The sequence below is a fragment of the Streptomyces coacervatus genome (assembly GCF_029223485.1).
GTDB lineage: Bacteria > Actinomycetota > Actinomycetes > Streptomycetales > Streptomycetaceae > Streptomyces > Streptomyces coacervatus.
In genome coordinates this window covers 1-104,479 of the sequence record NZ_JARHTP010000030.1, presented here as the reverse complement: position 1 = coordinate 104,479, position 104,479 = coordinate 1, and the positions used below count along the sequence as shown (strand labels likewise).

Genomic DNA, 104,479 nt, shown 5'->3' with positions numbered 1-104,479 from the left:
AACGGCGCCCGGCCCGCTCCTATATCCAGTCTTCCGGCTCCGGCTCCGCGTCCATCTCGGGCCAGTCGTCGGCGCCCGGGTCGCCATCGACCGCCGAAGCCGAACCACTCGTCGGCGCCGAGCCGGGCGCGCCGCCCAGCGACGCCAGCACCTCCACCACGCCCTCCCCGTACGTCGCCAGCTTCTTCTCACCGACCCCGCTGATACCGCCGAGCTGTGTCACCGAAGTGGGCCAGGCGGTGGCGATCTCCCGGAGCGTGGCGTCGTGGAAGATGACATACGCCGGGACGCCCTGTTCCCGGGCCTGCTCGGCGCGCCAGGCGCGCAGTGCCTCGAAGGCGGGCTGCAGTTCCTCGGGCAGCTCGGTCGCGGCGGCCTTGGCCTTGCGCTCGCCCTTGCCGGAGGACCCCGATGCCGACCGCGAGGTCGCCGGCTTCTTGGGCTCCTTGCGCAGCGGCACCTCCCGCTCGCGCCGCAGCACCGAACCGCTGGCCTCGGTCAGCACCAGCGTGCCGTACTCGCCCTCGACCGCGAGCAGCCCCTGGGCCAGCAACTGCCGTACGACGCCCCGCCATTCACCCTCGGCGAGCTCCTCGCCGATGCCGAACACGGAGAGCTGATCGTGGTCGAACTGGATCACCTTGGCCGTGCGCTTCCCGAGCAGGATGTCGACGATCTGGATCGCGCCGAATTTCTGCCCCCGCTCCCGCTGCAGCCGCACCACCGTCGACAGCACCTTCTGGGCGGCGACCGTCCCGTCCCAGGTCTCGGGCGGGACGAGACATGTGTCGCAGTTGCCGCAGCCCGCCGGGTCGGGGTCCTGGCCGAAGTAGGCGAGCAGCTGTCCGCGGCGGCACTGGGCGGTCTCGCACAGCGCCAGCATCGAGTCGAGGTGGGCGGCTGCGCGGCGCCGGAACGCCTCGTCGCCCTCGCCCAGCTGAATCAGTTTGCGCTGCTGTATGACGTCGTTGAGGCCGTATGCCATCCACGCCGTCGACGGCAGCCCGTCGCGGCCGGCGCGGCCCGTCTCCTGGTAGTAGCCCTCGACCGACTTCGGCAGGTCGAGGTGGCCCACGAAGCGCACGTCCGGCTTGTCGATGCCCATGCCGAAGGCGATGGTCGCCACCACGACCAGGCCTTCCTCGCGCAGGAACCGGGACTGATGCGCCGCGCGCGTGCCCGCGTCCAGGCCTGCGTGGTACGGCACTGCCTCGATGCCGTTGCGGCTCAGGAACTCGGCGGTCGACTCCACCGACTTGCGCGAGAGGCAGTAGATGATGCCCGCGTCCCCGGAGTGTTCCTCACGCAGGAAGGTCAGCAGCTGCTTCTTGGGGTCGGCCTTGGGCACGATCCGGTACTGGATGTTGGGCCGGTCGAAGCTGGCCACGAAGTGCCGGGCCGTCGGCATGTGCAGCCGCTGGGTGATCTCCTGGTGCGTCGCGTCCGTGGCCGTGGCCGTGAGCGCGATCCGCGGGACGTCGGGCCAGCGCTCGCCGAGCAGGGAGAGGGAGAGGTAGTCAGGGCGGAAGTCGTGGCCCCATTGGGACACACAGTGCGCCTCGTCGATCGCGAAGACCGCGATCTTGCCGCGGGAGAGGAGGTCCAGCGTCGAGTCGAGCCGCAGCCGCTCCGGCGCCAGGTACAGCAGGTCCAGCTCGCCGGCCAGGAACTCGGCCTCGACCACTCTGCGCTCGTCGAAGTCCTGCGTGGAGTTCATGAACCCGGCGCGCACACCGAGCGCCCGCAGCGCGTCCACCTGGTCCTGCATCAGTGCGATGAGGGGCGAGACCACGATGCCTGTGCCGGGTCTCACCAGGGCCGGGATCTGGTAGCACAGCGATTTGCCGCCGCCGGTCGGCATGAGGACCACGGCGTCGCCGCCGGCCACCACATGTTCGATGACCGCTTCCTGCTCGCCGCGGAAGGCCTCGTAGCCGAAGACCCGGTGCAGCGTGGCCAGCGCCTCGCTGTCGGTCACACCTGGCATCTCGATGATCCCGCCCATCCCACCCATAGTTCCGTCCCCCGTACGTCGTCCCTCGACCACTGCCTCCACGATAGGGGCCCGCACTGACAGCCCAGGAGTTATCCACAGACCCGTATCGGTGACTCTTCGTGATCAGCCATCCGCCCGCAGGCCCGACGGACCCGGCCGCGCGCGGCAAAGGGCTCCGGTTCCCGAGCAGGAACCGGAGCCCTTCTGTCACAGGCGCCGCAGGTCAGCGCACGAACACGCTGGCCTGGTTCGCCAGGTCCAGGAAGTACTGCGGTGCCACACCGAGCACCAGCGTGACCACGACACCGAGCCCGATCGCGGCCATCGTCAGCGGCGAGGGCACGGCGACCGTCGGGCCCTCGGGCCGCGGCTCGCTGAAGAACATGAGCACGATCACGCGGATGTAGAAGAAGGCAGCCACCGCGGACGAGATCACACCGACCACGACCAGTGGGGCCGCGCCGCCTTCCGCCGCCGCCTTGAACACGGCGAACTTCCCGGCGAAGCCGGAGGTCAGCGGAATGCCGGCGAAGGCCAGCAGGAACACCGCGAACACGGCCGCCACCAGCGGCGAACGGCGGCCGAGGCCGGCCCACTTGGACAGATGCGTCGCCTCGCCGCCCGCGTCGCGCACCAGCGTCACCACCGCGAAGGCTCCGATGGTCACGAAGGAGTAGGCGCCCAGGTAGAAGAGGACGGACGAGACGCCGTCCTTCGATGTGGCGATGACTCCCGCGAGGATGAATCCCGCGTGCGCGATCGACGAGTACGCCAGCAGCCGCTTGATGTCGGTCTGTGTGATCGCGACGATCGCACCGCCGAGCATGGTGACGATCGCGACGGCCCACATGACCGGCCGCCAGTCCCAGCGCAGGCCGGGCAGGACGACGTAGAGCAGCCGGAGCAGCGCACCGAACGCCGCCACCTTCGTCGCTGCTGCCATGAATCCCGTCACCGGTGTCGGCGCGCCCTGGTAGACGTCCGGCGTCCACATGTGGAACGGGACGGCTCCCACCTTGAACAGCAGCCCCATGACGATCATCGCGCCGCCGACGAGCAGCAGCGCGTCGTTGCCCATCGTGTTCGCGAGCGCCGGGTCGACATTCGTGATCGAGCCGTCCACGACCTGCGCGATCGTCGCGTACGAGACCGAGCCCGCGTAGCCGTACAGCAGCGCGATGCCGAACAGCGTGAACGCGGAGGCGAACGCGCCGAGCAGGAAGTACTTGACGGCGGCTTCCTGCGACATGAGCCGCTTGCGGCGGGCCAGCGCGCACAGCAGGTACAGCGGCAGCGAGAAGACTTCCAGGGCCACGAACAGCGTCAGCAGGTCGTTGGCCGACGGGAAGACCAGCATGCCGGCGATCGCGAAGAGCAGCAGCGGGAAGACCTCGGTGGTGGTGAAACCGGCCTTCACCGCGGCCTTTTCGCTGTCACTGCCCGGCACGGACGCGGCCTGCGCGGCGAACGAGTCGACGCGGTTGCCGTGCGCCTCAGGGTCCAGGCGCCGCTCGGCGAAGGTGAACAGGCCGACTAGTCCGGCCAGCAGGATCGTGCCCTGCAGGAACAGGGACGGTCCGTCGACCGCGATGGCGCCCATCGCGGCGATGTGCGCCTTGGTGGTGCCGTACCCGTCGGCCGCGAGCCCGACGACCGCCGCGAAGGCGGCGCAGAGGGCGACGGCGGACACGAACACCTGGGCGTAGTAACGGGACTTGCGCGGCACGAACGCCTCGATCAGCACCCCGACGATCGCCGCGCCCACGACGATCAGCGTGGGCGACAATTGCCCGTATTCGATCTTCGGCGCGGGGATCTTCGAGATCGGATCGGCCGCGGTTGCCGCCGTTGTCCACAGGCTGTGGACGGCTGATGCGCTCACTTGGCCGCCTCCACTGCGGGCTTGGGATCCTTCTTGTGTACGTCGGACAGGGTCGACTTCACCGCCGGGTTGACGATGTCCGTGACCGGCTTCGGGTAGACGCCCAGGAAGATCAGCAGGACGATCAGTGGGGCGACGACCACGAGTTCACGGGCCCTGAGGTCCGGCATCGCGGAGACCTCCTGCTTCACCGGGCCCGTCATCGTCCGCTGGTAGAGGACGAGGGTGTAGAGCGCGGCGAGCACGATGCCGAAGGTCGCGATGATCCCGATCGCCGGGTAGCGCGTGAACGTGCCGACCAGGACCAGGAATTCACTCACGAAGGGCGCGAGTCCCGGGAGTGACAGGGTCGCCAGGCTGCCGATCAGGAAGGTGCCGGCGAGCACCGGGGCGACCTTCTGCACACCGCCGTAGTCGGCGATGAGCCGCGAGCCGCGCCGGGAGATCAGGAAGCCCGCCACCAGCATCAACGCGGCGGTGGAAATGCCGTGGTTGACCATGTAGAGCGTCGCGCCGGACTGGCCCTGGCTGGTCATCGCGAAGATGCCCATGATGATGAATCCGAAGTGCGAGATCGACGCGTACGCCACCAGCCGCTTGATGTCCCGCTGGCCGACGGCGAGCAGCGCCCCGTAGACGATGCTGATCAGGGCGAGTACGAGGATCGCCGGCGTCGCCCACTTGCTCGCCTCCGGGAAGAGCTGGAGGCAGAAGCGGAGCATCGCGAAGGTGCCCACCTTGTCGACGACCGCCGTGATGAGGACGGCGACCGGAGCGGTGGACTCCTGCATGGCGTTCGGCAGCCAGGTGTGCAGCGGCCACAGCGGCGCCTTCACCGCGAAGGCGAAGAAGAAGCCGAGGAACAGCCAGCGTTCGGTGCTGGTCGCCATGTGGAGCGAGCCGTTGGCGCGGGCCTGCGCGATCTCCTGGAGGCTGAAGTTCCCGGCCACCACGTAGAGGCCGATCACCGCGGCCAGCATGATCAGGCCGCCGACCAGGTTGTAGAGGAGGAACTTCACGGCCGCGTACGACCGTTGGGTCGACGCCGCCTCCTCGCCGTGCTCGTGGGCACGGTCCCCGAAGCCGCCGATGAGGAAGTACATCGGGATCAGCATGGCTTCGAAGAAGATGTAGAAGAGGAAGACGTCGGTGGCCTCAAAGGAGATGATCACCATCGCCTCGACGCCCAGGATCAGGGCGAAGAAGCCCTGAGTGGGCCGCCACCGCTTGCTTCCGGTCTCCAGCGGGTCGGCGTCGTGCCAGCCCGCGAGGATGATGAACGGCATCAGCAGGGCGGTCAGCGCGATCAGCGCCACCGCGATACCGTCCACGCCCAGTTCGTACCTGACCCCGAAGTCCGCGATCCAGGCGTGGGATTCGGTCAGTTGGTAACGCCCGCCGTCCGGGTCGAAGCGGACCAGGATGGTGATAGCAAGGGCGAGGGTGGCGAGCGAGACGATCAGCGCGAGCCATTTGGCTGCGGTGCGCCGCGCGGCCGGCACGGCGGCCGTGGCGATTGCCCCGACTGCCGGGAGCACCGCCGTCGCTGTCAGCAGAGGAAAGGACATCGGTATCAGACCGCCCTCATCAGCAGGGTCGCGGCGATGAGGACCGCCGCACCGCCGAACATCGAGACCGCGTACGACCGCGCGAAGCCGTTCTGCAGCTTGCGCATGCGCCCGGACAGGCCGCCGACCGAGGCCGCCGTACCGTTGACGACTCCGTCGACCAGGGTGTGGTCGACGTACACCAGGGAGCGTGTGAGATGTTCGCCGCCGCGGACCAGGACGACGTGGTTGAAGTCGTCCTGCAGCAGGTCGCGCCGGGCCGCCCGGGTGAGCAGCGATCCGCGCGGGGCGACGACCGGGACCGGGCGCCGGCCGTACTGGGCCCAGGCGATGCCGACGCCGATGACCAGGCACACCATGGTCGCGCCGGTGACCGCGGCCGCGCTGAGCGGGGAGTCGCCCTCACTGTGGCCGGTGACCGGCTCCAGCCAGTGCAGGAAGCGGTCGCCGATGCTGAAGAACGCGCCGCCGAAGACCGATCCGACGGCCAGCACGATCATGGGGATCGTCATGACCTTCGGGGACTCGTGCGGGTGCGGCTCGTGGCCGTGCTCGTCCGGCTGCCAGCGCTTCTCGCCGAAGAAGGTCATCAGCATCACCCGCGTCATGTAGAACGCGGTGATGGCGGCGCCCAGCAGTGCGCAGGTGCCGAGGATCCAGCCCTCGGTGTCGCCCTTCGCGAAGGCCGCCTCGATGATCTTGTCCTTGGAGAAGAAGCCGGACAGACCCGGGAAGCCGATGATGGCCAGGTAGCCGAGGCCGAAGGTGACGAAGGTGACCGGCATGTACTTGCGCAGGCCGCCGTACTTCCTCATGTCGACCTCGTCGTTCATGCCGTGCATGACCGATCCGGCGCCGAGGAAGAGCCCGGCCTTGAAGAAGCCGTGCGTCACCAGGTGCATGATCGCGAAGACGTAGCCGATCGGGCCGAGGCCCGCCGCCAGCACCATGTAGCCGATCTGCGACATGGTCGAGCCGGCCAGTGCCTTCTTGATGTCGTCCTTGGCGCAACCGACGATCGCACCGAACAAGAGCGTGACGGCACCGACCACGGTGACGACCAGCTGTGCGTCCGGCGCGGCGTTGAAGATCGCTCCGGAGCGGACGATCAGGTACACGCCCGCGGTCACCATCGTCGCGGCGTGGATGAGGGCCGAGACCGGGGTCGGGCCCTCCATCGCGTCCCCGAGCCAGGACTGCAGCGGCACCTGGGCGGACTTGCCGCAGGCGGCGAGCAGGAGCATCAGGCCGATGGCGGTGAGCTTGCCCTCCGAGGTGTCACCGACGCTGCTGAAGACCGGCCCGAAGGCGAAGGTCCCGAACGTCGCGAACATCAGCATGATCGCGATGGACAGGCCCATGTCGCCGACGCGGTTGACCAGGAAGGCCTTCTTCGCCGCCGTCGCCGCGCTGGGCTTGTGCTGCCAGAAGCCGATCAGCAGGTAGGACGCGAGACCGACGCCCTCCCAACCGACGTACAGCAGCAGGTAGTTGTCGGCGAGGACGAGCAGCAGCATCGCCGCGAGGAACAGGTTCAGATAGCCGAAGAAGCGGCGGCGGCGCTCGTCGTGCTCCATGTAGCCGACCGAGTACAGGTGGATCAGCGAGCCGACGCCGGTGATCAGCAGCACGAACGTCATGGACAGCTGGTCGAGGCGGAACGTGACGTCCGCCTGGAAGCTCTCGACCGGGATCCATGTGTACAGGTGCTGCATCAGGGTCCGGTGTTCGGCGTCCTTGCCGAGCAGGTCGGCGAAGAGGATCACACCGAACACGAAGGAGGCGGTCGACATGAGGACGCCGATCCAGTGGCCGACGGCATCGAGCCGCCGGCCGCCGCACAGCAGTACGGCCGCTCCGAGCAGTGGCGCCGCCACCAGCAGCGCAATCAGGTTCTCCACGATTCAGCGACCCCTCAGAGCTTCATCAGGCTGGCGTCGTCGACCGAGGCCGAGTGGCGGGAACGGAACAGGGACACGATGATCGCGAGGCCGACCACGACCTCCGCGGCGGCGACGACCATCGTGAAGAAGGCGATGATCTGGCCGTCGAGATTGCCGTGCATCCGGGAGAAGGTGACGAACGCGAGGTTGCAGGCATTGAGCATGAGCTCGATGCACATGAACACGACGATCGCGTTGCGCCTGATCAGTACGCCGGTGGCGCCGATCGTGAACAACAGGGCGGCGAGATACAGGTAGTTGACCGGGTTCACTTCGACGCCTCCTCGGCCCGCTTGAGGTTCGCCGGATCGATCGCGGTCCGCTCCAGGCGTTCCTCCGCGCGCTGCTCCAGCGCCCGCAGGTCGTTGAGCGCCTCGGCCGACACGTCACGGATCTGGCCGCGTTCACGGAGCGTCTTGCTGACCGTGAGCTCGGACGGGGTGCCGTCGGGCAGCAGGCCCGCGATGTCCACCGCGTTGTGCCGGGCGTACACGCCGGGCGCCGGCAGCGGCGGCACGTGCTTGCCTTCCCTCACACGCTGTTCGGACAGCTCGCGCTGCGTCTTGGCGCGCTCGGTGCGCTCGCGGTGCGTGAGCACCATGGCGCCGACGGCAGCCGTGATCAGCAGGGCGCCGGTGATTTCGAAGGCGAAGACGTACTTGGTGAAGATGAGGGCCGCGAGGCCCTCCACATTGCCGTTCGCATTCGCCTCGCCCAGGCCGTTGAACTCCGTGAGGGAGGCATTGCCGATCCCGGCGAGCAGCAGGATGCCGAAGCCGAGCCCGCAGAGAAGGGCCAGCCAGCGCTGGCCCTTGATGGTCTCCTTCAGGGAGTCCGCGGCCGTCACGCCGACGAGCATCACCACGAACAGGAACAGCATCATGATCGCGCCGGTGTAGACGACGATCTGCACGATGCCCAGGAAGTAGGCGCCGTTGGCGAGGTAGAAGATCGCCAGGATGATCATGGTGCCGGCGAGTGAGAGAGCGCTGTGCACGGCCTTCTTCATGAAGACGGTGGCCAGGGCGCCGAGCACGGCGACGGTGCCGAGGACCCAGAACTGGAAGGCCTCTCCGGTGGAGGTGGAGTAGGCGGCGAGATTGCTCATGCCTGCACCTCCTTCTCCTCAGGCTTCTCGCCCTTGGAGACCGCGACTTGAGGCTCGGTGCCGGGCGCGGCCTCCGTCACGAGTCCCCGGTAGTAGTCCTGCTCGTTCATCCCCGGGTAGATGGCGTGCGGGCTGTCGACCATGCCCTCTTCGAGGCCGGCGAGCAGCTGTTCCTTGGTGTAGATCAGGTTGGCTCGGCTGCTGTCCGCGAGCTCGAACTCGTTGGTCATCGTGAGCGCGCGCGTGGGACATGCCTCGATGCACAGGCCGCACAGGATGCAGCGGGCGTAGTTGATCTGGTACACGCGCCCGTACCGCTCGCCCGGCGAGTAGCGCTCCTCGTCCGTGTTGTCCGCGCCCTCCACGTAGATGGCGTCGGCGGGGCAGGCCCAGGCGCACAGCTCGCAGCCGACGCACTTCTCCAGGCCGTCCGGATGGCGGTTGAGCTGGTGCCGTCCGTGGAACCGGGGGGCGGTGGTCTTCTGCTGCTCCGGGTACTGCTCGGTCAGCCGCTTCTTGAACATGGCCTTGAAGGTCACGCCGAAGCCTGCGACGGGGTTCATGAAGCCGGGCTTCAACTGCTCGGTCTCCTTTGGCTCCTCAGCCATCGGACGCCTCCTTTCCATCCGAAGATCCGTCACTGGCAGTATCCGACCCACCACTGACAATGAGCTCCCGCTCTTGGCGTGGGCGGCGCCTCGGCACCGCCGGCAGCTCCTGTCCCGGCAGTGGCGGTACGGGGAATCCGCCCGCCATCGGGTCGAATCCGGCGGCCTGTTCGGCAGGCTGCTCGGCTTCCCTGCCCTTGTCGCGGAACATGTCGGCGACGAAGGACAGGAGCAGCAGGGCGAGGACGCCCCCGCCGATGTAGAGGGCGACGTCGGCGAAGTCGTAGTTCTCGTTCCTGAGGGCCCGCACCGTCGCGACCAGCATCAGCCAGACCACGGAGACCGGGATGAGAACCTTCCAGCCGAGCTTCATCAGCTGGTCGTAGCGGACCCGCGGGAGCGTGCCGCGCAGCCAGATGAAGAGGAACAGCAGCAGCTGCACCTTGATCACGAACCAGAGCAGCGGCCACCAGCCGTGGTTCGCGCCCTCCCAGAAGGTGCTGATCGGCCAGGGGGCGCGCCAGCCGCCGAGGAAGAGCGTGGTCGCCACGGCCGAGACCGTCACCATGTTCACGTACTCGGCGAGCATGAACATCGCGAACTTGATCGACGAGTACTCGGTGTTGAAGCCGCCGACCAGGTCGCCCTCGGACTCCGGCATGTCGAAGGGGGCGCGGTTGGTCTCGCCCACCATGGTGACGATGTAGAGGATGAAGGAGACGGGGAGCAGCAGGATGTACCAGCGGTCGTGCTGCTGCTCGACGATCGTCGACGTCGACATCGACCCCGAGTAGAGGAACACGGAGGCGAAGGCGGCGCCCATGGCGATCTCGTACGAGATCATCTGCGCGCAGGAACGCAGGCCGCCGAGGAGCGGATAGGTGGATCCAGAACTCCAACCCGCCAGCACGATGCCGTAGATGCCCACCGAGGCCACCGCGAGGATGAACAGCATCGCGATCGGCAGGTCGGTGAGCTGCATCGTGGTGCGGGTGCCGAAGATGGAGATCTCGTTGTCGGCGGGGCCGAAGGGGATCACCGCGATCGCCATGAAGGCCGGGATGGCCGCGACGATCGGCGCGAGGACGTAGACGACCTTGTCCGCGCGTTTGACGATGACGTCTTCCTTGAGCATCAGTTTGATGCCGTCGGCGAGCGACTGGAGCATCCCCCAGGGGCCGTGCCGGTTGGGGCCGATGCGCAGCTGCATCCAGGCGACGACCTTGCGCTCCCAGACGATGGAGAACAGCACGGTCACCATCAGGAAGGCGAAGCAGAAGACGGCCTTGATGACGACCAGCCACCAGGGGTCGCGGCCGAACATCGAGAGGTCTTCAGCGGCGAGGTACGGGCTCATGCCTCCACCTCCTTGGGGGCCTCGCCGACGAGCGTCGCCGGGCCGATGCGGACGAGAGCGCCGGGCAGCGCCCCGGTGTCGGAGGCGACGCCCCCGCCGACGGAGTTCAGCGGGAGCCAGACCACGCGGTCGGGCATCTCGGTGACCTGCAGCGGGAGTTCGACCACTCCGGAGGGGCCGGTCACGGCGATGGCGTCGCCGTCCTTGACGCCCGCCTCTGCGGCGGTCGCTGCCGACACGCGCGCGTGGGCGGCGTGCCGGGTTCCGGCGAGCGCCTCGTCGCCCTCCTGGAGGAGACCCTGATCGAGCAGCAGCCGGTGCCCGGCCAGTACGGCCTCCCCGGCGGCGGGTCGCGGCAACTGGGCCGCGGTCTCCAGGGGGGCCGTGGCCCGCGGCCCGTCCCAGGGACCGAGCCGGTCGATCTCCGCGCGTACGGTGCGCAGATCCGGCAGACCGAGATGTACGTCCATGGCGTCGGCCAGCATCTGCAGCACGCGCGCGTCGGTGGGCGCGAGGTGGCGGGTCATCTGGTCGGGCTTGAGGGCGGCCTCGAAGAAGCGCACCCGGCCCTCCCAGTTGAGGAAGGTGCCGGCCTTCTCGGCGACCGCGGCGACGGGGAGTACGACGTCGGCGTGCTCGGTGACCTCACTGGGGCGCAGTTCCAGCGACACCACGAAGCCGGCCTCCTGCAGCGCTTCACGCGCGCGTGCCGGGTCCGGCAGGTCGCCGACCTCGACGCCCGCGACCAGCAGCGCCTGTAGCTCGCCGGTCACGGCGGCCTCGACGATCTGGCTGGTGTCACGGCCGTAGCGGTGCGGGAGTTCGGCGAGGCCCCAGGCCGCGGCGACCTCCTCACGCGCGCGTGGATCGGTGGCCGGACGTCCGCCCGGCAGCAGCGACGACAGCGCGCCCGCCTCGAGGGCACCGCGCTCACCGGCCCGCCGGGGGATCCACACCAGCTGGGCTCCGGTCGCGGAGGCGGCCCGTACGGCGGCGGTGAGACCGCCTGCCACCGCGGCCAGCCGCTCGCCGACGACGATCACCGCACCCTCGGCGCGCAGCGCCTCGGCCGCCTTGGCCCCGCCGTCCTCCAGTCCGACCCCGCTGGCGAGTGCGTCCAGCCACTCGGTCTCGGTGCCCGGTGCGGCGGGCAGCAGCATGCCGCCGGCCTTCTCCAGACCGCGCGTGGTGTGCGTGGCGAGCGAGAACACCTTCTGACCGTGCCCCCGCCAGGCCTTGCGCAGCCGCAGGAAGACGCCGGGCGCCTCCTCCTCGGCCTCGAACCCGACCAGCAGAACGGCGGGCGCCTTCTCCAGGGAGGTGTACGTGACGCCCGTACCGTCGAGATCACGTCCGCGGCCGGCGACCCGTGCGGCGAGGAAGTCGGACTCCTCGCTGCCGTGCACGCGCGCGCGGAAGTCGATGTCGTTCGTGTCGAGGGCCACGCGCGCGAACTTGCTGTATGCGTAGGCGTCCTCGACGGTGAGGCGGCCGCCGGTCAGGACGCCGGTCCTGCCGCGCGAGGCGAGCAGTCCCTGAGCAGCGATCTGCAGCGCCTCCGGCCAGGATGCCGGTTCGAGGTCGCCCTCGGCATTGCGCACCAGCGGCGTCTGGAGCCGGTCCCGCTGCTGCGCGTACCGGAACGCGAACCGCCCCTTGTCGCAGATCCACTCCTCGTTGACCTCGGGGTCGTTTGCGGCGAGCCGCCGCATGACCTTGCCGCGCCGGTGGTCGGTGCGAGTGGCGCAGCCGCCGGAGCAGTGCTCGCACACGCTCGGGGAGGACACGAGGTCGAAGGGCCGCGAGCGGAAGCGGTATGCCGCCGAGGTCAGCGCGCCGACCGGACAGATCTGGATCGTGTTGCCGGAGAAGTACGACTCGAAGGGGTCGCCCTCACCGGTGCCGACCTGCTGCAGCGCGCCCCGCTCCAGCAGCTCGATCATCGGGTCGCCCGCGATCTGGTTGGAGAACCGGGTGCACCGGGCGCACAGCACGCACCGCTCACGGTCGAGGAGTACCTGCGTGGAGATGGGGACCGGCTTCTCGTACGTCCGCTTCTTTCCTTCGAAGCGGGACTCGGCCTGGCCGTGGGACATGGCCTGGTTCTGCAGCGGGCACTCGCCGCCCTTGTCGCAGACCGGGCAGTCCAGCGGGTGGTTGATGAGGAGCAGCTCCATCACGCCGTGCTGGGCCTTCTCGGCGACCGGCGAGGTGAGATGCGTCTTCACGACCATGCCGTCCGTGCACGTGATCGTGCAGGACGCCATCGGCTTGCGCTGGCCCTCGACCTCGACGATGCACTGGCGACAGGCGCCGGCCGGGTCGAGCAGGGGATGGTCGCAGAACCGGGGGATCTCGATGCCGAGTTGCTCGGCGGCCCGGATGACCAGGGTGCCCTTGGGCACGCTGATCTCGGCGCCGTCGATCGTCAGCGAGACGAGATCTTCCGGCGGGACCGCCGCCTCTCCCCCGCCTGCGGGAGCGTTGGTGGTCACGGTCATGCGTTCACCTCCGTGCGGTCGGCCCAGGCCGTCGACTTGGCCGGGTCGAAGGGGCACCCGCGGCCCGTGATGTGCTGCTCGTACTCCTCGCGGAAGTACTTGAGCGAGGAGAAGATCGGCGAGGCGGCGCCGTCGCCGAGGGCGCAGAACGACTTGCCGTTGATGTTGTCGGCGATGTCGTTCAGCTTGTCGAGGTCGGACATCACGCCCTTGCCGGCCTCGATGTCGCGCAGCAACTGCACGAGCCAGTACGTCCCTTCGCGGCAGGGTGTGCACTTGCCGCAGGACTCGTGGGCGTAGAACTCGGTCCAGCGGGTGACCGCGCGGACGACGCACGTCGTCTCGTCGAAGCACTGCAGGGCCTTGGTGCCGAGCATGGAACCGGCGGCGCCGACGCCCTCGTAGTCAAGGGGTACGTCGAGGTGCTCGTCGGTGAACATCGGCGTGGAAGAGCCGCCCGGCGTCCAGAACTTGAGCCGGTGGCCGGGCCGCATGCCGCCACTCATCTCGAGGAGCTGGCGGAGTGTGATGCCGAGCGGGGCCTCGTACTGGCCGGGGCTGGCGACGTGGCCGCTGAGCGAGTAGAGCGTGAAGCCCGGGGACTTCTCGCTGCCCATCGACCGGAACCATTCTTTGCCCCGATTCAGAATCGCGGGAACCGACGCGATCGACTCGACGTTGTTCACAACAGTCGGGCACGCATAGAGGCCCGCCACCGCAGGGAAGGGGGGACGGAGCCGCGGTTGACCCCGGCGGCCTTCGAGCGAGTCGAGCAGTGCGGTCTCCTCACCGCAGATGTACGCGCCGGCGCCGGCGTGCACGGTGAGCTGGAGGTCGAGTCCGCTGCCCAGGATGTTCTCGCCGAGGTAGCCGGCCGCGTAGGCCTCGCGCACGGCCTCGTGCAACCGCCGCAGGATGGGGACGACTTCACCACGCAGATAGATGAAGGCATGCGAAGACCTGATGGCATAGCACGCGATGACGATGCCCTCGATGAGGCTATGCGGGTTCGCGAAGAGGAGCGGAATGTCCTTGCACGTTCCGGGCTCCGATTCGTCGGCGTTGACAACTAGATAGTGCGGCTTTCCATCACCCTGGGGAATGAACTGCCATTTCATTCCCGTCGGGAATCCTGCGCCGCCACGGCCGCGCAGACCGGAGTCCTTGACGTACGCGATCAGGTCGTCCGGCGACATCGCCAGCGCCTTGCGCAAGCCCTCGTAACCTTCGTGCCTTCGGTAGACGTCCAGCGTCCAGGACCTGTCCTCGTCCCAGAAGGCCGACAGCACCGGTGCGAGCAGCTTCTCGGGGCTGGTGTCTTTCAGCTCGGGTGCCAAGGTCATCACTCCCCCTCCTCGATGGCCGGGTCAGAGGGCAGCTGGTCCTCTGGCTCCTCAGCGCGCGGATGGACCACGCGCGCGGGTGCGGTCTCTCCCCTTGCCAGGCGGAGGCCCACCAGCGACGCCGGTCCCGCACCACCGCTTTCCTCGACGGCCCCTGGCCGCTCGTCGGGGAAACCGGCCAGGATCCGCGCGGTCTCCTTGAAGGTGCACAGGCGCGCCCCGCGCGTGGGCTCGACCGGCAGTCCCGAGCGCAGGTCGTCGACGAGGCGCTTGGCGCTGGCCGGGGTCTGGTTGTCGAAGAACTCCCAGTTGACCATCACCACCGGCGCGAAGTCGCAGGCCGCGTTGCACTCGATGTGCTCCAGGGTGACCTTGCCGTCGTCGGTGGTCTCACCGTTGCCGACGCCCAGGTGCTCCTGGAGCTCCTCGAAGATCGCGTCACCGCCCATCACCGCACAGAGGGTGTTGGTGCAGACGCCCACCTGGTAGTCACCGCTCGGCCTGCGCCGGTACATGGTGTAGAAGGTGGCGACCGCGGTGACCTCCGCCGTGGTCAGGTGCAGCATGTCCGCGCAGAACTGCATCCCGGTGCGCGTGACATGGCCCTCCTCCGACTGCACGAGATGCAGCAACGGCAGCAGGGCCGAGCGGGAGTCCGGGTACCGGGCGATGATCTCGCGCGCGTCCGTCTCCAGCCGGGCTCGGACGTCGTCCGGGTAGGCGGGCGCGGGCAGTTCGGGCATGCCCAGGCTGACGCCCCGCTCAGAAGAACTGGTGGTCACCGGTCGACGCCTCCCATCACGGGGTCGATGGACGCGACGGCGACGATGACGTCGGCGACCTGGCCGCCCTCGCACATCGCCGCCATGGCCTGCAGGTTGGTGAAGGACGGGTCGCGGAAGTGGACCCGGTAGGGGCGGGTGCCGCCGTCGGACACGGCGTGCACTCCGAGTTCGCCCTTGGGCGACTCGACGGCCGCGTACACCTGTCCCGGCGGGACGCGGAAGCCCTCGGTGACCAGTTTGAAGTGGTGGATCAGGGCCTCCATGGAGGTGCCCATGATCTTCTTGATGTGGTCGAGGGAGTTGCCGAGTCCGTCCGGTCCCAGGGCGAGCTGGGCGGGCCAGGCGATCTTCTTGTCGGCGACCATGACCGGGCCGGGCTGCAGCCGGTCCAGGCACTGCTCGACGATCCTGAGCGACTGGCGCATCTCCTCCAGGCGGATCAGGAAGCGGCCGTAGGAGTCGCAGGAGTCGGCGGTCGGGACGTCGAAGTCGTACGTCTCGTAGTCGCAGTACGGCTGCGTCTTGCGCAGGTCGTGCGGGAGGCCGGTGGAGCGCAGGATCGGGCCGGTGGCGCCGAGGGCCATGCAGCCGGCCAGGTCGAGATAGCCGACGTCCTGCATACGGGCCTTGAAGATGGGGTTCCCGGTGGCGAGCTTGTCGTACTCCGGGAGGTTCTTCTTCATCTTCTTCACGAACTCGCGGATGTGGTCCACCGCGCCGGGCGGCAGGTCCTGGGCGAGTCCGCCGGGGCGGATGTACGCGTGGTTCATCCGCAGGCCCGTGATGAGCTCGTAGATGTCGAGAATCATTTCACGATCGCGGAATCCGTAGATCATGATCGTGGTGGCGCCGAGTTCCATGCCGCCGGTGGCGATGCACACCAGGTGCGAGGACAATCGGTTCAGCTCCATCAGGAGCACCCGGATGATCTTGGCTCGCTCGGTGATCTCGTCCTCGACGCCGAGGAGTTTCTCGACGGCGAGACAGTAGGCGGTCTCGTTGAAGAAGGACGTCAGGTAGTCCATGCGCGTCACGAACGTGGTGCCCTGGGTCCATGTGCGGAATTCGAGGTTCTTCTCGATGCCGGTGTGGAGGTAGCCGATGCCGCAGCGGGCCTCGGTGACCGTCTCGCCGTCGATCTCCAGGATCAGGCGGAGCACTCCGTGGGTGGAGGGGTGCTGGGGGCCCATGTTGAGGACGATGCGCTCGTCGTCGGCGCGGGCCGCGGCCTGGACGACCTCGTCCCAGTCGCCGCCGGTGACCGTATATACGGTGCCCTCGGTGGTCTCGCGAGGGGATGCCTGGGAAGTACTCACGAGTACGACCTCCGCTGGTCCGGAGCCGGGATCTGGGCGCCCTTGTACTCGACGGGGATGCCGCCGAGGGGGTAGTCCTTGCGCTGTGGGTGGCCCTGCCAGTCGTCCGGCATCATGATCCGCGTCAGGGCCGGGTGACCGTCGAAGACGATGCCGAAGAAGTCGTAGGTCTCGCGCTCGTGCCAGTCGTTGGTGGGATAGACCGAGACCAGGGACGGGATCTTCGGGTCGGCGTCCGGGGCGCTGACTTCGAGGCGGATCAGCCGGTTGTGGGTGATCGAGCGCAGGTGGTAGACGGCGTGCAGCTCGCGGCCCTTGTCGTGCAGGTAGTGGACGCCGCTGACGCCGGTACACAGCTCGAAGCGCAGGGCCGGGTCGTCGCGCAGGGTGCGGGCGACGCGGAGCAGATGCTCGCGCTCGATGTGGAAGGTGAGTTCGCCGCGGTCGACGACGGTCTTCTCGATCGCGTTGTCGGGGAGCAGGCCCTGTTCCTCCAGGGCGCCTTCCAGCTCGTCGGCGACCTCGTCGAACCAGCCGCCGTAGGGGCGAGCCGCGGGACCGGGGAGGCGGACCGAGCGGACCAGGCCGCCGTAGCCGGAGGTGTCGCCGCCGTTGTTGGCGCCGAACATGCCGCGCTGGACGCGGATCTCCTCGCCGCCCTCGCCGCGCTGGCCGGGGAGGTTGGAGGCGCCGAGGTCCTTTTCGGGGTTCACCCCGTTCGACGCTCCATTGGTGCCGTTCGCGTCGCTCATCGCAGCAGCCCCTTCATCTCGATCGTGGGCAGGGCCTTGAGCGCCGCTTCCTCCGCCTCGCGGGCCGCCTCCTCGGCGTTCACGCCGAGCTTGGAGGTCTGGATCTTCTGGTGCAGTTTGAGGATGGCGTCCATCAGCATCTCGGGCCGTGGCGGGCAGCCGGGCAGATAGATGTCGACCGGGACGATGTGGTCGACGCCCTGGACGATCGCGTAGTTGTTGAACATGCCGCCCGAGGAGGCGCAGACCCCCATGGAGATCACCCACTTGGGGTTCGGCATCTGGTCGTAGACCTGGCGCAGCACCGGCGCCATCTTCTGGCTCACCCGGCCGGCCACGATCATCAGGTCCGCCTGGCGGGGCGAACCGCGGAAGACCTCCATGCCGAAGCGCGCCAGGTCGTAGCGGCCGGCGCCGGTGGTCATCATTTCGATGGCGCAGCAGGCGAGGCCGAACGTGGCCGGGAAGACGGACGCCTTGCGCACCCAGCCCGCGGCCTGCTCGACGGTGGTCAGCAGGAATCCGCTCGGCAGCTTTTCTTCGAGTCCCATGTTCTAAAGGCCCCTCAGTCCCATTCCAGGCCGCCGCGCCGCCATACGTACGCGTACGCGACGAAGACGGTGAGCACGAAGAGCAGCATCTCCACGAGCCCGAAGATCCCCAGGGCGTCGAAGGTGACGGCCCAGGGGTAGAGGAAGACGATCTCGATGTCGAAGACGATGAAGAGCATCGCCGTCAGGTAGTACTTGATGGGGAAGCGCCCGCCGCCGGCCGGCGTGGGGGTCGGCTCGATCCCGCACTCGTAGGCCTCGAGCTTGGCCCGGTTGTACCGCTTCGGACCGATCAGCGTGGCCATGACCACGGAGAAGATCGCAAAGCCTGCCCCGAGGGCTCCCAGTACGAGGATGGGCGCATACGCGTTCACCGCTCCTCGCTCCTCTCAGTCGGCACTGACTGCTGGCGATGGCATCGGACCCACACCGACCTCATACGTCTCTCCAACCCCGCCCGTCCCGGCGAAGATCGAGAACATGTGAAGCAGGTCACAAGCCCAACTGCCTCGCATCTTATGCCCGCCGCTCTGTGATCTGCGACACGGGGTATTACACAAGCTTTGTGATCTCCACCACCTGACGAAGGATCATGAAGCCGGACGGGCGGTGATCTTCGTACTGGAAGCGTCCGAGTGATCACCAGAGGTGACATTTGCGCCTGTCGGTGCAGTTCGCGAGGGGCGTCTCAATATCAAGAGGCTTCCCTTGCATGCAAATTGGTGTTGGACGAGATGTCCTGATAGTGAGCCGCGTTCACACATCAGAGGGAGGTGTGCGATGCGATGTGGACGCGTGCACGCATTCACGAGCGGGGCCCGCTCGTGACCCGAGCGCAACCGGGTCGTGATCTTCGCGCGAGACGCGCACATTGCCGTGACCGTTGCGTGACCTCCGCCACACCATGAGAGGCGCCTGAGAACGGGGCTTGGCCACCGGTCCCAACCAGTGGTAGGTGCGGGGCAATTCGGGCGTAACCATGAAAGGCCATGATCAAGGGCCCAATGAGCCCCGCCCGCAATGTCCGTTACGGCGTCAATAAAGAGCGGGACACCCGGAATTCGGGGCGCCGGCTGAACAACTGTGGCGCAGCACACGTTTCTTGAAGGTATGGAGGAGCCCCTGATACCGGTTGTTCTCATGTCCCACACCGCTCACATACGCAGCCACCGGAAGCCCCGCCGCACCGCGTCGACAACGACGCTCGCGATGCGCGTCGGAGTCACCGGTGGCGTCCTCAGCATGGCAGCGGCGGGCGCGTCGGCCTCGGCGAACGCCGCCGAGACGACGCAGACCCTTCAACTGCCCACTCTGACGGCCGATCTGGCCGCCCAGGTCGCCCAGTCCGCGGACGCAACGCAGCAGGCAGCCGCGAACTACGAGCTGCAGGCCGAGCGTGACGCGGCCGCCGCAAACGCCGCGAAGCAGGCCAAGGCGGACCTCGCGGAGGCGAAGAAGAAGGCGGAGGCCAAGCAGAAGGCCGAGGCCGCTCGCAAGGCCGCCGCCGAGCGGGCCGCTTCCCGCAGCGCCGAGCGGACCACCCTCGCCGCCACCACGACGGCCACCACCTCGACGTCCACGGCCACGGGTTCGGCGGCCGCGATCGTCAACTTCGTCAAGGCGCAGGTCGGTAAGGCCTATGTGTCCGGTGCGACCGGTTCGTCCGCATACGACTGCTCGGGCCTGGTGCAGACCGCCTTCAAGCAGATCGGCATCAACCTGCCGCGGGTCTCGCAGGACCAGTCGACGGCCGGCACCCAGGTGTCGCTGAGCAACCTGCAGCCGGGCGACATCCTGTACTGGGGCAGCGCGGGCAGCGCGTACCACGTGGCGGTGTACGTCGGCGACGGCATGTTCGTCGGCGCGCAGAACCCGTCGTCCGGCGTCGTCGAGAAGCCGCTCTCCTACGACCCGCCGACCGGCGCGGTGCGGGTGCTCTGACGCACCCCACAGCACAACACGTGCAGCACACACGCACGGAAGGGCCGCAGCCGCTCGGGGGCAGCGGCCCCTCCGTCCTTTCCGCCGGGCCGGTCCCGGGCGGGCCTACCCCAGGTCGAAGGTGTTGGGCAGCCCGAGCCGGTAGCGGAGTTCGTCGACCCGCTTCAGGGGCTCCATCTCCGGCGGCCGGTACAGCTCCCAGATCTCACACGGCTCGGCGTCCGAATTGTCCGCGTCCAGGAGGGCATTGACGGCCCGTCGCGCGGACTCGTTGGCGCCCTCCATCGTCGCCAGGTCGACATCGGTGTGGACGTAGTCGCCGGCGAGGAAGAAGTTCGGGACCTTCGTACGGGCCGAGGGGCGGTTGTAGAGCGTGCCCGTGGGGTGGATGAGGAGCTGTTCCCGGTTCTGCGGGTTCGGGCCGCCCAGGCCCGTCACCGCCGGGTCCATGAACCAGCCGAGGCGGTCCTCGTCCGTGAGGGTCGTCTTGCCGGCGTCGTTGAGGCCGTCCTTCAGCTGGGCCCACAGCTCGGCGACGATCTCGTCCTTGGTGCACTCCTTGGCCGTCTTTCCGTACAGGATGCCGGGCTTGTCCCACTCCGAGATGATCGCGGACAGACAGTCGTGGGCCTGTCCGTCGCCGTAGTCGCGTGAGAAGTCCCTTACGTCCCAGAACTGGGCCTGTCCGACGCCCGTCACCGACCAGGGCGAGTCGAGGCAGTTGATGTGGCCGTGCACGACGGGGGTGGGCGTGCGCAGGTAGAACATCACGCCGGTCATCCAGTCCGTCCGCAGTGCGTCGCACCTGGCGAGCTGCGGGTCGGCGGCGCGCAGGGCCTGCCCCCACGTCCCGCGCGCGTGCTCGACGGGCATCGCGGAGACGTAGTGGTCGGCGGTGACCGTGCGCTCCTGGCTGCCGTCGCGGGCCGAGACGCGTACGCCGGTCACCCGGCCGCCTTCGTACACGACTTCCCGGACCTGCGTCCCGAGCACGAACTCGACGCCCAGCGAGCGCAGATGCGTCTCCCAGGGGTCGATCCATGCCTCGCTGGTGGGGGCGTTGAGGACGCGGTCGATGTCGGCGTCGCCGTCCAGGCCGCGGCCGAGGAGGCCCCAGAGGATCAGGGCCTCGATGATGATGCGGCCGACGGTGCGGGTGGAGGCCACCTCCGCGCGCGTGGCGACGAGGTTGCGGGTCTGGCCGATGCCTAGGAGGGTCCGGTACTCCTCGCTCATCTCCTCGGCGCGGATGAAGTCCCACCAGGCGGTCTTCTCCCACTGGTCCTCACGGCGGGCGTCGCAGCTGGTGAGGTGGACGAGGAGGCGGTCGGCGAAGTAGGCGGCCTCATGGGCGGGGAGGCGGGTGCCCAGGTCCAGGGCGGAGAGGATCTGGTCGCGGATCCAGGACGGGGTGATGTCACCGGGGGCCGGCGGCGTGGTGAGGCGGCGCAGGGGGAAGTGCAGGTCCGGGCGGCCGGAACTGCGGGCGAACAGCTCCTCGGTGGCGCCCCGGAGGTTGTCGCGGACGCCGCCCGCGTTGCCGGGGAAGGGGATGCGGCGCATCGTGTCCGGCAGGTTCCGGTAGAAGCCGGGGAAGAAGCGGAAGCCGTGCTCGGCCGGGAGCGGCCCGCGGCCGCCGGTTCCCGTGCCCGGGACGGGCATCGAGCGGGCCTTGCCGCCGAGGACGTCGTAGTACTCGTAGACGGTGACGGCGTAGCCGCGTTCGGCGAGTTCGTGGGCGGCGCTGAGGCCGGAGACTCCACCGCCCAGGACGGCGACCTGCTTGCCGGAAGAGACCGCGTTCGCGCGTCCGGCGGGCCATAAGGCGAGGGCGCCGGCCGCTCCCCCGGCGCCGGCGAGGAAGCGTCTGCGGGTGTGGCCGGTGTTCTCCTGCGACTGCTGCGCGTGTTCTGTTGTCATGAATACCGGAGGGTAGGGAGGGGCTTCGCAGGCCGGAACCCCGTTTTCCCGCCACCCACAGCATCCTCACAATCACAAGGAGACACAGACATGCCCAGCGTGTTCGTACAGGGAAGGCCCGTCGACTCGTATCCGCAGCTCGCGCCGGAGGCCCGGGGTGGGAAGGTGCGGCGCGTCACCGAGGTCGGGGAGGAGGTCCTGCACAAGCCGTGCAGGGACGTCACCGAGTTCGGGCCGGACCTCGCCGCGCTCATCGACGACATGTTCCTGACCATGTACATCGCCGAGGGAGCCGGGCTCGCGGCGAACCAAGTAGGCGTCGATCTGCGCCTGTTCGTGTACGACTGCCCGGACGACGACGGGGCGCGGCACGTCGGGCACATCGTCAACCCGGTGCTCGACCCGCTCGCCCCCGCCGGGCGCCGGCTGCTCGACGAGAGCGAGGGGTGCCTGTCGGTGCCGGGCGCCGTGATGGACGTACCGCGTCCGGACCGGGCCGTGGTGCGGGGGCTGGACAAGGACGGGGAGCCGCTGGTCATCGAGGGGACCGGGTACTTCGCGCGCTGCCTGGCCCATGAGACGGACCACGTGAACGGGCAGGTCTACCTTGACCGGCTCTCCAAGCGGGAGCGCAAGGACGCGCTCAGGCAGGTGGCGGACCGGCGCGACGAGGTGTTCGCGCGCCGGGCCGCCAACCTGGAGGCCCTGAAGGGTTAGGGCCGGACGGCCCCTGAGGCCTGTCAGGGCTCACGCCTTCGGGGCCACCTTGCTCAGTCCGTTGATGATCCGGTCCATGGCGTCGCCGCCGGTCGGGTCCGTGAGGTTCGCCAGGAGCTTCAGGGTGAACTTCATCAGCATGGGGTGGGTCAGGCCGCGCTGGGCCGCGATCTTCATGACCTTCGGGTTGCCGATGAGCTTCACGAAGGCGCGGCCGAGCGTGTAGTAGCCGCCGTAGGTGTCCTTGAGGATGCGCGGGTAGCGCTGGAGGGCCAGTTCGCGGCTCGCGGGCGTCGGGCGGGCGTGGGCCTGGACGATGACGTCGGCGGCGAGCTGGCCGGATTCCATGGCGTAGGCGATGCCCTCGCCGTTGAAGGGGTTCACCAGGCCGCCGGCGTCGCCGACGAGGAGCAGCCCGCGCGTGTAGTGGGGCTGGCGGTTGAAGGCCATCGGGAGGGCTGCGCCGCGGATGGGCCCGGTCATGTTGTCCGGGGTGTAGCCCCAGTCCTCGGGCATGGAGGCGCACCAGGCCTTCAGGACCTCGCGCCAGTCCAGCTCCTTGAAGGAGTCCGAGGTGTTCAGGACTCCCAGGCCCACGTTGGACGTGCCGTCGCCCATGCCGAAGATCCAGCCGTAGCCGGGGAGCAGGCGGTCCTGGGGGCCCCGGCGGTCCCAGAGTTCCAGCCAGGACTCCAGGTAGTCGTCCTCGTGGCGGGGCGACTCGAAATACGTGCGGACCGCGACGCCCATCGGGCGGTCCTCGCGGCGGTGCAGGCCCATGGCCAGCGAGAGGCGGGTCGAGTTGCCGTCGGCGGCGACCACCAGCGGGGCATGGAAGGTGACTTCGCGCTTCTCCTCGCCGAGCTTGGCGTGGACGCCGGTGATACGGCCGGTGCGGTCGTCGATGATCGGGGCGCCGACGTTGCAGCGCTCGAAGAGCCGGGCGCCCGCCTTCTGGGCGTTGCGGGCGAGCTGCTCGTCGAAGTCGTCGCGCTTGCGGACGAGGCCGTAGTCCGGGAAGGAGGCGAGATCCGGCCAGTCCAGCTGGAGGCGGACGCCGCCGCCGATGATGCGCAGACCCTTGTTGCGCAGCCAGCCGGCCTCCTCGGAGATGTCGATGCCCATCGCCACGAGCTGTTTGGTGGCGCGCGGGGTCAGGCCGTCTCCGCAGACCTTCTCGCGCGGGAACTCGGTCTTCTCCAGCAGGAGCACGTCGAGGCCGGACTTGGCGAGGTGGTACGCCGTCGTGGAGCCGGCCGGGCCCGCGCCCACGACGATCACATCGGCGGTGTTCTCGGAGAAGGGCTCGGGGGAGGGCTCGGAGTGGGGCTCGGTCACGACGGTCACGGCGGGATCTCCCCAAGTTCGAAAATCTCTGTGCCGAGCGGCACTGGACACAGGCAGTCTATTCAGCAGAATTGATCACCCGGCTGAAGGGCTGCCCTCGTGAACCGAGCTCTCCCCGTAGTACGGCTGCGCGTCCCCACCGACGAGGACGCGGTCGCCTGGCACCGGCTCTTCGACGACCCGGATGTCATGGAGTTCCACGGCGGCAGGCCGGCGGCCCTCTCCGTCTACGAGGAGCTCACCGCGCGCCAGCGGCGGCACGACGCGGAGCTCGGTTTCTGCCTGTGGACCATGGTCGACGAGACCGGGCGGGCCGTCGGGTTCACCGGAGCGCAGCCCTGGCCGCAGGACTGGGGGCCCAAGGGCGAGATCGAGATCGGGTGGCGGCTCGGGCGGGAGTTCTGGGGCAAGGGGTACGCCACCGCGGCCGCGCAGATGACGCTGGAGCGGCTGCGGGCGGCGGAGGTGCCGAGCGTGGTGGCGATGGTGCTGGCGGGCAACGAGCGGTCGATCGCGGTGACGCGGCGGCTGGGCATGCGCCTCGCCGAGGTCTTCACGACGCCGGCCTCGCAGCGGAAAGGGCACTGCTACCGGCTGGACCTGTGATCCAGAAAAATTACGCAGAGTAACCGACTGCTACAGAAAGACACTTGGCGCTTCCGGTCGACACCCCCGGGCGGTTACCCTTCCAGTACCGCTGGGGGTGACATCTGTGCGAATAACACCCAAAACACCCGAAGTGCGCGTACCACGGCTTGTCGGACTGATGGCCATGGACGCGCGCAAGACTGCCGAGGCGACCGGCCTCTTCCTGAATGCGCCGGACCGGCCCGACTTCCACCAGACCGTGGTCGAGTACGTCGTACGGCAGTACCCGCAGCCCAATGCCGAGGTGCCCCGGGACTCCGTGATCTACGTGTGGTTCGACTTCGGCGAGGGAGAAGGCGGCGGAGGCGTGCGCGAGCCGCGGATCCCCAGGCCACCCTCGGGCGGGCTGCAGCGTGAGCTAGACGAGCCGGGCGACCCGTACGTCATCAGCTCCGCTTGAACGTGAGCTCTTGAGCGTCGGCTCTTGAGCATCAGCCCTTGAATGTGAGCCGCTGAGCGTCAGCTCTTGAACCCACGGTGCAGGGCCACGACCCCGCCCGTGAGGTTGCGCCATGCCACCTTCGACCAGCCGGCCTTCTGCAGGTGCTCGGCCAGCGCGGGCTGGTCGGGCCAGGCACGGATGGACTCGGCGAGGTAGACGTAGGCGTCGGGGTTCGAGGAGACCGCGCGGGCGACCGGCGGCAGGGCGCGCATCAGGTACTCGGTGTAGACGGTGCGGAAAGGCGCCCAGGTCGGGTGCGAGAACTCGCAGATCACGACCCGGCCGCCGGGCTTGGTCACCCGGTACATCTCACGCAGGCCGGCGTCGAAGTCCTGCACATTGCGCAGCCCGAAGGAGATCGTGACGGCGTCGAAGGTGTCGTCCTTGAACGGCAGCCTCGTCGCGTCGCCCGCCGTCAGCGGCAGCCAGGGGTGCTTCTTCTTGCCGACCTGGAGCATGCCGAGGGAGAAGTCGCAGGGGACGACATACGCGCCCGTGCGGGCGAAGGGCAGCGAGGACGTCGCCGTGCCGGCGGCCAGGTCCAGGATCTTCTGCGCGGGCCGGGCGTCGACCGCCCGGGCCACCTCCTTGCGCCACACCCGGTCCTGGCCGAGCGACAGCACGTCGTTCGTCAGGTCGTACCGTTCCGCCACGTCGTCGAACATCGAGGCGACTTCGTGCGGCTGCTTGTTCAGGGAAGCGCGGGTCACCTCGCCATTGTTGCAGCCCGCCCTCACGGAACGAGTCTGGGCTTCTTCTTCGCGGCCACGTCCTCCACCCAACCGCACAGCACGATGAACACGGCGATCAGGATCCAGCCGATGCCGAACATGAACCACTGGCTCTCCAGCGGCAGCCACTTCTCGAACGCGGGCACGTTCCAGAACTGGTCGATCAGCGGGACGGCCAGGACCAGCGCGATCTCGTGCCAGAGATAGAGCGTCACGGCGCGGGCGTTGAAGATCGTGACGATCCGGTCGGTGCGCCGGAAGCGGGTCAGCCAGGCGAAGTCGATGCGGAAGCAGGCCTTCGCCCACATCAGCAGCATGACGTAACCGGCCGACCAGAAGGCCTGGGCGAGCGGGATGTCGTCGAGGTCGTACGAGCCCGTCTCCTGCTGGTGTGTGAAGGCGTACCAGCCGCCGTAGACGACCGCGCCGACGGAGAGCACCACGACCAGGGCCGGCTTCATCCGCTGCAGGACGCCGTCGCGGTGCGCAAAGCCGAGGATCCAGCAGAAGAGGAACGTCGCGAGGTCGGTCAGGGCGCTGCCGAAGCGGTTGTCCGGGGGCTCCCAGAGGAAGTGCAGGACCAGGATCGGGGCGAGGGAGAGGAACAGGACCGCCACAGGGGCCAGGCGGAAGACCCTCAGCAGGAGCGGTGAGAGGAGCACGAACCAGAGGTACGTCCGCAGATACCAGAGGATCTCCCAGGCCTGCATGCCCCACGCATTGCCCGGCGGGTCGCCGAGCGGCACGACCCAGTAGACGATCTGCCAGCCCGGCATCCAGCCGTGGATCAGCATCGCGAGGACCACGAACAAGCCCCAGAACCAGAACGGGGGCAGCAGCCGGCGCATACGGCTCTTGATCACCTTGAGCGCCGGGCGCTCCAGCGACTTCGCCATCAGGGTGCCGGCCAGGGCGAACATGATCCCCATGGAGGGGAAGACCATGCCTGCCCAGGCCCAGCCGAAGGTGTGGTAGGTGACGACCCTTATGAGCGCTACGGCACGGAGGGTGTCGAAGTAGCGGTCCCTTGCGGGGGGCTTGGGCGGGGGCGAGGGGTCGGCTTCCGTACCGCCGGTTTCAGCCGTGCCCGGCGCTGGGGGCTGTGCCCACCCGTTCCGCCCTGCGGAACGACTGCCCACAGCCGGGACAGCGGGGACAGCGGGGTCTACGGCGGGAAGAGGCGCCCCCCTTCGGTGTGAACCCATCTCAGCTCACCCCCGCCGGAGTCCCGACCTCGCCGGTCCGCTTCAGCTTCTGCCAGCGCAGGCGGCCGCCCGTGAGGGCCGTGATGCAGGAGTGGATGAGGACCAGGTACATCATCTGGCGGTAGGCCAGTTGCTGCAGCGGCATCATCAGCAGGTACCGGTACTTCTCGCGGTCCAGGCGGAACGCGTACGCCGCGCACAGGAGTTGGACCCCGAGCACCGCGAGCCACGCGAGCAGCGCCGCCGTGAAGTCGACGAAGATCATCGAGTAGACGGTGAACACGTCGATGAGCGGGGCGAAGACCGGCGTGATGATCTGGAAGATGACGACCAGGGGCATGCCCACCCGGCCGAAGCGGCCCGAAGGTCCCTTGTCCGTGAGGGACTTGCGGTGCTTCCACAGCGCCTGCATGGTGCCGTAAGACCAGCGGTAGCGCTGCGACCACAGCTGCTTGAGCGAACCCGGCGCCTCCGTCCAGGCCCTGGCGTGCTCCTGGTAGACGACCCGCCAGCCCTCGCGGTGCATGGCGATGGTGATGTCGGTGTCCTCGGCGAGGGTGTCCTCGCTCATCCCGCCGACCTGCAGCACCGCCTCGCGGCGGAATGCGCCGATCGCGCCCGGGATGGTGGGCATGCAGCGCAGCAGGTCGTACATGCGGCGGTCGAGGTTGAAGCCCATCACGTACTCGATGTGCTGCCAGGCGCCGATGACCGTGTTGCGGTTGCCGACCTTGGCGTTGCCGGCGACCGCGCCGACCTCGGGGTCCGCGAAGGGCTGCACCAGCTCTCGTACGGTGTCCGCCTCGAAGACGGTGTCGCCGTCCATCATCACGACGATGTCGTAACTGGCGCTGCGCACACCGTTGTTGAGGGCGGCGGGCTTACCGGCGTTCTCCTGGCGGATGACCCGGACGTTCGTCATGCCCAGGGAGCGGGCCGCCTCACGCGCGATCTCGGACGTGCCGTCCGTCGAGCCGTCGTCGACCACGATGACCTCGATCGGATGGGTGGACTGTGCCAGCGACTCGAGCGTGTTGGCGATGCACTCCTTCTCGTTGTACGCCGGGACGATCACGCTCACCGGCCGGGTGACCGGCGCTCCCCAGCTGAACCGGCGTTTGTTGCGCTGTCTGTAGTGCCGGCGGGCGAGGATCACCATCATCCCGAAGCGGCCCATGACGGCCACGCCCACGACCATCAGCCCGACCGAGAGCACCGGCAGCGCGTACTCGGCGACGGCCACGGCCACGATGAGCGCCTTGCCCTCGTAGAGGATCGCGCCGGTGGCCGTGCGGTGTGCGGCCTGGAGCCGGGCGGAACCCGAACCGCCCTGCGCGGCCTGCCCGTTGGAATCGACGGCGGGCTGCTCTCCCGTGGCACCCGCGGCACCGGTCCCCGCGGGGGCGCCCGTCTGCCCGCTGCCCGCAGGCGCGCCGGTCTGCTGACCCGCCGACTGCCGGTTGCTTGCGTTCTGCTTCTCGATGACGCCGCTGATGGTGGTGAAGGTGTAGCCCTTCGCCTTCATCTTCTTGATGTAGGTGGGCAGAGCCTTGACCGTCTGCTCACGGTCGCCGCCCGCGTCGTGCATGAGGACCGACGCACCCGAAGTCCCCTTGGGCGTGGCCCAGTTGACGATCTTCGAGACGCCCGGCTTCTTCCAGTCGTCGCTGTCGGTGTCGACGAAGACGCTGGTGTAGCCGTCCTGGCCGAGCTTCTTGTAGACGGGCCAGCTGTAGTTGTCGATGGCGTCCGTCTCCGAGGAGTACGGCGCCCGGAACAGCGTGGTCGTGATGCCGGCCGCGCCCGCGAGCGCGAGCTGGGTCTGCTGCATCTCACGGTTGACGCGGGCGTCGCTCTGGTAGGAGAGGTCGACGTGGGTGAAGGTGTGGATGCCCACCTCGTTGCCCTGCTCGACCATGTCCTTCACGATGCCCGGGTAGCGCGAGATCATCGAGCCGACCAGGAAGAACGTGGCCGGGACGTCGTTCTCCTGGAGGATCTTGAGGACCGCGGGCGTGTAGGTGGGGTTCGGGCCGTCGTCGAAGGTGAGGGCGATGGTCTTGTTCGGCACCGAGACCGTCGTGGCCCGGCCGCCCCGGAAGCTGAGGATCGGCCCGCCGTCGAGGATCTTGTCGGGTACCTTGCTGGAGCTGGCCCCGGTGCGTACGCGCTGGTCGCCGCCGACCTCGGCGCGCAGATAACCGTCGAGCAGCATCACGCTGGTGAGCCCGAGCAGGAACAGCAGGGCGAGGATGACTCGCGGCTTCTGCAGCGCCGCGGCCTTGCCCGCCGCCCGCTGCATACGGGTGGGTGCGCGGCGGCGGCCGCGGGAGGTGGTTGTCGTCATAAGTCTGGCTGCGTTCCGGTCAGTCGGCCGCGGTGGCCGACGCGGAGGCGGACACGGACGGGGCGGAGCTCGGCGGCTCGCCGGTGGAGGTGCCCGTGGGCGGGGTGCCGCTGGGCTTCACGGGCGGGGTGCCGGTGCCGCCCTGCGGCACGGCGCCGCCGGGGCCGGAGTTGCGGGCGCCGGCCGGGCCGCCGCCCGCGAAGGGCAGCAGCGAGGACGGGGTCGCGGTGCCGATGCCCATGAAGGCCAGGCCCAGGACGACGGCGTACCCGAGACACAGGACGCCGGCGAGGAGACCGATCCGGCGCAGCAGCTTGGAACGGCGCCCGGAGTTGTCAACGAACACGGGCCCCTCGACGGACCCGTTGCCGCGTTTGCGGCGGCGACCACGTGAGGTCGCTCGGTTTTCGATGGCAGGCTCGGAATGCATTCCCCAGACATTAGGCAGCCTTTATGTGACCCGGGCCAGTCTTCTTGTGAGGCGCATATGAGAAACGCCTTAACCTGTCTCTTACCTGTGGAATCCCATGAATTCCTGCGCAGCTCACGATTAGGGGGAACGCATCGAATGCCCCATTTAATCGGTCCGGAAAGACCGATTCATACGATCCGTCCCGTGTATTTCCTGTGTATCAGCCGTCTTCATGAACACGGGCTCCGTGTGAGACGTTTCCCTTTCGAATGAGACTTTGTTTCACGCCTGAGACAGAAATCACGAAACTTACACGAGAGCGGGTACATACGAATGCCGAGTTTCCGGAAGCCGCTGGCCGGGTTCACTTTCCTGTTTGCCCTGGCCACGGCGGGCTGTTCGGCGGGCTCCGGCAGCACGTCGGACGCGGCCCCGGAGCCTGAGCAGAGCAGCAGTGCTTCAAGCAGTGCTTCCTCCACGTCGTACGCCCCGTACGTGAGCGCCACGGAGGCCTCCGACAGCGACTCCAGCGGCTCCCCCTCGACGTACAACCTGGCCTTCGTGATCTCCGACGGCAGCGACTGCACACCGAAGTGGAACGACGAGTACGCCCTGGCCAACTCGACGGTGAAGTCCCGGATTTCGCAGCTCAAGGAGGACGGCGCCACCGTCCGCGTCTCCTTCGGCGGGGCCTCCGGCAAGGAGTTGGCGTCCACCTGCGCCAGCGCCTCCAAGCTGGCCGCCGCCTATGCCAAGGCACTGGACGCGGCCGATTCCACGCAGGCCGACTTCGACATCGAGGGCGACGAACTGACCGACTCCGACTCGGTCGCCCTGCGCTCGGAGGCGATAGCCCTGCTGCAGAAGGAGCGCAGCGATCTGGAGGTCTCCTTCACCCTCCCGGTCATGCCGTCCGGCCTGGACTCCGACAGCCTGGCGCTGCTCGAATCCGCGAACAAGTACGACGTCCAGGTCTCCACGGTCAACCTCATGACCATGAATTACGGCGAGTCGTACACGGGCGACATGGGCGACTACGCCCTCACCTCGGCCAAGGCCGCCCACACCCAGCTGAAGAAGGTGTTCGGCCTGTCCGACGCGGGCGCCTGGCAGGGCATGGCGCTCACCTCGATGATCGGCGTGAACGACATCGACAACGAGACGTTCACGCTGTCCGACGCGGCGCAGGTGCGGGAGTTTTCCCTTGAGAAGGGGATCGCTTGGGTGTCGATGTGGTCGACGTTCCGGGATCGGCAGTGTTCGGCCGGGAGTTCGGGGAATGACGACGCTGCGACCAACTGCAGTGGGGTGAAGCAGAGTTCGGGGGCGTTCGGGGTGGCGTTTGCAGGTTGAGTGTTGGGTGCGGGTGGGTGGGGGCTGGTCGCGCAGTTCCCCGCGCCCCTAAAGACCTCTACCGGCGCCGGTGTACGAGGCGCCCGGCACACACCGTGGCGATACATGCGCCGGTCTCGTCGAATACGGCCAGGTCGGCGCGGGTCGTCTCGCTGAGCACCGCCGGTTGGACAACCGGGAGGACCATCACGTCGTTCCGGTGGGCCGCCGCGCGGAGTTCCGGTGTGTCGACGTACTGCTCCAGGATGGCCACCGCACCCGACTTCAGTACGGCGTGGATGCGTTCGCGTGGGGACGGGGCGTCCGGAAGCGGGCCTTCATGGATGCGCCCGGGACCGAGCACCCCGGGCCAGCGCCGCACCCGGGCGTCCGGGAACCGCTCCCGGACCTCCGCCAGCGTTCCCACCGCGGCGATCCGGTTCCCCTCGACCGCCACGGCGCCGTCCTTGACGGGCTCGGAGTCCCAGCCGTACCGGACCTCGTCCGCCGCGTGAATCGTCAGCACAGTTACGCCAGTTGACAGATGCGTCAGTTGGTGGAGAGCAGCTTCAGCTCGGGATGCGCCGTGCCGCCCGCGATCGCCGTGGACGAGATGTGGGACATCACCCGCTCGTCGACGGGGTCGTTGGCCGGGTCGTCGTGGACGACGATGTGCTCGTAGGTCGTGGTCCGCTGGGCGGGAACGCGCCCGGCCTTCCTGATGAGGTCGATGATTTCGAGCCGGTTGGAGCGGTGCTTGGCGCCGGCCGAGGAGACGACGTTCTCCTCCAGCATGATCGAGCCGAGGTCGTCGGCGCCGTAGTGCAGGGACAGCTGCCCGACCTCCTTGCCGGTGGTCAGCCAAGAGCCCTGGATGTGCTGGATGTTGTCCATGAACAGCCGCGCGATGGCGATCATCCGCAGGTACTCGAAGAGCGTGGCCTGGGTGCGGCCCTTCAGGTGGTTGTTCTCGGGCTGGTAGGTGTACGGGATGAAGGCGCGGAAGCCGCCCGTCCGGTCCTGTACGTCACGGATCATCCGGAGGTGCTCGATGCGCTCGGCGTTGGTCTCGCCGGTGCCCATGAGCATGGTGGAGGTGGACTCGACACCCAGCCCGTGCGCCGCCTCCATGATCTCCAGCCAGCGCTCGCCGCTCTCCTTGAGGGGCGCGATGGCCTTGCGGGGCCGCTCGGGCAGCAGTTCCGCGCCCGCGCCCGCGAAGGAGTCGAGGCCGGCGGCGTGGATACGGGAGATGGCCTCCTCCACGCTCACCTTGGAGATCCGGGCCATGTGCTCGACCTCGCTCGCCCCCAGGCTGTGGATGACGAGCTGCGGGAACTCCTCCTTGATGGCGGCGAAGTGCTTCTCGTAGTACTCGACGCCGTAGTCCGGGTGGTGTCCGCCCTGGAACATGATCTGGGTGCCGCCGAGTTCGACGGTCTCCGCGCAGCGCCGCAGGATGTCGTCCAGATCCCGCGTCCAGCCCTTCGCCGTGTCCTTGGGGGCGGCGTAGAAGGCGCAGAACTTGCACGCCGTGACACACACGTTCGTGTAGTTGATGTTGCGCTCGATGATGTACGTCGCGATGTGCTCGGTGCCGGCGTACCTACGGCGGCGTACGGCGTCGGCGGCGGCGCCCAGCGCATGCAGCGGGGCGTCGCGGTAGAGGTCGAGTGCCTCTTCGGGGGTGATCCGACCACCGGCCGCGGCACGGTCGAGGACGGACTGAAGGTCGGCCTTCTCGGTCACCGGGGCGTCCCTTTCGTCAAGGGTTGTGGACAGACCTGACCAGCCTACGTCAGGCCGCGTACGCCCCGATCAGCAGCCCGAGGAACGCCCCGCCGATCAGGAACGGCCCGAACGCGATGGTCGTCTTGCGCCCGGCCCGCCGTACGACGACGAGCGCGCCGCCGTACAACGCCCCGAGCAGGAACGCGGCGAGGGTGCCGAGCATCACCGTCGGCCAGCCGTACCACCCCAGGGCGGCGCCCAGGCCCAGCGCCAGTTTGACGTCCCCGAAGCCCATGCCGCCCGGGTTGACGAGGAACAGCACGAAGAAGAAGGCGCCGAGCGCGAGGGCGCCGTACAGCGCCGTCGTCCAGTCACCGGCGTGCTCGGGCAGCAGCGCCGCCACGCCGAGCAGCACGAGGGTGACGCCCGCGAGCGGCAGCGTCAGGACGTCGGGCAACCGCTTCACCCGCAGGTCGACGACCGCCAGCAGCACCCCGACGGGCCCGAGCAGCAGCCAGACACCGAGCTCGGGGCGGGTCCCGGTGGCGGCGGCGAGGCCGGCACAGACGAGGGCGGTGGCGAGGGAGAGGGCGGCGACGCCGGGGCCGTACGCCTGCTTTCGTACGTCGGAGCACTCACCGCACCGGGCCCACCCGATCCAGCCCCCGATCGGATGCCCGCCGGGGCACAACTCCCGCCACGCCTCCTCGGCCGGCACGGAGAACCGATAGGCGGCCCTCGGCAGCAACATCCCCGCTGCCGCGCCCCAGAGCGCGGCGACGGCGATCAGCAACCCGGTACTCACCCCGGACTCACTCCGAACTCTTGGGGTCGATGGTCTTGGTCCATCCCACGGAGAGTCCCCAGGAGCCACTGGTCCTGGTGGTCACTGATACGGCCACGTTCTTGCGACCACGGCTGAGGGCCATTTCGTTGAGCTGCGCTGAGACCCCCAAGGTGCCCCGTTGAAATTCGGAAATCGCTGGAAACTCGTACGATCCGGCCTTTCCGCCTGCCGTGATGAAAGTCTTCTGTACGTCTGAGAGTTGGGGCGGAGTGCGAGGTGCCGGGGTCTCGGCGGAGGGCGAGGTTGCTGCAGGCCGCGCTTCACTCGCGGATGGCCGGTCCTGAACCAGCGGTATGAACCTGCGCCGCACTTGCTCCCCCTTGTTCGGTTCGGGCCCCAGCGTCACACACCGCCGAACAGCGAGGCGAGTCCCTGGTCGAGGGCCGGTTCCAGGGGCTCGCCGCCCGGCTCGGTGACCGTGTAGGAGCGGAGCAGGAAGCGGTGGAGGGCGGTCGTGTCGAAGCGGACCGCTGCGATGCCCTGCGGGGCATGGAGTTCCACGACGGTGTGGGACGGGCCGTCCGGGCAGAGCCGTACCGTGCCGAGGCCCGCGCGGCTGCCCAGGCCCTCCTCCAGCAGGCTGCGCGCGAAGGTCCAGGTCACCTCCTCCTCGTCGAGCGAGATCCAGGCCGGGAAGACGAAGTGGACGGCCAGGGGGTCGTCGGACTTGTAGCGGAGGGTGACAGGCACCGCCAGTTCGTCGCCGTCGGGGGTGAGCAGGTGGGCGCCGGTGGGCTGCTCCAGGGATATGTACATGGTGGGGGTCTCTTTTCGGAAATATGGCACATGGTGAGGCATGTCGGTTTCTGCGGCGGCCGGTTGGGCCTGTGCATCTCTTGGAGCAAGTTGAGGGGGTGTGCATTACGCCTTATCGGCAGGCAATTTCGGTGACGTGCGTCACATTGGCCCTCTGGCGCAACTTTCATTGAAAGTTTTGCCATCTAGGCTGACAAACCCTTCCCCGCCCTCAGTCAGTAGGCAACTGGAGCGTTCCGCCATGTCCGACGGTTTCACTGCAGTGTCCGCACCGGCCTCCGCCTCCCACGCCGCCACGGCCGCGTACGCCCGGATCTACGAGGAGCAGCAGCCGCGTCTGGTCGCGTACGCGCGCTCGCTCACCCGGAATGCCTGGACCGCCGAGGACCTCGTCGCGGAGGCGCACTTCCGGGTGTGGCGGCGGCTGGCCGAGGGGCACGAGATCGACAACGTGCCGGCGTATCTGATGACGACGGTGCGGCATCTCGCGATCGCCGCCGGGAGTGCCGTGCGCGAGACGCCGCGGGATCCGCAGGGCGAGGAGCGGGTCGAGGTGGTGGAACAGCGGAACGGGCACGGGGGCGACCCGGCCGAGCAGGTGTCCTCCGTCGACCTGGTGGTGCGGGTGCTGGGGCAGTTGCCCGAGCGGTGGGTGAAGGCGCTGTGGCTGGCCGAGGCGGAGGGGCAGCCGCTGGCCGCGATCGGGCCGCAGCTCGGCACCAAGGAGGGTGCCACGGCTGTGCTGTTGCACCGTGCCCGGGAGGGTATGCGGCAGGCGTTCCTGCGCACCCAGAGCGGAGCCCCTGACGACCCCGCGTGCCAGGTGCACTGGGCTCGGATGCCCGCGTATGTGCGCGGCGCCGCAACCGCGAAGCAGTCCGAGCGGCTGCTCGGGCATGTGGACGCGTGCGACGACTGCCGGGCGCGGCTTGCCGCCCTGATGAGCGCCAACGACCGGTTGCCCGCGCTCGTCGGGCCGGCGCTTGTGGTGTTCGCGGTGGGCGGTGCGGGCAAGTTCCTGCTCGCCTTCACCGCCGGGTCGGCCGGTGCGGCGACCGCGGCCGGCGGGCACGGCGTCGGGCTGCTGCACGGGGTGCGCAAGGCGGCGGCCGGCGGTTCGAAGACGCAGGTGGGGGTGGCTGCCGGGGCGGTCGTCGCGGGTGCCGCCGCGCTTCTCCTCGTGCTCGGCCCGGCCGAGTCCGGTGGGGTTCCGGCGCAGCGGGCACCCGTGGCCGACGCGCCCGCGGCTCAGGTGCCGGTGGCCGGAACACCGGTGGGGCCGCCGTCGACGGGCGCGCGGGACGCGGAACCGGAGAAGGACGGTACGTCCGGCCGGGGCACCGGCGCTCAGCGCAGCGAGCGGGTCCGCACGGACGACACGGCCACGTCCGGCGGGACGGCCAAGCCCTCGTCCCGCACCGACGGCACCGGAACAGCCGCACAGCCCGGTGACACCGACGAGCCCAAGCCGACTCCGGGCGGCGGGGACACGGCCGGGGGCAAGACGGACGACACCCCACCGCCGGCCGAGCCCGCACCGAAGGGAACGGATCCGGCTCCCCCGAAGAAGGGCGGGTCGGACAAGGACCCGGACGACCCGTCCTCGCCCACCGAGCAGCCCCCGAAGACCCCGGAGCCTCCGACCAAGGAGACGCCCGAGGACCCGGCACCTCCGACCAAGCAATCCCCGGAAACTCCGGCGCCTCCCACCAAGGAGACGCCCGAGGACCCGGCACCTCCCACCAAGAAGACGCCCGAGGACCCCGCGCCTCCCACCAAGGAATCCCCCGAATCCCCGGAGCCCCCCTCCAAGGAGTACCCGGAATCCCCGGAGGCCCCGACACCCCCCACCGACGACTCCCCCGAGACTCCGTCGGCTCCCTCCGAGCACGCTCCCGAGACCGAGACCCCGACTCCCGCGGCCCCCGGCCCTGTTGAAGACCCCGGTGGCGGCTGCGGCCACTCGGTGAGTGCCCCGACGCCGAACTCGGAGTCGTCGTAGACGACGTAGACGACGTACCTGCCGTCACTTCACCTTCGACATGCGAGCCGTGGGATTCCCCTCCGCCTCGCTCTCCGACACGTACTTCAGGTCGTCCCCCACCCGGGACAACCGCACCGTGTGCGCGGTCGGGTCGCACTGCGCGGTGTTGGACTTGGCGCCCGCCGACTCCGTGACGAGCTCGTTCTTCGTCACCTTCTTCAGGGTCAGTACGTCGATGCAGACGCCGCCGATCTGGTCGGTCTGGCGGAGTCGGCCCAACTCCTCGCCCACGCGCGCCCGATGCACGGTCAGCCGGAAGGTGCCGTCCGGCAGTGTTCCGCCGAGGGCGGTCGCCTGGCCCTCCCATGTGCCGATGTACGAGGCCGGGACGGCGCCCGCCGGGCCGGGGACCTCGCTGGCCGTCTCACCCGGCGTCGTACTCGAAGCACTGGAAGAAGCTGTCGAAACCGAACTCGGCGCAGGTGAGTACGCCCCCCGGCCGCTGCTCCCCGAGGCGTTGTCGTCCCCGTTACCCGGCAGCAGGTCGAACAGGAACACCGACCCGACCGTCACCGCGGCCAACGCCCCCGCGACCGCCAGCACCACCGTGCAGCTCAGTCGCCGCCCCCGCCCGCCGTCCCCCGGGGCGGACGTCGCCGCCACGGACACCGCCACCCTGCCGGGCCGCTGCTCGACGGGCGGCGCGTCCCGCGGCTCGGGCACGGAGACGGGCGCAGCCACCGGCATCACCGGCGCCGGCCCGAACTCCCCCACCGTCGGCTGCCCGGCCCCTTCCCCGCCGGCCGTCACCGCGTCCCCGACCGACGGACTGCTGAACCCCACCGGCCCCGATGCCGCCTCCCCGACGTCCCCCGCCTCAAGATTCAGCAGCTGTACGGCGCTTCGGCTCACCTGCTCCACCAGCGCCCCCGGCAGCCACCCGCCCGCCACCATCCGCGCCGCCCCCTCGGGGGCCAGCCGCCGTGCCAGCTCTCCGGGCGTCGGCCGCTGCTCCGGCTCCTTGGCCAGGCACGCCTCCACCACATCCCGCAACTCGCCGCCCAGCGAACCGAGTTCGGGCTCCTCATGGACGACCCGGTAGAGCAGAGCCGCGGACGAGTCCCCGGGGAACGGCGGCTCCCCGGTCGCCGCGTATGCCAGCACCGCCCCCAGCGAGAAGACATCGGCCGCGCCCGTGGCCCCCTTCCCGAGGATCTGCTCGGGGGACATGTAGCCGGGCGACCCGATCGACACCCCCGTCGACGTCAAGGACGCCGTACCGTCCGTGGCTCGCGCGATCCCGAAGTCGATCAGCAGCGGTCCGTCCAGCGTGAGCAGGACATTGGACGGCTTGACGTCCCGGTGCACCAGACCCAGTTCGTGCACCGCCGCCAGCGCTTCCGCCAGTCCCGCGCCCAGCGCCCGTACCGAATGAGCCGGCAGCGGTCCGCCGTCCGCGACGGCCGCCGCCAGTGACGGCCCCGCCGCATACGCCGTCGCGACCCATGGCACGCCGGCCTCGGGGTCCGCGTCGAGGACGGGTGCCGTCCAGGCGCCGCCCACCCGCCGCGCGGCGTCCACCTCGCGGCGGAAGCGGGCGCGGAACTCCTCGTCGAGCGCGAAGTGCGGGTGCACGATCTTGACGGCGACCGTGCGGCCCCCGGCGCTGCGGCCCAGGTAGACGCGGCCCATACCGCCGGAGCCGAGCCGGCCGAGCAGCCGGTAGGGCCCCATGACGGTGGGCTCGTCGGTTCCCAGCGGCTGCATGGCGTCCACCCCTCCCCCGTGTCCCCCGTAACGACGAGAAAAGGGTAGTGCGCCGTTCCCCTGCCGAGATGGCTACGGGTGCAGCAGATCCACCTTGACGTCCGCCGGGAAGCCGGTCGTCGGCCCGACCCGCCGTGCGAACTCGGCGACCGCGGCCAGCTGCGGCCCGCCGAAGCGGAAGTCCAGCGTCGTGAAGTACTGCTCCAGGACCCGCTCGTCGAACTCCTCCCAGCGGGCCGCCTGCTCGGCGACCTTGCCGACCTCCTCCAGGGAGAGGTTGCGGGAGGCGAGGAAGGCCTCGTGGACCTTGCGGGTGATCTCCGGTTCGCGGTCGAGGTAGTCGCGGCGGGCGGCCCAGACGGCGAAGACGAACGGCAGGCCGGTCCACTCCTTCCAGAGCGAGCCCAGGTCGTGGACCTCCAGGCCGAGGCGCGGCCCGTCGTGCAGATTGGCCCGCAGGGCCGCGTCTCCGATGAGTACGGCCGCCTCCGCCTCCTGCATCATCAGAGCGAGGTCGGGCGGGCACGTGTAGTAGTCGGGCCGGACACCGTAGCGGTCGGCCAGCAGCAGCTGGGCCAGCCGGACCGAGGTGCGCGAGGTCGAGCCGAGCGCGACCCGGGCGCCGTCCAGCTCGTCCAGCGGGACCTGCGAGACGATCACGCAGGACATCACCGGGCCGTCGCAGCCGACGGCGATGTCCGGGAAGGCGACCAGGTCGTCCGCGTTCCTGAGGAACTCGACGAGGGTGATGGGCCCGATGTCGAGGTCTCCCTGCACCAGCTGCTCGCTGAGCTTCTCCGGGGTGTCCTTCGTCAGCTCGAAGTCGAGGAGCGTGCCGGTCCTCGCAAGCCCCCAGTACAGGGGCAGGCAGTTCAGGAACTGGATGTGGCCGACGCGCGGCCGGGTGCGAGAATTGTCCACATCGCGAGGCTAGACCCCATGAGGTACGGTGCAGCCTTCAGGGTGCTGTGTTGCCGTCTCCGGCGCCCCGTCAACCCCATCCGGGCGATCTTCAAACATCCGGGTGACGTGATCTTGCCCTCTATTGCTTTCGGCTGCCTGCGTGCTAGGCTCGCCGCAAGTTGCAGTTTGGTTTCCCTTGCAGTACAGAGCCTGCGGAGCATGTAACCGCGGGCTCTCGTCGTTTTCAGACGTATGCAGTTGTGCAGCACTGTTTTCACACTTGCAGGTTCTGGAGCAGGGCAACCCTTTGGGCCCAAGGAGGGCTTATGGCTACCGGAACCGTGAAGTGGTTCAACGCCGAAAAGGGCTTTGGCTTCATCGCCCAGGAAGGTGGCGGCCCGGACGTCTTCGTCCACTACTCCGCCATCAACGCGAGCGGCTTCCGCTCGCTGGAGGAGAACCAGCAGGTCTCCTTCGACGTGACCCAGGGCCCGAAGGGCCCGCAGGCGGAGAACGTCACCCCCGTCTGATTCGGTCTCGGAGCCTGGTGCTTTGATCCGGAACTGAGAGCAGTACCCAAGGAGCCCCGCGCCGCAAGGCAGCGGGGCTCCTGCCTTTGTCAGTGCCTGTCGGTAGCGTCCCCCGGCATGACCGACACCGACTTCCTCACCGCCACCCGTGCCTTCTACGACGCCGTGGCCGACGACTACGCCGACCAGTTCCGCGAGAACCTCGCCCGCATGCCGCTGGAGCGGGCCCTGCTGGCGGCCTACGCCGAGCTGGTGGGCGATGCCGGGCCGGTGGCCGACCTCGGGTGCGGCCCGGGGCGGACCACCGCGCTCCTCGCCTCGCTCGGCCTGTCGGTCTTCGGGCTCGACCTGTCGGAGGGGATGCTCGCCATCGCCCGCCGGGAGAACCCCGGCCTGCGCTTCGAGCAGGGCTCCATGCTGGATCTGGACATCCCCGACGGCACGCTCGCGGGGGCCGTCTCCTGGTACTCCTCCATCCACACCCCGGCGGACCGGCTCCCGGCCCTCTTCGCCGAGTTCCACCGCGTCCTGGCCCCGGGCGGCCACCTCCTGCTCGCCTTCCAGGCCGGGGATGCGCCACGCCGGTACGACAACCCGTGGGGCCGCCCGGTCTCGCTGGACTTCCAGCGACGCCGCCCGGAGCACATGGCGGACCTGCTCACGGCGGCAGGATTCGCACTCGTCTCCCGGACCGTGCGCGAGGCGGACGAAGCACTCGCGGAGCCGGTCCCGCAGGCCTGTCTGATCGCGCGCAGACCGCGCGCCCAGCCGGCGGCCGGATTTCCCGGAGACAGGAGATAGGAGATAGGAGACATACGGGAAGAACTTCAAGCCATAGGTGATTTCCACGCCACCTGGGAAAGCGCGGTTCTACGGCCTGTCTTTCGTTTCTTTCGTTTCTTTCGTTCGGGCCCGGGCCGCGGCGTGAATGGCCTGTACGTAGGGCTCGTCCTCGCGTTGGGTGGCCGGGGAGAGCTCGTCGAAGGGGATCAGGGCGGCGTGGTCCGGATTCCGGGTCTGGGTCCAGGCGGCCCAGGCGTCGTGGACATCGGCCGCGGTGACCTGTTCGCCCTTGGCCCGCATGAGGACGGCGTAGAGAAGGAAGAGGTCGTCGGCGTCCGACGGCGGCCGGGCCTCCGGCGGCAGAAGTTCGCGGATCAGACCGGCGTCCGCGCGCAGATAACTCACGTGCAGAGTATGCCGATGACCAGACCTGCGTGCAATGCGGCAAATACCCAGGGGACTTTGCGCTCAGTGGCCCCCAACTCCGTGTATTTGGTCCACCACGGTCCGCCGGAGTTCCTTGTCAGGATCTTCCACTCCGCGCTGAAGACCTGGAGCGGCAGTCGCGGTTCGACGGCATTGATGATGTCGAATTTCGCGGTGCTGAGTACGCGGTAACTGCGTAACTGGAGCCACCAGACCAGGGAGATGGAGATTCCGGCGAGCCCCAGTACGAGCGCTGCCCACCACGGCACGTTCTGGTTGTCCGTGACGGTGATGCCCGTCGCGCCGAGGAGAGCCGTCTGAACCGAGAGGAAGAAGGCGTTCGCGGCGCCGCGCCGGGCGGAGACCCGGTCCGCCATCTCGACGGCCATCTTGTAGAGGTCGAGCAGTTCGGGTGAGGGCGCGGGCGCTTCCGTGGAGGCGGGATCCCCGTCGGGGGCAGCCGGTTCGGATGTCACCAACTCCTCATGCCCTGGCCTGAGTTGCCTGTAACCAACCTCAGGGCCGGGGCCCCAGCACCGCGAGGCAGTCCTGCCAGGCCGGGGCGCTCAGGAGGGGGCGGAGGCGGGTGAACAGGGCGAGGAGGTCCGGGGCCCAGCGGTCGCGGAAGGCGCGGTCCCGGCGGGCGAGGTCGAGTTCGTTGGCCGCGGTCAGTTCGGCGAAGTCCTGGCGGAGGCAGAGGTCGGGGACGTAGGTCCGGCCGGTGAAGCGGTCGCGGAAGGAGAAGACCGCGGCGGAGCCGGGGCCCGCGAGACAGGGGTAGGTGGCCTTGCGGTCGCAGCTCCCGTAGAAGTACACGATCGCCTCGGCGTCCGGGCCGATCGCCGTGGCCAGTTCGGCACGTCGGTCGAGCGGGAGCAGGGCGGCGGGGAAGCCGTCGGTGCCGTAGGCGGCGTGGCACAGGCCTGCGAGTTGCAGGGCGGGGCGGGCGCGCCAGAGGGCGAGGCGGGTGCGGACCCGGTCGAGGTGGGCGAGGAGCAGGCCGCCGGGGTGCGGGGCGGTATCGGCGCCGAGCCGTCGTAGGAGTGCCTCGGCTCGAACGATGGACGTGATCTGCACTGCCCGGCTCCCTTCGGCGACGGGTCCCGAGTGGTCGGCACCCGCTCCGACTCCCCCGCCTGGTCCGGACATCGGCTGGAGGGTGTGGAGCGGGTTGCCGCCTGGGCTGCCCTGTGGGAGATCGTCGTACGGGGATGCGGGCGCAGTCAATCCTTGGTATTTATCGCCAACTCCAAGGATTACCTTGGATGTTATGACGCTGGATGACCTGCGGGTGTTCGTGGCGGTGTGCCGGGCCGGGAGCCTCAGTGCGGTGGCCCGGGAGCTGGGCTGTACCCAGTCGGCGGTGAGTCAGCACGTCAAGCGGCTGGAGCGGGAGACCGGAGTCGCACTGCTGGAGCGGCAGGCGCGGGGGGTCGCGGCGACGGCGGCGGGGCGCGTGCTGGAGGCGGCGGCGACCGAGGGGCTCTCGGGACTCGACCTGGCCCTGCGACAACTCCGCGACCTGGTGGACGGCGAGAGCGGGTACGTGCGGGTGGCGACCGGGGCGACGACGGTACGGCACTTCATGTCGGACGCGGTGGTGGAGTTCCGGCGCCGCCACCCCAAGGTCAACCTGGAGTTCCGCACGGTGAGTTCGGGCCGCGGCAGCTTTGAGGCGCTGACCGACGGCACGCTGGACCTGGCATGGATCACGCTCGGCCCGCCCGCGCGGGGCATCGAGCAGCGGGCGGTGGCGGAGCTGCCGTGGGTGCTGGCGGTGCGGGAGGACGATCCGCTGGCGGGGCGGGAGTCACTGGCGGCCGGGGAGCTGGAAGGCCTGCGGGTGATCCGGCTGCCGCCCAACTCCGCCTCCGCCCTTCAACTCGACGCCGCCTGCGAGGAGTTGGGGGTGCGACTGGGCGGCGACACCAGCATCGCCGACTGGGACACGGCCCTGCTGCTCGCCGAGTTGGGGGTGGGGCGGGCGGTCGTGCCCGCACTGTCGGGGCTGGCGGTTCCGGGCGAGGGGGCGTTGCGGCTGATTCCGGTGCCTGCGTTGCGGGGGCTGCGGGTGGGGTGGGCCGTACGGCGGTGGGATGCGCTCAGTCCGGCGGCGCGGGCGTTCGCGGACACGGTGGCGGAGGGGCGGGGGCGGGCGGCGGGGAGCTCATGTGCACGGCCGTAACTCTTCGGGATCCAGGTGCTCACTCTTCGGGACGCGTTCCTCACTCTTCGGGATCCGGTCCGCGTAATCCACCACCGTCCGTGGTCGATCGGCGCCACACTGTGCTCCACAGGTTTGGGGACGAATCTCCATCGGGGGGAGACATGGCCGACGGTTCGGTGAATGTGGCTCTGGTCGTGACGCCCGACCCGGAGCTCGATCCGGAGGCGGGCGAGCGGGTGGTCCGGCGGTTGCGGGCCGAAGTCGCCGCTCTGGACGTCGAGTCGGTGCGTTTCGAGGCCGGGGCCCCGCCGCCGCCCGGCGCGAAGGGCACCGACGCGGTCACCGTGGGCGCGATCGTCGTGGCGCTCAGCGCCTCCGGCGGCGTGTTCACCGCGCTCATCGACACCGTGCGCGACTACCTGGCCAGGAGCACGGCACAGCACCGGGTGAAGGTGACCATCGGCGACGACTCGATCGAGCTGGAGCGGGCGACCGACGCCGAACGCCAGGCCCTGATCGAGGCGTTGATCCGCAAGCACTCGGGCGGCTGACCATGGGACGCCGCTTCGCGCTGCTCATCGCCACCTACGAGTACCAGGACCCCGGCCTGCGGCAGCTGACGTCTCCCGCCCACGACGCGGAGGCGCTCGCCGCGGTGCTGCGGGACCCCGACATCGCCGGTTTCGAAGTGACCACCCTCCTCAACCAGCCGCACCACGTCGTCGGCGAGGCCATCGGCGACTTCTACCGGGGCCGCCGCGGCGACGATCTCACCCTCCTCTACTTCACGGGCCACGGCCTCAAGGACGAGGAGGGCCGGCTGTATCTGGCGATGGCCAACTCCCGGCCCGACGGCCTGCTGTTCAGCGCGCTGTCCGACGAACAGATCAGCCAGGCGATGGAGAGCTGCCGCTCCCGGCAGAAGGTGCTGATCCTCGACTGCTGCTACAGCGGGGCGTTCGGGCGCCGGCCCACCAAGGGAGACACCTCGGTACAGACCCTGGAGCGCTTCGGGGGCCGCGGCCGTACGGTGCTGACGGCATCGGACGCGACGCAGTACTCCTTCGAGGGCGACCGGGCGCAGGGGCACGCGGCCCAGTCGGTGTTCACCCGCTACCTGGTCGAAGGCCTGCGCGACGGCGGCGCGGACCTCGACGGCGACGGGGACATCACCCTCGACGAGCTCTACAGCTATGTGTACGACCGGGTCGTGGCCGAGATGCCTCAGCAGCGGCCGAAGAAGCAGGCCGACGTCGAGGGCCGTACGGTCATCGCCGGCAACATCAACTGGACCCTCCCCGGCTACCTGCGCAACGCCGTCGACAGCCCGCTGGCCGGTGACCGGCTCGGCGGGATCGAAGGGCTCGCGCGGCTGCACCGCATCGGCAACGAACGGGTGCGGGCGGCTGTGCTGGAGGAGCTGGGCGGACTCGCCGACGACGACAGCAAGTCGGTGTCGGCGGGGGCGGCCGAAGCGCTTCGGTCGCTGACCGCCGGGCCCGAACCGGCGGTGGCGGTCGCGGTCGCGGTGGAGCAGCCACCGGTGCCAGTACCTGAACGGCCGTCCGAGCCTCCGCCCGAACCGGCGCCCACGAGTGCACCCCGCGTCCCCCGTAGCCGCCGTACCGGGATCGTCGCCCCGGCTGTCACCGCCCTGGTGGTGGCGTTGGCCACCGTGGTCACGGTGATTCTCATCGACTCCGGAAAGGGCGACGGCTCCTCTTCGCACGGCTCCAGCGCGGTGGCCGAAGGAAGTCGTCCCGTGCCCGGCAAGACCCTCGACGGGGCCGGTACGCAGGTCGAGTTCAGCCCCGACGGCAAGACTCTCGCCACGGGTGACGGCAAGACCGTACGGCTGTGGCAGGGAGGCATGACGCAGCCCGCCACCGTCCTCACCCACCAGATACTCGGCGAGTTCAGCCCTGACGGGAAGACTCTCGCCACCCAGACCGACCAACTCAAGGTCCGGCTGCGGAACATCGCCACGGGCAAGACCATCGGCCTCGGCAGCGAAGTCGACGTCAGCACGGCGTTCAGCCCCGACAGCAGGACAATCGCCACGGCAAGCATGGTGGTGACCCAACAGCCGCACAGCGTGCCGGTACGCGTATGGGACGTCGCGACCGGCAAGCTCCGGGCCACCCTCAACGGCCACACCGACGGGATCGAGGCCATGGCCTTCACACCCGACGGGACCCTGATCACCGCGAGCACCGACGACACGGTACGGCTGTGGAACGTGACCACAGGGAAGACCATCAGGACCATCGGCGAGGACAAGGAAGCCTACGTCTACTACATGACCGCGAGCCCCGACGGCAAGGCGATCGCCACGTGGGACGGCGGCGACGACGCGCCGCTCCGGCTGTGGAACACGGCCACCGGCAAGGTGATCACCACCCTCAACGGCAGCGGCGGCGCGTTCAGCCCCGACAGCAAGCTCTTCGCCTTCACGGACAGTACGGGCCTACAGCTGTGGGACATCGGCACGGACAAGTCCGCCAAGTCCCTCGGCGGCGCCGGAAGTCCGATCAGGTTCGCCCCGAAGGGGAACATCCTCGCGGCGAACGCCCTTAGCTCCAACTCGACCGTGCAGCTGTGGGACACGGCCACCCGAAAGGTCACGGCCAGCCTGCCCGGCGGAGCCGACGCCCTGGCTAGCGTCGCGTTCAGCGAGGACGGTCAGGCTCTCGCCGCGGCCGACAAGAAGGGCACGGTACGGGTGTGGGACGTCGCCCGTTACTCGTGATCCCCATGACCGAGGGAGAGTTCGGCCCAGACCGTCTTGCCCACGGTGCGGTCCGAGACACCCCAGGTGCGGGCGAGAAGCGTCACGAGCAGTAGCCCTCTGCCACCCTCGCCGTCCGGGTCGTTGGCGAAGCGTAGTCGGCGGTCTGCGCGCGGGTCACTGACCTCGATACGGAGAGTGTCCTCCGGGAGGAGCAGCAGGCGGAGCTCGAAGTCGCGTCCGGGTACGCGGCCGTGGGTGACGGCGTTGGCGGCGAGTTCGGCTACGAGGTGTTGGGCGGTGTCGTTCACGTCGGTGTGGTGCGGGTAGCCCCAGGTGCTGAGTTGGGTTGCGGTGAGGTGGCGGGCCAGGCGGGCGCCGCGGGGCGTTGCGCTGAGGCGCTGGGTCAGTTCGGCGGTGGGTGCTTTTGTGGGGGTGGAGATTTCGGCGTTCACGTGACTGAGCGTGGTGGGTTGTCTTTACGCTGACCAGGGGCGACAGCACGACTCTGCGTAGCAGTACGGCTTCGAGGGGTGGGGAGTCGGGCGGTCGGCCGTGACCACAACGGTGTGAGGGCGGTGGCGTACGTGACGGATGTACGGGAGCAGAGGCCGGAGACGCCCGCGGAGGCCGACGGGACGACGGAACTCTTCAGCGCCCTGGGCAAGATGCTCAGGCTGCTGCGCGAGCGGAAGGGGCTGACGCAGAAGGAGTTCGGGCAGATGGTCGGGTACGGCCCTGACCAGATCTCGGCGATGGAGCGGGGCGTGCGGGTTCCCCGGCCGGAGTTCCTGGAGAAGGCGGATCCGCTGCTGGATGCGGGCGGGCTGCTGATGGAGGTGATCCCGGATGTCGAGAAGGCTATGAGCAAGGCGCGGACGCGGCATCCGGAGTGGTACCGGAGTTATGCGGCGCTGGAGGCGGAGTCCGTCGAGCTGCACTTCTACGCCAACCACGCGGTGCAAGGGTTGCTCCAGACCGAGGACCATGCACAGGCCGTGTTCGCAAAGCGGCGGCCGTTCCTCGACGAGGCGACGATCGAGAGGCGAGTGGCGGACCGGCTTTCTCGGCAGCAGGTCTTCGAGCGTCGGCCTGCGCCGATCGTGAGCTACGTCATCGAAGAAGTCGTGCTGGACCGTCCGATCGGGGGGCGGCGCGTGCACGCGGACCAGCTTCGGCGCCTGCTGCGCGTTGGACAGATGCAGAACGTCGAGATTCAGGTGATGCCAACCGCGGTGGAGGAACACCCCAACCTGGGCAGCGCGTTCAACCTGCTGACGCCCAAGGGGCGCGGACAGGTGGCGTACACGGAAGCCCAGGGACACCCCCGGCTGATCACCGATCCGGAGGAGGTCCGGAAGATCGCCGACCGCTATGGGATCATGCGGGCGATGGCACTCTCTCCTTCTGAGTCCCGGAAGTTGATCGAGAAGAAGCTGGAGGAGCTATGAACTACGAACAGCTCACCTGGTTCAAGTCCAGCTACAGCGACGGCGAAGGCGGCGACTGCCTCGAAGTCGCCTACAGCTGGCGGAAGTCGAGCCACAGCGACGGCGAGGGCGGCCAATGCGTGGAGGTCGCCGCCTGCCCCCACACCATCCACATCCGCGACTCCAAGAACCCCACCGGCCCCCACCTCACCGTCTCCCCCACCACCTGGTCGGCCTTCCTCCACTCCTCGGCCTCCCACTGAGCCAGCCGTGGCCTGCGGAATACGTGGGCGCCGGTCAAGACTCCCCCAAGGGCTCTTGGCCGGGCACGGCAGAGGCGTGTTCACTGCGCGGCATGACCATGCCACCGTTCCGCCTGAGACGGACCGCCACTGTCATCGCCTCCGCCCTCACCGCCCTCGGTCTCGCGCTGGGGCCTGCCTCCGCCGACACCGTCCCCACCGAGTTCGGTACCGACTGGCACGATCCGGTCACCGCCGCCCCGCCCGTCTCCACGCCTCACACCAAGTCCTGCACGGTCACCGTCGCGCAGGCGCAGTTCAAGGACTTCACGCCGTATTCGGGGACGTATACCCCGCCCAATGACTGTGGTACGCCCGGGAGTTGGTCGAAGGTCGTGCTGCGGATGGACGGGAGTGTGGCCGGGAGGCAGTACGACCGGCTCGGCTATCTGGACATCGGTGGGGTGCAGGTCCTCCGGACCTCGACCCCCGAGCCGTCCCCCCAGGGCATCGACTGGCACGTCGAGAAGGACGTGACCGAGTACTCGAAGACGCTCAGCAGCCCGCAGGCTGTGGACATGCTGATCGGCAACGTTGTCAACGACACGTACACGGGTGTGCTGGACGTGAAAGTGACGCTCACCTTCTACGCGCCCGCGCCCGCGTCCCAGCCCGGCGGCCACCACACCGCCGACACCCCCGACCAGGTCATCCCCCTCAGCGACGGCGACAGCGTCACCAGCGGAGCGAAGCTCACGACCCCGCGCAACTCCGAGCGGATCCTCGCCGAGGTGTACGCCACCGGATCGGGCGGCGGATGCGAGGAGTTCTGGTACACGGCGGTCACCTCGTCGGCGTCGTACTCCTGCAAGGGCGGGGACGACGGGCCGTACCGGGAGGTGCAGGTCAGCATCGACAGGCGGGTCGCCGGGATCGCGTCGCCCTTCCCCAATGTGTGGACCGGGGGTTGGTCGCCGTATCTGTGGTCCGTGATACCGGCACCTCGGGCCTTCGACGTGCGGCCGCTGACGTTCGATCTGACGCCGTTCGCCGGGGAGTTGAACGACGGCAGGGCGCACACCGTGGACGTGTCCGTGGTCGGGGTGCCGGCCGGGCAGACCGGATGGAGTGCGCCGACGAACATCCTGGTGTGGCAGGACGCCCATCGGGCGGTGGTGACGGGGGCCGTGACGGCGTACGCGAGCGACGCCCCGGCCGTCGGCAACACCTACCAGGACGGTTCCCTGCGCACTCTCGTGACCGACGGGAGTCATCGGCTCAAGGTCTCCGGGTACGTCGACACCTCCCACGGGCGGGTCACGACCACCGTCGACCGCAAGCTGACCAGCGGCATCACGCACCAGTGGACTCCCGACGAGAACACCGATGACCTCAGCGGCCGTTGGACCGACGACCAGAAGGTCACCGTCGATGGGCGCACCGCCCGTACCGACCGCACGTACGCCCTCGAAGGCCGCGCCACGGTCGACGCCGACAACCGGCTGCGGGTCGTCATGTCCCTCGGCGATCACGCACGCAACGGCGACGGGCTGCGGCTCGACGACACCTACAACGGCGACGCCACCTTCACGCTGGGCGTGGCCCGCGAGGAGCGGCATGCGGTGGCCACGACGAGCGAGCGGTACCGGCTGCGCGGGGACGGCGTGTGCTACGACCATGCCCTCGCGACCGAGCAGGGCGTGCTGACGAAGGACGTACGCCGCTGCTGACACCCTGGCACCCATGACCACGCTCCCCAGCCTCCTCGCGGTGTTCGCCCACCCGGACGACGAGTCCCTGGTCGCGGGCGGGGTACTCGCCCGGCACTCCGCCTCAGGGGCTCGTACGGCGGTCGTCACGGCGACCTGGGCCGACGGCACCTGGCGGGCGCGGGAGTTGGCGGAGGCGCTGCGGATCCTCGGTGCCGGAGAGCCGCGGATGCTCGGGTACGCCGATGCGGGCGTGCCCGAGTCCGCGCCAGGTGCCGCTCGATTCTGCGATGCGCCGCTGGACGAGGTGGTGGGGCGACTGGTCGCGCATGTACGGGAGTTCAGGCCGGAGGTCGTGGTGACCCATGACGCGTACGGCAATCTGTCCGGGCATCCGGATCATGTGCACGCCCATCGGGTGACCGTGCTTGCGGTGCAGGCGGCGGGGTGGGGGCGGCTGTATCCGGAGGCGGGCGCCCCTTGGCAGCCGAGTGCGCTCTACCTGGCCACCCACCCCGACTCCGCCGCGCAGACACTGGGCGATGTCCTGCTGCGGCCGGGCAGGGAAATGTTCAGCGTCCCGGACGAGTGGGTGTCGGCGGTCGTGGATGTCGGGCCGTGGGTGGAGCAGAAGCTGGCCGCGATCATGGCGCACGGGAGTGAGGTGAGGCGGGGGGCGCTGCCGGGCCGCCTCGCCGCGCTCCCGCCGACGGTACGGGCCAGGGTGATGTCCACCGAGTGGTACATCCGCCATGGCGCTGGGGCGACGGTGGACCCGACAGCGTCCGCCGCCCTGAGATCCGGGGCGGCGGACGCTGTCGCATGGGGGTCGGCCGGGGACAGAGCCTAGGACTCCTTGTGGCCCAGCCGGATGTCGACGCCCTCCCGGCTGCCGTTCAGCGTGACCTGTGTGGCCACCGGCGGGTAGCCGCTGGCGATGACGGTGTACTGCTCGCTGGAGAGGTCGGTGAAGGCGTAGCTGCCGTCGACGCTCGTGGTGCGGGTCCCTACGACGTTGCCGGCGGCGTCGATCAGGGAGACCCGGGCGTCGTCCAGTGCCCGCCCGTCCGGGGTGTGCACCGTGCCTCGCAGGGTCGCCGCGACGGAGAGCTGGATGTCGCAGCGGGCGGGCTCGGCGGTGACGGTGGCTGCCACCGCGGCCGGGCGGTGGCCGGGTGCGCTGACGCTGAGCGTGTAGTCGCCGGGGAGCAGGTCGCCGATGCGGTAGCCGCCGTCCATTGCGGTGGTGGTGGAGGCCGTCACGTCGCCGCGCTGGTCGGTGGCCACCACCAGCGCGCCGGGCAGGACCTCGCCGTCGCCGCCGCGCACCGTGCCGGCCAGGCCGCCCGGGCTGGGCAGGATCACCAGGTCGTGGGAGACGGGTGCGCCGTTCAGGGTCAGCGTGACGACCTGCGGCTGGTAGCCGGGCGCCGAGCCGATGAGGACGAGGCTGCCGCGCTCGGCGGTGTCCACCGCGTATGTGCCGTCCTCGCGGGAGACGGCACGGGCCAGTTGGCGGCCCGACGTGTCCAGCAGGGTGATCGCGGTGCGGGGTACGGGGGCGCCCGTACCGTTGCGCACCTGTCCACGGAGGACGGCCGCGCCCGTACGGACGGCATCCACGGCCCCAGGCACGTCCGGGAGCGTGGCCTCGAACTGCGCCTCTGCCGCCTCCGCGGGCTCGGTCGCCCGCTTCTTCGCACGGAACAGCAGCGCCGTGACGATCGCGGCGAAGGCGAAGAACCCGGCCGACCACCAGTAGGCGACGGCGTAGCTGTGCAGGGCCGCGTTCGCCTTGACCAGCGGGTCGGACAGGTGGTCCTTCGCGTAGTTGGTCGCGGCGGTGGCGGCCAGGGTGTTCAGCAGCGCCGTGCTGATCGAACCACCCACCTGCTGCGTGGTGTTGACGGCGGCCGAGGCCACGCCCTGGTCGCTCGCCTCCACGCCGAGGGTGGCGTAGCTCATCGCCGCGGGCATCGACATGCCGATCCCCGCGCCGAGCAGCAGCAGCGGGCCCAGGACGTGGGCCGCGTAGCTGCTGTCCAGGTCGAGGCGGGTCAGCCAGATCATGCCGCCCAGGGCGATCAGCATGCCGGTCGGTACGACGATCTTGGGGCCGATCTTCGGCACCAGCCAGTTGGTGGAGATCTGCGCCAGCACCATCAGCGCGCCCACCATCGGCAGGAAGGCCACACCGTTCTTGACGGGCGAGTAGCCCAGCGTCGACTGCAGGTAGTAGGTGAGGAAGAGGAAGACGCCGAACATTCCCGCGGACGAGATCAGCATGGTCGACAGGGCGGCGGCGCGGTCGCGGTCGGCCAGGACGCGCAGCGGCAGCACGGGGTGCTTGGCTCGGGCCTGCCAGAGGAAGAACGCCACCAGCAGGACGGCGCCCGCGGCCAGGAAGCCCCAGGTCATCCAGTTGTCCCAGTCGTGCGTCTCCGCGTTGGCGAAGCCGTAGACGATGCCGAACAGCCCGCCGGAGACCAGGAGGACACCGAGGATGTCCAGCTTCGGACGCTCGGCAGGGACGGAGCGGCCGAGGAGGACGATCGCGCCGATCAGCGCCGGAACCGCGATGGCGTCGTTGACGTACAGCGTCCAGCGCCAGTTCAGGTACTCGGTGAGCAGACCGCCGAGGACCAGGCCGACCGCCGCGCCGGAACCGGCGATGGCTCCGAATATCCCGAACGCCCTCGCGCGTTCCTTGGCCTCCGTGAAGGTCGTGGTGAGGAGGGAGAGCGCGGCCGGGGCGAGCAGCGCGCCGAACAGGCCCTGCACCGCGCGCGCGACGACCAGCATGGTGAAGCCGTTGGCCGCGCCGCCGACCGCAGAAGCGGCGGCGAAGCCGACGATGCCGACGATGAACGTCGTCTTGCGGCCGAAGAGGTCGGCGAGCCGGCCGCCGAGCAGCAGCAGACTGCCGAAGGCCAGGGAGTAGGCGGTGACGATCCACTGCCGGCCGTTGTTGTCGAAGCCCAGGTCCTGCTGGGCGGACGGCAGCGCGATGTTCACGATGGTGGCGTCGAGGACGACCATGAGCTGGGCGAGGCCGATCACGGCCAGCGCCCACCAGCGGTGCTTCGACGGTGCCTGGGTGGGGCCGGGCGGCCCGGCCTGGGCGGTGGTGGCGGCGGCCGGGATGACTTCCACGTTGGTGCTCCCCACATCGGTCCGAAACCGTTTCGTACACCGAACCTAGGCGCACAAGGCAGCGAAACGCAAACGTTTCGATGCGATGCCACCGGGTTGTACGAAAGATTCACAAGCGGCGGCTCACCGCTCGTACAGACCCTCGATCTCCGCCTCAAAGTCCCGCATGACCGCCTCCCGCCGCAGCTTCATCGACGGCGTCAGATGACCCGCCTCCTCCGTGAAGTCGCCGGGGACGATGGCGAAGCGGCGGATGGATTCGGGGCGGGAGACCATTTTGTTCGCCTCGTCGACCGCCCGTTGCAGGATCGCCCTCAACTCGTCGTCGTCGACCAGGAGTTCCGCGGGGACGGGGTGTCTGCCGTTCATCCGGCGCCAGTGGGAGACGCCCTCCATGTCGAGGGTGATGAGGGCGGCGATGTACGGGCGGCGGTCGCCCACGACCATGCACTGGGAGACGAGCGGGTGCTGGCGGAGCCAGTTCTCCAGCGGGGCCGGGGCCGTGTTCTTGCCGCCCGCCGTGATCAGGATTTCCTTCTTGCGGCCGGTGATCGTGAGGTAGCCCTCGTCGTCGAGGCGGCCTATGTCGCCCGTCGGGAACCAGCCGTCCGTCGAGGACGGGATCACTCCGCCGCCGTGGGGGTCCCAGTAGCCACGGAAGACCTGGCCGCCGGAGAGCAGGATCTCGCCGTCCGCCGCTATCCGGACCTTGGTGCCGGGCATGGGCCAACCCACCGTTCCCAGACGGGGTTTGAGGGGCGGGGTGACCGTCGCGGCGCCGGTGGATTCCGTCAGGCCGTAGCCCTCGTAGATCTCCATGCCTGCGCCTGCGTAGAACGCCGCCAGCCGCCGGCCCAGCGGTGAGCCGCCGGAGATGATGTGGCGGATGCGGCCGCCCATGGCGTTGCGGATACGGCGGTAGACGAGGGGGTCGTAGAAGGCGCGGGATGTCTTGAGGGCGGCACTCGGGCCGGAGCCGGTGCCGGCATGGCGGGCGGACATCGCCTCGCCGTAGCGGACCGCGACGTTCGCCGCGCGGTCGAAGGCGGAGACCCGGCCGCCGATCTCCGCCTTGGCCCGGGCGTTGTTGTAGACCTTCTCCAGCATGTAGGGGATGCAGAGGAGGAAGGTCGGGCGGAAAGTGCCCAGGTCGGCCAGGAGGTCGTCCGCCTGCAGGCTCGGGGCGTGGCCGAGGCGCACCCGGGCGCGGATGCAGGCGATCGCCACCATGCGGCCGAAGACGTGCGACATGGGGAGGAAGAGGAGGGTGGCCGGGTCCTCCGACTTCGATTTGAAGATGGGGTAGAGGAGTTCGGTCGCGTTGTCGACCTCGGCGAGGAAGTTGCCGTGGGTGAGGACACAGCCCTTCGGGCGGCCGGTCGTGCCCGAGGTGTAGACGACGGTGGCGAGCGTGTCGGGGACCAGCATCCCTCGGCGGATGGCGACTTCCTGGTCGGGGACGCGCTGCCCGAGCTCGGCCAGCCGTTCCAGGTGCCCCTTGTCGACGATCCACATATGGCGCAGGTCGGGCAGGCGGCTGAGTTCCGGGCCGAGGGCCGATGCCTGGGCGGCGGTCTCCGTCACCAGGGCCACCGCGCCGGAGTCCTGCAGGATCCACCGGGCCTGGAAGACCGAGGAGGTCGGGTAGATCGGGACGGTGACCAGGCCGGCGGCCCAGGCGGCGAAGTCGAGGAGCGTCCACTCGTAGATCGTCCGCGCCATGACAGCGATACGGTCGCCTGCCACCAGCCCCTCGGCGATCAGGCCCTTGGCAAGGGCGAGGACCTGGTCCGCGAACTCGGCCGCCGTCACATCCGCCCAATCCCCGTCCTGCGTACGGCGGCTGAGGACGCGTGCGTCGGGTGCCTTGTCCGCGTTGTCGAACGGCAGGTCCGCAAGGGAACCGTGGGTGGACGGCGGGACGAGCGGCGGTACCGACGCCTCGCGTACCTCCCCGTCCAGCCGCCGGATCTCGGGCTCCACCAGTTGGGGAACGCCGTCGTAGTCGGACGCGGACGGATAGGGCACGGGCACGGACATGGCAGCTCCTGGGGCGTGCAGCTCGGTTCCGCTCTGCTGTTGAGGTACGTGCAGGGCGTACCGAGACGTTCACCAGCGGTGTGCGGCTGGGGGGTTACCGCGGGTTAGAACGGCGATCGTACGGTGTCGGCGTGGGGAGTTCGTGCGGGCACTCCGTGGGTTTTGCGGTGGGGTTGTGCCGGGGGCTGCCGTCTTTCGTCTGCGGCTTCGTCGTGGCTTGTCGCGCAGTTCCCCGCGCCCCTAAAGCGGCGCGCCCGTGCCGTAGGGGTTGTAGAGCTGCTCGATTTGCTCGGCGAATTCCTCTGCGATCTGATCCCGTTTCAGCTTCATCGACGGGGTCAAGTGGCCCGCCTCCTCCGTGAAGTCGACGGGGAGGATGGTGAAGCGGCGTATGGACTCGGGGCGGGAGACCAGTTTGTTCGCCTCGTTCACTGCTCGTTGCAGGAGCTGTCTCAACTCGTCGTCGTCCAGGAGGAGTCCCGCCGGGACGGGGTACTTGCCGTGCATTCGGCGCCAGTGGCTGACGCCCTCCATGTCGAGGGTGATGAGGGCGGCGACGTAGGGGCGGGCGTCTCCGACGACCATGACCTGGGAGATCAGGGGGTGGGCGCGCAGCCAGTTCTCCAGCGGAGCGGGGGCGACGCTCTTGCCGCCCGCGGTGATCAGCATCTCCTTCTTCCGGCCCGTGATGTGGAGGTAGCCCTCCTCGTCGAGCCGGCCGATGTCGCCGGTGGCGAGCCAGCCGTCGACGGTCGCCGGGACGACGCCGCCCGCGTGCGGGTCCCAGTAGCCGCGCAGGACGTGGTCGCCGCCCAGCAGGATCTCGCCGTCGGCGGCGATACGGACCTTCGTGCCGGGCAGCGGCCAACCCACGGTGCCCAGACGGGGTTTGAGGGGAGGGGTCACGGTGGCCGCGCCGGTCGTCTCCGTCAGGCCGTAGCCCTCGTAGATCTCGATGCCCGCGCCTGCGTAGAACGCGGCCAGGCGCCGGCCCAGCGGGGAGCCGCCGCAGATCATGTAGCGGACCCTGCCGCCCATGGCGTTGCGGATACGGCGGTAGACCAGGGGGTCGTAGAAGGTGCGGGCCGCCTTCAGCGCGGCGTTCGGGCCGGGGCCGGTGCCGGCGTGGCGGGCCTCCGTCGCCTCCCCGTAGCGGCGGGCCACGCCCGCCGCGCGGTCGAAGGACGTGACCCGGCCGCCGGTCTCGGCCTTGGCGCGGGCCACGTTGAACACCTTCTCCAGCATGTACGGGATGGCGACGAGACAGGTCGGCCGAAAGCTCGCCAGGTCGGGCAGCAGTTCCTCCGACTTCAGGCTCGGCGCGTGGCCCAGCCGTACCCGGGCCCGTATGCAGGCGACCGCCACCATGCGGCCGAAGATGTGCGACATGGGGAGGAAGTGCAGGATGGACGCCTCTTCGCTGGTCCGCGAGCGGAACACCGGGTAGAGGAGATCGATCGCGTTGTCGACCTCGGCGAAGAAATTGCCGTGCGTGATCGCGCAGCCCTTGGGGCGGCCGGTGGTGCCCGAGGTGTAGACGACGGTGGCGAGCGTCTCGGGGCTCAACATGCCTCGGCGTACGGCGACTTCCGCGTCCGGCACGTGCGCACCGCGCTCCGCGAGCCGCTCCACGTGGCCCTTCTCGATGACCCACAGGTGCCGCAGGTCCGGCACCCGGTCGAGTTCCGGGCCGAGGGCCGACGCCTGGGCGGCGGTCTCCGTGACCAGGGCCACCGCGCCGGAGTCCTGGAGGATCCACCGGGTCTGGAAGGCCGAGGAGGTCGGGTAGATCGGGACGGTGACCAGGCCGGCGGCCCACGCGGCGAAGTCGAGGAGCGTCCATTCGTAGATCGTCCGCGCCATGACAGCGATACGGTCGCCTGCCACCAGCCCCTCGGCGATCAGGCCCTTGGCCACCGCCAGCACCTCGTCGGCGAACTGGACCGCCGTCACGTCCGTCCACCGGCCCGACTCGGTCCGGCGGCTGAGGACCTTGTCGGCGGGGGCGCTGCGCGCGTTCTCGAAGGGCAGGTCGGCGAGCGAGCCGTAGGTCACCGGCGGGACGAAGGGCGGCACGGAGACCTCGCGCACCTCCCCGTCCAGCCGCCGGATCACGGGCTCCACAAGAACCGGTGTGCCGTCGTACGTCGTGGAGTGTACAGCGGCGGTGGCGGACTGCTGCGAGGTGGACACGGGCGACTCCAGAGGCTCAACGGAGTTGCCCTGCGGGGGAGTTGCCGCAGGTCAGGGGAGGGAGATCGTACGGCTCGCGAGTGATGAGTCCGTGAGGGTTCGACGGTCGTCCGGCGGCGGGGATGCGTCGGGGATGTGCAAGCTCGTCGCTTTTCCTGCCTAAAAGACCCGACCGGGCGGCATGGTGAACGTTTTTCATCTTCTGGCCCCACCTTCACCCTGCCTTACCTCGGGTAACCTGACTCTGGAGTAAGAAGTACATCCGCGTGACGAAGTGTGGGGAGTTGCGATGTCCGTGGTTCTGCCCAGTACCCCCGCACTCGCGCCTCTGCTCGCCCGCGGCGCCCTGCTGTCCCCCTTCAAGCGCCCGCGTCCGGACGCCGACTTCCCCCGCGACCGGCTCGTCCTGCCCGCCCTGCGCATCGATCTGGCCCGCCTGGCGGCGTACGAGCGGGTGTGCGGCTTTGCGACCGGCGCCGACGCGCTGCCGCCGACCTATCCGCATGTCCTGGGCTTCCCGCTGGCCATGCGGCTGATGAGCGACCGGGGTTTCCCGCTGCCCCTGCTCGGTCTCGTCCACACGTCGATCGAGATCACTCAGCGGCGGGCGCCGGCGGCGACCGGGGAGTACGAACTCGCCGTGTACGTGGGCGGGTTGGAGCCGCATCGACGCGGCACCGAGGCCTCCGTGATCACGGAGATGCGGGAGGGCGGGGAGGTCGTCTGGGAGTCGCGGAGCACGTATCTGGCGCGGCACCGGACGCAGCACCCCGTTGAGACGCCCAGGGACGACCGGAAGCCCCTGCCCGCCGTCGCCGAGTGGCGGCTGGCCGCCGATGTCGGGCGGCGGTACGGCGCCGCCTCCGGCGACCGCAACCCCATCCACCTGCACCCGCTCACCGCCCGCCTCTTCGGGTTCCCTCGCGCCATCGCGCACGGCATGTGGACGGTGGCCCGCTGCCTCGCCGCGCACGGGGTGCCCGCACGCGCCCGGGTGGAGGCGCAGTTCAGGGCGCCGGTGCTACTGCCGGGGACGGTGACGTATGCGGCGGACGGAGGGCGGTTCGAGCTGCGCAGCGGGGAGCGCGTGCATGTGAGCGGTGTCGTGGGACACCCTGTACTCGACTGAGTCCGCGGAGGCGCGCGTCGGCCCATGGGTTCACCGGCCGGCCGTGAACATCAGGCGAATACTCGGCGACGCGCTCCCGTCGGGGCATCGCGAACTCCCAGGAAAAATCGGGTAGTTAAGGAATTCCTCACAGTAGCCCCCAAGCTTGCCCAAGGTTCCTTCAAGGGATCGCTCATGCCCTCCTCAGGCATGGTTCCTAGCCTCGGCCCACCCCCCTCCTTCTGATCCACTGCACGAAGGGCGCCGAGCCATGCCTCCCAGACGTATCGCCGTACTCGCGGACTCGGACACCCGTTGGAAGTGGGGTGCGTCGGTGGCACGGCAGATCGCCCCCGGGCACGCGCTCGACGCCTGCTTCCTGCGGGGCCGGTCCACTCCGACCGAGCGGCAGCTCGCCGAGGTCGGGATCGTGCCCGACTCGCAGCGCGTGCTGTCGGCCGCCGAACTGGTCGACGACGAGGAGCTGGCGAGCGCCGACATCGTCGTCCTGGCCGTCCTCGGCGGTACGGTCCTGGCGCTCACGCACAGCCTGGGGCTGGCGTGGGAGGGCCGCGAGCACCGGCCGGTCACGGTCAGCGGGTACGTCGGGGTCGTCTACGAGAAGATGGTCGACGGGCTGATGACCCGCGCGGGCACGGACCTCGTGCTCGCCAACTCCGCCTACGACGCTGGGCGTTTCCGCTCCGTCTTCGAGAACGTCGGCATCGATCCGGAGTCGGTGGTGGAGTGCGCGCTGCCGTTCCTGGGCGGCGATCCCTACCGGCCCTCCGGCGAGCGGCCGTTCACCGTCACCTTCGCCGTCCAGCCGTCCGTGCCGAAGGAACGGCAGGGCCGGCTGCGGCTGTTGGAGCGCGCGGCCGGGCATGCGCTGCGGTACCCCGAGCGGCAGGTGCTGATCAAGCTGCGCAGTCTGCCCGGCGAGCAGACCACGCATGTGGAGTCCGACCCGTACCAGCTGCTCGTCGAGGAGCTCGCCGAGCCCGCCCCGCCCAACCTTCAGCTCGTCTACGGCAACATGGGCGAGGTCCTCGACCGCACCGACCTGCTCGTCACCGTCAGCTCGACGGCCGCCCTGGAGTCGATGCACCGGCGCATCCCCACGGCGATCCTCACCGATGTCGGCGTCCGCGAGGCACACGGCAACCACTACTTCGTACGGTCCGGCTGCCTCGCCTCCTGGGACGACATCGACGCGGGCGCACTGCCGCAGCCGGATCCCGCATGGGCGGCGGCGCAGGGCATCGGCAGGACCGACCCGTACGCCGCGGCCCGCACCCGCATCGCCGCGCTGCGCGCCGCGGGCCCGCTGCCGCCGCTGCGGCCGTACTACTCCCCGGGGACCGCCGGCATCTACCTCACCGGCATCCTCCGCAACAACGGCTTCGACGAGAAGGGCCGCCCGCTGCCCGCGCCCCTGGGCCTCGGCGGCGCGCGAGGGGCCGGGAAGGTCGTACGACGGGTCGCGGGACGCGGCGCGCGGAAGCTGTACCGGATGGGCCACCAGCGGGTGGCGCCGGCACTGCGTCGTTGGGGGGCGGTATGAGCGTCCTCGCGCTCGTCGAGTCCCCCGCACAGCTGCTCCACCTGCTGGAGTGGGCGCTCGGGGAGCGCGACGGGGTGGCGGAGCCGGGGCGCTGCGAGGTCGCGGTGCTGCTGCCGCGGGACGTGGGCAGCCGGCGTCAGCTGCGGGCCATGGCCGGGCTCACGCGGGAGGAGGGGCTGCGGGTCGGGCTGTACGACATCCGCCGGGGCCCGGCCCGGTTCGCGTACGCGCTCACCGCGCTCGCACCGAAGCTGGCCGCGGCGGACACGCTGGTGGCGGGCGACCCGTTCTCGGGGCTGGTCCGGCGGCTGCTGTCGCTGTTCCGGGCCCGGAACCTCGTCCTGCTCGACGACCGCACCGCCGCTCTGGAGCAGTCCCGCGAACTCCTCGCCGGCCGCCCCCTGATCCGCCGGCCGGCACCACGCGAGGGACGGGGCCTTGAGGTCTTCTCCTGCCTGACGGCGGACCTGCGCCTGCCGCCCGGCACCGTCACGTCCGCCAACTCCTACACCTGGGCACGGCAGCGCTTCGGTCCGCCCGAGGTGCACTTCGGCAGCACCGACATGATCGGCACGTCGCTCGCGGAGCGGGGACTGATCGACGCCGGGCGGTACGTGGAGGAGGTCTCGTCCCTCGCCCACCGGTGGAACGCCGAGCGCTACTACGCCCACCACCGCGAGGACCCCGGGAAACTGCGGCTCCTTGCGGAGTACGGCGAGCTGGAGATCGTACGCCCCGAACTTCCCCTGGAGCTGGAACTGTTGCGCGGCCCGGTCGCCGGCACCCTGCTGAGCCTGTCGTCGACGGTGCCGCGCACGCTGCCGCGGCTGCTGGCCGGCACGGGGGTGGAGATCAGGGCCTGCGCCCTGGCTACGGGCTCGCCGGGAGCTCCGGTTCCGCTGTGACCGGCGGGGACCACGGCCGCCCCTCCATGAGGTTGCCGAGCCCCGCCCAGGCGAAGTTCATCAGCGTGGCCGCCGCCTGCCGGGCCGCTGTGCCCGGGGTGGCATTCGCCCAGGCGGCGAGGGACTCGGCGGCGCCGACCAGGGCCTCGGCGAGCCCGGCGACCTCACGCTCGGGCAGATCGGGGTTGCGGTGGGCCTCCCTCGCCGCGACCACGATCAGCTGCGTCACAAACGCGACGATCTCCTCGCGCATCGCGGTGACCTCGGCGGCGAACGGCTCGCGCGTACGGGCCTGGAGGTGCAGCACCGCCCAGCCGTCCGGGTTCTGCGCGGTGTGCGTGAAGAACGCCCCGAGCCCTTCCCAGAGTTGGCGGTCGGCGGGCAGCTCGGGCCGCACACCGCTGCGGACCGCCTCGACGAGCGCCTTCGCCTCGCGGCGGATGCAGGCGGTGAACAGGTCTTCCTTCGAGTTCAGATACAGATAGACCAACGGCTTGGACACGCCCGCCAGTTCGGCGATCTCGTCCATCGACGCGGCCATGTACCCACGCTGACCGAAGGTCCGCACGGCGGCGTCCATCATCTGCTGCTCACGGACCGCCCGCGGCATCCGCTTGGTCTTCACGGCACCCATGCGGCAAGAGTAATTGGGAGCGGGCGCCCGCAACCCCCCTACGAAGCCTGCGGTGCCTGCCCCTGCGCGCGGCTCGCGTCGTCCGCCTCGTCCTCCTGGGCGGCGTTCGCGTCGAAGTTGGCCTTCATCCGGTCGACCCGCTCGACGACCTTCACGGAGGCGCGGTCGCGCTCCTTGCGCAGGACGACGTAGCTGATCGGGGCGGAGATCACCAGCGACAGCAGGACGAGCCACATGAAGTTGGAGGCGCCGTAGCCGCGCGGGACGATGCCGGAGTAGACGAGGCCCCAGACGACCACGAAGCAGCCCGCGAAGATCCCGAGGCGCATCAGCGTGTAGCGGAGCATCTCAATCCACTCTTCCGTAACGAACAGTCCCGTCCAGTGAAGCACGCGCCGCACCAGATCTTGGAGGGGGGTACGTGGCTCACGTCAGCGGCAGCAGCATGAAGATGTCGTCCCGGTCGTCCCCGGGCGCGACGCGGATCGCGCCGGGCACCCGCCCGACCTCCTTGTAGCCGCAGGAGCCGTAGAAGTGCTCCAGCCCGATCCCGCCCCGGCAGGTGAGCCGGATCGCCTCGATGCCGTCGAGGGTGCGGGCCGACTCCTCGGCGGCGGCCAGGAGGTCCCGCCCGTAACCCCTGCCCTGGTGGCGGGGGTGCACCATGACCGTGTACAGCCACAGCCAGTGCCGCATCAGCCGGTGCATGTTGAAGGTGAGGAACGCGGTCGCGGCCACCGCGCCCTCCTCGTCCCGGCCGACCAGCAGCCGCGTGCGGCCCTCCGCCATGGCGACGAAGTGCTTCACGAGCTCCGGCCGTATGTCGTCGACCGCGACCGGCGGCACGAAGCCGACCGAGCCGCCCGCGTTCGAGACGTCCGCCCACAGCGTGAGGACGCCCTCACGCAGGGCAGGCGTTATCGCGGGGTCCAGTTCGAAGGTCAGTGACATGGCGCCGTACTCACACCCGCATCGCCTGCGGCGACTCCCGGCGCGCCGGGTCGGGGCCCTCGTACTCCCTGATGATCTCGTACCGAGTGTTCCGCTCCACCGGACGGAACCCGGCGTCCCGGATGAGGTCCAGCAGGTCCTCGCGGGTCAGCTTGTTCGGGGTGCCGTAGTTGTCGGCGTCGTGGGTGATCTTGTACTCGACGACCGAGCCGTCCATGTCGTCCGCGCCGTGCTGGAGGGCGAGCTGCGCGGTCTGGACGCCGTGCATGACCCAGAAGACCTTGACGTGCGGGACGTTGTCGAAGAGGAGGCGGGAGACGGCGAAGGTCTTGAGGGCCTCGGCGCCCGTGGCCATCTGGGTGCGGGCCTGCAGCCGGTTGCGTACCTTGCCGTCCTTCATGTCGACGAAGTCGTGCTGGTAGCGCAGGGGGATGAAGACCTGGAAGCCGTTCGTCTCGTCCTGCAGCTCACGGAGCCTGAGGACGTGGTCGACGCGGTGCCTCGGCTCCTCGATGTGGCCGTAGAGCATGGTGCACGGGGTCTTCAGACCCTTCTCGTGCGCCAGGCGGTGGATGCGCGACCAGTCCTCCCAGTGGGTGCGGTGGTCGACGATGTGCTGGCGGACCTCCCAGTCGAAGATCTCCGCGCCGCCGCCGGTCAGGGATTCGAGCCCCGCGTCGATGAGCTCGTCGAGGATCTCGGACGCGGACAGTCCGCTGATCGTCTCGAAGTGGTGGATCTCCGTGGCCGTGAAGGCCTTCAGCGAGACGTTCGGGAGAGCCGCCTTCAGCTCCCGCAGGGAACGCGGGTAGTAGCGCCACGGCAGATTGGGGTGCAGCCCGTTGACGATGTGCAGCTCGGTGAGGTTCTCGCCCTCCATCGCCTTGGCGAGCTTCACCGCCTCCTCGATGCGCATCGTGTACGCGTCCTTCTCGCCCGGCTTGCGCTGGAAGGAGCAGTAGGCGCAGGACGCCGTGCACACGTTGGTCATGTTGAGGTGCCGGTTGACGTTGAAATGAACCACGTCACCGTTCTTGCGCGTCCGCACCTCGTGGGCGAGGCCGCCCAGCCACGCCAGGTCGTCCGACTCGTACAGCGCGATGCCGTCCTCGCGGGTCAGCCGTTCACCGGCCCTGACCTTCTCCTCCAGCTCGCGCTTGAGCCCGACGTCCATGCCACAACCTTTCTACGACGACCTGTCCAACCGTACGTCTACGCCTCTTCGGGCAGTTCCCCGACCCGGTTCTCCCACTTCGTGGAGAGCACGATCGTGGTACGGGTGCGGGAGACGCCCTTGGTGCCGCTGAGCCGCCGGATGATCCTCTCCAGTCCGTCGACGTCGTTCGCCCGGACCTTGAGCATGTACGAGTCGTCGCCGGCGATGAACCAGCAGTCCTCGATCTCGGAGAGGTCCCTCATACGCCCGGCCACGTCCTCGTGGTCGGCGGCGTCGGACAGCGAGATGCCGATGAGGGCGGTGACGCCGAGGCCGAGCGAGGCCGCGTCGACGGTGGCGCGGTAGCCGGTGATGACGCCGGCCGACTCCAGCCGGTTGATGCGGTCGGTGACGCTGGGTCCCGACAGGCCGACGAGGCGTCCCAGCTCCGCGTAGGAGGCCCGGCCGTTCTCCCTCAGGGCCTGGATGAGCTGCCTGTCCACCGCGTCCATGCGATTCGATGCCTTCCGCTGAAGAGTTCCCGAAGTGATGCGAAGTGATGCGAAGTACTGCTGGTACTGCGACTTGCTGAGATGACGGTCAGTCGGTGCGGGTTCCGCCGCCGAGTTCGCCCTCCCAGCGGCGGTAGAGCCGGTGCCCGACACCCGCCGCGTCCAGCACCCGCCCGGCGACGAAGTCCACCAGGTCCTGGATGTGGGTCGCGCCCGCGTAGAAGGCGGGCGAGGCGGGGACCACGGCGGCGCCCAGGTCGTCCAGGGTCACCAGATGACGCAGGGTCTGGCCGCTCAGGGGGGTCTCCCGTACGGCCACCACGAGCGGGCGGCGCTCCTTGAGCGTGACACTCGCCGCCCGTTGCAGCAGGTCCTTCGACAGGCCGAGCGCGACCCCCGCCACGCACGCCGTCGAGGCCGGCACGATCAGCATGCCCTTCGTGCGGTACGAACCCGAGGACGGCCCCGCGGCCAGGTCACCCGCGGCCCAGTACCGCACCCGGTCGAGGGCGGTGTCGAAGACGCCCGGCTTCCCGTCGGCCCCGAGCGAGAGCCATTCCCGCAGGTCGTCCTGCCAGTGCGCGTCCCGGAAGGAGATCCCCGTCTCGTCGAGCAGCGTCAGTCGGGAGGCCCGCGACACCACGAGGTCCACGCTCTCGCCGGCGTCGAGAAGTGCGCGCAGCACCGACGCGGCATATGGCGTGCCGGAGGCGCCGGAGACCCCTACGATCCAAGGCGTACGCAGCGTCTCTCCTGGCTTGACTGGGTTCACGACACCGAGCCTAGCTGGCGTCGCGGGGTGGGAACCGGTCGAGGGGGCTCGGGCGTTCACTGGGAGGGGACGAGTGAGCAGTGGGGGTTGCCATGCCGAGCAGCGAGCTTGAGTGGTCGCGCGGGGATCGTGCGAAGACGGCGGCCAAGCTGATGGTGGGCTGGGTCGCGCTGCTGTGGCTGCTGGAAGTGGTCGACGTGATCAGCGGCCATGCGCTGGACGGGCTGGGCATCACACCGCGCACGCCTTCCGAACTGGTCGATGTCGTCCCGGCCGCTTTCATCCACTTCGGCTTCGCCCATGTGGCCGCCAACAGCGTGCCGCTGCTGGTCATGGGGTTCCTGGCGGCGCTGGGCGGGATACGCCGGTTCGCCGTGCTGTGCCTGGTCATCATCGTGGCCGACGGTCTGGGTGTGTGGCTCGTGGCCCCGGCGCACAGCAACACGGCGGGCGCCTCCGGCCTGATCTTCGGCCTCTTCGGCTTTCTGCTGGTCAGCGGGTTCGTGGAGCGCCGCCCGCTCGGCGTTCTGGTCGGCCTGCTGATCGGTGCGGTCTGGGGCGGCTCGATCCTGATCGGCCTCGCGCCCACGCAGTCGGGCGTCAGCTGGCAGGCCCATCTGTTCGGCCTGGTGACGGGCGTGGCGGCGGCGTTCTGGTTCCGGCGCCGGACGGCCGCCACACCTGAGGCGCTCATACGCTGAGCCGCGCTCAGACGGTCAGCCCGCGCACCAGCAGATCCAGCAGCGCGCACACGAACAGGGCGATGCCGATGAACCCGTTGACGCTGAAGAACGCCCTGTTCAGGCGGGACAGATCATGCGGGCGCACAATGTTGTGCTCGTAGACGAAGGCCGCCGCGACGATCATCAGGCCGATCCAGAAGAAGGCGCCGGCGTCCGTCACCACGGCGTACCAGATGAGCAGTGCCGTCACCACCGTGTGGCAGATCCGTGCGCCCCAGATGGCGGCCGGGATGCCGAAGCGGGCCGGGACCGACATGACGCCGATCTCGCGGTCGGTCTCGACGTCCTGGCAGGCGTAGATCAGGTCGAAGCCGCCGATCCAGATGCCGACGGCAAGACCCAGGATCACCGCGTCCCAGGACCATTCGCCGGTGATCGCGAGCCAGCCGCCGACCGGGCCCATGGCCTGGGCGAGGCCGAGGATGGCCTGGGGGAAGTTGGTGAAGCGTTTCCCGTACGGGTAGACCACCATCGGGATCACCGCGATGGGGGCGAGGGCCAGGCACAGGGGGTTCAGCAGGGCCGCCGAGCCCAGGAAGACCACGACCGCGATCAGTGCGCCGGTCCAGGCGTGCTTCACCGACATCGCACCGGTGACGAGCTCACGGTGGGCGGTGCGCGGGTTCCGGGCGTCGATCTCGCGGTCGATGATCCGGTTGACGGCCATGGCGAAGGTGCGCAGGCCGACCATGCAGATGGTGACCAGGAGCAGCCGGCCCCAGTGGATGTTCCTGTCCTGCTGGAACATCGCGGTCAGCGCAGCGATGTAGGCGAAGGGCAGGGCGAAGACCGAGTGCTCGATCATCACCAGGCGGAGGAACGCCTTGGTGCGTCCTGGCTGCGGGATCGCGGCGGAGGCGCTGCTCACAGGCCGTACTCCTTCCAGCGGCGGTCGACCTTCGCCGCCGTCTCCGGGTCGGACAACACCATGTCGGGCCAGCCGCCGTCGCGCGTGTAGCCCTCCTCGGGCCACTTCTTCGTCGCGTCGATGCCCGCCTTGCCGCCCCAGAACTGCTGGTAGGAGGCGTGGTCGAGGTGGTCGACGGGGCCTTCGACGATGCTGAGGTCACGGGCGTAGTCCGTGTTGCCGAGGGCGCGCCAGGCGACCTCGTGCAGATCGTGGACGTCGCAGTCGGAGTCCACGACCACGATCAGCTTCGTCAGGGACATCATGTGTGCCCCCCAGATCGCGTGCATGACCTTCTGGGCGTGCTTCGGGTACTTCTTGTCGATCGAGACGATCGCGCAGTTGTGGAAGCCCCCGGCCTCGGGGAGGTGGTAGTCCACGATGTCCGGGACGATGATCTTCAGCAGCGGGAGGAAGAACCGCTCCGTCGCACGGCCCAGCGGTCCGTCCTCCGTCGGAGGGCGGCCTACGACGATCGACTGAAGCAACGGCCGCTTCCGCATCGTCACGCAGTCGATCTTGAGGGCGGGGAAGGGCTCCTGCGGCGTGTAGAAGCCGGTGTGGTCGCCGAAGGGGCCTTCGGGGAGCATCTCGCCGGGCTCCAGCCAGCCCTCGACGACGACCTCCGCCTGCGCCGGGACCTGCAGCGGGACCGTCTTGCAGTCGACCATCTCGATCCGCTTGCCGGCGATGAACCCGGCGAAGAGGTACTCGTCGATGTCGCCGGGGAGGGGGGCCGTGGAGGCATAGGTGACGGCGGGCGGGCACCCGAAGGCGATCGCGACCGGCAGCCGCTCGCCCCGCCTCGCCGCGACCTGGTAGTGGTTGCGGCTGTCCTTGTGGATCTGCCAGTGCATGCCGATGGTGCGCTTGTCGTGGCGCTGCAGGCGGTAGAGCCCGAGATTCCGGATGCCGCTCTCCGGGTCCTTGGTGTGCGTCAGCCCCAGGTTGAAGAAGGAGCCGCCGTCCTTGGGCCAGGTGAACAGGGCGGGAAGCTGGTCCAGGTCGACGTCGTCGCCGGTGAGGACGACCTCCTGGACGGGGGCCTCCTTGACCTTCTTCGGCGGTACGTGCGTCATCGCGCCGAGCTTCCCGAAGGCCTCACGGACGCCGACGAAGCCGTGCGGCAGCTCCGGCTTGAGCAGGCCGCCGATCCGGTCGGAGATCTCGCCGTACGACTTCAGGCCGAGGGCCTTGAGCAGCCGCCGGTCCGTCCCGAAGACATTCATCGCGAGGGGCATGGCGGAGCCCTTCACGTTCTCGAAGAGCAGCGCCGGCCCGCCCGCCTTCTGCACGCGGTCGACGATCTCCCCGACCTCCAGATACGGGTCGACCTCGGCCTTGATGCGCTTGAGGTCACCCTCGCGTTCCAGTGCCCGCAGCAGGGAGCGAAGATCGTCGTAAGCCATGCGTTCCAGTATCGGCCACCCGCTACCCTGACCCCGTCACCGGGGCCGTCGAGCGCCCCGTCGCCGTCTTCTGGGGGATCGCACCACCATGATCAGGTATCTGCCGTTCCTGCTGGTCCTGGCGCTGTGGATCTACGCCTTCATCGACTGTCTGAACACCCCCGAGGAGCAGGTGCGCGGGCTGCCCAAGGTGGTCTGGGTGATCATCATCCTGTTGTTCGGCGAGGTGCTGGTCGGGCCGATCGCCTGGCTGGTCGCGGGCAAGTACCGCGGGCCCGTCCCGGCCGGCGGCGCCACGCCCGCCGAGTGGCACCGCAACCACCGCACCCAGTTCGTCGCGCCCGACGACAATCCCGAGTTCCTCAAGTCCCTCAAGGAAGAGAACAAGAAGGACGAGGCCCTGCTCAAGGACTGGGAGGCCGATCTGCGCCGCCGCGAGGAGGAGCTGCGGCGGCGGGAGCGCGGGGAAGAGACCGACGGCTGATGGAACTGCGGCTGCTCGTCACCTTCGACAAGGTCGCGACCGTGCTGAGCTTCACGCAGGCCGCGGCCGAGCTGAAGTACGCACAGTCCAGCGTGACCAGTCAGGTACGGGCGCTGGAATCGTCCCTGGGTGTCGAGCTGTTCGACCGGCTCGGCAGCCGTATCCGGCTCACGGAGGCGGGTGAGCGGCTGCTGCCCTACGCCCGGCAGATCATCGAGCTGACGGAGGAGGCGCGGGCCGCGGTCGCCGGTACCGAGGAGCCCGCCGGGTCGCTGGTGGTCGGGACGATGGAGTCGCTGACCTCGTACCGGCTGCCGCCGCTGCTGGAGTTCTTCCACCACCGTTTTCCCAAGGTGCGGCTCTCGCTGCGTACGACCATCGGCGACGAGACCCGGCAGGCGCTGCGGCAGGGGACGTACGATCTCGGCTTCCTGATGGAGGAGGCGACCGAGCACCCCGGGCTGGAGAGCGTGGTGCTGTGCGTGGAGCCGCTCGCGCTGGTCGCGGCGCCCCGACACGCCCTCGCCGGGCGGGAGTTCGGCACCGACGACCTCGTAGGACAGTCCCTCCTCGCCACCGAACCCGGCTGCGCCTACCGGGATTTGTTCGAGCTGGAGCTCAAGTCCCATGACGGGACCGTGAACTTCATGGAGTTCGGGACCATCGAGGCCACCAAACGCGCGGCGGCGGCCGGTCTCGGGATCTCATTGCTTCCCGAGGTGACGGTCGCCGCCGAACTTGCAGAGGGGTCTCTTGTACGGCTGCCCTGGGAGCCGCCGTTCACGCTTCGGACGCAGCTGGCGTGGCGGTCCGGGAAGCGGCTTCCGGCGCACGTACGGCTGTTTGTGGAGCAGGCGCGGAAGCTTGTGTCCGAAGCGGACGGGCCAGCGTGACCTTCAGGCTGGCCAGCACGATCAGCGGGACGCCCAGCGCCTGGACGAGGCCGATGTGGTGGCCGTACACCGCCCAGTCCATGACCATCGCGACCGCCGGGTAGACGAAGGCCAGGACGGCGATCTTCGAGGTCGGGAGCTTGGCGTAGGCGGCGTACATGAGGACGTACATCACGCCGGTGTGGATGAAGCCGAGGCCGACCAGCCAGCCCCAGTCCCAGCCGGTGCCGGCCATCGCGCCGAAGTCGGCGAAGGGCAGCAGCAGGGGGATGCCGACCAGGACCTGGACCAGGGCGATGAGGTGCGGGCGGACCCCGGTGATGCGCTTGGTGACCAGGGTGGACAGGCCGTAGAGGAGCGCGGCGAGGAGGGCCTGGCCGACGCCCGTGAGGTAGGTGCCGCCGCTGCTGAAGTCGGACGGGGTCACCCCGGAGACCAGGATCAGGCCCGCGAAGGCCAGCGCGATCCAGCCGACCTTGGCGGCCGTGAGGCGCTCGCGGAAGAGGAGGGCGCCGAGCAGGACCACATAGAACGGCTGGGTGTGGTAGACGACCGTGGCGACCGAGATCGACGTGTTCTCGTACGACTGGAAGAGAAAGACCCAGTTGAAGACGATGAACACGCCGCCCAGGACGGCGAGTCCGAAGGTGCGCGGGGTGAAGCCGTGGTCGCGGAGCCAGCCGCGGGACAGGACGTAGGAGCCGAGGGCCAGGGCTCCGAAGACGACCCGGAAGAAGACGACGTCGAAGGGCGATGCGCCGGACTCGACGACGAAGACGCCGAGGGTGCCGGACAGCATCATCGCGGTGATCAGCTGGGCCGTGCCCTTGTTCTCTGAGGTCATGCCCTTGAAGCTAGGAGCAGGCCCGGTCGCAGGTCCACGCGCCAGTGGGGCGTCCTGCCGATGGGCTCATCGGCGGCGCCGATGCCTACAGGTTGTACGCCGACAGGGCTCCCGATGCGGACAATGCGCCCCTGTGCCCGGACCGGCGGGAACCGGACACTTACCTCGCATGACGACCGCTCCCGCCGACTCCTCCGGCACCCTCGCCCCCGCATACGGTGACAAGGTCATCGCCGTCGAGACGGCGGGCTCCGAGCCCATCCCCGACGCCGAACGCCATGGCTCCCCGCTCCAGCTGCTGTGGACCTGGGCCTCCCCGAACATCGAGTTCGCGACCGTCTTCATCGGCGTGATCTCGGTGCTGTTCTTCGGGCTGAGCTTCTGGGCGGCGACCGCCGCCATCGTTCTCGGCACCGCCGTCGGCGCGATCACCCAGGGCGTGCTGTCCCTGGACGGCCCGCGCTTCGGCGTCCCGCAGATGGTGATCGGCCGGTTCTCCTTCGGCTACTTCGGCAACATCCTGCCCGCCGCGGCCAACGGCCTGATCGCGGGCGTGGGCTGGTTCGCGGTGAACAGCGTGAGCGCGGCCTTCGCGCTGAACACGCTGACGGGACTGCGCCCCCTGCCCTCCCTGCTGCTCGTGGTGGTCGCCGAGATCCTCATCGGCTTCATCGGGCACAACTTCGTGCACACCTTCGAGAAGTACGCCTTCCCCGCCCTCGCGGTGATCTTCCTGCTGGCCGGCGTGTGGACCTTCAAGGACGCGAACCTGAGCGGCGGCGGCACGGGCGGCGGCATCGGCGGCTTCCTGCTCGCCTTCAGCGCGGCCTGGGGCTATGCGGCCGGCTGGAACCCGTACGCCACGGACTACTCCCGCTACCTGCCGCGCACCGCGAACAAGCTGAAGACGATCGTCTACCCAGCCGTCGGCCTGTTCGTGTCCGTCGCGCTCGTGGCGATCGTCGGCGCGGCCTCGGCGACCATCGTGGCCCCGAAGGACGCCACCCCGACGGCGGCCTTCACAGGTCATCTCCCGGGCTGGCTAGGCGACTTGGTGCTGCTGGCCATCATCCTCGGCGCCATCTCCGCGAACGCCCTCAACATCTACTCGGGCGCGATCTCCATCACCTCCTTCGGCCTGAAGCTCCCCACCTGGCTGAGCCGCAGCGTGCTGGTCGTGGTGTCGGGTGTCGCCGGTACGGCGGCGGCGTGGTCGTCGCTCGACGACGCGGGTTCGGCGTACGAGGCGTTCCTGCTGGTGATCGCGTACTGGGTGGCCCCCTGGCTCGGCGTGGTCCTGGTGGAGCGGTGGCTGCAGGGCCGCACCGCCACCGACGAGGAGCTGGCGGCCCGCCTGGGCGACCGCACCTTCACCAACTGGCCTGGTCTGGCAGCCATGTTGATCGGCGTCGCGGTGTCCGTCCCGCTCTTCTCCAACCAGGAGGACTACGTCGGCTATGTGCCGAAGCACTGGCCGTCGTTCGGCGACATCACACCGCTGGTCGGGTTCGTGGTGGCCGCGGTGCTGTACGCGGTGGTGCGGCGGCGGCCGAAGGGTCAGCCGGCGTCGGCGGCCTCGGCCTGATCGGCGTACTCGACCTTGATGTACCTGCTGTTCCGCTCCCCGTAGGCCTTCTCGATGATCGGCCGGGCCTTGTCGGGGTCGTCGACCCCGACAAGGACGAACCCCCGCTCGTCCACGCCGACTTCGCGCATCTCGAAGGTGCTGTCCCAGCGGTTCATGTCGTCGCCGATCCGGTCGGCCAGGGCGTCGAGCGTCTTCCCGCTGACGTCGGTGTCGTGCAGCCGCACGGTCACTCCCCGCACGACCGCCCGGCAGATCTCCGCGTCGAAGGCGGTGGAGGGCCTGCGCCAGACGTCGGTGGCGGAGTCGGCCTCCGTGACGGAGAGGCCCGTGTAGACGTCGGAATACTTCTTACGGGCCAGTTGGTCGATGTGCGTGACGACGCGCTCCAGCGGGGAGCCGCCGTCGACATCCGGGAGGCTGCCGACGGGACGGGTGCCGACGCAGGTCCCGTCCGTGGCCGCCGGCTCGACCCGGCCGGGAGCCGCCCGGAGACCGCCGTCGCTGTGCCCTGCCTCCAGCGCCTGGACATACAGGCCCGCGGCCACCACCAGGGCGGCGGTCGCTCCGGCCGACGCGACCCAGGTGCGATTGCGCGTGCGATGGCGCATGTCCCCCTCCGTCCGTTGGCGTCAGCACTGTGACGCCGGAGGGGGCGGAGAGGTTCAGGCGGTCGGTTCGTCCCGCAGGACGAGGTCCAGCAGCCCCGGGAAGCGGGCCTCGAACTCCGCCCTCCGCAGCCGGTTGACCCGCTTGGGCCCCTCGTCGCGCTGCTCGACCAGCCCCGCGCCCCGCAGCACCACGAAGTGATGGCTGAGCGCCGCCTTGCCGACCGGCACGTCGAAGCTGCCGCAGCTGCGCGACCACTCCTGCGAACCCGCCAGCTCCCGCACGAGCGTGATGCGTACGGGATCGGCGAGCGCGGCGAGGGCGGTCTGGACGGAGACGTCGTCCGGGTGGGTGTGCTCGGGCGCGGCCCGATGGCTGCTGCTGGTGCGCTGCGCCACGCGGACTCCTTCGACGCTTGCAGAGTGTTCGATGAAAACCATACACTCCCGACTGTTCGCTTCCCATCGAACACTCATGAGGGGTGTGGTGTCATGCGCGCGGTCGAGTTCCAGGAGTACGGCGGTCCCGAGGTCCTGAAGGTGGTGGAGGCGGAGGTGCCCGAACCGGGCCCCGGCCAGGTGAGCATCGACGTGGCGTACACCGGCGTGAACTTCGCCGACCTCAAGGCGCGCGGCGAGGGCTACCGGGTGCCGCATCTGCCGTTCGTGCCGGGCCTGGAGGCGTCCGGGCGGATCCGGGCCGTCGGCGAGGGGGTCATCGGTCTGTCCGTCGGGCAGGAGGTGACGGCGCTGACGGAGGGCGGCGCCTACGCCGACGTGGCCCTGGCGAACGCCTCGACCGTGTTCCCGGTCCCGGCCGGCGTGGACCTGCGTACGGCGGCGACCCTGCCGACCGTGCTGCCGACGGCGTACGCCCTGGTGCACGCGGTGGGCCGGCTGCAGCCCGGGGAGACCGTGCTGGTGCAGGGCGCGGCGGGCGGAGTCGGCACGGTGGCGGGGCAGTTGGCGAAGGCGGCGGGCGCGAGGGCCGTGTACGGGGTGGTGTCGGGGGAGGCCAAGGCGGCGTACGCGCGTGAGTACGGATACGACGAGGTGTTCGTCGGCGGGTTCACGGAGGCGGTGCGGGAGGCGACCGGCGGCCGGGGCGTGGACCTCGCGCTCGATCCCGTCGGCGGCGAGACGTTCCGCGCCGGCCTGGCCTCGCTGGCGGTCTTCGGCCGCCTGGTGTCGTTCGGCAACGCGAGCTCGGCACCGGCGTGGACGGTGGGACAGCCGGAGCTGTACCCGTCCGGGGTGTCGGTGGGCGGCTTCTCGATCCTGACCCTGGCGAAGACGGCCCCGGGCGAGCTGCGGGCGCTGGCCGAGCGGGCGTTCGCGAAGGCGGTGGACGGGACCGTGTCGCTGCCGGTCACCGCCGAGTTCGGGCTGGAGGAGGCGGCGGAGGCGCACCGGCTGATGGGGACACGGACGAGCACGGGCAAGCTGCTGCTCAGGGTGAACGGCTAGCCGTCCGCGTCCCGTCCGCGCCCCCTCCCCCTCCTGGTCGGCCCGTCGGTCCGTCAACCGAAGTCGGGCAGATCGGTGCTGCAGGTGAGCGGTTGGTCCGTGGGCACGAGCCGCTCCACGGAGCCGGGACGGCCGCCGGTGACCGTCAGCTGATTCTGCGTCAGATAGCCGATGAACAGCTCCGTGTCGGCCGGCATCGCGTCCGGGAGGAAGTCGAAGGTGACCTTGTCGTCCGCGATGCGGCGCCCCTTCATGACCTGGCCCACGCCGGCGCCCTGCCCGTGCTCGTCCAGCTTCTGGTTGTCGTCCGGCCCCTTGCAGAACTCGCCGACCTTCATCAGCACCGGGAACCCGGCCTCCCGCAGGGCCTTCGCCAGCCCCGCGCGGTCGTCGAAGTAGGCCTGCTTGTCCCAGCTCACCCGCAGCGCACCGCTCTTGAGACTGTCGATCGTGTAGGCGGCGGTACGGATGTGCACGGTGCCCGCGCCGGTCGCGAGCGAGTCGGAGGCCGGCGGCGCCGTGGACGGGTGGCCGTACGTCGGCACGCCCAGCGCGAGTCCGGCCGCGACGGCGGTGGCACCGGCGGTGAGGGCGATGCGCCGCCTGCGCCGCCGGGCACGTCCGTCGGAGACGATCTGTTCGAGGGGCGTGTCGAGGGTGACGTCGGCGAGCGATGCCCGCAGCAGGTCCAGTACGGCGGTGTCGTGTTCGGTGGTCATGTTCCGGCCTCCGGGGTGTCCTTGGCGTCGGCGATGACGAGATGGCCGCGCAGGGTCGCGACGGCCCGTGCGAGGTGGGCGGTGACCGTGCCCGGTGCGATACCGAGGGCCTTCGCGGTGGCCTCGGTGTCGAGGTCGAGGAAGACCCGGAAGGCGATCACCTCCCGCTGGCGGCGCGGCAGCCCGCGCAGCAGTGCGAGCAGCGCCGGGTCCAGGCCGGAGTCGGTGACGGGCGGTACGACGACGTCGTGCCCGTCGGCCAGGGCGACCTCGCGCCGACGCCGGCGCCACCACGAGATGCGGGTGTTGAGCGCCGTACGCACGACCCAGGCGCGGGGCGCGGGATGCCGGGCGACCTTCGGCCAGGCGACCCACGCCCGGGTGAACGCCTCGGCGACCAGATCCTCGGCCAGCTGCCGCTCGCCGACGCCGGCGAGCACGGCCCTCAGGCACATGTCCCGGCTGCTGCGGTAGAACTCCGCGAACTCCAGCTCCTTCACATCCCCTATACGCCTAGGGGATGGGATCCGCTTACACGCCTGCTCGCCCCACTCCATCGTCCAACGCTGCGAAGCCCCCCGCCTACACCCTCGTCCAGCGCTGCGACGTCGTCCCGGACACGCAGGTCGAGGTGACCGGCCAGCCGGAGGACTCGTCGAGGCACCGGCTGTTGTACATGTTCTGCAGGGTGCTGCCGGAGCCTGTGCGCCAGGTCTGCTGAGTGCTCTGGTCGCAGTCGGCCGACACGATGTTGTAGGCGCTCACGCTCAGACACTGGCCGGTGTGCTGGTTGACCACGTGGAACGTGCCGCCCGACGCGCTCTTGTAGGTCCATGAGGACGCCGGGCTGTCCGAACACGCCCCGAGGACCGGACCACTGAAGTCGCTCATCACCAGGCACTGCCCGTCGGAAGCGTTCTTGAGCCGGTAGTAGCCGGTGGATGCGGGGGCGGTGGTCGAGGAGCCGCCGGACGTGCCTCGGGAACTGCCCGAACTTCCGGAGCCGGAGCCTGAGTTGGAGTCCTCGCTGCCACTGCCGCTGCCGTCCGAGTCCCCCTGCGCGCCCGCTCCCGTCCCGCCCGTGCCTCCGGCCCGGGATCCTCCCGCCCCCTTGCCCCCGCCCTCCTTCGCCGTCGGAGACGAGGACTTGTGCGCGGATGCCGACTTCGACGGGCTGCCCGACGCGGACGGCGTGGAGGCGGTGGACACCGTGACGGAGACGGACGGCGTGGCCCGGGCCCCGTCGTCGGGCGCGGACGTGTACGGCAGGTACTGGATGGCGAGGGTCGCACCCGTCGCCACGACCACCACGGGGACGACGCCGAACAGAATGCGGGTACGGCGCCGTTCGCGCGGCTCCGGTCGGGCCTCGGGCTTGCTCCCGGACCGCTGTCCGGGCTCGGGAGCCGACTCCGCCCCGGCCGCCGGAAGGGTGGGAGCGGGCTCGGGCAGCTCGTCGATCCGGGCCTCGTCCGCGGCGAACGCGGCCCGCTCGGCGAGCAGTTCGGTGACCGCCTCGGGCCAGGGCCGATCGGTGAACGGCCCGTGTTCCGCGGCCTGTTCGAGGAGCTCGGCGGCGGTGGGCCGACTTTCCGGGTCCTTGTCGAGACAGGCGGCGACGACCTCGGCCAGCTGCGGATCGAGGTCTCGTACGGGCTGGAGGTCGGGCTCTTCGTGGACGATGCGGTACAGCACGCCGTGCCCGGACTCGTCACCGAAGGGCGGACGCCCGGATGCCGCGTACGCCAGCACCGACCCGAGCGCGAAGACGTCCACGGCGCCGCTCAACTGCCGTGCCCCTGAGGCCTGTTCGGGCGACATGTAGGCGGGGGTGCCCACGACCATGCCGGTCCTTGTGAGCTGGCTCTGGTCGGCGGCGCGGGCGACACCGAAGTCGATGAGGGTGAAGCCGTCGAGGGTCAGCATGACGTTGGACGGCTTGAGGTCCCGGTGGACCATGTCCAGTGCGTGCACGTCCGCGAGCCCGGAGGCCGCCTCCCGGAGCAGCAGCCACAGCGCGTCGACCGGCAGAGGACCCTCGTTCAGCTCGACGGCCTCGCGCAGGGTGAGCCCGGGAACGTACGCGGTGGCCAGCCACGGCGGCCGTGCCGTGCGGTCACTGGCGAGCAGCGGCGCGGTGGCCCCGGCGGGCAGCCGGGAGAGGTTGTCCAGCTCGTGTCCGAAGCGGCGCAGGAAGTCCTTGTCCTCGCCGACCACGGAGGGCAGCAGCTGCTTGACGGCGACGTACCGCCGCTCGTGCACCCCGAGGTAGACCCGCCCCATACCGCCGGCCCCGAGCCGCCCGACCAGCGGAATCCAGCCGATCGACCGCGGATCCTCGTCCTCCAGCGGCTCAGCGCCGCTGCCCCGCAGATCCAGCCCGTCCCGGTTGTCCCCGTTGATCGTCACTCCCGGAAGGCTAGCGGCGGAGAGAAGTTTTGGATAGCACCTCTATCCAAGCGCCCGCCGGTATCCGGTTTGCCCGGGGCGGGCGCCCGCCGGCGGGGTCGGTCCGGGCAGCCTCTGCCACCACTTCGGCAGCATCGACGGCCTGGTCGTCGCGGCGGAGCGGCGCTGCGTGGGCAGGCTGCTCGACGAGTTGCGCGCCGCGCAGCGGGCGAGGGTGTCGGCGCCGGCCCTCTGGGGCCGACCCCACGTGGAATCAGGCGAGTTGGCCCAGCTCTCCCAGCCCCTTGTCGAGTCCCTCGCGCTGGGCCCGGTAGTCGCCATGGCCAGCCGCCGGCTCGCCGGCATCCACGACATCGACCCCGACGAGGCGGCGGGAATCCCGGCGGAGCGGATCTGGTTGTCGGTCAGCCCGGACGCAGGGGTGCGAGGATACGGCGCCTGATCGTCAACCGCTGCGTCGAAACCGTACAGTTGACGGTTCATCGGGGACGGGAGGGACGTCATGATGAGGTTTCTCCGCTGGTTACGAAGCCAGGACACCGGGGTGAAGGCGGCACTCATCGGGCTCGTCGGCACACTGACGGCGGCCCTGATCACGGCGACGGTGACGCTGGTCATCGCGCTGAACCGCCCGCCGGGCACCACCCCGGGCCCCTCTCCGACGTACTCCGACACGCCGTCCGGCACGGACACCCCGGCCCCCGGCCCCACGACGACCACACCGCACACGAACCCGCCCGAGCCGTCGACCACTCCCCCGCCGACGCCCACACCTGCCCCGTCCCGGACACCCACCCCCACCACCTCCTCGGAGAGCCGACCGCGCTGGCAGGGCACCCTGGTGCTGGACGGCACCGCGGGAGTGCGGGGCTGGTTCCTGGACGACGTCCCGCCCGGCCGCGCCCCCGTGGGCGACCTCGCCGTCAAGGGACCCTCCGAGCTCTACGGCGCCTACGCCCTCGCCCGCTGGGACGACTCCGGCCCGCCCACGCGAGCACAGTGCGCCGCGCTCCTCAACACCAGCCTCGGCCAGCAGACGCTGGACGTGCAGAAGGGCGACCGGGCCTGCGTCGGCACGGAGAACATGCGGGTCGCCTACGTCGAGGTGACCGGCGTCCCGGACGCCGACCACATCGACGTCGCCGTGACGGTGTGGCAGCGCGCGTAGCCGTAGCGAGGCAAGGCCGGCCCCTGCCGGTATTGCTAGCCGTGGACACCGGGTCGGAGCACGTGCGTGAGGTGCTTCCACGGGACGGTCGCGTCGATCCAGCCGTAGTCGAAGGGGGTGAGCTGGCCCTGGTCGATCCGGCAGCGCAGGCCGGCCGGCGTCGGGTAGCAGGACGGGGGTTTCGTGATGCCCGCCTCGCTGGGGTTCAGGGTCACCGTTTCCAGGTCGTGCCAGTCGTGGAAGGTGCCCGCGGGGCGAGAGGCCAGCATCGCCGCCCGGACGGTGTCGCCGACCTTGTCGAGGTCGGTGAACATGTCGCCGAGGGTGATCGCGGCACCGGTTCTGGTGTCGAAGGTCAGCACGTCGGACTCGTTCACCGGGTGCTCGTCACCGGTGTCGGCGGACGTGTCGAACCGGACGGACAGATAGTGCCCCCAGGTGACCGTCTCGCCCACGGTGACCTTGGCGGACAGCCCTCGGGTCTCGGTTCCCGGGACGGAGGTGATGCGGTTGCGGAAGACGTCCGCCTCCTCGGTCAGCTGCTGCCGGATCGCCTTGGAGACCCGCTGGTCCGTCTTCATGTTCGTGCCGTGCACCTCGGGCACCGGGAGGGTGATGGTCGCCTTCGTCGGCGCGACGTTCGACGTACGGCTGGTGAAGGTGACGGTCAGTGGGGTCGCGTCCCGGGCCGGGGGCGACATGAGCAGGTGGACGCCGAGCACGACGAGCGCGGTCGCGGCAGCGGCGGCCACCGTCACGAGCGTCGTCAGGCGTCGTCGGGAGCCCGGGGAACGCGTCGCCGGGAAGGTGGCGGGCGGGCGCAGGCCGTCCTGGCGGATGCGGTCGGCGTCGGCGTGCAGCGCGGCACGGAGTTCGTCTTCGATGCCCGTCACGTCGAGCTCCTCAGGAGTGCGGCTTCGAGTGCCTTCAGGCCGCGGCTGGCCGTCGACTTGACGGTGCCGGCGCTGATCCCCAGCGTGGCCGCGATCTGGGCCTCGCTGAGGTCCGACCAGTACCGCAGGACGAGCACCTCCCGCTGCCGCCGGGGCAGCCCGGTCAGCGCCCGGCGTATCCGGCGGTGTTCCTCCGCCATCAGGGCGCCCTGGTCGGCGCCCGGTTCGGGGGTCGCGGTCGGCCACACATAGCCGCGCGCGGTGCGCCGCCGGCGCAGCACCGAACGCGCCTTGTTCACCACGGCCCGCCGGAGGTAGTGCACCGCGGCTTCCTGGTCACGCAGCCGGTGCCAGTGGGCGTGCAGCCCGGTGAAGGCGTCCTGGACGACGTCCTCCGCGACATGCGGGTCGTCGACCAGGAAGGCGGCCAGCCGCACCATCGTCAGCCGCTCGGCCCGGTACAGGACCGCGAAGGAGCCGATGCCCTGCTCCTCGGCGGCCTCGCCTCCGGCCGTCCGGGGCGTGTGCGCACCGCCTCCTTCCGTACGGCCCCAGCCGAGAGCGTCCGCCCCGGCACCTTCCAGTGACATGCGTCCCCTCGATCCTCGACGACTGCCACCCCCGTCCAGCAAGACGGGTCGGGCCGGAGTTGGTTCCCTGAGGGCCGGACCGACACATCTGCCACACATAGCAACCGAATTCACACTCGGACGTCTGGTGCGGCGTGAGAGTCAACAAAACCCCCCGTCATCGCACCCCTCAACGGACCGCGCTCCGGCGGAGCGCACTCCTCCTGGCGACCGCCGTCACCGTCACCTCGGTCGCCGCCTCGACGGCCCAGGCCGGGCAGATATCCGCCACGACCCCCGCCAAGTTCGCCGAGTCCTTCAAGGACGGCACCTACGTCGTCACCATGAACGCGGCCCCCGCGGCCACTTACAGCGGCGGTGTCGCCGGCCTGACGCGTACCCGGCCGCCCGCGGGTGGCCGGCTGGACGCCAAGTCGTCCGCCGTACGGGCTTACAGCGCCCATCTGCTCGACCGACTGACCCGCACGGCAAGCTCGGTGGGGGTCAAGCCCCTGGCGACGTACACCATCAGCGCCAACGGCTTCTCCGCCGAACTCACAGGAGCGCAGGCCGCCAAGCTGGCCGCCGATCCCGGCGTCCGGTCGGTGACCCCGGACCGCCGGCTCAAGCCGTCCCTCTACGACACCCCGCAGCGGCTCGGACTGACCGGCGCGAACGGGGTCTGGAACCGCCTGGGCGGTGCGGACAAGGCCGGCAAGGGTGTCGTCGTCGGCGTGCTGGACACGGGGATCTGGCCGGAGAACCCGTTCTTCGCGGGCGGCAAGGTCACCGCGACGGCACCGGCCGGCGTCGGGTCGACGTACCGCGCGGCGAACGGAACGCTGCACGTGGTGAAGGCCAACGGCAAGGAGTTCACCGGCACTTGTGAGAAGGGGCCGCGGTTCACCGCCGCCACCTGCAACAGCAAGCTGGTCGGCGCCCGGTTCTTCGGCAAGGGCTTCCTGTCGACCGTGCCGGTCAAGATGCTCGACAAGCACGAGTACGTCTCGCCGCGCGACGGCGAGAGCCACGGCTCGCACACCGCCTCCACCGCCACGGGCGACCGGATCTCCTCGATGACGGCTAACGGCAAGTCGTGGGGCGCCGGCTCCGGGATGGCGCCGGCCGCCAAGGTGGCCGCGTACAAGGTGTGCTGGAACGCCGCCGACGACGACAACGACGGCTGCGACACCTCGGACATCCTCTCCGCGATCGACGCCGCCGTGGCCGACGGCGTCGACGTCATCAACTACTCGATCGGCGGGAGCACCCCGACCCCCGCCACCGACCCGCTCCAGCTGGCGTTCTTCAACGCCGCCGCGGCCGGGGTGTTCGTGTCCGCCGCGGGCGGCAACAGCGGGCCGGACGCGTCCACGGTCGACAACGACAGCCCCTGGCTGACCACCGTGGCGGCGACCACCATCCACCGCCTCGAAGGCACGGTGAAGCTGGGCAACGGCAAGCTCTACAGTGGCCGGCTTCTCCTCCCGCGGCCCGGACGACACCAGCAACGGCGACCTGGTCAAGCCGGACATCGCCGCGCCCGGCGTCGGCATCCTCGCAGCCGTCTCCCCCGAGCAGAACGGGGGCGCCAACTTCGCGATGGAGTCCGGCACTTCGATGGCCACCCCGCACATCGCCGGTCTGGCCGCGCTGATCCGGGGCGCCCACCCCGACTGGTCGCCGATGGAGGTCAAGTCGGCGATGATGACCACCGCGTACGACACGAAGACCGACCGCGGCGGCGACAACACCGACCCGTTCGCCCAGGGCGCCGGCTTCGTCAACCCGCGCAGGTTCCTCGAGCCGGGCCTGCTCTACGACAGCAACTCGACCGACTGGCTGGCCTACCTCAAGGGAACCGGCGCCACGACCGACTCCCCCGTCACCGCGATCGACCCGAGCGACCTCAACCTGCCCTCCATAGGCATCGGCAGGCTCGTCGGCTCGCAGACGGTCACCCGCACCGTGACGTCCACCGGAGCGGGCACCTACGCCGCCAAGGTCTCGCTGCCCGGCTTCGACGCGAGGGTCTCGCCGTCCACGCTGAGCTTCACCGGCGCCGGGCAGAAGGCGTCCTTCAAGGTCACGCTGACCCGCACCACGGCGAAGCTCAACCACTACGCCACCGGTTTCCTCACCTGGACGGCGGACCGCGAGGGCGGCACGGTACGCAGCCCGATCGCCGTGCAGCCGGTGCCGCTGGAGGCCCCGGCGCAGGTGCGGACGGCGGCCACCGGCACCTCCGGCAGCACGTCCTACAAGGTCACGCCGGGCAAGAACGGCCCGATCGGCCTCAAGGTCACCGGTCCGGTACCGGGGCAGGTCCACAACGGCACCGTGGCCGTCGGTGAGGCCAACCCCACGACCAGGGGTGACGCGGCGAACAAGGTCTTCAAGTTCAAGGTGCCGGCGGGCGCTTCCGCCGTCCGGATCGACCTCGTCGCGCCGAAGGCGGGCCAGGGCGTCGACCTGTATCTGCTGGACAGCCTGGGCCACCAGTACGACGGGTCGCTCACACCCGGACCGGGAGGAGAGATCCTGGACATGGGCAACCCCGCGGAAGGGACCTACTACCTGGTGGTCAACGGCGAGTCCAACACCGGTTCGGGCCCGGTGTCCTTCTCGCTGCGCACCTTCACGTTCAACGGCACCCAGGGGAAGCTCACCGCGTCCCCCGACCCGATCCCCGGGAAGCAGGCGGACCCGGCGACCGTCACGCTGAAGTGGTCGGGCCTGAAGCCCTCCACCCCGTACTTCGGCTTCGTGCGCTACTCCACGAGCAGCAAGCCGACCGCGGTCAACATCGGCTGACCCTCCGCCCCCATCCGTCCGGGCGCGGCGGGACTTCCCCCACGCCACCCGCCGCGCCCGGACACTCCACAAGGGCCAACTCGCCCTGGGCTCTGGACAATTCAGCGAAGATTTTGACACGGTGGGGCGCACCGATCCCGTATTCGAACGCACGATCGATGCTGCTTGGGGAGTCCAGCCATGCCCGCCACCTCCGGCCACCGCCTCGCCCCGGACACCGCCGCCTTCTACGCCACGCAGAGCGTGTTCTCCGACCCGGGCGACCTCGCCCACCACTACGCCGGTCTGCCGCCCGACCCCGCCCAACTGGCCCGAGTCGCCCGCGACTTGACGATCCATCGGTTGGAAGACAAACAGTTCGGCCACACCCACCCCACCGACCGCCTGCACAACGACGCCGAGACCCGCTACATCGACGACATCCTGCGGATCCTCATCGGGCGGAACGGCGCCCCGCTCTCCCGGCGGCGGGACGTCCGCGACCGGTTCGTCGGGACCTGCCGCGACTTCACACTGCTGCACGTCTCGCTCCTGCGCCACGCGGGCGTCCCGGCCCGGCTGCGGTCGGGCTTCGCCGACTACTTCGGCTCCAACGGCTTCCACTGCGACCACGTCGTCACCGAGTACTGGGACGAGGAGCGGGGCTGGCTGTTCGCCGACGCCCAGCTCGCCGACCGCCGGGTGACCGACTACTGGCAGGTCGACTTCGACCCGATGGACGTACCGCGCGACCGTTTCCTCGTCGCGGGTGAGGCATGGCGGGCAATCCGGGAACGCGGGGCCGACCAGCGGACCTTCGGACTGCATCCGCCGGAGGAGGGGCCGTTCTGGGGCGAGCGGTTCGTGGCCGGCAACATCCGGCTCGACCTCGCGGCGCTGAACAAGGTGGAGACGCTGCTGTGGGATGTGTGGGGCGAGGACGAGGGCGAACCCGGGGAGCCGCTGCCCGAGTCGTCGCGTGAGTTCTACGACGGTGTCGCCCCCGTCGTCAGCGGCGACGTGTCCGTCGACGCGGCCCGGAAGCTGTTCACCGAGGACGACACCCTGCGCACCCCGAAGACGGTGACGTGCTACGCGCCCTTCAACGGGCCGAGCCGGGTCACCCTCCGCTGAGCTCAGGCAACGGTTCGCAGCCCGCGCATCGAGGCCGCCCCCATCCCCCGAACCACCCGATGCGCACAAGCAGCCGCCAGCAGCTCCCCCAGCAGATCCGGGTCGTCGATCTCCAGCCCGAGCAGCGACTCGATGCGCTCCAGGCGTTGGTACAGGGACTGTCGGCCGATGTGCAGCAGCGCCGCCGTGCGGGTCGGGGAGCAGCCGTGCCGCAGGTGCACCTCCAGCGTCCGTACGAGATCGCTGGGGTGGGCCGCCTCCCAGGCCAGCAGCGCGCCCAGTGTGTGCTGCACCAGCCGGGCGAGGCGGTCGCGGTTGGTGTCGATGCCGCCGCGGGTCAGCTCCCGTTCCAGGGCGAGCGCGCGGGCGGAGGTGACCAACGGGCCGTCGGGGACGGACGGTTCGGCCGCCGGGACGGTGAGCGCCAGCTCCAGCGTCGTACGCGCCGCCCGCAGCGTGTCGCTCCAGCGCAGCCAGCCGCTGCCCGCGTCGACGGCGTGCCCGACGGCGACGGTGAGCCCCGGTTCGGCGGCCGTGCGGAAGGCGTCCTGGACGGCGCGGATGGGATCACCGGAGCGGAGGCCGGAGCCCGAGCGGGTTTCGCTCGCGGAGCGGGTCGCGGATCCCGTGTGCGGGCCGGGCGCCGAGCGGGACGCAGAGCCGGAGCGGGTCCCGGCCGCCGGACGGGACGCGGATCCGGTGCGGGAGGCCGAGCGGGCACCGGAGCCGGAGCCGCCGGGCCCGGGCAGGGCGAGCAGCGCCAGGACGTCCCCGGGAAACGCGGCCCGCAGCACCCCCGCCCCGCCGAGCAGCCGTACCGCCCGGTCCACGGCGCCCACCTCGCGTGTGCCGTGCACCGACACCCCGATGAGCCGGGCCCCCGGCCCCGGATGGAACCCGGCGAGCGCGGACCGTGCCTCGACCTCCGGCTGGTTCAGGGCCGCGCGGTCGGCCAGGTCCGCGAGCAGCGCGGCCGTGTGGTCGTCGCCCCACGGCCGTACCACCGACCGGCCCGACAGCCCCCGCGCCACGATCGCCCGGTTCGCCGCCTCCGTGATGCGTACGAAGGGCACGACCCGGTGCATGGCCAGCAGCGGCAGGCCGAGGCGGTGGGCCTCGTCGACGACCTCGGCGGGCATCTGCGGCAGCGAGCGGCCCACCTCCACCGCCAGCCCGGCCGCACCCCGCGCCGCCAGCTCACGCACATACCGGCGGCGGACCTCCTCATCGGCGTCGGTCAGGCCGAAACCATTCGTGAGCAGCAGCTCTCCGCCGTCCAGGAAGTTGGCGCCCTCGTACACCTCGCTGGAGTGCACCCAGCGGACCGGGCGGTCCAGGGCGCCCTGGCCGGCGAGGAGGACGGGCTCGGAGGCACGTACGGGATCGAGGTCCAGGACTTCGCGGAGGGTGAGTGCGGCCACGGGCACCTCCAGGGACAGCGCGTGGACAGTTCGTCCGGCGGCGGGATCCCCGGAGAGTACTTTCCGCACGTTGCCCTCGTGTTTCGGCCACAGGAGAGTGAGGACATGGACCCCATCGACGAAGCGACGGCACGCAGCTGGCTCGCCACGGCCGTCGCGGAGGCTCGCGCCGGGCTCGCGGAGGGCGGCATCCCGATCGGCGCCGCGCTCCACGGCGCCGACGGCACCCTGCTCGGCCGCGGCCACAACCGGCGCGTCCAGGACGACGACCCCTCGATGCACGCGGAGACGGCCGCGTTCCGCAATGCGGGACGGCAGCGGTCGTATCGCGGTACGACCATGGTCACCACCCTCTCGCCGTGCTGGTACTGCTCCGGTCTGGTCCGCCAGTTCGGCATCTCGCGGGTCGTGGTCGGCGAGGCGGCGACCTTTCACGGCGGGCACGACTGGCTGGCCGAGCACGGCGTCGAGATCGTGCTGCTCGACGATCCCGAGTGCACCGCGCTGATGCGCGACTTCATCAAGAACAATCCGGCACTGTGGAATGAGGACATCGGTGAGTAACCCGAGTAATCCGCGTATTCCGACCGTTGATCTGCGGCCCTGGCTGGACGGTGACGAGCAGACCCGCGCCGCCATCGCCCGCACCGTCGACGAGGCCCTGCAGACGGCCGGATTCCTGCTGGTCACCGGGCATGGCGTGGATCCGGCCCTGCGGTCCGCCGTCCGGGAGGCCGCGCGGACCTTCTTCCGGATGCCGGTCGGAACGAAGCAGGCGTACGAGGCGAAGGTCGGCGGCCGCGGCTGGCTCGGCCCCGGCGCCGAGGCCAACGGCTACTCGGAGGGCACCGAGACCCCGCCGGACCTGAAGGAGTCGCTGACCTTCGCGACGCACGAACCCTTCGAGGACCCGATCGTCAACGCCGAGTGGTACGCGCCCAACGTCTGGCCCGAGGAGCTGCCGGAGCTGAAGTCGCTGTGCGAGGAGTACCTCGACCGGATGGGCGAGCTGGAGAAGCAGCTCCTCTCCCTGCTCGGTGAGGCGCTCGGCCTCGAACCGGACTTCTTCTCCCGGCACATGGACCACCCTACGTACGGCTTCAACATCAACTGGTACCCGGGCACGGAGGTGATCGGCGAACCGCAGCCGGGCCAGTTCCGTATCGGCCCGCACACCGACTTCGGCACGGTCACGATCCTCGACCGGCAGGCCGGCAAGGGCGGGCTGCAGGTCTACACGGACGAGGGCGGCTGGGAGGACGCGCCCTTCGACCCCGAGGCCTTCACCATCAACATCGGTGATCTGATGGCGCGTTGGACGGGCGACCGCTGGCGCTCGGGACGGCACCGGGTGCTGCCGCCGCCTGCCGACGCACCGGGCGAGGAGCTGATGTCCCTCGTCTACTTCGGCGAGTGCACTCCGGGGACGATCGTGGAGTCGGTGCCGGCTCCGGTGGGGCGGGTGCCGTACGAGCCGGTCGACTCGCATGTGTATCTGCGGGAGAAGCTGGACTCGATCACGGTGGACTGATCAGCTTTTCGAAGCGGGCCCGCCAGGCGGGCTCCGACGCCGCGTCTTGGCGGTACTCGTGGGTGAAGCGGAGGGTCGTGCCCTCGTCGCCGTCCCGCTCTAGGTGGAAACGGATCCGGTCGCCGTCGTCCAGCGTGTACTCGGCGACCCGGTCCACATCCCATGCGGTGACCGAGCCGCTGCCCAGGTCACGCAGGGTGACCGCGCCGCCGAGTCTGGGTTCGAGGACGTCGGCGGCGGTGAACCACTGCGCGAGCCCCTCCGGGGTGGCCACCGCAGGCCAGACGTCTTCCATTCGCCGTGGGACCCGCACCAGGAAGTGGAGCATGTGCGTGTTCCCGTGGGTCTGGCTGGTGCCCTGTGCGATGGAACCGCTCATGACACCAGTGTCGGCCACCTGTGTCTCAGACGCCCGCGTACGAGTGCTTGCCGGAGACGAAGATGTTGACGCCGTAGTAGTTGAACAGCCAGCAGCCGAAGGCGATCAGGGCCAGGTAGGCGGCCTTGCGGCCCTTCCAGCCGGCGGTGGCGCGGGCGTGCAGGTAGCAGGCGTAGGCGACCCAGGTGATGAACGCCCAGGTCTCCTTCGGGTCCCAGCCCCAGTAGCGGCCCCAGGCCGACTCGGCCCAGATCGCGCCCGCGATGATCGTGAACGTCCACAGCGGGAAGACGGCCGCGTTGATGCGGTACGAGAACTTGTCCAGGGAGGAGGAGGCGGGCAGCCGCTCCAGGAAGGACGTCGCGAAGCGGCCGGGGGTGCCGCCGTTCTCCAGCTTGGTCTCGTACGAGTCCTTGAAGAGGTAGAGCAGCGTGCCGACGGCGCCCACGTAGAAGACCGCGCCGCACAGGATGGCGGTGGAGACGTGGATGTAGAGCCAGTACGAGTGGAGGGCGGGAACCAACTGGTCACTGGCGGTGTACAGGACGGTGACGGCGATGCCGAGGTCGAGGAGGACCGTGGTGATCAGGAACAGCCCGAGCCAGCGGATGTTCTTCTTCAGCGCGAGCAGCGTGAGGTACACGCCCACGGCGACGGTGGAGAAGGTGATGTTGAACTCGTACATGTTGCCCCACGGCGCCCGCTCCACCGAGGCCGCGCGAGCGACCACACCACCGAGGTGGATGAGAAAGGCGAGCACGGTGAGCGAGATGGCGATACGCCCGTAGAGGTCGCCCTGCTCGTCCCCGCCGTGCGCCCCGGGCCCGTCGGGCACGTCACGCGCCCCGGCCGAGGCCCGTACGACGACCTTGGGCCGCTCCAGCACGGCGGTGCCGCCGGCCTTCTTCACGGTGACGGCCGGGGCCCCCTTGGCCTTCTCCGCCCCGGTGGTCAGCGCGGCGGCGGTGCGGCCGACCCTGCTGCGGCTGCCGAAGAGCCATTCGGCGATGTACGCGAAGAAGGCCAGCGTGTAGACGGCCATCGCGGAGTAGATCAGCGTGTTGCTGATGTTCGCGAGGTGTTCGTTGGTGGCCGTGGCCAACTCGGTTCCGGCGGCGAGAGTCACTTCGTCTCAGCCCCTTCGGCAGGTACGACTTCGGAGTCGGGGGTGGTCTTGTCGTCTTGGTCTGCGGAGCCGGCGTCGGGTTCGGCGTCGGAGTGGTCGTCTGTGTCGTCATCGGGCTCGGGCGCGCCCGGCGCCCGGTCGTACAGGATCCCGGCGAGGTCGCCGAGTTCCTCGGGCACCTTGGCGGACTCGCTGCGGCCGAGGCCGGCCATCTCCACGACCGTCACACCGTCGGCGCCCTTGACCGCCCGTACCCATACGCGGCGGCGCTGGATGAACAGGGAGCCGGCGAGGCCGAAGATCGCCGCGAGGGAACCGGCAAGGGCCCAGTCGGTGCCGGGCTGCTGGACGACCTGGAAGTTGGCCCACTCCTTGGTGGACTCGTAGGTGATCGTGCCGGCGCCGTTCGGGAGCTTCATGGTCTGGCCGGGCTTCAGGTTGTCCCTGAGCTGGGCGCCCTTGGCGTCCTTGAACGCCTTCACATGCGACTTGTCGAGCTGGTACACGCTCTGCGGGATACCGGAGTTGACGCCGAGGTCGCCGTGGTACGGCGTCAGGTTCAGCACCGGGTTCTGCAGCGCGGGGAAGGTGGAGGCGGTCTCGCTGCCCTTGGTGTAGGTCGGCAGGAAGAAGGCCGAGATGCCCAGCTGTTCGCTGACGCCCTGGGCGTTCTTGTAGCCGTCGAGGACCTTGACCACACCGGTGGAGGTGACGTTGGAGTCGAGCGGGAGGAGCGGTACGGCATCCCGGTAGACGACGTTGCCCTTGCCGTCGCGGACGGTGATGACGGGGGCGTAGCCGTGGGCGGTGAGGTAGACCTTGGCGCTGCCGATCTGCAGCGGCTCGTTGACCTTGACGAGGTCCTTCTTGTCCTTGCCGTAGGCGCCCTCGCTGTAGGTGAGGGCGGCCTGGAAGGTACGCGCGGTGCCCCTGTTCGGGCCGTTCGTCTCGTAGGTGCCGGTGAACTTGTCCAGGGTGAAGCTGAACGGCAACAGGTCGTCGCTGCTGAAAAGGTTGCCGGACTTGAAGTCGTCGTAGGAGATGAGGGTGTTGGAGAAGCCGTCGCCGTCGCCCTCGACGACCAGCTTGTTGCCCTCGGACTTGAAGAGCTGGCCCCAGGCGAAGGCGATCAGCATCACGATCAGCGCGATGTGGAAGGCGAGGTTGCCGACCTCGCGCAGATAGCCCTTCTCCGCGGCGACGGCGTCACCGGCGAGGTGGGCGCGGAAGCGGCGCTTGTTCAACAGCGCAAGCGCGGCCTCGCGGACCTGCTCCGGCTCGGCCTCGGTGCGCCAGGTCGTGTAGGCGGGCAGCCGGGTCAGGCGCTTGGGGGCGCCCGGCGGGCGGCCGCGCAGCTGGCCGACGAACTGCCAGGTGCGCGGGATGATGCAGCCGATGAGGGAGACGAACAGCAGGATGTAGATCGCGGAGAACCACACCGAGCTGTAGACGTGGAAGAGGCCGAGCTTGTCGTAGACCGGCGCGAGGAAGGTGTGCGCCTTGCGGAAGTCGGCGACCTTCGTCTCGTCGATGCCGGACTGCGGGATCAGCGAACCGGGGATCGCGCCGAGGGAGAGGAGCAGAAGCAGAAGCAGCGCGACCCGCATGGAGGTGAGCTGCCGCCAGAACCAGCGGGCCCAGCCGATGACACCCAGGCCGGGCAGGTTCCCCAGCTCCTCCCTGGGAGCGGTGGACAGCTGGGAGCCGGCGGCACCGAGGTCCGCGTCGTCGGCCCGCTCGGGGGTCGTGCCGGTGCTGGTGGTCTCGCTCATCGATCAGATCCCCACAGTGAAGCCGGCGGACCAGGACTGCATGTCCTGCACGATGCGGTCCCACGCACCGGTGAGCAGCAGCAGACCGGTCACGATCATCATCGTGCCGCCGATCCGCATCACCCAGACATAGTGGCGCTTGACCCAGCCGAAGACCCCGAGTGCCTTGCGGAAGGCGACCGCGGCGAGCACGAAGGGCACACCGAGACCGAGGCAGTAGGCGACGGTCAGTAGGGCGCCGCGGCCCGCGCTGCCCTGCTGTGCGGACAGGGTCAGCACGGAGGAGAGGGTCGGACCGATGCACGGGGTCCAGCCGATGCCGAACAGCGCGCCCAGCAGCGGGGCTCCCGCGAGGCCTGACACCGGCCGCTTGTGGAGGCGGAACTCGCGCTGGGTCATCCAGGGCATCAGGCCCATGAAGAAGACGCCCATGAGGATCATGAGCACGCCCAGCACCTTCGACAGGACGTCCTTGTTCTCCTGGAGGGTGTCGCCGAAGTAGCCGAACAGGGCGCCGCCGGAGACGAACACGGCGGTGAAGCCGAGCACGAAGAGGGAGGCCCCGGCGACCATGCGCCCGCGCCGGGCCTCGGCGAGGTCGGTGCCGGCGACTCCGGTGACGTACGCCAGATAGCCGGGTACGAGCGGCAGGACGCACGGGGAGAAGAAGGAGACGAGTCCGCCGAGCAGCGCGATGGGCAGGGCGAGCAGCAGGGCGCCGTGGAGCACCGTGGTGTTGTAGCCCGTCTCGGCGGCGAGCGTGGTGACTGAGGTCACGTCACTTCTCCGCGAGAACGGGGGCGATCATCTTGCGCAGCTTGTCCTCGCTGAGCGCGGCCAGCGAGCGGGCGGCGATCCTGCCGTCCCGGTCGAGGACGAGCGTGGAGGGGACCGCCTGCGGGTTGAGCGTGCCCTTCTTGAAGCGGAGCATCAGCTTGCCCGTGGGGTCGTACAGGCTCTCGTAGGTGACGCCCTGCTGCTTCTCGAAGGCGACCGCGTTCTGGGTGCTGGTGTCGCGGGTGTTGATGCCGACGAACTGCACGCCCTTGGCCTTGAGGTCCTGGTAGACCTTCTCGAAGTTCGGCGCCTCGGCGCGACAGGGGGCACACCAGGAGCCCCATACGTTCAGGACGACGATCTTGCCCTTGTAGGACGAGACGTCGAGCTGTCCCCCGTTGACCGTCTTGCCGGACAGCTCGGGCGCCGCGGCCCGCTCCCCCTTCTTCGCGGTGGAGATGCCGTCCTTGCCCATGACGAAATTGGTGTCACCGCCCCCGCCGGAGGTCCCTCCGGACGAGCAGGCGGACATCAGCAGCGCGGTGACCGCGGCACCGGCGGTGGTCAGGACGACTCGGCGACGTGCGCGGTTCGAGCGCACGGGGGCGCGGCTTGCGGCACTCATGTGAAAAGTTTCGCATGCCCGTTCCGGGGATCTTGCGCACCCCCCTCAAGGGAGCCTTGCCGCCCGAAATCCGCATTTCAGGCGGCCTGCCCGGTGGGCGAGGAGGAGCCGGACGGGGTGGCCTGAAGGAAGGTCTTCCAGCCGCCGACCGGCTGCTGACCGACACCGAGGGTGCGCAGCTTGGCGAGCACCTCCGGCTTCTGTACGTCCATCCAGTCGACGAACTGCCGGAAGGAGACGAGGCGTACGTCCGCGCCCTTCTCCTTCTGCTGCGCGATGTGCTTGAACGCCTGCTCCACGGCGTCCATGTAGATGCCGCCGTTCCAGTGCTCGAAGTGGTTGCCTATGAAGAAGGGTGCACGGTTTGTCTCGTATGCCCGCTTGAAGCCGGCTATGTAGGCCCCGGCGGCCTGCTCGCGCCAGGTCGGGTAGTTGTAGGCGGGCGCGTTGGTCGAGGCTTTCGACTGGTTGGCGAGCATGTTGTAGTCCATCGAGAGGACCTGGAAGCTGTGGCCGGGGAAAGGTATCCCCTGCAACGGCAGGTCCCACAGCCCCTGCTTCTTCTGCGGCCACACCTGCAGACCACCGGGCGAGGAGGCGTCGTAGCGCCAGCCGAGCTCCTTGGCGGTGGGCAGCAGGTTGTTCTGGCCGAGCAGGCAGGGCGTGCGGCCGCCGACGAGCTCCTTCTCGTAGTCGAAGGGCAGTGACGGCATGTCGGTCCAGCCGGTGTTGGTCCGCCACTCCTTCACAAAGGCCTTGGCCTGCGCTATCTCGCTCCTCCACTGCACGGGCGTCCAGTTGCCGACGGTGCCGTAGCCGGAGCAGAAGTGGCCGTTGAAGTGGGTGCCTATCTCGTGGCCTTCGAGCCAGGCGCGGCGGACGTTGGTGAGCGTGGACTTGACGTGCTCGTCGGTGAGGTAGCCGATGTCGGAGGCGCCGCGCGGGTTGTTCGGCGGGTTGTAGAGGCGCTTCTTCGACTCGGGCAGCAGATAGAGCCCGGAGAGGAAGAAGGTCATGGACGCGCCGTGCTGCTTGGCGAGGTCGAGGAAGCGCGGGAAGAGACCGTTGCCGACCTCGCCGGCCCCGTCCCAGGAGAAGATCACGAACTGCGGCGGGGTCTGCCCCGGCTCCAACGGCTCGGGCTTGGCGGGCTGGTGGGGCTGCTTGCCGGTGTACGAGGTCGAGCCGTCGCCGATCGGGCGCGCCGAGTTCTTCTTGCTGCCGGATCCGTCGCCATTGGAACCCGAACCATGGCTCGACCCGTCTGACGGCGTGAGGGTGCCGCAGCCGGAGAGTCCGACGGCGGCCGCGGCGCCCGCGCCGAGACCCAGCATTCCCCTGCGAGTGAGAGCGCTACGAGTGCGCATTCCAGCCCCGATCGTCATGTCCTGTGGTGGTCACCCATTCAGAGGACATGACGATGGGGGAGGTTCCTCTCGATCACGTTGATCTGGCAACAAATGTCACGAGCGTGTCATAGGAACCCAAAGGGGATGCAATGTGCCCGAAGGGGCGCGAGGCTGTGCATCACGCGAGGCTGTGCATCAGCGGAGCGCTCACGCCCCGAACGCCTTGTCCTTCCCCTTCACCGGCTTGGCGCCCGCGAGGAGATGGGCCGGGACGAGGTCGCGGGCCGGCTCGCTGTAGCCGACGGACACGAGCTTGTCGCCCTGGTAGGTGAAGGACGTCAGCGAGGCGAGCGTGCACTGCCGCTTGCGCGGGTCGTGCCACAGCCGCCGCTTCTCGACGTACGACCGGACGATCCAGACGGGCAGCTGGTGACTGACGAGGACGGCCTCGTGCCCCCGCGCCTGGTCCTTGGCGGCGTCCAGCGCCTGCATCATCCGTACGACGATGTCGACGTACGGCTCGCCCCACGACGGCTTGAACGGGTTGACGAGGTGCTTCCAGTTCCCCGGCTTGCGCAGCGCCCCGTCCCCGACGCCGAAGGTCTTGCCCTGGAAGACGTTGTCGGCCTCGATGAGCCGCTCGTCGGTGGCGAGGTCGAGCCCGTGCGCCTTGGCGACCGGGGTCGCCGTCTCCTGGGCCCGCTCCAGCGGGGAGGCGCAGACGTAGGTGATGTCGCGGGGTGCGAGATGCTCGGCGACCCGGTCGGCCATCTGCCGCCCGAGTTCGGAGAGGTGGTACCCGGGGAGCCGCCCGTACAGGACCCCGTCCGGATTGGCGACCTCGCCGTGCCGCATGACATGTACGACGGTGATGTCACTGCCGGTGTCGCTGGTGATGTCGCTCATGCTGCCGTGGCCTCCGCCGCCGCTCGGGCCGCCGCCGGGAGGGCGTCGGCGATGCGCTGCACGGCCTGTTCGTCGTGGGCCGTGGACACGAACCAGGACTCGAAGGACGAGGGCGGCAGATAGACGCCCTGCGCCAGCATCGAGTGGAAGAAGGCGGTGAAGCGGAAGGACTCCTGCTTCTTGGCGTCCTCGTAGTCGCGGACCTCCCGGTCCGTGAAGAAGACGGAGAACATGTTGGAGGCGTTCTGCAGCCGGTGCGCGACGCCTTCCTTGGTGAGCGCATCGGTGACCAGCGACTGGATCGTCTGCGACACGGTGTTGACCTTGTCGTAGGCGGCGTCGTCGAGGAGGCGCAGCTGGGCGAGGCCGGCCGCGGTGGCGACCGGGTTCCCGGAGAGGGTGCCTGCCTGGTAGACGGGCCCGGCGGGCGCGAGGTGCGCCATGATGTCCGCGCGACCGCCGAAGGCGGCGGCGGGGAACCCGCCCCCCATGACCTTCCCGAAGGTCATGAGATCGGGCCGGACCCCGTCGATCCCGAACCACCCCGCCCGACTGGTCCGGAAACCTGTCATGACCTCATCGGAGATAAAGAGAGCGCCATTCTTCGAGCAGGCGTCCTTGAGCCCCTGGTTGAACCCGGGCCGGGGCGGCACGACGCCCATGTTCCCGGGCGAGGCCTCCGTGATCACGCAGGCGATCTCGCCGGGGTGCCGGTGGAAGGCCTCGTGCACGGACTCCAGGTCGTTGTACGGCAGCACGATGGTGTCGCCGGCCTGGGCTCCGGTGACACCGGGCGTGTCGGGAAGCGCGAACGTGGCCACGCCGCTCCCCGCCGCGGCGAGCAGCGAGTCGACGTGACCGTGATAACACCCGGCGAACTTGATCACTTTGCTGCGCCGGGTGAACCCACGGGCGAGCCGGATGGCGCTCATGGTCGCCTCGGTCCCGCTGCTGACGAGCCGCACCTGCTCGACGGGCTCGACCCGCTCGACGATCTCCTCCGCGAGCGCGACCTCGCCCTCACCGGGCGTACCGAAGGAGGTACCGCGCGAGACGGCGTCCTGAACTGCGGCGATGACCTCGGGGTGGGAGTGCCCGAGGATCATCGGCCCCCAGGAACACACCAGGTCGACGTACTCCCGCCCGTCCGCATCCGTCAGATACGGACCGGTGCCGGACACCATGAACCGTGGCGTACCGCCCACGGCCCGGAAGGCACGCACCGGGGAGTTCACGCCGCCGGGCGTGACGGCCGCAGCCCGGTCGAACAGTGCCTGCGAGACAGGCGCTTCGTATGAATAAGGCAGTGAATTGGGCAGTTCGCTCATGACCTGCGACTTCTCCGACCTTCTCCGACTTCTCGGGCTCCGGTTGCAAGGGACCTCCTCAGGGTAGGCCAGGGGGCACGGGCGGCAGCGGCCGCTGGGGCCGGCCCGAGCGAGAGCCGCGGCCCGGCGCGATCTGCGAAACTGGGTACTGGAAACTGGGTGCTGATACACACAGCTCATACGGCCCCGGCGTACGTATAGGTGTACGGATGGATGTACGACCGGATTGACGACCGGGTGCGCGGCCAGGTGTACGACGAGGTGTACGGAGGCTTGTTCAGAGGCTGCGAAGATCCTGCGGACAGGTGTTTCAGCGCACGTTTCGGCGGGCGGCCGTGGGGGAGGTCACTGACACGATGATCGGGTTGCGCGGCGGGGCCTGCGCGTCCTAGAAAAGCAGTCGGGTGGAGATATGCATCGCGGTGGCGGACTGGGCGAGGGGACTGACGACCTGGGTCCTCGACGTGCCCATCGGGGAAGGCACCGACGCGAGGCGGAGGAAGCTACCGCGGCACGTCAGGGACAGGGTGCACCGAGCGAGCCCGAGCAGATCGACCGGCGGATCGACCGCCGGGCCGACGCGCTCCGGGCGGGGAGCAGGAATGGTGGTCGGGTGGGGGTGACGTACAAGTACTTCGGCGCGCCGGACGGCGCGACCGCGGCCCGCGTCCCGATCTCGATGCGCCCCGAGGAACTCGGCGGCGACGAGCTCGGCATGAACGGCATGTTCACCAAGATCAAGCCGGAGACGATGGCGGCGATGGTCCTGACGGGCATCGAAGGCGTCCCGCTCCACAAGGTCCCGCCGCTGGAGCTTGTAGTCCTGCACCCCGACTACGCGGTGGTCAAACTCCCCATGACGGTCGTCGACCCCCTGCGCGGCATAGGCGAGGAGGCGGTGGGCGCGGCGGCGTTCATCTGGTCGACGGTGCCGGATCGCGGGGGGCCGCGGGATGCGTTCAATGTGTACCAACTGCTGCACGAGTGGCAGGACTTCAGCCATCGGTTGCATGAGGCGGGGCATCAGCCGTACTGCCTGGTGTGGCCCTGACCTGGGGTTTCATCGGTAGCGGGCGGGGTCTTCGGGCCTCGCCCTTTTTGGTGCCGGAGAGGGGCCGTCAGGCGGCCAGGGCACATTGAGGGCACATTGGTTTGGCTGGGGGTGCTGATGCGCCCTGGGCGGCGGGCGGGTCGCCGCCGTCTTCCGCTTCCGCCTCGGCTTCCGTTTCCGTTTCCGTGAAGGCGTCGTCGATCGCCTTGCGGGTGCGGGTCTCGCTGGACGGCAGCAGGTGTGTGTACGTCCGAAGCGTGAAACCCGGGTCCGAGTGACCGAGGTACTCGGAGAGCGCCTTGATGCTCTCCCCCGCGTCCAGGAGTACGGAGGCGTAGGCGTGCCGGAGGGTGTGCATGCCATCTTCCGGAGCCGCCTGGAGGTAGCGCGCGCCGCGCTCGCGGGGAGGGATCACACCAACCGCGGCCAGGGCGCGCTTCCAGCCGCCCATGTTGAAAACGCTGCGGTTGTAGGCCCGGCTCTTCTTGTCGACGAAGAGGAGGCGGAACGTCTTCGGCTCACCGTCCGGCTTACCCCAGGGCAGGGTGACCTCGACCGGCGGGATCTGCTTCATGTGGAGCTTGAGGGCGGCGGCGAGCTGCGCAGGCAGGGGCACTGACCGGATCTTGTTGCCCTTGGGCAGGGCGAAGACCTGCTGGCGCGGGAGGCCACAGGACAGTGACGGCACCGGGCTCACCATGCTCCTGGACGCCGCACTCACCGCGGTCGCCTTCGCGCTGCACTGGCACCGCACCCGCCAGCACGCCCAGCAGGAGGCGGCAGCCGAACAGGCCCTCCTCCACCTGCAGACCGCGTACGCGCAGACCGCCGAGCCCGTCCTGGTCGACCTCGCCAGCCGGGCACCCGGCCCGCAGACCAAGCGCCGCTTCGCCCACCACCTTCAGGATGTGGTTCCGGAGCACGCCGAGCGCATCCTCAACGACCCCGCTTGGGACGCACTCGCCACCGTGCTCGCCGAGGCAGAGGCAGCAGGACACAAGGCAGCCACCGTCCTCGGCCAAGCGCTGCACCAACGTGCCCTGGATGACGCCCGCAGTCCCGCCCGCGCGCTGACCTGGCGTATCCGCCGCCTCGGCGAGCGCCACGTTCCCGGTCCTTGGGCCCAGGCAGCCAGGGCGCACAGTGCCAGGCAACGGCCCAGCGTGCCGGTCCCCCCTGCCACAGCCACCACTCTGCCCCCGCAGGCGGCACCGACACGGCGGCGCTGATCAGGCCGGGGCGGACAGCCTGGGCGCGAGGAGCTCCAGGGCTTCCTCCCAGCGGTAGCGGTCGGCCCCGCCGCCGGCCTTTGGCCGGTGCGGTTCGTACGAGCCGATCAGGACGCCCATCTCGCGTAGCCGTTCCACACTCTGGCGGTACGCGGGGTGGGCGGCCTGCGCTGAGTTCAGGTACGGCAGCACGGCGACCGGGATGTCCATGGCGGGTGCTTCGCACAGGACGCCCAGGGCGAGATTGTCGGAGATCCCGGCGGCCCACTTGTTGATGGTGTTGAAGCTGGCCGGGGCGACCGCGATCGCGTCCGCGGGCCGGGTCGGGCGCGGTTCGCCCGGTGATCGCCAGGCCGAGCGGATGGGGCGGCCGGTCTGGGACTCGACCGCCTCCGCGTCGAGGAAGCCGAGTCCTTGTGGGGTGGCAATGACGCCGACGTCCCAGTGCCGTTCCTGTGCTGCGGTGATCAGCTTGCCGACGTCGGCGGCGACCCCGGCCGCGCATACCACGATCTGTAGGAACGGCTTGTCGGGCTGATCACTCACGCGGGCACTCCCAGTTGGCGGCTGAAGTGGTGCAGCTCGGGCAGTGCCCGGCGGCGGTCGCGGGCTGCCATGTCGGCGACCAGTTCGCGTACGGCCGGGCGGCGGATGTCCTGTGCCGCGCAGCTCTCGGCGATACGCAGGGCCTGGTAGCCCTCGGCGAGCCTGCCCTGCTGACTGTAGGCGCGGGCCGTCTCCACCCACAGCGCGGCCCGGCGCTCGGGGACAGGAATGTGCCGCCGCATGAGCGGCCGTGCGGTTTCCAGGGCGATGCCGGCGTCACCGAAGGAGACGGCTGCGCTGATCTCGTGGAGGGCGACGTTGGTGGGACTGAAGTTCGCCCAGGCGTCCGGCCGGTCGAAGGCGACATAGCGAGCCACTTCCTTGGCTTCGGTGAGGAAGTCCTGGGTGGTGTCACGGTCGCCGTTTCTGCTGGCGGCGGTCGCCCCGCGGAGCAACAGCAGACCAACCGCGGCCAGGTACCGGGGCGAACGCTGGTCGTAGGAGCCGGTGAGCTGGTCGGCAGTGTGGCGGACCATGTTCACGGCCTGGGCCGTGTGCTTCTCCCGCACGAGGACGTGCGCGTGGACGCGGACACTGGCGGCGAGGACGACAGGATCCCCGGACCGTTCCGCCTCGGCCATGGCCCGACCGGCCGCGAGCCAGGCGTTGCCCTGATCGGCCCGCTTCAGCAACAGGCTCACCGACGTCTGGTAGGCGGTCGCGAGCAGCCCGGACACCTCCGCCGAGCCGGATGAGCCTCCGGCGGCCTGCCGCAGGTCGGCGATCAGACCCGGCAAGGTCTGCTCCAGTTCCGCGTAGTCGCACGTGCAGAACATCCGGCGTACGGCCCGTGCCCGGTCCCGCAGCTCGTCGAGGCCCAGGGCTTGCCCGGGGGCCGCGGGGCTCGTGCCTGGCAACAGGACTTGGATCAGGTCGTGATGTGCCGCGCTCGACGACGGCGGAGCCGCGAGCGCGGCGACGCTCGCGGCAAGGAAGGTACGGCGGTGCATGTCCTCTGTTCCGGGCTCGGCGGGGCTGGCATCAGAAGCGGCGGCGAGGCCGAGACGTTGCGGCGGAATCTCCAGCACCTGCGCGATCTCGCGCAGCACTCGCACGTCCTCGGTACCCCTGCCACCCTCCAGGCGGCTCACCTTCGACTGGTGATACCCAAGCGCGGCAGCAACGTCCCTCTGCGAGCGCCGCTGTAACACGCGTGCCTGACGGATCACTTCGCCGATCCGTCTCGCTTCACTCTGTGCCTCGGCCATCTGTGCCACGGCCCCTTCTGCCGTCGCCGATCCTGCCTGCTCAACCGAGAGTAACCGAGCGGCATTTGGCAGTGATGCAGCTCCTGCATAAGTGATGCAGCCCCGGCACACCAACTGGTTCCGCTCACCTCCGGAGCGGTTGCGTGGAGTGGCCGAACCAACCAGGAGGCCGCTCATGGAAGCGCATCACATCCGGATTCCCGTCTCCGGCACGCCAGCTGCCGCAGCGTCCGCGCGTCAGCAGCTCGCGGACGGGATACGGGCTTTCGGCGCCTTCCTCGGCCCCGAACTCCTGGACGCGGCAGAGCTGGTGGCCGCAGAGCTCATCGCGAACGCGGTCCGGCACGCAAACGGCGGCCCGATCACGGCCAGCGCCTGCCTGAGCGACAAGGAACTGCGGATCGAGGTGAACGACGCCAACCCCGCCGTCCCACAGGTCGGCCTGTCGGATGTGGACGAGGAAGGCGGACGCGGGCTGTTCCTCGTCGCAGCACTCGCGGACCGCCACGGCTTCGATCCGCTGCCACCCGGCAAACGCTGCTGGGCCGAGTTCAAGGTCAGCACCCCACCATCCACCGCATCACACCTGCCCCTGCAGAGGAGTTGACCGTTGACAGCCGTACGCATTCCCCCCGTCGCCGCAGAAGTGGTCGCCGTGCGACCCGGCAGCCCACTCGCCGGCTCCATCACCGTCGACGGCTCCAAGAACGCGGCCCTGCCCCTGCTGGCCGCCGCCGCGGCCCTGCACCGCCCGGTGCATCTGAGCAACGTCCCGTCGAACACGGACGTCGAGACCATGCTCACCCTGCTCCAACAGGCCGGCTGGCACACCGCCCGCCCCGTCAGCGACCCGCACACCACCGTGATCCTGCCGAGCGACAAGCCCCAGCCAGGCCCTGATCCCGAGGTCGCCGCCCGCATCCGGGCCTCGTACTACCTCGTACCGGCCCTGCTCGGCGCGTACGGGCGAGCCAGGCTGCCTTGGCCGGGCGGCTGCCGGATCGGGGAACGCGGGATGGAGCAGCACTTCAAGGTCTACGAGCGCTTCGGTGACCGCACGACCGTAGACGGCCACGGATACGTCGTGGAAGCAGCCACCGGTGGGACCGAAACGGTGTCTGTGGTGCTGCCTTTCCGTTCTCGCGGGGCGAGCATCGCCGCCCTCCTGCGCGCGGTCGTAGCCGGCCGACCCCTGCGCCTTGGCCACCCCAACCTCTCGCCTGAAGTCATCAGCGTCGTAGAGGCGTTGCAGGTGGCGGGATGGGCGTGCCGAGTCAGTGAGTCGGTCCTGACGCTGTCACCACCCACTTCCGTCTCGACGGAGACCACCGTCTGGGCGGTGCCCGGCGACAAGGTCGAAGCCGGGACGCTGGCGTGTGCGGTCGCGGCGACCGGCGGGGGTGCACACATCCGGGGCGTACGCGTCGACGACGTCGCTCCCCTGGTCTCAGCCTTGAACTGGCTGGGAGTCCCAGCCGACGTCGAGGGCGATGCCTTCACCGTCCGGGCCCACGACGCCGAGCCGACCGGGCGATCGTTGCGCGCCATCGCCTCCCTCTCCCCCGGCGGCTTGGACGCCGACTTCGAACCACCGCTGATGGCCCTCGCCCTCGGACTGCCCGGAACTCACCTGTTCGCCGACACCATCAACCCCGGCCGACACGGCAACCTGCTCCCCCAGCTCACACGCCTCGGCGCCGAGATCCACGAACTCTCGCCCACCGAATGCAGCCTCACCGGACCGCAGCAGCTGACAGGCGCCGGCGTGGAGGCCACCGACATCCGCACCGGCTCAGCCCTGCTCATCGCCGGCCTCACCGCGCACGGCGTCACCACCCTCGGCGGCCTCGAACAGCTCCGGCGCGGGCACGCCGATCTGCCCACCAAGCTGCATGCCCTGGGCGCCGACATCTGCGAGGTCACTCCATGACCCGGCAGCTCCAGCGAATCACTGCCACGACCGACGTCCACTCCTCCTTCGACCGAGCCACGTCGATGCTCGCCTACCTCCACGCCGCCAGGGCCCAGAGCCTGATGGTGGACTGCGGCGACTTCTTCGAAGGCACCGGCTTCTACCGCTTCGGCCAGGGGCAGATCGAGCGCGAGGTTCTCACCAGCCTGTACGACCTGCTCGCCCCCGGAAACCACGGCTGGCCGCACTACTTCGAACCGCAGTTGCACGCGATGACCGTGTGCGCGAACACAGCCGACGGCAGCGGCAGGCCGCTCTTCGACCGCGTGCGCATCGAGCGCATCGGTGGCCGGCGAGTTGCCGTCACCGCGGTAATCGGCCTGCAAGCCTTCAACGCGATCCCTGCCAACCAGCGCACGGGCCACCACGTCACCGACCCCACCCAGGCCCTGCGCGAGGTGATGCTGGAGCACCATCACCGTGCCGACGCCTGGATGGTGCTGTCCCACTCGGGCTTCGACGAGGACCTGAAGCTGGCCGCCGCCTGCCCGTTCGCGGACGTCATCTTCGCCGGACACTGCCACAGCGACACCTACGGCCCCGTGCCCGTCGGTGACACCCTCGTCGTAAAGGGCCACGAACTCGGCGTCGGGTACGCCACCGCCGAGCCGGTCGGGGCCGGCTGGGCCGTCCGCGTAGGCGCCTTCCCCGACACGTCCCTGATCCCCGAGGACCTCGCCCTACTACAGGAGAAGATCGCCCTCATCGGCAACACCCTCGGGAGCCGACTCGGCATCGTGAACGAGCCGTATCTCAATACCCTGTTGGACCGGCGCCTCCTCTTGGGCGAGATCGCCACCCGCCTGCACACCGGCCTCGGAGCGGACGCGGTCATCCTCAACGAGACCGCTCTACGCCCCGTACCGCTGGGCGATGTCCTCACTCTCGGCGACCTGCTCGCCATCGAGCCCTTCGGCAACCAGCTCGTCCACGCCTTCTTCCCCGACGATCAGTCCGAGGACGACGCCAAGCTGCTCGCTCATCTCGTCGAACACGTCGGCCCCTTGGCAGTCGCGCCCACGCCCCTTCCACCCACAGCGCGCATCGTGCTGACCACCGACTACATCGCCGACACCTATCTCTGCGGCCGCACTCATCAAGCCGGACTGCGTCTGGGCCAGGCGGTGCGCAGCGTCCTGGCGGCCCCGTTCGCTGACGCTGCCGACGCTCTTCAAGGGGGCGCTCAATGATCCTCACCGGGCCCGAGATCAACACGGCCGTCGCCGACGGACGCCTTCGCATCACCCCGTTCGACCCGAAGCAGACCAACCCCAACAGCTACAACGTCCGCCTGGGCGCCACCCTGCTGACGTACGCCACCAAGGTCATCGACGCCCACCACGCCAACCCCACGCACACGATCCGAATCGACACGGACGGATACGTCCTCCAGCCCGGCGAGCTGTACCTCGGCCACACCGTCGAGGAGGTCGGCTCGGACCTCTTCATCCCACTGCTCTTCGGCCGCTCCTCGGTCGGACGACTGGGGTTATTCGTCGAGATCACCGCCCCTATCGGTGACATCGGCTTCCACGGCCAGTGGACTCTGATGCTCTCCCCCATCCGCCCTCTGCGGGTGTACGCGGGCATGAAGATCGGGCAGATCATGTTCTTCGTCTCCACCGGGGACGTCGAGCTGTACCGAGGCAAGTACCAGGGCGCCGCCGGCCCTCAGCCTTCCTGCTACTGGCGGGATGCGGCACACGTGCAGGCGGGCGCCTCGTGATCCTCACCGGCTCCGCCATTGCCGCCGCCGTCAGCGCAGGCGAGATCGCCATCGCGCCCTACGACCCGGCACGCCTGTCCCCCAATGCCTACGACTGGCGGCTGGGCGACACGATCCGCATCTGCGACGGCGACCTGGACGCCGCCGCCCCCACCGCCTTCACCGAACTGGCCATCCCCGCCTCCGGATTGGTCCTGCAGCCCGGCGTGCTCTACCTCGGCGTCACGCTGGAGAGGACCGGCTCGGAAACGTATGCCCAACTTCTCAACGGCAACCGCACCATCGGCGCCCTCGGCATCTGGGTCCACGTCTCCGCGCCACTCGGTCACCAGGGCCACGCGATCCGCTGGACCTTGGAGATCCACGCTGCCAAGCCCGCCCGGGTCTATCCGGGAATGACCTTCGGCAAGCTCGTCTTCCTCACCACCCTCGGCACCCCGGCCAGCTACCAGCAACAGCGCGCCAAGTACGCCGCCACGCACGGCATCGACATCTCCCGCCTGTACGAAGAGATCCCCCAAGGAGCGCTGTGAGCCCCCTCGTCCGCCCGGCCGCGGGGCCGCTGGCCGCCACCTTCCTCGACCTCCCAGCCGGCAGCCCCGGCGGCAGCGTCGAACTCTTCCTCGACCTGTACACCGGCGACAAGCCCCTCATCCCCGCACGAGCCTTCATGCTGGCCCCCACCCCCCCCAAACCCCACCTCCCCGCCGGGCTCGACCTGCTGGCGGTCGCCGGCAAGTGCCTGGAGGGCGCCGCCTTCAGCCGCTACGTCGCAGCCCTGCGCCGGGCGCTGGTGACCGCGATCGATCCAGCCCAGATCGGGGTACTCCACCTGCAGCACCTCACCTTCGGCGCCACGCCCGCCCTGCTCCGGGCTATGCCCGCCCACCCCAGGATCGCCTTGGTCCACGGCACCGACCTGATCTTCGCCGAGGCACACCGCGACCAGCTCCAAGTCCTGCGCGAGACGGCGAGGGCCGCCGACGCAATCGTCGTCCCCACCGGCGCGATGGCCGACCGCCTTCTCAAGCTCGCCCCGCAGATCGACCGCCGCAAGATCGTCCGCATTCCATGGGGCATCCCCGACCATCTGCTCACCGATCCGCCGACGCGGCCCGCCAGCATCTCCACCAGCCACCTACGACTGCTCTACGCAGGCAGGCTGACCGCCGAGAAGGGCGCAGAGCACCTGATCACGGGCCTGCCGCCCATTCCAGGAGTCGAGCTGAGCATCGCCGCCCCCAGAGCCCAGTTCCGCGCCTTGGCCCCGCTCCTCCAACGGACCGGAGTGCGGGCCCGGTACCTCGGCTGGCTCCGCCGTCCACAGTTGTGGAAAGCCTTCGCCGAGCACGACGTCCTGGTCATGCCGTCCACCACCCTGGAAGCCATGGGCCTGGTCGCGCTGGAGGCCCAAGCCTGCGGCCTGCCTGTCCTGTACCAACCCGTTCCCGGCCTCAACGAAGTCCTCTCCGCGTCGGCAGTGGCCACCGACTTCACCCACTCCGCCGTGCTCACCCGCGACCTCGACCGCCTACGGAACGCCTCCGGCCTGCTGCCCGCCCTGCGACGGGCGGGCCACGCGAACGCCGCCCGTTACCCCCTCTCCACTACCGCCCAGGCCCTGGCCGACCTTGGCCGCCAGCTCGCCTGAGACACACGCCGACCAGCCCCCGCAGCCGACGTCCGACACGCCATTGCCCCACTGGTGCAGCCCGCGTCACTACGCTGATCCGGCGGGTTGGCCACGGCGAACAGGGAGACCATGACGTACAGCACCGACCGCATCGAAGCCCTCCTGAACGAAGGCGTCCGCGACAAGGTCTACCCCGGCGCCGTATGGGCAGTCGGTGACGCCACCGGCACCCGCGCCCACGGCGCCACCGGGGTCCTAGACCCCAACGAGCCGAACGTGCCGATGCAGCCCGACACCGTCTTCGACGCCGCAAGCCTCACCAAGATCCTCGCCGTGTGGGCCTCGATCGGAGCTCTTTGGGAGGAAGGCAAGCTCGACCTCGACACCGCGCTCGGTGGCTTCTGGTCCGAAGTCCACGGCCACCCACTCGGCGCCGTGACCGCCCGCCATTTGCTGACCCACACGGCCGGGGCACCGCTCCGCGCGCAGCTCAAGAACCTCTACGGCACCGACCCCCAGGACATCCGCGACGGAGTCCTCCACGAGGCCCTGTACCGTCCGCCCGGCGAAGCCGTCGAGTACACCGACCGAGCTGCCCTCATCCTCGGCTATCTGGCCGAGCACCTTTCCGGACAGGGCCTCGATCAGCTCGCCAGGGAGCGGATTTGGCAGCCGCTGGGCATGCACTCCACCCGCTTCGGCCCCCTGCCCGCCGAGATCACCACGCGGTGCGCACCGACCGAACTCGACCAGGACACCGATACCCACCTCAAGGGCGTGGCCCACGATTTCTCCGCTCGCCTCCTAGGCGGAGTGTGCGGGATCGCCGGCGCCTTCACCGTCCTCGACGACCTCGCCGTCTTCCTGCGCTACATGCTGGACACCTCAACCAGCCACGGGCAAGCCGTATTCGGCCCCGACTGGACCAGGCAGTCACTAACCGTCCAGACCGGCACCCTGGAACCAGTGCGCGGCCTGTTCTGGCACCCCGCCCCTGGCACGCACCCCGCTGAGGACATCTGGGTCCACTACGGCTTCACCGGCACCGGCATGTGGATCTCACCCCGGCAGCGGCGGTGGGCGGTGCTACTGACCAACAAGCTCTACTACACCCGTGACCGCCAGCCCCTGACCGAAATCCGTAACGCCTTCCGTGACCTGGCCTTCCCCTGATCCCAACGGGGATCGGTGCTCGGCGCCGTATCTGCCTATTTGCCTGGGAACATCACCGGCAGCAACGTCGTCAATACCGCCAGACCAGCGCTGACTGTGCTGCGGTACAACCACGCACCCACCATGACAACAGCTCCCATAGCGAGCGATATGGGCACGTGCCACACGCGGCGGGCGTGTCAGTGATCTTGTGTAAGTCGCCTGGTTTCATTGGATGCTGAGCCGGTCCTCGAAGAAGAGTGAGAACTGGTTCAGTGCCTCTTTCCAGTGTGCGGCGACGTGGTTCGCGTCGCGCGCTT

98 protein-coding genes and 3 pseudogenes are annotated in these 104,479 nt (G+C 69.6%); 39 read left to right on the top strand and 62 right to left on the bottom strand.

Annotation, left to right across the window (positions count from 1 at the left end; genetic code table 11):
• Window positions 1–19: 19 nt before the first annotated feature.
• From recQ to P2Q00_RS46720, 15 genes are all read right to left on the bottom strand, one after another.
• Window positions 20–2,014 carry a DNA helicase RecQ gene (gene recQ / locus P2Q00_RS46790; protein ID WP_275780999.1) on the bottom strand — a complete coding sequence of 665 codons (1,995 nt, stop codon included), beginning with the start codon at window positions 2,012–2,014 and terminating at the stop codon, window positions 20–22.
• A gap of 205 nt (window positions 2,015–2,219) precedes the next feature.
• Window positions 2,220–3,878, bottom strand: coding sequence for an NADH-quinone oxidoreductase subunit NuoN (gene nuoN / locus P2Q00_RS46785; RefSeq protein WP_275780998.1), 1,659 nt, complete (start codon window positions 3,876–3,878; stop codon window positions 2,220–2,222).
• Window positions 3,875–5,446 (bottom strand): NADH-quinone oxidoreductase subunit M, encoded by a 1,572-nt coding sequence (locus tag P2Q00_RS46780; protein WP_275780997.1) that lies wholly within the window; start codon window positions 5,444–5,446, stop codon window positions 3,875–3,877. Before P2Q00_RS46780 ends, nuoN begins: the two co-directional genes overlap by 4 nt.
• 5 nt (window positions 5,447–5,451) lie before the next feature.
• Complete coding sequence (gene nuoL / locus P2Q00_RS46775; RefSeq protein WP_275780996.1) at window positions 5,452–7,347, bottom strand: NADH-quinone oxidoreductase subunit L; 1,896 nt, start codon at window positions 7,345–7,347, stop codon at window positions 5,452–5,454.
• A 14-nt stretch (window positions 7,348–7,361) separates the two neighbouring features.
• Window positions 7,362–7,661: an NADH-quinone oxidoreductase subunit NuoK gene (nuoK, locus tag P2Q00_RS46770; protein WP_020130147.1), complete on the bottom strand. Its 300-nt coding sequence runs from the start codon at window positions 7,659–7,661 to the stop codon at window positions 7,362–7,364.
• Complete coding sequence (locus P2Q00_RS46765; protein ID WP_275780994.1) at window positions 7,658–8,497, bottom strand: NADH-quinone oxidoreductase subunit J; 840 nt, start codon at window positions 8,495–8,497, stop codon at window positions 7,658–7,660. Before P2Q00_RS46765 ends, nuoK begins: the two co-directional genes overlap by 4 nt.
• Window positions 8,494–9,105 (bottom strand): NADH-quinone oxidoreductase subunit NuoI, encoded by a 612-nt coding sequence (gene nuoI, locus P2Q00_RS46760; RefSeq protein ID WP_275780993.1) that lies wholly within the window; start codon window positions 9,103–9,105, stop codon window positions 8,494–8,496. The genes P2Q00_RS46765 and nuoI overlap by 4 nt, the downstream gene beginning before the upstream one ends.
• Window positions 9,098–10,462, bottom strand: coding sequence for an NADH-quinone oxidoreductase subunit NuoH (gene nuoH, locus P2Q00_RS46755; RefSeq protein WP_275780992.1), 1,365 nt, complete (start codon window positions 10,460–10,462; stop codon window positions 9,098–9,100). The genes nuoI and nuoH overlap by 8 nt, the downstream gene beginning before the upstream one ends.
• Window positions 10,459–12,963, bottom strand: a complete 2,505-nt coding sequence (locus tag P2Q00_RS46750; protein ID WP_275780990.1) for an NADH-quinone oxidoreductase subunit G — start codon at window positions 12,961–12,963, stop codon at window positions 10,459–10,461. The genes nuoH and P2Q00_RS46750 overlap by 4 nt, the downstream gene beginning before the upstream one ends.
• Entirely contained in the window at window positions 12,960–14,306 is a 1,347-nt protein-coding gene (gene nuoF, locus P2Q00_RS46745) for an NADH-quinone oxidoreductase subunit NuoF (RefSeq protein WP_425579595.1), read from the bottom strand. The genes P2Q00_RS46750 and nuoF overlap by 4 nt, the downstream gene beginning before the upstream one ends.
• Window positions 14,306–15,088 carry an NADH-quinone oxidoreductase subunit NuoE gene (gene nuoE / locus P2Q00_RS46740; protein WP_275780987.1) on the bottom strand — a complete coding sequence of 261 codons (783 nt, stop codon included), beginning with the start codon at window positions 15,086–15,088 and terminating at the stop codon, window positions 14,306–14,308. Before nuoE ends, nuoF begins: the two co-directional genes overlap by 1 nt.
• Window positions 15,085–16,407 (bottom strand): NADH-quinone oxidoreductase subunit D, encoded by a 1,323-nt coding sequence (locus tag P2Q00_RS46735; protein ID WP_275780986.1) that lies wholly within the window; start codon window positions 16,405–16,407, stop codon window positions 15,085–15,087. The genes nuoE and P2Q00_RS46735 overlap by 4 nt, the downstream gene beginning before the upstream one ends.
• Window positions 16,404–17,159, bottom strand: coding sequence for an NADH-quinone oxidoreductase subunit C (locus tag P2Q00_RS46730; protein WP_275780985.1), 756 nt, complete (start codon window positions 17,157–17,159; stop codon window positions 16,404–16,406). The genes P2Q00_RS46735 and P2Q00_RS46730 overlap by 4 nt, the downstream gene beginning before the upstream one ends.
• Window positions 17,156–17,710 (bottom strand): NuoB/complex I 20 kDa subunit family protein, encoded by a 555-nt coding sequence (locus tag P2Q00_RS46725; protein WP_003998928.1) that lies wholly within the window; start codon window positions 17,708–17,710, stop codon window positions 17,156–17,158. Before P2Q00_RS46725 ends, P2Q00_RS46730 begins: the two co-directional genes overlap by 4 nt.
• 14 nt (window positions 17,711–17,724) lie before the next feature.
• Window positions 17,725–18,084 (bottom strand): NADH-quinone oxidoreductase subunit A, encoded by a 360-nt coding sequence (locus P2Q00_RS46720; protein WP_003992243.1) that lies wholly within the window; start codon window positions 18,082–18,084, stop codon window positions 17,725–17,727.
• Between the two features lie 766 nt (window positions 18,085–18,850).
• Here P2Q00_RS46720 and P2Q00_RS46715 point away from each other — a divergent pair.
• Window positions 18,851–19,651: a C40 family peptidase gene (locus P2Q00_RS46715; RefSeq protein ID WP_275780982.1), complete on the top strand. Its 801-nt coding sequence runs from the start codon at window positions 18,851–18,853 to the stop codon at window positions 19,649–19,651.
• Between the two features lie 105 nt (window positions 19,652–19,756).
• Here the strand turns inward: P2Q00_RS46715 and P2Q00_RS46710 are convergent, their stop codons facing one another.
• Entirely contained in the window at window positions 19,757–21,571 is a 1,815-nt protein-coding gene (locus P2Q00_RS46710; protein ID WP_275780981.1) for a hydroxysqualene dehydroxylase, read from the bottom strand.
• A 90-nt stretch (window positions 21,572–21,661) separates the two neighbouring features.
• On the opposite strand from P2Q00_RS46710, the gene def reads away from it, so the two are divergent.
• On the top strand, window positions 21,662–22,288 hold the full coding sequence (gene def, locus P2Q00_RS46705; protein ID WP_275780980.1) for a peptide deformylase: 627 nt from the start codon (window positions 21,662–21,664) through the stop codon (window positions 22,286–22,288).
• 30 nt (window positions 22,289–22,318) lie between these two features.
• Here the strand turns inward: def and P2Q00_RS46700 are convergent, their stop codons facing one another.
• A complete protein-coding gene (locus tag P2Q00_RS46700; RefSeq protein WP_275780979.1) occupies window positions 22,319–23,635 on the bottom strand; it encodes a geranylgeranyl reductase family protein in 1,317 nt (438 codons plus the stop codon).
• A 99-nt stretch (window positions 23,636–23,734) separates the two neighbouring features.
• Here P2Q00_RS46700 and P2Q00_RS46695 point away from each other — a divergent pair, with 99 nt between their 5' ends.
• Complete coding sequence (locus tag P2Q00_RS46695; RefSeq protein ID WP_275780978.1) at window positions 23,735–24,241, top strand: GNAT family N-acetyltransferase; 507 nt, start codon at window positions 23,735–23,737, stop codon at window positions 24,239–24,241.
• A 133-nt stretch (window positions 24,242–24,374) separates the two neighbouring features.
• A complete protein-coding gene (locus P2Q00_RS46690) occupies window positions 24,375–24,683 on the top strand; it encodes a PASTA domain-containing protein (RefSeq protein ID WP_275780977.1) in 309 nt (102 codons plus the stop codon).
• A 59-nt stretch (window positions 24,684–24,742) separates the two neighbouring features.
• On the opposite strand, the gene P2Q00_RS46685 is transcribed toward P2Q00_RS46690, so the two are convergent.
• From P2Q00_RS46685 to P2Q00_RS46670, 4 genes are read right to left on the bottom strand one after another with little or no spacing between them, the layout of a single operon-like run.
• Entirely contained in the window at window positions 24,743–25,435 is a 693-nt protein-coding gene (locus P2Q00_RS46685) for a demethylmenaquinone methyltransferase (protein ID WP_275780976.1), read from the bottom strand.
• A gap of 23 nt (window positions 25,436–25,458) precedes the next feature.
• Window positions 25,459–26,661 carry an acyltransferase family protein gene (locus tag P2Q00_RS46680; protein WP_425579594.1) on the bottom strand — a complete coding sequence of 401 codons (1,203 nt, stop codon included), beginning with the start codon at window positions 26,659–26,661 and terminating at the stop codon, window positions 25,459–25,461.
• A gap of 1 nt (window position 26,662) precedes the next feature.
• Window positions 26,663–29,008, bottom strand: coding sequence for a bifunctional polysaccharide deacetylase/glycosyltransferase family 2 protein (locus P2Q00_RS46675; RefSeq protein WP_275780974.1), 2,346 nt, complete (start codon window positions 29,006–29,008; stop codon window positions 26,663–26,665).
• 19 nt (window positions 29,009–29,027) lie between these two features.
• Window positions 29,028–29,354 (bottom strand): hypothetical protein, encoded by a 327-nt coding sequence (locus tag P2Q00_RS46670; protein WP_338059420.1) that lies wholly within the window; start codon window positions 29,352–29,354, stop codon window positions 29,028–29,030.
• 399 nt (window positions 29,355–29,753) lie between these two features.
• Between P2Q00_RS46670 and P2Q00_RS46665 the strand changes: the two genes are divergently transcribed.
• The gene (locus P2Q00_RS46665) at window positions 29,754–30,773 is read left to right on the top strand and encodes a chitinase (protein ID WP_275780972.1); all 1,020 of its coding nucleotides are present in this window, start codon (window positions 29,754–29,756) and stop codon (window positions 30,771–30,773) included.
• A gap of 58 nt (window positions 30,774–30,831) precedes the next feature.
• Here P2Q00_RS46665 and P2Q00_RS46660 read toward each other — a convergent pair whose 3' ends face one another.
• The 4 genes from P2Q00_RS46660 to P2Q00_RS46645 all read right to left on the bottom strand — a co-directional run bounded on the left by P2Q00_RS46660 (window position 30,832) and on the right by P2Q00_RS46645 (window position 34,086).
• Window positions 30,832–31,278 (bottom strand): imidazolonepropionase-like domain-containing protein, encoded by a 447-nt coding sequence (locus P2Q00_RS46660; RefSeq protein ID WP_275780971.1) that lies wholly within the window; start codon window positions 31,276–31,278, stop codon window positions 30,832–30,834.
• Window positions 31,279–31,301: 23 nt separating this feature from the next.
• Entirely contained in the window at window positions 31,302–32,501 is a 1,200-nt protein-coding gene (gene mqnC, locus P2Q00_RS46655) for a cyclic dehypoxanthinyl futalosine synthase (RefSeq protein ID WP_275780970.1), read from the bottom strand.
• Between the two features lie 49 nt (window positions 32,502–32,550).
• Window positions 32,551–33,234: a prepilin peptidase gene (locus tag P2Q00_RS46650; RefSeq protein WP_425579600.1), complete on the bottom strand. Its 684-nt coding sequence runs from the start codon at window positions 33,232–33,234 to the stop codon at window positions 32,551–32,553.
• Window positions 33,235–33,672: 438 nt separating this feature from the next.
• Window positions 33,673–34,086: an SsgA family sporulation/cell division regulator gene (locus P2Q00_RS46645; RefSeq protein WP_275780968.1), complete on the bottom strand. Its 414-nt coding sequence runs from the start codon at window positions 34,084–34,086 to the stop codon at window positions 33,673–33,675.
• Window positions 34,087–34,327: 241 nt separating this feature from the next.
• On the opposite strand from P2Q00_RS46645, the gene P2Q00_RS46640 reads away from it, so the two are divergent.
• Window positions 34,328–36,088, top strand: coding sequence for a sigma-70 family RNA polymerase sigma factor (locus P2Q00_RS46640; RefSeq protein WP_275780967.1), 1,761 nt, complete (start codon window positions 34,328–34,330; stop codon window positions 36,086–36,088).
• A gap of 24 nt (window positions 36,089–36,112) precedes the next feature.
• On the opposite strand, the gene P2Q00_RS46635 is transcribed toward P2Q00_RS46640, so the two are convergent.
• Window positions 36,113–37,837, bottom strand: coding sequence for a serine/threonine-protein kinase (locus P2Q00_RS46635; protein WP_275780966.1), 1,725 nt, complete (start codon window positions 37,835–37,837; stop codon window positions 36,113–36,115).
• 72 nt (window positions 37,838–37,909) lie between these two features.
• Window positions 37,910–38,758, bottom strand: a complete 849-nt coding sequence (locus P2Q00_RS46630) for a menaquinone biosynthetic enzyme MqnA/MqnD family protein (RefSeq protein WP_275780965.1) — start codon at window positions 38,756–38,758, stop codon at window positions 37,910–37,912.
• A gap of 308 nt (window positions 38,759–39,066) precedes the next feature.
• Between P2Q00_RS46630 and P2Q00_RS46625 the strand changes: the two genes are divergently transcribed.
• Window positions 39,067–39,270 (top strand): cold-shock protein, encoded by a 204-nt coding sequence (locus P2Q00_RS46625; RefSeq protein ID WP_003992177.1) that lies wholly within the window; start codon window positions 39,067–39,069, stop codon window positions 39,268–39,270.
• 117 nt (window positions 39,271–39,387) lie between these two features.
• Window positions 39,388–40,071 (top strand): class I SAM-dependent DNA methyltransferase, encoded by a 684-nt coding sequence (locus tag P2Q00_RS46620; protein ID WP_275780963.1) that lies wholly within the window; start codon window positions 39,388–39,390, stop codon window positions 40,069–40,071.
• A gap of 69 nt (window positions 40,072–40,140) precedes the next feature.
• Here P2Q00_RS46620 and P2Q00_RS46615 read toward each other — a convergent pair whose 3' ends face one another.
• Genes P2Q00_RS46615 through P2Q00_RS46605 form a run of 3 tightly spaced genes read right to left on the bottom strand, consistent with a single transcriptional unit; the run spans window position 40,141 to window position 41,556 of the window.
• Window positions 40,141–40,458 (bottom strand): DUF7701 domain-containing protein, encoded by a 318-nt coding sequence (locus P2Q00_RS46615; RefSeq protein ID WP_275780962.1) that lies wholly within the window; start codon window positions 40,456–40,458, stop codon window positions 40,141–40,143.
• Window positions 40,455–40,955: a RipA family octameric membrane protein gene (locus P2Q00_RS46610; protein ID WP_275780961.1), complete on the bottom strand. Its 501-nt coding sequence runs from the start codon at window positions 40,953–40,955 to the stop codon at window positions 40,455–40,457. Before P2Q00_RS46610 ends, P2Q00_RS46615 begins: the two co-directional genes overlap by 4 nt.
• Window positions 40,956–40,995: 40 nt before the next feature.
• Window positions 40,996–41,556, bottom strand: a complete 561-nt coding sequence (locus tag P2Q00_RS46605; protein WP_425579593.1) for a DUF6817 domain-containing protein — start codon at window positions 41,554–41,556, stop codon at window positions 40,996–40,998.
• A gap of 193 nt (window positions 41,557–41,749) precedes the next feature.
• Here P2Q00_RS46605 and P2Q00_RS46600 point away from each other — a divergent pair, with 193 nt between their 5' ends.
• The 3 genes from P2Q00_RS46600 to P2Q00_RS46590 all read left to right on the top strand — a co-directional run bounded on the left by P2Q00_RS46600 (window position 41,750) and on the right by P2Q00_RS46590 (window position 45,395).
• The gene (locus tag P2Q00_RS46600; RefSeq protein ID WP_275780960.1) at window positions 41,750–42,664 is read left to right on the top strand and encodes a LysR family transcriptional regulator; all 915 of its coding nucleotides are present in this window, start codon (window positions 41,750–41,752) and stop codon (window positions 42,662–42,664) included.
• Window positions 42,665–42,807: 143 nt separating this feature from the next.
• Window positions 42,808–43,197: an effector-associated constant component EACC1 gene (locus tag P2Q00_RS46595; protein ID WP_275780959.1), complete on the top strand. Its 390-nt coding sequence runs from the start codon at window positions 42,808–42,810 to the stop codon at window positions 43,195–43,197.
• Between the two features lie 2 nt (window positions 43,198–43,199).
• On the top strand, window positions 43,200–45,395 hold the full coding sequence (locus P2Q00_RS46590; protein WP_275780958.1) for a caspase, EACC1-associated type: 2,196 nt from the start codon (window positions 43,200–43,202) through the stop codon (window positions 45,393–45,395).
• On the opposite strand, the gene P2Q00_RS46585 is transcribed toward P2Q00_RS46590, so the two are convergent.
• A complete protein-coding gene (locus tag P2Q00_RS46585; protein ID WP_275780957.1) occupies window positions 45,386–45,829 on the bottom strand; it encodes an ATP-binding protein in 444 nt (147 codons plus the stop codon). The two genes, P2Q00_RS46590 and P2Q00_RS46585, sit on opposite strands and share 10 nt — an antisense overlap.
• A gap of 213 nt (window positions 45,830–46,042) precedes the next feature.
• Between P2Q00_RS46585 and P2Q00_RS46580 the strand changes: the two genes are divergently transcribed.
• From P2Q00_RS46580 to P2Q00_RS46565, 4 genes are all read left to right on the top strand, one after another.
• Window positions 46,043–46,825 carry a helix-turn-helix domain-containing protein gene (locus P2Q00_RS46580; protein WP_275780956.1) on the top strand — a complete coding sequence of 261 codons (783 nt, stop codon included), beginning with the start codon at window positions 46,043–46,045 and terminating at the stop codon, window positions 46,823–46,825.
• Window positions 46,822–47,067 carry a DUF397 domain-containing protein gene (locus P2Q00_RS46575; protein ID WP_275780955.1) on the top strand — a complete coding sequence of 82 codons (246 nt, stop codon included), beginning with the start codon at window positions 46,822–46,824 and terminating at the stop codon, window positions 47,065–47,067. The genes P2Q00_RS46580 and P2Q00_RS46575 overlap by 4 nt, the downstream gene beginning before the upstream one ends.
• A 92-nt stretch (window positions 47,068–47,159) precedes the next feature.
• Window positions 47,160–48,776: a peptide-N4-asparagine amidase gene (locus P2Q00_RS46570; RefSeq protein ID WP_275780954.1), complete on the top strand. Its 1,617-nt coding sequence runs from the start codon at window positions 47,160–47,162 to the stop codon at window positions 48,774–48,776.
• Between the two features lie 13 nt (window positions 48,777–48,789).
• Complete coding sequence (locus P2Q00_RS46565) at window positions 48,790–49,605, top strand: PIG-L family deacetylase (RefSeq protein ID WP_275780953.1); 816 nt, start codon at window positions 48,790–48,792, stop codon at window positions 49,603–49,605.
• Here the strand turns inward: P2Q00_RS46565 and P2Q00_RS46560 are convergent.
• The 3 genes from P2Q00_RS46560 to P2Q00_RS46550 form a co-directional block, all read right to left on the bottom strand.
• Window positions 49,602–51,908 (bottom strand): MFS transporter, encoded by a 2,307-nt coding sequence (locus P2Q00_RS46560; RefSeq protein ID WP_275780952.1) that lies wholly within the window; start codon window positions 51,906–51,908, stop codon window positions 49,602–49,604. The two genes, P2Q00_RS46565 and P2Q00_RS46560, sit on opposite strands and share 4 nt — an antisense overlap.
• 123 nt (window positions 51,909–52,031) lie before the next feature.
• Window positions 52,032–53,948, bottom strand: a complete 1,917-nt coding sequence (locus P2Q00_RS46555; RefSeq protein ID WP_275780951.1) for an AMP-dependent synthetase/ligase — start codon at window positions 53,946–53,948, stop codon at window positions 52,032–52,034.
• 240 nt (window positions 53,949–54,188) lie between these two features.
• Window positions 54,189–56,141, bottom strand: coding sequence for an AMP-dependent synthetase/ligase (locus P2Q00_RS46550; protein WP_275780950.1), 1,953 nt, complete (start codon window positions 56,139–56,141; stop codon window positions 54,189–54,191).
• Between the two features lie 289 nt (window positions 56,142–56,430).
• Here P2Q00_RS46550 and P2Q00_RS46545 point away from each other — a divergent pair, with 289 nt between their 5' ends.
• The 3 genes from P2Q00_RS46545 (at window position 56,431) to P2Q00_RS46535 (ending at window position 59,718) form a co-directional block, all read left to right on the top strand.
• Complete coding sequence (locus P2Q00_RS46545) at window positions 56,431–57,270, top strand: MaoC family dehydratase (protein ID WP_275780949.1); 840 nt, start codon at window positions 56,431–56,433, stop codon at window positions 57,268–57,270.
• A 250-nt stretch (window positions 57,271–57,520) separates the two neighbouring features.
• Complete coding sequence (locus P2Q00_RS46540; RefSeq protein WP_275780948.1) at window positions 57,521–58,813, top strand: DUF6716 putative glycosyltransferase; 1,293 nt, start codon at window positions 57,521–57,523, stop codon at window positions 58,811–58,813.
• Window positions 58,810–59,718, top strand: coding sequence for a hypothetical protein (locus tag P2Q00_RS46535; RefSeq protein WP_275780947.1), 909 nt, complete (start codon window positions 58,810–58,812; stop codon window positions 59,716–59,718). The genes P2Q00_RS46540 and P2Q00_RS46535 overlap by 4 nt, the downstream gene beginning before the upstream one ends.
• Here P2Q00_RS46535 and P2Q00_RS46530 read toward each other — a convergent pair.
• The 6 genes from P2Q00_RS46530 to P2Q00_RS46505 form a co-directional block, all read right to left on the bottom strand.
• Window positions 59,684–60,352 (bottom strand): TetR/AcrR family transcriptional regulator, encoded by a 669-nt coding sequence (locus tag P2Q00_RS46530; RefSeq protein ID WP_275780946.1) that lies wholly within the window; start codon window positions 60,350–60,352, stop codon window positions 59,684–59,686. The two genes, P2Q00_RS46535 and P2Q00_RS46530, sit on opposite strands and share 35 nt — an antisense overlap.
• Window positions 60,353–60,390: 38 nt before the next feature.
• Window positions 60,391–60,699 carry a DUF4229 domain-containing protein gene (locus P2Q00_RS46525; RefSeq protein ID WP_275780945.1) on the bottom strand — a complete coding sequence of 103 codons (309 nt, stop codon included), beginning with the start codon at window positions 60,697–60,699 and terminating at the stop codon, window positions 60,391–60,393.
• A gap of 79 nt (window positions 60,700–60,778) precedes the next feature.
• Entirely contained in the window at window positions 60,779–61,303 is a 525-nt protein-coding gene (locus P2Q00_RS46520; protein ID WP_275780943.1) for a GNAT family N-acetyltransferase, read from the bottom strand.
• A 10-nt stretch (window positions 61,304–61,313) separates the two neighbouring features.
• Window positions 61,314–62,477, bottom strand: a complete 1,164-nt coding sequence (gene mqnE, locus P2Q00_RS46515; RefSeq protein WP_275780942.1) for an aminofutalosine synthase MqnE — start codon at window positions 62,475–62,477, stop codon at window positions 61,314–61,316.
• A 38-nt stretch (window positions 62,478–62,515) separates the two neighbouring features.
• A complete protein-coding gene (locus tag P2Q00_RS46510) occupies window positions 62,516–62,971 on the bottom strand; it encodes an Lrp/AsnC family transcriptional regulator (protein WP_275780941.1) in 456 nt (151 codons plus the stop codon).
• An 88-nt stretch (window positions 62,972–63,059) separates the two neighbouring features.
• Entirely contained in the window at window positions 63,060–63,743 is a 684-nt protein-coding gene (locus tag P2Q00_RS46505; protein ID WP_275780940.1) for a UbiX family flavin prenyltransferase, read from the bottom strand.
• A 92-nt stretch (window positions 63,744–63,835) separates the two neighbouring features.
• On the opposite strand from P2Q00_RS46505, the gene P2Q00_RS46500 reads away from it, so the two are divergent.
• Window positions 63,836–64,444: a rhomboid family intramembrane serine protease gene (locus P2Q00_RS46500; protein ID WP_275780939.1), complete on the top strand. Its 609-nt coding sequence runs from the start codon at window positions 63,836–63,838 to the stop codon at window positions 64,442–64,444.
• A 7-nt stretch (window positions 64,445–64,451) separates the two neighbouring features.
• Here the strand turns inward: P2Q00_RS46500 and mqnP are convergent, their stop codons facing one another.
• Window positions 64,452–65,354, bottom strand: coding sequence for a menaquinone biosynthesis prenyltransferase MqnP (gene mqnP / locus P2Q00_RS46495; protein WP_275780938.1), 903 nt, complete (start codon window positions 65,352–65,354; stop codon window positions 64,452–64,454).
• Window positions 65,351–66,802 (bottom strand): menaquinone biosynthesis decarboxylase, encoded by a 1,452-nt coding sequence (locus P2Q00_RS46490; protein ID WP_275780937.1) that lies wholly within the window; start codon window positions 66,800–66,802, stop codon window positions 65,351–65,353. Before P2Q00_RS46490 ends, mqnP begins: the two co-directional genes overlap by 4 nt.
• Before the next feature lie 88 nt (window positions 66,803–66,890).
• Between P2Q00_RS46490 and P2Q00_RS46485 the strand changes: the two genes are divergently transcribed.
• Both P2Q00_RS46485 and P2Q00_RS46480 read left to right on the top strand, forming a co-directional pair.
• Window positions 66,891–67,286 carry a PLD nuclease N-terminal domain-containing protein gene (locus P2Q00_RS46485; RefSeq protein ID WP_275780936.1) on the top strand — a complete coding sequence of 132 codons (396 nt, stop codon included), beginning with the start codon at window positions 66,891–66,893 and terminating at the stop codon, window positions 67,284–67,286.
• Window positions 67,286–68,179, top strand: a complete 894-nt coding sequence (locus P2Q00_RS46480; RefSeq protein WP_275780935.1) for a LysR family transcriptional regulator — start codon at window positions 67,286–67,288, stop codon at window positions 68,177–68,179. Before P2Q00_RS46485 ends, P2Q00_RS46480 begins: the two co-directional genes overlap by 1 nt.
• Here the strand turns inward: P2Q00_RS46480 and P2Q00_RS46475 are convergent.
• Window positions 68,067–69,023, bottom strand: a complete 957-nt coding sequence (locus tag P2Q00_RS46475; RefSeq protein WP_275780934.1) for a DMT family transporter — start codon at window positions 69,021–69,023, stop codon at window positions 68,067–68,069. The two genes, P2Q00_RS46480 and P2Q00_RS46475, sit on opposite strands and share 113 nt — an antisense overlap.
• Before the next feature lie 169 nt (window positions 69,024–69,192).
• On the opposite strand from P2Q00_RS46475, the gene P2Q00_RS46470 reads away from it, so the two are divergent.
• On the top strand, window positions 69,193–70,608 hold the full coding sequence (locus P2Q00_RS46470; RefSeq protein WP_275780933.1) for a purine-cytosine permease family protein: 1,416 nt from the start codon (window positions 69,193–69,195) through the stop codon (window positions 70,606–70,608).
• Here the strand turns inward: P2Q00_RS46470 and P2Q00_RS46465 are convergent.
• Together P2Q00_RS46465 and P2Q00_RS46460 are read right to left on the bottom strand one after the other, a co-directional pair.
• Entirely contained in the window at window positions 70,581–71,219 is a 639-nt protein-coding gene (locus P2Q00_RS46465) for a hypothetical protein (protein ID WP_275780931.1), read from the bottom strand. The two genes, P2Q00_RS46470 and P2Q00_RS46465, sit on opposite strands and share 28 nt — an antisense overlap.
• 54 nt (window positions 71,220–71,273) lie before the next feature.
• Entirely contained in the window at window positions 71,274–71,615 is a 342-nt protein-coding gene (locus P2Q00_RS46460; RefSeq protein ID WP_275780930.1) for an ArsR/SmtB family transcription factor, read from the bottom strand.
• 93 nt (window positions 71,616–71,708) lie between these two features.
• On the opposite strand from P2Q00_RS46460, the gene P2Q00_RS46455 reads away from it, so the two are divergent.
• Window positions 71,709–72,683, top strand: a complete 975-nt coding sequence (locus P2Q00_RS46455) for a quinone oxidoreductase family protein (RefSeq protein WP_275780928.1) — start codon at window positions 71,709–71,711, stop codon at window positions 72,681–72,683.
• A gap of 53 nt (window positions 72,684–72,736) precedes the next feature.
• On the opposite strand, the gene P2Q00_RS46450 is transcribed toward P2Q00_RS46455, so the two are convergent.
• From P2Q00_RS46450 to P2Q00_RS46440, 3 genes are all read right to left on the bottom strand, one after another.
• A complete protein-coding gene (locus P2Q00_RS46450) occupies window positions 72,737–73,402 on the bottom strand; it encodes a hypothetical protein (protein ID WP_275780927.1) in 666 nt (221 codons plus the stop codon).
• Complete coding sequence (locus tag P2Q00_RS46445; protein ID WP_275780926.1) at window positions 73,399–73,902, bottom strand: sigma-70 family RNA polymerase sigma factor; 504 nt, start codon at window positions 73,900–73,902, stop codon at window positions 73,399–73,401. Before P2Q00_RS46445 ends, P2Q00_RS46450 begins: the two co-directional genes overlap by 4 nt.
• 82 nt (window positions 73,903–73,984) lie before the next feature.
• A complete protein-coding gene (locus P2Q00_RS46440; protein ID WP_425579592.1) occupies window positions 73,985–75,811 on the bottom strand; it encodes a serine/threonine-protein kinase in 1,827 nt (608 codons plus the stop codon).
• Window positions 75,812–75,980: 169 nt separating this feature from the next.
• Here P2Q00_RS46440 and P2Q00_RS46435 point away from each other — a divergent pair, with 169 nt between their 5' ends.
• Both P2Q00_RS46435 and P2Q00_RS46430 read left to right on the top strand, forming a co-directional pair.
• Window positions 75,981–76,253: a hypothetical protein gene (locus P2Q00_RS46435; protein WP_275780925.1), complete on the top strand. Its 273-nt coding sequence runs from the start codon at window positions 75,981–75,983 to the stop codon at window positions 76,251–76,253.
• Between the two features lie 60 nt (window positions 76,254–76,313).
• The gene (locus P2Q00_RS46430) at window positions 76,314–76,979 is read left to right on the top strand and encodes a hypothetical protein (protein WP_275780924.1); all 666 of its coding nucleotides are present in this window, start codon (window positions 76,314–76,316) and stop codon (window positions 76,977–76,979) included.
• A 35-nt stretch (window positions 76,980–77,014) separates the two neighbouring features.
• Here P2Q00_RS46430 and P2Q00_RS46425 read toward each other — a convergent pair whose 3' ends face one another.
• Both P2Q00_RS46425 and P2Q00_RS46420 read right to left on the bottom strand, forming a co-directional pair.
• Window positions 77,015–77,872 (bottom strand): hypothetical protein, encoded by an 858-nt coding sequence (locus P2Q00_RS46425; RefSeq protein ID WP_275780922.1) that lies wholly within the window; start codon window positions 77,870–77,872, stop codon window positions 77,015–77,017.
• Window positions 77,869–78,462, bottom strand: coding sequence for a SigE family RNA polymerase sigma factor (locus P2Q00_RS46420; protein WP_275780921.1), 594 nt, complete (start codon window positions 78,460–78,462; stop codon window positions 77,869–77,871). The genes P2Q00_RS46425 and P2Q00_RS46420 overlap by 4 nt, the downstream gene beginning before the upstream one ends.
• A 134-nt stretch (window positions 78,463–78,596) precedes the next feature.
• Between P2Q00_RS46420 and P2Q00_RS51050 the strand changes: the two are divergent.
• The 3 genes and pseudogenes from P2Q00_RS51050 to P2Q00_RS46400 all read left to right on the top strand — a co-directional run.
• Window positions 78,597–79,808 (top strand): annotated as a pseudogene (locus tag P2Q00_RS51050) (S8 family serine peptidase); the annotation flags it as partial.
• Between the two features lie 103 nt (window positions 79,809–79,911).
• Window positions 79,912–81,255 carry a fibronectin type-III domain-containing protein gene (locus P2Q00_RS46405; protein ID WP_275780918.1) on the top strand — a complete coding sequence of 448 codons (1,344 nt, stop codon included), beginning with the start codon at window positions 79,912–79,914 and terminating at the stop codon, window positions 81,253–81,255.
• 180 nt (window positions 81,256–81,435) lie between these two features.
• Window positions 81,436–82,368 (top strand): transglutaminase-like domain-containing protein, encoded by a 933-nt coding sequence (locus P2Q00_RS46400; RefSeq protein ID WP_275780917.1) that lies wholly within the window; start codon window positions 81,436–81,438, stop codon window positions 82,366–82,368.
• A gap of 2 nt (window positions 82,369–82,370) precedes the next feature.
• On the opposite strand, the gene P2Q00_RS46395 is transcribed toward P2Q00_RS46400, so the two are convergent.
• Window positions 82,371–83,789, bottom strand: a complete 1,419-nt coding sequence (locus P2Q00_RS46395) for a PucR family transcriptional regulator (RefSeq protein WP_275781001.1) — start codon at window positions 83,787–83,789, stop codon at window positions 82,371–82,373.
• 105 nt (window positions 83,790–83,894) lie between these two features.
• On the opposite strand from P2Q00_RS46395, the gene P2Q00_RS46390 reads away from it, so the two are divergent.
• Entirely contained in the window at window positions 83,895–84,353 is a 459-nt protein-coding gene (locus tag P2Q00_RS46390) for a nucleoside deaminase (RefSeq protein ID WP_275780916.1), read from the top strand.
• Window positions 84,346–85,320: an isopenicillin N synthase family dioxygenase gene (locus P2Q00_RS46385; RefSeq protein ID WP_275780915.1), complete on the top strand. Its 975-nt coding sequence runs from the start codon at window positions 84,346–84,348 to the stop codon at window positions 85,318–85,320. The genes P2Q00_RS46390 and P2Q00_RS46385 overlap by 8 nt, the downstream gene beginning before the upstream one ends.
• Here the strand turns inward: P2Q00_RS46385 and P2Q00_RS46380 are convergent.
• The 8 genes from P2Q00_RS46380 to hemL form a co-directional block, all read right to left on the bottom strand.
• Window positions 85,307–85,699: an SRPBCC domain-containing protein gene (locus tag P2Q00_RS46380; protein WP_275780913.1), complete on the bottom strand. Its 393-nt coding sequence runs from the start codon at window positions 85,697–85,699 to the stop codon at window positions 85,307–85,309. The two genes, P2Q00_RS46385 and P2Q00_RS46380, sit on opposite strands and share 14 nt — an antisense overlap.
• A gap of 25 nt (window positions 85,700–85,724) precedes the next feature.
• On the bottom strand, window positions 85,725–86,825 hold the full coding sequence (gene ccsB / locus P2Q00_RS46375) for a c-type cytochrome biogenesis protein CcsB (protein ID WP_275780912.1): 1,101 nt from the start codon (window positions 86,823–86,825) through the stop codon (window positions 85,725–85,727).
• Window positions 86,822–88,597: a cytochrome c biogenesis protein ResB gene (resB, locus tag P2Q00_RS46370; RefSeq protein ID WP_275780911.1), complete on the bottom strand. Its 1,776-nt coding sequence runs from the start codon at window positions 88,595–88,597 to the stop codon at window positions 86,822–86,824. The genes ccsB and resB overlap by 4 nt, the downstream gene beginning before the upstream one ends.
• Window positions 88,598–88,600: 3 nt before the next feature.
• Window positions 88,601–89,374 carry a cytochrome c biogenesis CcdA family protein gene (locus P2Q00_RS46365; RefSeq protein ID WP_275780910.1) on the bottom strand — a complete coding sequence of 258 codons (774 nt, stop codon included), beginning with the start codon at window positions 89,372–89,374 and terminating at the stop codon, window positions 88,601–88,603.
• 1 nt (window position 89,375) lies between these two features.
• Window positions 89,376–89,999 carry a TlpA family protein disulfide reductase gene (locus P2Q00_RS46360; RefSeq protein ID WP_275780908.1) on the bottom strand — a complete coding sequence of 208 codons (624 nt, stop codon included), beginning with the start codon at window positions 89,997–89,999 and terminating at the stop codon, window positions 89,376–89,378.
• Window positions 90,000–90,076: 77 nt separating this feature from the next.
• The gene (locus P2Q00_RS46355; RefSeq protein ID WP_275780907.1) at window positions 90,077–91,366 is read right to left on the bottom strand and encodes a polysaccharide deacetylase family protein; all 1,290 of its coding nucleotides are present in this window, start codon (window positions 91,364–91,366) and stop codon (window positions 90,077–90,079) included.
• Between the two features lie 189 nt (window positions 91,367–91,555).
• Window positions 91,556–92,254: a histidine phosphatase family protein gene (locus P2Q00_RS46350; RefSeq protein WP_275780906.1), complete on the bottom strand. Its 699-nt coding sequence runs from the start codon at window positions 92,252–92,254 to the stop codon at window positions 91,556–91,558.
• Window positions 92,251–93,582 (bottom strand): glutamate-1-semialdehyde 2,1-aminomutase, encoded by a 1,332-nt coding sequence (gene hemL / locus P2Q00_RS46345; protein WP_275780905.1) that lies wholly within the window; start codon window positions 93,580–93,582, stop codon window positions 92,251–92,253. Before hemL ends, P2Q00_RS46350 begins: the two co-directional genes overlap by 4 nt.
• A 412-nt stretch (window positions 93,583–93,994) precedes the next feature.
• Here hemL and P2Q00_RS46340 point away from each other — a divergent pair, with 412 nt between their 5' ends.
• On the top strand, window positions 93,995–94,633 hold the full coding sequence (locus P2Q00_RS46340) for a hypothetical protein (RefSeq protein ID WP_275780904.1): 639 nt from the start codon (window positions 93,995–93,997) through the stop codon (window positions 94,631–94,633).
• A gap of 67 nt (window positions 94,634–94,700) precedes the next feature.
• Here P2Q00_RS46340 and P2Q00_RS46335 read toward each other — a convergent pair.
• A pseudogene (locus P2Q00_RS46335) lies at window positions 94,701–95,285 on the bottom strand (tyrosine-type recombinase/integrase); the annotation flags it as partial.
• A gap of 4 nt (window positions 95,286–95,289) precedes the next feature.
• Here P2Q00_RS46335 and P2Q00_RS46330 point away from each other — a divergent pair.
• Window positions 95,290–95,862, top strand: a pseudogene (locus P2Q00_RS46330) (mobilization protein); the annotation flags it as partial.
• Here P2Q00_RS46330 and P2Q00_RS46325 read toward each other — a convergent pair.
• Both P2Q00_RS46325 and P2Q00_RS46320 read right to left on the bottom strand, forming a co-directional pair.
• Window positions 95,863–96,408: a flavoprotein gene (locus tag P2Q00_RS46325; RefSeq protein ID WP_275780903.1), complete on the bottom strand. Its 546-nt coding sequence runs from the start codon at window positions 96,406–96,408 to the stop codon at window positions 95,863–95,865.
• Window positions 96,405–97,676 (bottom strand): helix-turn-helix domain-containing protein, encoded by a 1,272-nt coding sequence (locus P2Q00_RS46320; RefSeq protein ID WP_275780901.1) that lies wholly within the window; start codon window positions 97,674–97,676, stop codon window positions 96,405–96,407. The genes P2Q00_RS46325 and P2Q00_RS46320 overlap by 4 nt, the downstream gene beginning before the upstream one ends.
• A 175-nt stretch (window positions 97,677–97,851) precedes the next feature.
• Between P2Q00_RS46320 and P2Q00_RS46315 the strand changes: the two genes are divergently transcribed.
• The 7 genes from P2Q00_RS46315 (at window position 97,852) to P2Q00_RS46285 (ending at window position 104,180) form a co-directional block, all read left to right on the top strand.
• On the top strand, window positions 97,852–98,283 hold the full coding sequence (locus P2Q00_RS46315) for an ATP-binding protein (protein ID WP_275780900.1): 432 nt from the start codon (window positions 97,852–97,854) through the stop codon (window positions 98,281–98,283).
• A gap of 39 nt (window positions 98,284–98,322) precedes the next feature.
• Window positions 98,323–99,606: a carboxyvinyltransferase gene (locus P2Q00_RS46310; protein WP_275781000.1), complete on the top strand. Its 1,284-nt coding sequence runs from the start codon at window positions 98,323–98,325 to the stop codon at window positions 99,604–99,606.
• Window positions 99,603–100,838 carry a metallophosphoesterase gene (locus P2Q00_RS46305; protein WP_275780899.1) on the top strand — a complete coding sequence of 412 codons (1,236 nt, stop codon included), beginning with the start codon at window positions 99,603–99,605 and terminating at the stop codon, window positions 100,836–100,838. Before P2Q00_RS46310 ends, P2Q00_RS46305 begins: the two co-directional genes overlap by 4 nt.
• Window positions 100,835–101,374 (top strand): dCTP deaminase, encoded by a 540-nt coding sequence (gene dcd / locus P2Q00_RS46300; protein ID WP_275780898.1) that lies wholly within the window; start codon window positions 100,835–100,837, stop codon window positions 101,372–101,374. Before P2Q00_RS46305 ends, dcd begins: the two co-directional genes overlap by 4 nt.
• Complete coding sequence (locus P2Q00_RS46295; protein ID WP_275780897.1) at window positions 101,371–101,907, top strand: dCTP deaminase; 537 nt, start codon at window positions 101,371–101,373, stop codon at window positions 101,905–101,907. Before dcd ends, P2Q00_RS46295 begins: the two co-directional genes overlap by 4 nt.
• Complete coding sequence (locus tag P2Q00_RS46290) at window positions 101,904–103,025, top strand: glycosyltransferase family 4 protein (RefSeq protein ID WP_275780896.1); 1,122 nt, start codon at window positions 101,904–101,906, stop codon at window positions 103,023–103,025. Before P2Q00_RS46295 ends, P2Q00_RS46290 begins: the two co-directional genes overlap by 4 nt.
• 111 nt (window positions 103,026–103,136) lie before the next feature.
• A complete protein-coding gene (locus tag P2Q00_RS46285; RefSeq protein ID WP_275780895.1) occupies window positions 103,137–104,180 on the top strand; it encodes a serine hydrolase domain-containing protein in 1,044 nt (347 codons plus the stop codon).
• The last annotated feature ends 299 nt before the right edge of the window (window positions 104,181–104,479 follow it).

What these genes read in the sequence shown, in the direction of transcription:
- recQ (WP_275780999.1), bottom strand. Translation starts at nt 2,014, where the DNA reads ATGGGTGGGATGGGCGGGATCATCGAGATGCCAGGTGTGACCGACAGC.
- P2Q00_RS46780 (WP_275780997.1), bottom strand. Translation starts at nt 5,446, where the DNA reads ATGTCCTTTCCTCTGCTGACAGCGACGGCGGTGCTCCCGGCAGTCGGG.
- P2Q00_RS46765 (WP_275780994.1), bottom strand. Translation starts at nt 8,497, where the DNA reads ATGAGCAATCTCGCCGCCTACTCCACCTCCACCGGAGAGGCCTTCCAG.
- nuoI (WP_275780993.1), bottom strand. Translation starts at nt 9,105, where the DNA reads ATGGCTGAGGAGCCAAAGGAGACCGAGCAGTTGAAGCCCGGCTTCATG.
- nuoH (WP_275780992.1), bottom strand. Translation starts at nt 10,462, where the DNA reads ATGAGCCCGTACCTCGCCGCTGAAGACCTCTCGATGTTCGGCCGCGAC.
- P2Q00_RS46750 (WP_275780990.1), bottom strand. Translation starts at nt 12,963, where the DNA reads ATGACCGTGACCACCAACGCTCCCGCAGGCGGGGGAGAGGCGGCGGTC.
- nuoF (WP_425579595.1), bottom strand. Translation starts at nt 14,306, where the DNA reads ATGACCTTGGCACCCGAGCTGAAAGACACCAGCCCCGAGAAGCTGCTC.
- P2Q00_RS46730 (WP_275780985.1), bottom strand. Translation starts at nt 17,159, where the DNA reads ATGAGCGACGCGAACGGCACCAATGGAGCGTCGAACGGGGTGAACCCC.
- P2Q00_RS46725 (WP_003998928.1), bottom strand. Translation starts at nt 17,710, where the DNA reads ATGGGACTCGAAGAAAAGCTGCCGAGCGGATTCCTGCTGACCACCGTC.
- P2Q00_RS46715 (WP_275780982.1), top strand. Translation starts at nt 18,851, where the DNA reads ATGTCCCACACCGCTCACATACGCAGCCACCGGAAGCCCCGCCGCACC.
- P2Q00_RS46710 (WP_275780981.1), bottom strand. Translation starts at nt 21,571, where the DNA reads ATGACAACAGAACACGCGCAGCAGTCGCAGGAGAACACCGGCCACACC.
- def (WP_275780980.1), top strand. Translation starts at nt 21,662, where the DNA reads ATGCCCAGCGTGTTCGTACAGGGAAGGCCCGTCGACTCGTATCCGCAG.
- P2Q00_RS46680 (WP_425579594.1), bottom strand. Translation starts at nt 26,661, where the DNA reads ATGGGTTCACACCGAAGGGGGGCGCCTCTTCCCGCCGTAGACCCCGCT.
- P2Q00_RS46675 (WP_275780974.1), bottom strand. Translation starts at nt 29,008, where the DNA reads ATGACGACAACCACCTCCCGCGGCCGCCGCCGCGCACCCACCCGTATG.
- P2Q00_RS46665 (WP_275780972.1), top strand. Translation starts at nt 29,754, where the DNA reads ATGCCGAGTTTCCGGAAGCCGCTGGCCGGGTTCACTTTCCTGTTTGCC.
- P2Q00_RS46650 (WP_425579600.1), bottom strand. Translation starts at nt 33,234, where the DNA reads ATGTTGCTGCCGAGGGCCGCCTATCGGTTCTCCGTGCCGGCCGAGGAG.
- P2Q00_RS46645 (WP_275780968.1), bottom strand. Translation starts at nt 34,086, where the DNA reads ATGTACATATCCCTGGAGCAGCCCACCGGCGCCCACCTGCTCACCCCC.
- P2Q00_RS46640 (WP_275780967.1), top strand. Translation starts at nt 34,328, where the DNA reads ATGTCCGACGGTTTCACTGCAGTGTCCGCACCGGCCTCCGCCTCCCAC.
- P2Q00_RS46635 (WP_275780966.1), bottom strand. Translation starts at nt 37,837, where the DNA reads ATGCAGCCGCTGGGAACCGACGAGCCCACCGTCATGGGGCCCTACCGG.
- P2Q00_RS46625 (WP_003992177.1), top strand. Translation starts at nt 39,067, where the DNA reads ATGGCTACCGGAACCGTGAAGTGGTTCAACGCCGAAAAGGGCTTTGGC.
- P2Q00_RS46620 (WP_275780963.1), top strand. Translation starts at nt 39,388, where the DNA reads ATGACCGACACCGACTTCCTCACCGCCACCCGTGCCTTCTACGACGCC.
- P2Q00_RS46600 (WP_275780960.1), top strand. Translation starts at nt 41,750, where the DNA reads ATGACGCTGGATGACCTGCGGGTGTTCGTGGCGGTGTGCCGGGCCGGG.
- P2Q00_RS46595 (WP_275780959.1), top strand. Translation starts at nt 42,808, where the DNA reads ATGGCCGACGGTTCGGTGAATGTGGCTCTGGTCGTGACGCCCGACCCG.
- P2Q00_RS46590 (WP_275780958.1), top strand. Translation starts at nt 43,200, where the DNA reads ATGGGACGCCGCTTCGCGCTGCTCATCGCCACCTACGAGTACCAGGAC.
- P2Q00_RS46580 (WP_275780956.1), top strand. Translation starts at nt 46,043, where the DNA reads ATGCTCAGGCTGCTGCGCGAGCGGAAGGGGCTGACGCAGAAGGAGTTC.
- P2Q00_RS46575 (WP_275780955.1), top strand. Translation starts at nt 46,822, where the DNA reads ATGAACTACGAACAGCTCACCTGGTTCAAGTCCAGCTACAGCGACGGC.
- P2Q00_RS46570 (WP_275780954.1), top strand. Translation starts at nt 47,160, where the DNA reads ATGACCATGCCACCGTTCCGCCTGAGACGGACCGCCACTGTCATCGCC.
- P2Q00_RS46565 (WP_275780953.1), top strand. Translation starts at nt 48,790, where the DNA reads ATGACCACGCTCCCCAGCCTCCTCGCGGTGTTCGCCCACCCGGACGAC.
- P2Q00_RS46555 (WP_275780951.1), bottom strand. Translation starts at nt 53,948, where the DNA reads ATGTCCGTGCCCGTGCCCTATCCGTCCGCGTCCGACTACGACGGCGTT.
- P2Q00_RS46545 (WP_275780949.1), top strand. Translation starts at nt 56,431, where the DNA reads ATGTCCGTGGTTCTGCCCAGTACCCCCGCACTCGCGCCTCTGCTCGCC.
- P2Q00_RS46540 (WP_275780948.1), top strand. Translation starts at nt 57,521, where the DNA reads ATGCCTCCCAGACGTATCGCCGTACTCGCGGACTCGGACACCCGTTGG.
- P2Q00_RS46535 (WP_275780947.1), top strand. Translation starts at nt 58,810, where the DNA reads ATGAGCGTCCTCGCGCTCGTCGAGTCCCCCGCACAGCTGCTCCACCTG.
- P2Q00_RS46530 (WP_275780946.1), bottom strand. Translation starts at nt 60,352, where the DNA reads ATGGGTGCCGTGAAGACCAAGCGGATGCCGCGGGCGGTCCGTGAGCAG.
- P2Q00_RS46525 (WP_275780945.1), bottom strand. Translation starts at nt 60,699, where the DNA reads ATGCTCCGCTACACGCTGATGCGCCTCGGGATCTTCGCGGGCTGCTTC.
- P2Q00_RS46520 (WP_275780943.1), bottom strand. Translation starts at nt 61,303, where the DNA reads ATGTCACTGACCTTCGAACTGGACCCCGCGATAACGCCTGCCCTGCGT.
- mqnE (WP_275780942.1), bottom strand. Translation starts at nt 62,477, where the DNA reads ATGGACGTCGGGCTCAAGCGCGAGCTGGAGGAGAAGGTCAGGGCCGGT.
- P2Q00_RS46510 (WP_275780941.1), bottom strand. Translation starts at nt 62,971, where the DNA reads ATGGACGCGGTGGACAGGCAGCTCATCCAGGCCCTGAGGGAGAACGGC.
- P2Q00_RS46500 (WP_275780939.1), top strand. Translation starts at nt 63,836, where the DNA reads ATGCCGAGCAGCGAGCTTGAGTGGTCGCGCGGGGATCGTGCGAAGACG.
- P2Q00_RS46490 (WP_275780937.1), bottom strand. Translation starts at nt 66,802, where the DNA reads ATGGCTTACGACGATCTTCGCTCCCTGCTGCGGGCACTGGAACGCGAG.
- P2Q00_RS46485 (WP_275780936.1), top strand. Translation starts at nt 66,891, where the DNA reads ATGATCAGGTATCTGCCGTTCCTGCTGGTCCTGGCGCTGTGGATCTAC.
- P2Q00_RS46480 (WP_275780935.1), top strand. Translation starts at nt 67,286, where the DNA reads ATGGAACTGCGGCTGCTCGTCACCTTCGACAAGGTCGCGACCGTGCTG.
- P2Q00_RS46475 (WP_275780934.1), bottom strand. Translation starts at nt 69,023, where the DNA reads ATGACCTCAGAGAACAAGGGCACGGCCCAGCTGATCACCGCGATGATG.
- P2Q00_RS46470 (WP_275780933.1), top strand. Translation starts at nt 69,193, where the DNA reads ATGACGACCGCTCCCGCCGACTCCTCCGGCACCCTCGCCCCCGCATAC.
- P2Q00_RS46465 (WP_275780931.1), bottom strand. Translation starts at nt 71,219, where the DNA reads ATGCGCCATCGCACGCGCAATCGCACCTGGGTCGCGTCGGCCGGAGCG.
- P2Q00_RS46455 (WP_275780928.1), top strand. Translation starts at nt 71,709, where the DNA reads ATGCGCGCGGTCGAGTTCCAGGAGTACGGCGGTCCCGAGGTCCTGAAG.
- P2Q00_RS46450 (WP_275780927.1), bottom strand. Translation starts at nt 73,402, where the DNA reads ATGACCACCGAACACGACACCGCCGTACTGGACCTGCTGCGGGCATCG.
- P2Q00_RS46430 (WP_275780924.1), top strand. Translation starts at nt 76,314, where the DNA reads ATGATGAGGTTTCTCCGCTGGTTACGAAGCCAGGACACCGGGGTGAAG.
- P2Q00_RS46420 (WP_275780921.1), bottom strand. Translation starts at nt 78,462, where the DNA reads ATGTCACTGGAAGGTGCCGGGGCGGACGCTCTCGGCTGGGGCCGTACG.
- P2Q00_RS46400 (WP_275780917.1), top strand. Translation starts at nt 81,436, where the DNA reads ATGCCCGCCACCTCCGGCCACCGCCTCGCCCCGGACACCGCCGCCTTC.
- P2Q00_RS46390 (WP_275780916.1), top strand. Translation starts at nt 83,895, where the DNA reads ATGGACCCCATCGACGAAGCGACGGCACGCAGCTGGCTCGCCACGGCC.
- P2Q00_RS46380 (WP_275780913.1), bottom strand. Translation starts at nt 85,699, where the DNA reads ATGAGCGGTTCCATCGCACAGGGCACCAGCCAGACCCACGGGAACACG.
- resB (WP_275780911.1), bottom strand. Translation starts at nt 88,597, where the DNA reads ATGAGCGAGACCACCAGCACCGGCACGACCCCCGAGCGGGCCGACGAC.
- P2Q00_RS46360 (WP_275780908.1), bottom strand. Translation starts at nt 89,999, where the DNA reads ATGAGTGCCGCAAGCCGCGCCCCCGTGCGCTCGAACCGCGCACGTCGC.
- P2Q00_RS46355 (WP_275780907.1), bottom strand. Translation starts at nt 91,366, where the DNA reads ATGCGCACTCGTAGCGCTCTCACTCGCAGGGGAATGCTGGGTCTCGGC.
- P2Q00_RS46350 (WP_275780906.1), bottom strand. Translation starts at nt 92,254, where the DNA reads ATGAGCGACATCACCAGCGACACCGGCAGTGACATCACCGTCGTACAT.
- hemL (WP_275780905.1), bottom strand. Translation starts at nt 93,582, where the DNA reads ATGAGCGAACTGCCCAATTCACTGCCTTATTCATACGAAGCGCCTGTC.
- P2Q00_RS46340 (WP_275780904.1), top strand. Translation starts at nt 93,995, where the DNA reads ATGCATCGCGGTGGCGGACTGGGCGAGGGGACTGACGACCTGGGTCCT.
- P2Q00_RS46320 (WP_275780901.1), bottom strand. Translation starts at nt 97,676, where the DNA reads ATGGCCGAGGCACAGAGTGAAGCGAGACGGATCGGCGAAGTGATCCGT.
- P2Q00_RS46315 (WP_275780900.1), top strand. Translation starts at nt 97,852, where the DNA reads ATGGAAGCGCATCACATCCGGATTCCCGTCTCCGGCACGCCAGCTGCC.
- P2Q00_RS46305 (WP_275780899.1), top strand. Translation starts at nt 99,603, where the DNA reads ATGACCCGGCAGCTCCAGCGAATCACTGCCACGACCGACGTCCACTCC.
- dcd (WP_275780898.1), top strand. Translation starts at nt 100,835, where the DNA reads ATGATCCTCACCGGGCCCGAGATCAACACGGCCGTCGCCGACGGACGC.
- P2Q00_RS46285 (WP_275780895.1), top strand. Translation starts at nt 103,137, where the DNA reads ATGACGTACAGCACCGACCGCATCGAAGCCCTCCTGAACGAAGGCGTC.